General features: G+C 66.2%; 95 protein-coding genes and 5 pseudogenes (1 of these 100 only partly in view). 32 read left to right on the top strand and 68 right to left on the bottom strand.

Going from position 1 to position 106,180, the window contains the following annotated elements:
- Window positions 1-505: 505 nt before the first annotated feature.
- From QWY80_RS19455 to QWY80_RS04225, 8 genes and pseudogenes are all read right to left on the bottom strand, one after another.
- A pseudogene (locus tag QWY80_RS19455) lies at window positions 506-748 on the bottom strand (pentapeptide repeat-containing protein); the annotation flags it as partial.
- Window positions 749-826: 78 nt separating this feature from the next.
- A complete protein-coding gene (locus QWY80_RS04255) occupies window positions 827-2,128 on the bottom strand; it encodes a hypothetical protein (RefSeq protein ID WP_290229455.1) in 1,302 nt (433 codons plus the stop codon).
- Between the two features lie 70 nt (window positions 2,129-2,198).
- Complete coding sequence (locus QWY80_RS04250; protein ID WP_290229454.1) at window positions 2,199-2,714, bottom strand: hypothetical protein; 516 nt, start codon at window positions 2,712-2,714, stop codon at window positions 2,199-2,201.
- Window positions 2,715-2,816: 102 nt separating this feature from the next.
- A complete protein-coding gene (locus tag QWY80_RS04245) occupies window positions 2,817-3,083 on the bottom strand; it encodes a hypothetical protein (RefSeq protein WP_290229453.1) in 267 nt (88 codons plus the stop codon).
- A 94-nt stretch (window positions 3,084-3,177) separates the two neighbouring features.
- Window positions 3,178-3,777 (bottom strand): hypothetical protein, encoded by a 600-nt coding sequence (locus tag QWY80_RS04240; protein ID WP_290229452.1) that lies wholly within the window; start codon window positions 3,775-3,777, stop codon window positions 3,178-3,180.
- A 105-nt stretch (window positions 3,778-3,882) separates the two neighbouring features.
- On the bottom strand, window positions 3,883-4,365 hold the full coding sequence (locus QWY80_RS04235) for a hypothetical protein (RefSeq protein WP_290229451.1): 483 nt from the start codon (window positions 4,363-4,365) through the stop codon (window positions 3,883-3,885).
- Window positions 4,366-4,440: 75 nt separating this feature from the next.
- Window positions 4,441-4,752, bottom strand: coding sequence for a DUF1889 family protein (locus QWY80_RS04230; RefSeq protein WP_290229450.1), 312 nt, complete (start codon window positions 4,750-4,752; stop codon window positions 4,441-4,443).
- Between the two features lie 44 nt (window positions 4,753-4,796).
- Window positions 4,797-5,555, bottom strand: coding sequence for a hypothetical protein (locus QWY80_RS04225; protein WP_290229449.1), 759 nt, complete (start codon window positions 5,553-5,555; stop codon window positions 4,797-4,799).
- 649 nt (window positions 5,556-6,204) lie between these two features.
- Here QWY80_RS04225 and QWY80_RS04220 point away from each other — a divergent pair.
- Window positions 6,205-7,720 (top strand): annotated as a pseudogene (locus QWY80_RS04220) (IS3 family transposase).
- A gap of 16 nt (window positions 7,721-7,736) precedes the next feature.
- Here the strand turns inward: QWY80_RS04220 and QWY80_RS04215 are convergent.
- The 6 genes and pseudogenes from QWY80_RS04215 to QWY80_RS04190 all read right to left on the bottom strand — a co-directional run bounded on the left by QWY80_RS04215 (window position 7,737) and on the right by QWY80_RS04190 (window position 17,981).
- Window positions 7,737-9,289: pseudogene (locus QWY80_RS04215) on the bottom strand (IS3 family transposase).
- Between the two features lie 78 nt (window positions 9,290-9,367).
- Window positions 9,368-9,484: pseudogene (locus QWY80_RS19485) on the bottom strand (IS1634 family transposase N-terminal domain-related protein); the annotation flags it as partial.
- Window positions 9,485-9,629: 145 nt separating this feature from the next.
- Window positions 9,630-9,767: pseudogene (locus QWY80_RS19450) on the bottom strand (transposase); the annotation flags it as partial.
- Window positions 9,768-9,845: 78 nt separating this feature from the next.
- The gene (gene hhe / locus QWY80_RS04205; RefSeq protein ID WP_435389257.1) at window positions 9,846-15,662 is read right to left on the bottom strand and encodes a DUF4011 domain-containing anti-phage protein Hhe; all 5,817 of its coding nucleotides are present in this window, start codon (window positions 15,660-15,662) and stop codon (window positions 9,846-9,848) included.
- 15 nt (window positions 15,663-15,677) lie between these two features.
- A complete protein-coding gene (locus tag QWY80_RS04195) occupies window positions 15,678-16,355 on the bottom strand; it encodes a hypothetical protein (protein ID WP_290229447.1) in 678 nt (225 codons plus the stop codon).
- A gap of 1,140 nt (window positions 16,356-17,495) precedes the next feature.
- Window positions 17,496-17,981: a GFA family protein gene (locus QWY80_RS04190; RefSeq protein ID WP_290229446.1), complete on the bottom strand. Its 486-nt coding sequence runs from the start codon at window positions 17,979-17,981 to the stop codon at window positions 17,496-17,498.
- Window positions 17,982-18,161: 180 nt separating this feature from the next.
- Between QWY80_RS04190 and QWY80_RS04185 the strand changes: the two genes are divergently transcribed.
- Window positions 18,162-19,691, top strand: a complete 1,530-nt coding sequence (locus QWY80_RS04185; protein ID WP_290229445.1) for a sensor domain-containing diguanylate cyclase — start codon at window positions 18,162-18,164, stop codon at window positions 19,689-19,691.
- A 32-nt stretch (window positions 19,692-19,723) separates the two neighbouring features.
- Here QWY80_RS04185 and QWY80_RS04180 read toward each other — a convergent pair whose 3' ends face one another.
- Window positions 19,724-20,209 (bottom strand): GNAT family N-acetyltransferase, encoded by a 486-nt coding sequence (locus tag QWY80_RS04180; protein ID WP_290229444.1) that lies wholly within the window; start codon window positions 20,207-20,209, stop codon window positions 19,724-19,726.
- A gap of 12 nt (window positions 20,210-20,221) precedes the next feature.
- Window positions 20,222-21,811, bottom strand: coding sequence for a glutamate synthase-related protein (locus QWY80_RS04175; RefSeq protein ID WP_290229443.1), 1,590 nt, complete (start codon window positions 21,809-21,811; stop codon window positions 20,222-20,224).
- Window positions 21,812-22,002: 191 nt separating this feature from the next.
- Here QWY80_RS04175 and QWY80_RS04170 point away from each other — a divergent pair, with 191 nt between their 5' ends.
- The gene (locus QWY80_RS04170) at window positions 22,003-22,908 is read left to right on the top strand and encodes a cation diffusion facilitator family transporter (protein WP_290229442.1); all 906 of its coding nucleotides are present in this window, start codon (window positions 22,003-22,005) and stop codon (window positions 22,906-22,908) included.
- A 1-nt stretch (window position 22,909) separates the two neighbouring features.
- On the opposite strand, the gene QWY80_RS04165 is transcribed toward QWY80_RS04170, so the two are convergent.
- The 3 genes from QWY80_RS04165 to QWY80_RS04155 all read right to left on the bottom strand — a co-directional run bounded on the left by QWY80_RS04165 (window position 22,910) and on the right by QWY80_RS04155 (window position 24,417).
- Entirely contained in the window at window positions 22,910-23,263 is a 354-nt protein-coding gene (locus QWY80_RS04165; protein ID WP_290229441.1) for a DUF1428 domain-containing protein, read from the bottom strand.
- A gap of 2 nt (window positions 23,264-23,265) precedes the next feature.
- Window positions 23,266-23,634 carry a YciI family protein gene (locus QWY80_RS04160; protein ID WP_290229440.1) on the bottom strand — a complete coding sequence of 123 codons (369 nt, stop codon included), beginning with the start codon at window positions 23,632-23,634 and terminating at the stop codon, window positions 23,266-23,268.
- Between the two features lie 114 nt (window positions 23,635-23,748).
- Window positions 23,749-24,417, bottom strand: a complete 669-nt coding sequence (locus QWY80_RS04155) for a DUF1028 domain-containing protein (protein ID WP_290229439.1) — start codon at window positions 24,415-24,417, stop codon at window positions 23,749-23,751.
- Between the two features lie 112 nt (window positions 24,418-24,529).
- Here QWY80_RS04155 and QWY80_RS04150 point away from each other — a divergent pair, with 112 nt between their 5' ends.
- Together QWY80_RS04150 and QWY80_RS04145 are read left to right on the top strand one after the other, a co-directional pair.
- On the top strand, window positions 24,530-25,360 hold the full coding sequence (locus QWY80_RS04150) for a FadR/GntR family transcriptional regulator (RefSeq protein WP_290229438.1): 831 nt from the start codon (window positions 24,530-24,532) through the stop codon (window positions 25,358-25,360).
- Between the two features lie 187 nt (window positions 25,361-25,547).
- Window positions 25,548-26,810 carry an allantoate amidohydrolase gene (locus QWY80_RS04145; protein WP_290229437.1) on the top strand — a complete coding sequence of 421 codons (1,263 nt, stop codon included), beginning with the start codon at window positions 25,548-25,550 and terminating at the stop codon, window positions 26,808-26,810.
- 80 nt (window positions 26,811-26,890) lie between these two features.
- On the opposite strand, the gene QWY80_RS04140 is transcribed toward QWY80_RS04145, so the two are convergent.
- Window positions 26,891-27,919, bottom strand: a complete 1,029-nt coding sequence (locus tag QWY80_RS04140) for a GlxA family transcriptional regulator (RefSeq protein ID WP_290229436.1) — start codon at window positions 27,917-27,919, stop codon at window positions 26,891-26,893.
- Between the two features lie 111 nt (window positions 27,920-28,030).
- Here QWY80_RS04140 and QWY80_RS04135 point away from each other — a divergent pair, with 111 nt between their 5' ends.
- Window positions 28,031-29,119 carry a class I SAM-dependent methyltransferase gene (locus tag QWY80_RS04135; protein WP_290229435.1) on the top strand — a complete coding sequence of 363 codons (1,089 nt, stop codon included), beginning with the start codon at window positions 28,031-28,033 and terminating at the stop codon, window positions 29,117-29,119.
- A gap of 39 nt (window positions 29,120-29,158) precedes the next feature.
- Here QWY80_RS04135 and QWY80_RS04130 read toward each other — a convergent pair whose 3' ends face one another.
- Both QWY80_RS04130 and QWY80_RS04125 read right to left on the bottom strand, forming a co-directional pair.
- Window positions 29,159-29,422, bottom strand: coding sequence for a Txe/YoeB family addiction module toxin (locus QWY80_RS04130; RefSeq protein WP_290229434.1), 264 nt, complete (start codon window positions 29,420-29,422; stop codon window positions 29,159-29,161).
- Window positions 29,419-29,661, bottom strand: a complete 243-nt coding sequence (locus tag QWY80_RS04125; protein ID WP_290229433.1) for a type II toxin-antitoxin system Phd/YefM family antitoxin — start codon at window positions 29,659-29,661, stop codon at window positions 29,419-29,421. The genes QWY80_RS04130 and QWY80_RS04125 overlap by 4 nt, the downstream gene beginning before the upstream one ends.
- Window positions 29,662-29,754: 93 nt before the next feature.
- On the opposite strand from QWY80_RS04125, the gene QWY80_RS04120 reads away from it, so the two are divergent.
- Window positions 29,755-30,702 carry a threonine ammonia-lyase gene (locus tag QWY80_RS04120; RefSeq protein WP_290229432.1) on the top strand — a complete coding sequence of 316 codons (948 nt, stop codon included), beginning with the start codon at window positions 29,755-29,757 and terminating at the stop codon, window positions 30,700-30,702.
- 30 nt (window positions 30,703-30,732) lie between these two features.
- Here the strand turns inward: QWY80_RS04120 and QWY80_RS04115 are convergent, their stop codons facing one another.
- Window positions 30,733-31,335, bottom strand: a complete 603-nt coding sequence (locus QWY80_RS04115; protein ID WP_290229431.1) for a LysE family translocator — start codon at window positions 31,333-31,335, stop codon at window positions 30,733-30,735.
- A 109-nt stretch (window positions 31,336-31,444) separates the two neighbouring features.
- Here QWY80_RS04115 and QWY80_RS04110 point away from each other — a divergent pair, with 109 nt between their 5' ends.
- On the top strand, window positions 31,445-32,842 hold the full coding sequence (locus tag QWY80_RS04110; protein ID WP_290229430.1) for an aminotransferase-like domain-containing protein: 1,398 nt from the start codon (window positions 31,445-31,447) through the stop codon (window positions 32,840-32,842).
- Between the two features lie 16 nt (window positions 32,843-32,858).
- Here the strand turns inward: QWY80_RS04110 and QWY80_RS04105 are convergent, their stop codons facing one another.
- The 8 genes from QWY80_RS04105 to QWY80_RS04070 form a co-directional block, all read right to left on the bottom strand.
- Window positions 32,859-33,521 (bottom strand): hypothetical protein, encoded by a 663-nt coding sequence (locus QWY80_RS04105; RefSeq protein WP_290229429.1) that lies wholly within the window; start codon window positions 33,519-33,521, stop codon window positions 32,859-32,861.
- 31 nt (window positions 33,522-33,552) lie between these two features.
- On the bottom strand, window positions 33,553-35,208 hold the full coding sequence (locus QWY80_RS04100; RefSeq protein WP_290229428.1) for a hypothetical protein: 1,656 nt from the start codon (window positions 35,206-35,208) through the stop codon (window positions 33,553-33,555).
- A 52-nt stretch (window positions 35,209-35,260) separates the two neighbouring features.
- Window positions 35,261-36,460 (bottom strand): toxic anion resistance protein, encoded by a 1,200-nt coding sequence (locus QWY80_RS04095; protein ID WP_290229427.1) that lies wholly within the window; start codon window positions 36,458-36,460, stop codon window positions 35,261-35,263.
- 59 nt (window positions 36,461-36,519) lie between these two features.
- A complete protein-coding gene (locus QWY80_RS04090; RefSeq protein WP_290229426.1) occupies window positions 36,520-37,407 on the bottom strand; it encodes a glycine betaine ABC transporter substrate-binding protein in 888 nt (295 codons plus the stop codon).
- Between the two features lie 53 nt (window positions 37,408-37,460).
- The gene (locus QWY80_RS04085) at window positions 37,461-39,137 is read right to left on the bottom strand and encodes a hypothetical protein (protein ID WP_290229425.1); all 1,677 of its coding nucleotides are present in this window, start codon (window positions 39,135-39,137) and stop codon (window positions 37,461-37,463) included.
- 53 nt (window positions 39,138-39,190) lie between these two features.
- Window positions 39,191-39,622: an OmpA family protein gene (locus QWY80_RS04080; protein WP_290229424.1), complete on the bottom strand. Its 432-nt coding sequence runs from the start codon at window positions 39,620-39,622 to the stop codon at window positions 39,191-39,193.
- A gap of 139 nt (window positions 39,623-39,761) precedes the next feature.
- A complete protein-coding gene (locus QWY80_RS04075; RefSeq protein WP_290229423.1) occupies window positions 39,762-41,246 on the bottom strand; it encodes a sensor histidine kinase in 1,485 nt (494 codons plus the stop codon).
- Window positions 41,243-41,968, bottom strand: coding sequence for a response regulator transcription factor (locus QWY80_RS04070; RefSeq protein WP_290229422.1), 726 nt, complete (start codon window positions 41,966-41,968; stop codon window positions 41,243-41,245). Before QWY80_RS04070 ends, QWY80_RS04075 begins: the two co-directional genes overlap by 4 nt.
- Before the next feature lie 191 nt (window positions 41,969-42,159).
- On the opposite strand from QWY80_RS04070, the gene QWY80_RS04065 reads away from it, so the two are divergent.
- From QWY80_RS04065 to QWY80_RS04055, 3 genes are all read left to right on the top strand, one after another.
- Window positions 42,160-42,501, top strand: coding sequence for a hypothetical protein (locus QWY80_RS04065; protein ID WP_290229421.1), 342 nt, complete (start codon window positions 42,160-42,162; stop codon window positions 42,499-42,501).
- 68 nt (window positions 42,502-42,569) lie between these two features.
- A complete protein-coding gene (locus QWY80_RS04060) occupies window positions 42,570-43,433 on the top strand; it encodes a cytochrome b/b6 domain-containing protein (protein ID WP_290229420.1) in 864 nt (287 codons plus the stop codon).
- On the top strand, window positions 43,426-44,196 hold the full coding sequence (locus QWY80_RS04055) for a molybdopterin-binding protein (protein ID WP_290229419.1): 771 nt from the start codon (window positions 43,426-43,428) through the stop codon (window positions 44,194-44,196). Before QWY80_RS04060 ends, QWY80_RS04055 begins: the two co-directional genes overlap by 8 nt.
- A 36-nt stretch (window positions 44,197-44,232) precedes the next feature.
- Here QWY80_RS04055 and QWY80_RS04050 read toward each other — a convergent pair whose 3' ends face one another.
- The 7 genes from QWY80_RS04050 to QWY80_RS04020 all read right to left on the bottom strand — a co-directional run bounded on the left by QWY80_RS04050 (window position 44,233) and on the right by QWY80_RS04020 (window position 50,884).
- Window positions 44,233-45,156: a metal ABC transporter permease gene (locus QWY80_RS04050; RefSeq protein ID WP_290229418.1), complete on the bottom strand. Its 924-nt coding sequence runs from the start codon at window positions 45,154-45,156 to the stop codon at window positions 44,233-44,235.
- The gene (locus QWY80_RS04045; protein WP_290229417.1) at window positions 45,153-46,361 is read right to left on the bottom strand and encodes a metal ABC transporter permease; all 1,209 of its coding nucleotides are present in this window, start codon (window positions 46,359-46,361) and stop codon (window positions 45,153-45,155) included. Before QWY80_RS04045 ends, QWY80_RS04050 begins: the two co-directional genes overlap by 4 nt.
- A complete protein-coding gene (locus tag QWY80_RS04040) occupies window positions 46,361-47,164 on the bottom strand; it encodes a metal ABC transporter ATP-binding protein (RefSeq protein ID WP_290229416.1) in 804 nt (267 codons plus the stop codon). The genes QWY80_RS04045 and QWY80_RS04040 overlap by 1 nt, the downstream gene beginning before the upstream one ends.
- Window positions 47,161-48,132, bottom strand: coding sequence for a metal ABC transporter solute-binding protein, Zn/Mn family (locus tag QWY80_RS04035; protein WP_290229415.1), 972 nt, complete (start codon window positions 48,130-48,132; stop codon window positions 47,161-47,163). Before QWY80_RS04035 ends, QWY80_RS04040 begins: the two co-directional genes overlap by 4 nt.
- Before the next feature lie 73 nt (window positions 48,133-48,205).
- Window positions 48,206-49,264, bottom strand: coding sequence for a serine hydrolase (locus tag QWY80_RS04030; RefSeq protein ID WP_290229414.1), 1,059 nt, complete (start codon window positions 49,262-49,264; stop codon window positions 48,206-48,208).
- On the bottom strand, window positions 49,264-50,385 hold the full coding sequence (locus tag QWY80_RS04025) for an acyltransferase family protein (RefSeq protein WP_290229413.1): 1,122 nt from the start codon (window positions 50,383-50,385) through the stop codon (window positions 49,264-49,266). Before QWY80_RS04025 ends, QWY80_RS04030 begins: the two co-directional genes overlap by 1 nt.
- 70 nt (window positions 50,386-50,455) lie before the next feature.
- A complete protein-coding gene (locus tag QWY80_RS04020; protein ID WP_290229412.1) occupies window positions 50,456-50,884 on the bottom strand; it encodes a GFA family protein in 429 nt (142 codons plus the stop codon).
- Window positions 50,885-51,077: 193 nt separating this feature from the next.
- On the opposite strand from QWY80_RS04020, the gene QWY80_RS04015 reads away from it, so the two are divergent.
- From QWY80_RS04015 to QWY80_RS03985, 7 genes are all read left to right on the top strand, one after another.
- On the top strand, window positions 51,078-51,548 hold the full coding sequence (locus QWY80_RS04015; RefSeq protein WP_290229411.1) for an aminoacyl-tRNA deacylase: 471 nt from the start codon (window positions 51,078-51,080) through the stop codon (window positions 51,546-51,548).
- Between the two features lie 104 nt (window positions 51,549-51,652).
- Complete coding sequence (locus tag QWY80_RS04010) at window positions 51,653-52,540, top strand: ChaN family lipoprotein (protein WP_290229410.1); 888 nt, start codon at window positions 51,653-51,655, stop codon at window positions 52,538-52,540.
- A 45-nt stretch (window positions 52,541-52,585) separates the two neighbouring features.
- Entirely contained in the window at window positions 52,586-54,295 is a 1,710-nt protein-coding gene (locus QWY80_RS04005) for a chloride channel protein (RefSeq protein ID WP_290229409.1), read from the top strand.
- Window positions 54,282-55,406: an extracellular solute-binding protein gene (locus tag QWY80_RS04000; RefSeq protein WP_290229408.1), complete on the top strand. Its 1,125-nt coding sequence runs from the start codon at window positions 54,282-54,284 to the stop codon at window positions 55,404-55,406. Before QWY80_RS04005 ends, QWY80_RS04000 begins: the two co-directional genes overlap by 14 nt.
- A 68-nt stretch (window positions 55,407-55,474) precedes the next feature.
- A complete protein-coding gene (locus QWY80_RS03995; protein ID WP_290229407.1) occupies window positions 55,475-55,888 on the top strand; it encodes a cupredoxin domain-containing protein in 414 nt (137 codons plus the stop codon).
- Window positions 55,889-55,928: 40 nt separating this feature from the next.
- Window positions 55,929-56,546, top strand: a complete 618-nt coding sequence (locus QWY80_RS03990; RefSeq protein ID WP_290229406.1) for a sigma-E factor regulatory protein RseB domain-containing protein — start codon at window positions 55,929-55,931, stop codon at window positions 56,544-56,546.
- A gap of 12 nt (window positions 56,547-56,558) precedes the next feature.
- A complete protein-coding gene (locus QWY80_RS03985; RefSeq protein ID WP_290229405.1) occupies window positions 56,559-57,044 on the top strand; it encodes an SRPBCC family protein in 486 nt (161 codons plus the stop codon).
- 67 nt (window positions 57,045-57,111) lie between these two features.
- Here QWY80_RS03985 and QWY80_RS03980 read toward each other — a convergent pair whose 3' ends face one another.
- Both QWY80_RS03980 and QWY80_RS03975 read right to left on the bottom strand, forming a co-directional pair.
- The gene (locus tag QWY80_RS03980; RefSeq protein ID WP_290229404.1) at window positions 57,112-57,753 is read right to left on the bottom strand and encodes a hypothetical protein; all 642 of its coding nucleotides are present in this window, start codon (window positions 57,751-57,753) and stop codon (window positions 57,112-57,114) included.
- 36 nt (window positions 57,754-57,789) lie between these two features.
- On the bottom strand, window positions 57,790-59,007 hold the full coding sequence (locus QWY80_RS03975) for a methyltransferase (protein ID WP_290229403.1): 1,218 nt from the start codon (window positions 59,005-59,007) through the stop codon (window positions 57,790-57,792).
- A 121-nt stretch (window positions 59,008-59,128) separates the two neighbouring features.
- Here QWY80_RS03975 and QWY80_RS03970 point away from each other — a divergent pair, with 121 nt between their 5' ends.
- Window positions 59,129-59,995 (top strand): SDR family oxidoreductase, encoded by an 867-nt coding sequence (locus QWY80_RS03970; RefSeq protein WP_290229402.1) that lies wholly within the window; start codon window positions 59,129-59,131, stop codon window positions 59,993-59,995.
- A gap of 3 nt (window positions 59,996-59,998) precedes the next feature.
- On the opposite strand, the gene QWY80_RS03965 is transcribed toward QWY80_RS03970, so the two are convergent.
- Window positions 59,999-60,967 (bottom strand): YbgA family protein, encoded by a 969-nt coding sequence (locus QWY80_RS03965; protein ID WP_290229401.1) that lies wholly within the window; start codon window positions 60,965-60,967, stop codon window positions 59,999-60,001.
- A gap of 41 nt (window positions 60,968-61,008) precedes the next feature.
- Entirely contained in the window at window positions 61,009-61,764 is a 756-nt protein-coding gene (locus QWY80_RS03960; protein WP_290229400.1) for an aspartate racemase/maleate isomerase family protein, read from the bottom strand.
- A 113-nt stretch (window positions 61,765-61,877) separates the two neighbouring features.
- On the opposite strand from QWY80_RS03960, the gene QWY80_RS03955 reads away from it, so the two are divergent.
- Together QWY80_RS03955 and QWY80_RS03950 are read left to right on the top strand one after the other, a co-directional pair.
- Window positions 61,878-62,273, top strand: a complete 396-nt coding sequence (locus QWY80_RS03955) for a gamma-glutamylcyclotransferase family protein (protein WP_290229399.1) — start codon at window positions 61,878-61,880, stop codon at window positions 62,271-62,273.
- 57 nt (window positions 62,274-62,330) lie between these two features.
- Window positions 62,331-62,654, top strand: coding sequence for a hypothetical protein (locus QWY80_RS03950; protein ID WP_290229398.1), 324 nt, complete (start codon window positions 62,331-62,333; stop codon window positions 62,652-62,654).
- A gap of 1 nt (window position 62,655) precedes the next feature.
- Here the strand turns inward: QWY80_RS03950 and QWY80_RS03945 are convergent, their stop codons facing one another.
- A complete protein-coding gene (locus tag QWY80_RS03945) occupies window positions 62,656-63,651 on the bottom strand; it encodes a GGDEF domain-containing protein (RefSeq protein ID WP_290229397.1) in 996 nt (331 codons plus the stop codon).
- A 9-nt stretch (window positions 63,652-63,660) separates the two neighbouring features.
- Window positions 63,661-64,473: an alpha/beta fold hydrolase gene (locus tag QWY80_RS03940; RefSeq protein ID WP_290229396.1), complete on the bottom strand. Its 813-nt coding sequence runs from the start codon at window positions 64,471-64,473 to the stop codon at window positions 63,661-63,663.
- Between the two features lie 155 nt (window positions 64,474-64,628).
- Here QWY80_RS03940 and rraA point away from each other — a divergent pair, with 155 nt between their 5' ends.
- Window positions 64,629-65,117 carry a ribonuclease E activity regulator RraA gene (rraA, locus tag QWY80_RS03935; protein WP_290229395.1) on the top strand — a complete coding sequence of 163 codons (489 nt, stop codon included), beginning with the start codon at window positions 64,629-64,631 and terminating at the stop codon, window positions 65,115-65,117.
- A gap of 50 nt (window positions 65,118-65,167) precedes the next feature.
- The gene (locus QWY80_RS03930; RefSeq protein WP_290229394.1) at window positions 65,168-67,051 is read left to right on the top strand and encodes a glycerophosphodiester phosphodiesterase family protein; all 1,884 of its coding nucleotides are present in this window, start codon (window positions 65,168-65,170) and stop codon (window positions 67,049-67,051) included.
- On the opposite strand, the gene ggt is transcribed toward QWY80_RS03930, so the two are convergent.
- The gene (gene ggt, locus QWY80_RS03925; RefSeq protein ID WP_435389251.1) at window positions 67,048-68,874 is read right to left on the bottom strand and encodes a gamma-glutamyltransferase; all 1,827 of its coding nucleotides are present in this window, start codon (window positions 68,872-68,874) and stop codon (window positions 67,048-67,050) included. The genes QWY80_RS03930 and ggt overlap by 4 nt on opposite strands.
- Window positions 68,875-68,986: 112 nt before the next feature.
- Entirely contained in the window at window positions 68,987-71,359 is a 2,373-nt protein-coding gene (gene ppsA / locus QWY80_RS03920) for a phosphoenolpyruvate synthase (RefSeq protein ID WP_290229393.1), read from the bottom strand.
- Between the two features lie 239 nt (window positions 71,360-71,598).
- Between ppsA and ppsR the strand changes: the two genes are divergently transcribed.
- Window positions 71,599-72,432 carry a posphoenolpyruvate synthetase regulatory kinase/phosphorylase PpsR gene (ppsR, locus tag QWY80_RS03915; RefSeq protein WP_290229392.1) on the top strand — a complete coding sequence of 278 codons (834 nt, stop codon included), beginning with the start codon at window positions 71,599-71,601 and terminating at the stop codon, window positions 72,430-72,432.
- Window positions 72,433-72,594: 162 nt separating this feature from the next.
- Here the strand turns inward: ppsR and otnC are convergent, their stop codons facing one another.
- Genes otnC through QWY80_RS03895 form a run of 4 tightly spaced genes read right to left on the bottom strand, consistent with a single transcriptional unit; the run spans window position 72,595 to window position 77,006 of the window.
- Window positions 72,595-73,242, bottom strand: coding sequence for a 3-oxo-tetronate 4-phosphate decarboxylase (otnC, locus tag QWY80_RS03910; protein ID WP_290229391.1), 648 nt, complete (start codon window positions 73,240-73,242; stop codon window positions 72,595-72,597).
- Window positions 73,239-74,552, bottom strand: coding sequence for a 3-oxo-tetronate kinase (otnK, locus tag QWY80_RS03905; protein WP_290229390.1), 1,314 nt, complete (start codon window positions 74,550-74,552; stop codon window positions 73,239-73,241). Before otnK ends, otnC begins: the two co-directional genes overlap by 4 nt.
- A 44-nt stretch (window positions 74,553-74,596) precedes the next feature.
- On the bottom strand, window positions 74,597-75,928 hold the full coding sequence (locus QWY80_RS03900; protein WP_290229389.1) for a four-carbon acid sugar kinase family protein: 1,332 nt from the start codon (window positions 75,926-75,928) through the stop codon (window positions 74,597-74,599).
- Between the two features lie 25 nt (window positions 75,929-75,953).
- Window positions 75,954-77,006: a LacI family DNA-binding transcriptional regulator gene (locus QWY80_RS03895; protein WP_290229388.1), complete on the bottom strand. Its 1,053-nt coding sequence runs from the start codon at window positions 77,004-77,006 to the stop codon at window positions 75,954-75,956.
- A gap of 139 nt (window positions 77,007-77,145) precedes the next feature.
- Between QWY80_RS03895 and QWY80_RS03890 the strand changes: the two genes are divergently transcribed.
- The 5 genes from QWY80_RS03890 (at window position 77,146) to QWY80_RS03870 (ending at window position 82,354) form a co-directional block, all read left to right on the top strand.
- On the top strand, window positions 77,146-78,423 hold the full coding sequence (locus QWY80_RS03890) for a ribulose-bisphosphate carboxylase large subunit family protein (protein ID WP_290229387.1): 1,278 nt from the start codon (window positions 77,146-77,148) through the stop codon (window positions 78,421-78,423).
- A 10-nt stretch (window positions 78,424-78,433) separates the two neighbouring features.
- Window positions 78,434-79,447 carry a TRAP transporter substrate-binding protein gene (locus QWY80_RS03885; protein WP_290229386.1) on the top strand — a complete coding sequence of 338 codons (1,014 nt, stop codon included), beginning with the start codon at window positions 78,434-78,436 and terminating at the stop codon, window positions 79,445-79,447.
- A gap of 75 nt (window positions 79,448-79,522) precedes the next feature.
- The gene (locus QWY80_RS03880) at window positions 79,523-80,035 is read left to right on the top strand and encodes a TRAP transporter small permease (protein ID WP_290229385.1); all 513 of its coding nucleotides are present in this window, start codon (window positions 79,523-79,525) and stop codon (window positions 80,033-80,035) included.
- 2 nt (window positions 80,036-80,037) lie between these two features.
- On the top strand, window positions 80,038-81,330 hold the full coding sequence (locus tag QWY80_RS03875) for a TRAP transporter large permease (RefSeq protein ID WP_290229384.1): 1,293 nt from the start codon (window positions 80,038-80,040) through the stop codon (window positions 81,328-81,330).
- Between the two features lie 64 nt (window positions 81,331-81,394).
- Entirely contained in the window at window positions 81,395-82,354 is a 960-nt protein-coding gene (locus tag QWY80_RS03870) for an NAD-dependent epimerase/dehydratase family protein (protein WP_290229383.1), read from the top strand.
- A gap of 55 nt (window positions 82,355-82,409) precedes the next feature.
- On the opposite strand, the gene QWY80_RS03865 is transcribed toward QWY80_RS03870, so the two are convergent.
- The 6 genes from QWY80_RS03865 to QWY80_RS03840 form a co-directional block, all read right to left on the bottom strand.
- On the bottom strand, window positions 82,410-83,615 hold the full coding sequence (locus tag QWY80_RS03865) for a CaiB/BaiF CoA transferase family protein (protein WP_290229382.1): 1,206 nt from the start codon (window positions 83,613-83,615) through the stop codon (window positions 82,410-82,412).
- A gap of 102 nt (window positions 83,616-83,717) precedes the next feature.
- Window positions 83,718-84,899: an acyl-CoA dehydrogenase gene (locus QWY80_RS03860; RefSeq protein ID WP_290229381.1), complete on the bottom strand. Its 1,182-nt coding sequence runs from the start codon at window positions 84,897-84,899 to the stop codon at window positions 83,718-83,720.
- A 95-nt stretch (window positions 84,900-84,994) separates the two neighbouring features.
- Window positions 84,995-86,338 (bottom strand): MATE family efflux transporter, encoded by a 1,344-nt coding sequence (locus QWY80_RS03855; RefSeq protein WP_290229380.1) that lies wholly within the window; start codon window positions 86,336-86,338, stop codon window positions 84,995-84,997.
- A 51-nt stretch (window positions 86,339-86,389) separates the two neighbouring features.
- Window positions 86,390-87,289, bottom strand: a complete 900-nt coding sequence (gene mmsB, locus QWY80_RS03850) for a 3-hydroxyisobutyrate dehydrogenase (protein WP_290229379.1) — start codon at window positions 87,287-87,289, stop codon at window positions 86,390-86,392.
- A gap of 49 nt (window positions 87,290-87,338) precedes the next feature.
- The gene (locus QWY80_RS03845) at window positions 87,339-88,493 is read right to left on the bottom strand and encodes an enoyl-CoA hydratase/isomerase family protein (protein ID WP_290229378.1); all 1,155 of its coding nucleotides are present in this window, start codon (window positions 88,491-88,493) and stop codon (window positions 87,339-87,341) included.
- A 13-nt stretch (window positions 88,494-88,506) separates the two neighbouring features.
- Window positions 88,507-89,673, bottom strand: coding sequence for an acyl-CoA dehydrogenase family protein (locus QWY80_RS03840; protein ID WP_290229377.1), 1,167 nt, complete (start codon window positions 89,671-89,673; stop codon window positions 88,507-88,509).
- Between the two features lie 212 nt (window positions 89,674-89,885).
- On the opposite strand from QWY80_RS03840, the gene QWY80_RS03835 reads away from it, so the two are divergent.
- Together QWY80_RS03835 and QWY80_RS03830 are read left to right on the top strand one after the other, a co-directional pair.
- On the top strand, window positions 89,886-90,344 hold the full coding sequence (locus QWY80_RS03835) for a MerR family transcriptional regulator (protein WP_290229376.1): 459 nt from the start codon (window positions 89,886-89,888) through the stop codon (window positions 90,342-90,344).
- A gap of 26 nt (window positions 90,345-90,370) precedes the next feature.
- Window positions 90,371-92,107 carry an AMP-binding protein gene (locus QWY80_RS03830; RefSeq protein WP_290229375.1) on the top strand — a complete coding sequence of 579 codons (1,737 nt, stop codon included), beginning with the start codon at window positions 90,371-90,373 and terminating at the stop codon, window positions 92,105-92,107.
- Here QWY80_RS03830 and QWY80_RS03825 read toward each other — a convergent pair.
- Window positions 92,104-93,384, bottom strand: a complete 1,281-nt coding sequence (locus tag QWY80_RS03825) for an MATE family efflux transporter (RefSeq protein WP_290229465.1) — start codon at window positions 93,382-93,384, stop codon at window positions 92,104-92,106. The two genes, QWY80_RS03830 and QWY80_RS03825, sit on opposite strands and share 4 nt — an antisense overlap.
- A 101-nt stretch (window positions 93,385-93,485) precedes the next feature.
- Entirely contained in the window at window positions 93,486-95,315 is a 1,830-nt protein-coding gene (locus QWY80_RS03820) for a putative bifunctional diguanylate cyclase/phosphodiesterase (RefSeq protein WP_290229374.1), read from the bottom strand.
- Between the two features lie 275 nt (window positions 95,316-95,590).
- On the opposite strand from QWY80_RS03820, the gene QWY80_RS03815 reads away from it, so the two are divergent.
- Entirely contained in the window at window positions 95,591-96,385 is a 795-nt protein-coding gene (locus QWY80_RS03815; protein ID WP_290229373.1) for a 2OG-Fe dioxygenase family protein, read from the top strand.
- Window positions 96,386-96,523: 138 nt separating this feature from the next.
- Here the strand turns inward: QWY80_RS03815 and QWY80_RS03810 are convergent, their stop codons facing one another.
- The 10 genes from QWY80_RS03810 to trpB form a co-directional block, all read right to left on the bottom strand.
- On the bottom strand, window positions 96,524-97,108 hold the full coding sequence (locus QWY80_RS03810) for a YceI family protein (RefSeq protein WP_290229372.1): 585 nt from the start codon (window positions 97,106-97,108) through the stop codon (window positions 96,524-96,526).
- A 39-nt stretch (window positions 97,109-97,147) separates the two neighbouring features.
- Window positions 97,148-97,699, bottom strand: a complete 552-nt coding sequence (locus QWY80_RS03805) for a cytochrome b (protein WP_290229371.1) — start codon at window positions 97,697-97,699, stop codon at window positions 97,148-97,150.
- Window positions 97,700-97,871: 172 nt separating this feature from the next.
- Window positions 97,872-99,068, bottom strand: a complete 1,197-nt coding sequence (locus tag QWY80_RS03800; RefSeq protein ID WP_290229370.1) for an O-succinylhomoserine sulfhydrylase — start codon at window positions 99,066-99,068, stop codon at window positions 97,872-97,874.
- Between the two features lie 10 nt (window positions 99,069-99,078).
- Window positions 99,079-100,599 carry an amidophosphoribosyltransferase gene (gene purF / locus QWY80_RS03795; RefSeq protein ID WP_290229369.1) on the bottom strand — a complete coding sequence of 507 codons (1,521 nt, stop codon included), beginning with the start codon at window positions 100,597-100,599 and terminating at the stop codon, window positions 99,079-99,081.
- 72 nt (window positions 100,600-100,671) lie between these two features.
- Window positions 100,672-101,241: a CvpA family protein gene (locus QWY80_RS03790; protein ID WP_290229368.1), complete on the bottom strand. Its 570-nt coding sequence runs from the start codon at window positions 101,239-101,241 to the stop codon at window positions 100,672-100,674.
- A gap of 1 nt (window position 101,242) precedes the next feature.
- Window positions 101,243-101,944, bottom strand: coding sequence for an SPOR domain-containing protein (locus QWY80_RS03785; RefSeq protein WP_290229367.1), 702 nt, complete (start codon window positions 101,942-101,944; stop codon window positions 101,243-101,245).
- Window positions 101,941-103,254, bottom strand: coding sequence for a bifunctional tetrahydrofolate synthase/dihydrofolate synthase (gene folC / locus QWY80_RS03780; RefSeq protein ID WP_290229366.1), 1,314 nt, complete (start codon window positions 103,252-103,254; stop codon window positions 101,941-101,943). Before folC ends, QWY80_RS03785 begins: the two co-directional genes overlap by 4 nt.
- 7 nt (window positions 103,255-103,261) lie before the next feature.
- Window positions 103,262-104,308, bottom strand: coding sequence for an acetyl-CoA carboxylase, carboxyltransferase subunit beta (gene accD / locus QWY80_RS03775; protein WP_290229365.1), 1,047 nt, complete (start codon window positions 104,306-104,308; stop codon window positions 103,262-103,264).
- Window positions 104,309-104,380: 72 nt separating this feature from the next.
- The gene (gene trpA / locus QWY80_RS03770) at window positions 104,381-105,196 is read right to left on the bottom strand and encodes a tryptophan synthase subunit alpha (RefSeq protein WP_290229364.1); all 816 of its coding nucleotides are present in this window, start codon (window positions 105,194-105,196) and stop codon (window positions 104,381-104,383) included.
- Between the two features lie 8 nt (window positions 105,197-105,204).
- Window positions 105,205-106,180 carry the 3' portion of a tryptophan synthase subunit beta gene (trpB, locus tag QWY80_RS03765; RefSeq protein WP_290229363.1) on the bottom strand. Its footprint extends 263 nt past the window's final position, so the window shows 976 of its 1,239 coding nt (coding positions 264-1,239); the start codon falls outside the window, past its right edge; it ends in the stop codon at window positions 105,205-105,207.

Raw genomic sequence — 106,180 nt, 5'->3', positions numbered from 1 at the left:
GGACTGGCGAACGCCGCTGGAAGTTTACGCCGAGGTGCTCAAGAAATCCGTCGGTGGACCGAGCACCCTTCAATAGCGTTGCGCTTGGAACTTGAGACCGCCGATCCTTGAGGAAGTAGAGTTCACCCAGTGCTATAGCAAATATAACTAAAAGTAGCGTTCTAAGCAGCTTGATAAAGCTTTCGCCATTCCCCCAGAACGCATCGAGCAATACAAACTCAAGCCACTCGATGAATGCCCCCACACGCTTCTTACCAGGATACTTTTTACGGTAATAGAACTCGCGAGATTTCCAAGCCTTATATAAGTGTACGCGACCTGCTTCCAATTCGACTTTAATTGCCTTATTAGCCGCTACCGAATCCCCAACTTGCTGGAAATTAACCCGAAGTGTTCTGGAAAATTTTTGCTGGAGGTTTTCCTGTCCAGGACATCCTGTATCTAGGATTTCAGGTTCAATCTGCGTTTGCGAAAACTCTGCGTAATCAAATACGCAGCCATCGAACTTACTGCCCCGCAAGTTTGAACTGGTAAACTTGCATCCAATGAATTTGCACGAATCAAAACTACAATTATGCAAGTACGCCGAATCAAACTGAGAGTAGCTAAAGTCACAATCAATGAAGCGCTTCTTTTTCGCAACCAAGCGTTCAAACTGCTTGTTTCGCAGGTTCACTCCTTTTAGGTCATGAGCAATAGCTTGGTCTGAGATAGCTTCTCTACCAGATGGGCGTAAATGGTCGTTCATATTGTTGAGATCATCCTCAATACCGTATAACGTTCGCCATCAGCCGCGCGAGGGACGAGCGTCGGTTGCATGGCATTGTTAGCGGGCGACGGAGCGTGCGAAATTTCGGTACTCATCGAAAACTACCCCAAGCTCATTGCAGCGATCCCGCACGAATTCATGGTCCCGGCGCGCACCCCGTCTATCATGGGTTTGGCCATTTCCATCAATCTTGGATAAGAGGTCCTCTATATCCTCCGCATCATATTTCGGTAGGAACGGCGAAATCGCCACACTAAACCTTTCATCTGCCTCATCGTACGACCAACTAGACCCATAGTACGAGTTAAGAATAAAGGTGACTTGCTTTTTCCATTCCGCCGAATCGCTTATATTCTGGAGGGATACAACAACTTCGTTTGACAGGCGCGGATGGTCGTCAGACCCAATCCACTCTACGAGTTTTTCCGAATGATCTTGTAGGGATCCGTCCAGGAACCACGCAAATACTCTTGCGTCGGCATCTCTTTCCGCAACATGCTGAACTATGACCTTTGCGGCGTCATTTAATCCATCATAGAGCGATGGATATTGGGATAAAAGCTGAATTAGCAACCTCGCCGACTCCCCCTCTTGGGCGATGTTGCTATAGTAATCTGATTCATTAGACACCGCGTCACGGACGTCGGATGGATTACGGCCCACGAACAGCCTGAGGGTGCGATAGTTTATGTCTCTATGTGCATCACAATCATCATTCTGCAATCGAAATACGAGCTTCCATAGCGAGCGAATGAGGCCTAGTTCCAACTTCAGGTCCGCTCTAGATAAGTATTTGCTCTCAATATAAGATCTGAGCTTTTCGTCAGTCACAAGAACGTTTTTAGATTCTGCAAGGTCATTGACAAGGGCATCAAAGACTCGATTTGTGTATATTGGGGGTTTAGTGAGCAATCCATCTAAGGTGTTACGAATTAGCGCACGGACTGAGTCTTTGTTCGGTTGATGCAGCTCTGAATTCCCAGAAAGGACCGGGTGCGCCGCCAAATGCCGTTGTCTCTGCAAATGCTTAAGATGGTCCAAGTCTGCCAAATCGAGAAGTCGGGTCCGCTCCTCAATTTCCTCAATTAAACGCCCTTCCCATTCGGACGATCTCGCATTGGCTTCTTGAAGTCGCTCAATCTCATCTAGTATTTCCTTCCCAATTTCGTCCCCTGAGATATCTCTGAGATACTGAAGCTTGTATATGATGTCGCAAACAGCTACTGACCACAGCATGACAGTCGCTGAGCGCCAATTTCCTAGTTGATAGGAACTGACCACCTCTCGAAAGTAATCTTTTGTACGGTGATCGAAGATCTCCGCGGCCCTTGTTTCAATCGAATATTCATCGCGAATCAAAATTCAATCTCCGTCATCGACGACGCCCCGCTAACGCCTCGCCTCAGCGGCGCGTGTCTTCGCGCGTCCGCTACAGGCGCTTGTTAGGGGTAATCTGTAGAATCTCAGCATGCGCCCATCGGACCGATTCATTGAACTCAAACTGAGCAGACTGGATGTGCCCCAAGTCACCTTGTTTGTTGCTCAACAAACGGCTTATTGAGCCAAACAGTTCTTCCTCCGTCTTTATTACATCATCTCCTTTTTGGGGAGCAAATTGAATGTAGATTCGTAGGTCCCACTGTAGTCGTCGCAGTCTCCAAACGCTCGAACTCACTTCCTGCTCTCTGCTCTTAAACTCTTCTTCCCAGCCGGGGAGCTTTTCAGTGCTAATTTGAGCCGCTTCGGATAGGGCTGCCACACAGCTCGTGGCAGCATCATTGTATTCATTAGCAACCTTGACGAATCCTGAGGCCCAATACTCTTGCCAGCCTCTCTCTCTGGAAATTGCCGACTTACCAGCCTCAAGTCTCTTGTTTAGCAAGATGCCTACCGCAAGCAAGACGAGCGGAGTAAGAAAGGAGGCTATGACCTTGAGTACTTCCATCGTGTCGTTCACGTTACGCTTGACCCCTAACGCCGCCAGCACGCGCGGCTTTGCAGTGAAGGCGAAGCCGCAACGGAAAAGCCGTCGCCGTGCCTGGCCTTGTTAATTTTCGCTGAGCGAGGACCGAATCTTCTCATTCGTTTTCTTGATCTTTTCCTTGGCCTTTTTGCGAGCAACCTCAAGGTCCTTTATTAGTTGATCAACGGCATAGTCGACTTCTTGATCTGATGCCAGTTGGGCAGTAATTGCTACCGAACCATCATTCAAGGTCCCATAGGAATTAAGGACGATATTGACCATCTGATTCCCGGGCAAATCTCCCTTCTTCCAGCCATCCATAATACCTACAACACCGAATTTTCCGCTCATGACTGATGCCCTCTGTAAAAATAACGCCGCAAATTACCGGCGGCAAAAATCATAGCGAAGCGCCGCTTTTTGTCGTCCGAGTGCATTTGCCTTGTTAGGTGCCTGCATTGCCATTCTTTGGATTATTAGGATCACCAGTGATTTGTCCAAACCACGCTCTTTCACGATCTAGGTTGACTTCACTACCAAATCCTAACTCTTTTCTGATCAAGTTCCGTAATTCATTAAGCTGATCTGTTGGCGGCACACGCTCCCCATCTACAGGACCACATAGAATCTCGGTGTAAAGCTCGATTATTCTGGAATTGTCACATGCCAGTATTAATTTGCTGTGCACCTCTCTAGCTTTTGCTGAGTCAGCTACTTGAGGAGTAGGTTTTGGGCTTGTAAAAAAGTGCGAGAAGAAAGCATCAATAACTGACAATGCTTCAAGGCATGCGTCGTGCTTCATTTGGCGCTTAGCCTGAGCTATAGATTCATTGTTACGGACGTCCTTCTTAACGCTTTCGACAAGAGAGGTTAACTCTTCAATATTCTCTCTTGTAGCTAAATCCTGTCCTTTTCGTTTTAAATATGCGCCGAATAGAAAGCTTATGCATACCGCAATTGCTGCTAGCAGATAATGCCACCAAATGAACCCAAGTCCTTCTTCGACGGCTGTTTCAACTATTTGCTTTATTTCTTCGGGAGTCATTTCTTGCTCACCTAACGACGAAGCACAGCGGCGACCTTGGAGTGGCGACGAAGGAGCCACGGAAAGGGCGTCCGGCGGCCATCGGCCGCGTACTGCTGCGACTTGTTATAACGTTTTGTAGTAGCCATTGTGCGAAAGTTGCAAAGTGCGTAAATGTGGATACTGCTCAGGTATGGCATTTTTCGCAACAATCCCACATTCAATTACTTTCTGGCGTATCTCAGACATAAGCTCGTCAATGGAAACTATTCGGCCACCTGCAAGCTCATCTCGACCTTTCGGGTGCGATATAAGCACAGCAATCTGCTCAATTTCCACGCTCGAATCGAGCCAAGTCAATATCTCACTGAAGATGTACTTTTTTGCCGCTGCGAACTTCTTCGTGAACCTTTGCTCACGTACCGTCCATGAATGGGCATCAATGGATGGTTCGATATGAACCAAGTGGCCTGTGTGCGGATCAAAGGCGATCACATCCAACTCCATTTCCCAGCCACCATGCCCAAGCTTACCGACCTTGATGTTTCGTTTTACCAGGTAGCCTTTCCAGTCGTAATATTCGGCAATAAGGTTCTCTAAATGCGACATAGTTTCCTTACGTTATAACGCCAAGCTCAGCCGAGGAAGGCCGCGTCGCGGCCTGACGTCGGCTGGAGCGACGTGTTAGATTTCATTCAGCTCGGCAATTATCTTCTTGACCGTGGGCTCGCCCCATTCCCTTGGGTGCTTAACCTGAACACGACCACCACTACCAATCTTCCCGGCGAGCTCAGACAGCTTCTTTGCGTGGCGCTCGGCCCAAGAATTTTCGACTGCAACCGAATAAACATCATCTGGATTTAGTGGAACCCCCTGCTTATGGAGAGCCTTGAACAGTTCCTTTGCCCTTGATTCATCAAGAGGATGCGCAAGCCCGGTTGAGACATTAACCACCTGGGATAGCGCTTCAATTGCTTTCCGAAGTATTGGATTCACTAGGCTCTCTCCTTCTGAAATCTAACGTCGGCTGAATGGCATGGTTAGGCACTTGGGCTATAATCCTTATCCGCATTCGCCTCGAAGCGCCTGAGATACTTCGTCATTATTTCCACATGGCGCGTTGCGCCTAGAGCTTTGGCCACGAGAATATGGGATATAAATGTTCTGTACATGTAGTTCCAAAGATCTCTTTGATGTTCCTCAATTCGAGGCGTGCCCAACATGCCTTTTATGTAAAATTTCGGTGGATTCCCACTATACCGATCCATAATGTGATGTGACGCGCCGTGTACAAAACCCGAATAGGCCTTATGGATTGTTCGGGCCAACTCGATGCCACGGCTTGGGTCCATCGGTGCTCCTTCCACATTTGCGATATACGCCCTGATCTTTCTTCTCGATACCATTGGGCGCTTCTGCTCGGATGTTAGCGGATCACCCGAGTCATCGAACTCTTCCTCCCAGAAAGCAGCCAGAAATTTTTGGTGCAAGTCCGTGATTCTGTCATTCGTGACGGCATAGACCAGAAAAAGAATGTCTTCATTAGACTCGTCTACAACTCGCTGAAGTGCAGCCTGTTCTTGGACATACCCATGTTCAAGCAAGACCTGCGCCGCTCTCACTGTGCTTTGAGCGTGCGCCAACTTCTGAATGATGGCTTGATAAATGTCCTGCTCTTCAAATCGGTATACTTCGCCAAAGGGTTTACGGACGAGCTTTGGCTTACTCGGCATCGCAGCCTCGAAATCTCTAAACGAGATCTCCATTAGCTGCAGCATCTTAGCGATATCGTCATCCATCGGTGAGTGCCTAACGGCACGGTTCAGGCGCCCGGGCAAGCAGCCGCGCTGCTTGCCCGGGTCGCCTGGAACCGTTTGTTATGCAAGTTCTCGATCAGTTCTTGCATCAGTTCTTACTGCACGTGATCCGTTCGGATGAATTTACCCAATGACTTGGATTCTCGCGCGTATTAAACCCGCAACCAGTCGTACTGCCTTTGGTTCCTTTGTGTACTTCGCCGGTGGGCGTGTGCTTTACAGCCATTTCACTCTCTCCTCATGGAGCTGGTTGGTTGCCCCATTTTCCACACCGGGCGCGATCAGCCGCGCCCTCTTCGTCAGCATCGCCTGGAATGCACTCTAATGCGCTGCAGTGCTACTCCTAGTCTTCGCTGATCTCTTGATACATATACATGCCCGTTTCATTCCACTTGCGGAACACGTGGCCTCATTCACAACGGGCATCATCTTTGTCCTTTAACGGAAGGCTTTGATACCGCACGCGGTATTGGCGCCCGCATTCGGGGCAATGCTCGTTGTCCAGCTCCGTAATTTCAAAGCTCCCCATGGCTCCTCCGCCCTATACGTCAACGTAGTTGTCACCCAAACGGATTGAGAGGTGATCAACGTGCGTTACCCCGCAGAGCGTAAGGAAGCCATCCTTCAGAAGATGGCGCCACCCATGAGCATGACCATCCCGGAACTGGCTGCGCAGGAAGGCATCACAGCGACAACCCTCTACAATTGGCGGAAACAGGCCAGAGCACGAGGACAGGTTTTGCCATCACGTTCCACCAAGCCCGATCAGTGGACCAGCCAGGAGAAGTTCCAGATCGTCCTGGAGACGGCCCCGATGACGAGGCCGAACTCAGCGCCTATTGCCGCGAGCGTGGGCTCTACCCCGAGCAGGTGGAGGCCTGGCGGGATGCCTGCATGAACGCCAACGATGATGCGGCAGCGCAGGCCAAGCAGCTTCGCCAGGCGCGCAAGTCGGAGCAGAAGCGGCTCCGCAAGCTGGAGCGAGAACTACACCGCAAGGACAAGGCCCTGGCTGAGACGGCGGCGCTGCTGGCCCTATCAAAAAAGGCAGAGGCGATCTGGGGCACGACCAACGACGAGGACGACTGACCAGCCTCCCGGATCGCCAGCGTATCGTGACCCTGGTGCAAGACGCCCAGAGTGACGGTGTTCGGCTGGCCAAGGCCTGTCAGGTGATGGGCATCAACGTGCGCACCTACTACCGCTGGGTCGCTGAGGGCGAGGTGACGGCTGATCGCCGTCCCGACGCCGGCCGGCCAGAGCCTGCCAACAAGCTGTCTCCCGAGGAGCGAGAGGCGGTCGTGGCGCTGTGCAACGCCCCGGAGTATCGAAGCCGTCCTCCAGCCTTCATCGTGGCCGATCAGGCAGACAAGGGACGCTACCTGGCCTCTGAGTCGACGATGTACCGAGTGCTTCATGAATACGACCAGCAACACCATCGGGGCCGACAGCAGGCCCCGCAGCGCAAGCGCTCGCCGACCACTCACCAAGCCACGGCGCCGAACCGCCTTTGGTGCTGGGACATTTCGTGGCTTCCCGGTCCCGCGCGTGGCACCTGGTGGTACCTGTACCTGATCATGGATGTCTTCAGCCGCAAGATCGTCGGGCACGAGGTCTACGAAAGCGAGACCGGCGAGCTGGCCGCCGAGCTGATCCAGAAAGCCTGCTGGCGAGAGCACCTTACGGATCGTCACAAGCCTCTGATTCTCCACTCGGATAACGGCAGCCCGATGAAAGCGGCGACCTTCCTGGAGAAGCTCTACGACCTGGGCATCACCCCGTCGTATAGCCGGCCAAGGGTCAGCAACGACAATGCCTTTGCCGAGTCCGCCTTCAAGACGCTGAAGTACCGGCCGGGCTTCCCCGTTGACGGCTTCGCGACATTGATCGAGGCGCAGGATTGGGTCCAGCAATTCATCGAGTGGTACAACCATGAGCACCGGCACAGTGCCCTTCGCTACGTCACCCCAGGCCAGCGTCATAGCGGCGAAGCCGAGGATATTCTGACGCAGCGCCGGGAGGTCTTCGAGGCAGCGAAGCAACGTCACCCAGAGCGCTGGTCGGGTGACATCCGGAAACTCAGCCTGCCAGAGGTAGTGCACTTGAATCCCGAGAGGGACCCGGTGCCACAGGCAGCAGGGTTTTAAAGAGCCAGAACACATTTCATGTGCCAACTATGTTGACAGACTCCGGGTACACCGGGTCATCCAGATCGGGGTTTAACCAGACCGTCTTGCGGGGTGCCCAGTTTCGAGTGGGCCCGCTCCAGCGGCCCGGGTGTTTGCGCTTCGCCTCAGCATAGATCGCATCGCGTTTGGCCAGTACGGCAGCATCTTGGCCGGCATGCCGCTCTGCCGGCTTTACGAAGCCGATAGCGCTGTGACGGTGCTCATGGTTATACCACTGCACGAAACCGACCACCCACTGCTGCGCCGCAGACAAGTCGGTATAGCCATCGACCGGGTAGTCCGGTCGGTACTTGCAGGTTCGGAACAGCGACTCCGAGATGGCGTTGTCATTGGAGACCTGGGGGTGGCTGTACGACGGCGTGATGTTCAGTCGCTGTAGCGTGGCCTGCAGCGTCGAGCCCTTCATCGCCGACCCATTGTCGGCGTGCAGCACCAGGGGCTGGTTGACACAGCCTTCGCGCAGCACGGCCCGCTGGATTACGGTGCTGCTGTTGGCCATCGACTCCTGCTCGAAGACCTCGGCGGTGATGATCTTGCGGCTGAAGACGTCGACGATCATGTACAGGTAGTAGAACTGGCCGCGTACCAGGCTCGGCAAATACGTTACGTCCCACGTCCAGCAGGCATTGGGCTGGGTGACCCGGTGCCGCTGGGGATCGCCCTTCGGGCGCGGAGCACGAGCGCGACCACGATGATGCTGTTCGCCGTGATCCCGCAGGATGCGGTAGTAACTGGATTCGGAGGCGACGTAGAGGCCTTCCTCGTCCAACAGGCGCGGCACGATCTGCCCCGGCGGCAGGCTGGCAAACTCGGATCGATGACAGATATCCAGCACCTGCTGACGCTCCTCCGGCGTCAGCGTATGGCGCGGCACAGGGCGCTCGGCCTCCGGCCGACGATCCTCATTACCACGTGCCCAGCGGCGGTAGGTGTTGGCGCCAATGCCCAGCTCGGCACAGGCAGTGTGAAGCCGTGCGCCCTCAGTGCGGGCCTCATCGATCAGCTGGACGGCCTGTTGACGATCTGAGGTGCTGATCATTCGTCCTCGTCCCCCCAGATCGCCCGGGCTTTTTTTCTTAGCGCCAACAGCGCCGCGGTCTCCGCGAGGGCTGCCTCCTTGCGACGAAGCTCACGCTTGAGCTCTCGGTTCTCTTGGCGTTCGGTCTTACGGGCTTCGCTCTGTTGGCGTGCAGCCCGATCACTCTGATCGTTGGCGCCTTCACAGCTGGCTCGCCAGCGCTGGATCTGCTCCGGGTACAGACCACGCTGCCGGCAGTATTCCGCCAGCTCGGCGTCACTCAGCGCGGCCGTTTCCAGCACGGCATGGAACTTGTCACGCGAGCTCCAGCCTTCGGGATCATCCGCCTGGTCGGGCAGCAAGCGACCCGCTTGCCGAGCCTGCTTCCGCCAGTTGTACAGCGTGGCCGCCGAGATGCCTTCTTCCTTGGCCACTTCCGCCACCGTGCGGTTATGTGGCGGGAGCAGCTTCTTGAGGATGGCTTCCCGGCGCTCGTCGGAGTACTTCATCGGAACCTCGTTTCGCCCCTCCTGGGTTCAGAGTCTAACAGCCGCTGAGGTTCCAACTAGCTTGACAGTGGGGGCGGCCTCCAGGCGACCCAGCGTGGCGATGACGCGTTGGCGCGGCTTGCCAGCCTCGTCGCGGTAGGACTCGACGAGCTTCACGTAGCGACGCGGGCCGGATTTGGTGACTTTGACGAACATGTCATCACATTAGACCGGACAAACCATGGATGGAAAGGCGCCGACAGAAAAACGTGTCACTACAACAATTTCGCCCGTGACTTGCTAAGTCACTGAATTCTCGGACCACAGGTGCCGAAATCAGGCCAAAATCGAGCTGGAAGTGTCGAACTCGGGTGCGCCACTTGTAGATGGTGGCAACGGAGATGCCTTCCTGCTCGGCGACCTCCTGAGCGGTCAGGTTATGAGGTGGCAGCAGCTTGGCGACCACGGCTTGTCGGCGTTCCTCGGAGTAGCGAGGCATGAGCAGCTCCTATCGCCCCCTGGGTTTTAAGAACAGGGTATCAGAGGACACGACACTCATCCTGACACTGGGGCCCCCTCAATGCTCAACCTCATTCCCAGATATCATGCTAAGCACATAATCAAGATATTTTTTGGCTTCATTGACATCAGTAGCTTTACGAATATATTCAGGCACGTACTCAACAAACTCAGTGCGATCGATCGGCTCATGCTCAACTAGCGCCTCTATCATCGCAGGCCGAAGTAGGCGATGTTCTTTGGGTGTGTCAGGAAAGTCTGCCAAAATCACTTTCTCAGCCACCTCTTCGAGCTGCTCTCTTAGAGAGAGCTCACCACTTTGAGAATACAGTTCAAATTGGGGCTCGTCTTCAATCGGCTCTATACCCTCTTTCCTAGTCTGAAGCTCCTCAAGGCCACCATCCCCTACTTTGTCATCAGTCGCCTCTATAGGAACGGACTTAAGCTCTTGCAGCTCGCGAATAATAGGATCGATTTCCCCTTGGGGGTTACTGAACCAATCTGTCGACCAGATGCGCCGGATTCGCCATCCAAGCCCTTCCAACACTTCTTGCCTTAGGCGATCTCTATCCCGTGCGCTTTTAGCCGAGTGGTAAGTGGCGCCGTCACATTCAATCCCCATCAAATAGCGGCCTGGCTGACCAGGGTCTTTAACAGCTATATCAATAAAAAATCCCGCAACGCCTACCTGAGGATCACACTGGAACCCCTCCGCAGCAAGCGCGTCAATAACAGCAACCTCAAAGTCACTATCCGGAGACTTTCCTGTATGGTAAGTAGCGCTATCTAATTTTCCATTTTCTGCGTAATTAAGAAAATCACGCAGTGCAACGACACCTTTCTTCGACCCTTCATTGGTCAGGATATCGCCATACTGCATAGAGCTAAACACATACATTCTTTTCTTTGAGCGAGTAAAGAGCACATTAAGTCGTCGCCAACCAACGTCTGAATTTATTGGGCCAAATCGTTGATATACACGCCCACCAACTTCAGACGGACCGTAGGTAAAGGAAATGTATATCACATCTCGCTCATCACCCTGAACATTCTCCAGATTCTTTATAAAAAGACCATCTTCTCTATCCCTCAAATGCTCGATAGCTTCTGCAACTCTATCACTAGACTTGCACTCCTCTTCTATAGCTCTTTCAATTTGCTCACGCTGCTTAGAGTTCATGGCAACAACACCAAGTGACTCATGCTGGTTATTAAAAGCATGGCTTACCACTGCTTTTGCAACAACACGAGACTCTTGAATGTTGTGCTGATTAACATAACGGCCAGAAACTACGTGATGAAACTTTATGCCATACTCATCCGAACGAGAGTTGGGAGATGGGAATATAACCAAGTCATTATGATAAAAATTTCGATTACTGAAGGCGATCAAGCTTTCATGCTGAGAGCGATAGTGCCAACGCAATCGGCGCATCTTAAATAATGGCAGCGCAGCATCCAATATGCTGTTTGTCGTAGCCACCTCTGCAATATCATCATCTTCATCTCCAATATCTTGGCGATCAAAGAAGCTTGTAGGAGGAAGCTGTTTGGGATCACCTACAACAACTAGCTGGCCACCTCTCGCAATAACGCCCAATGCATCTTCCGGCTTAACCTGAGATGCTTCATCCATCACCACGAGATCAAAACCAAGCTTCCCTGGCTTGATATATTGCGCCACAGACATTGGCCCCATCATGAAACAGGGTTTTAGTTCTTGAATAGTGACGCCAGCTCTATCCAGCAACTGTCGGATTGGTATATGCTTTGTTTTCTTCCCAGTCTCATTGTTGATTAGGGACATTTCAGTATATTCTGACTTTCTTCCGCCAGATATACCCGTTGGAGCTCGATGCATAGAGACTTGACTTGCTATTCGCTCACTTTGCAACTCTTTTAGTTTTTCATCATACTCTCGAAATGTTTTTTGTTTAGCCTTTTGCCCTTTACCTGACACTTTTGCCAAGTGAGGCCGCTCACCAATAATTTCACGCGAGAGCTGATCATAAACAGCAAGATAAAGTGCCTTCTCAGCAATTGAGACATCCAGCTCTCCGGAAGTTACCTTACCCCAAATACTTCCTAGGCCACTTTCGCTCATCTCAAACTTAATGTGAGCATAATTAACCCAATCATTAAGCCACTCTTTTTTACTCACTGCCTCTTTGTTTCTATCAAGAAGAGAAATGAATCCATCTCCACAACTACGAGTCCAGAGAGAAAAAACCAGACCAGCCTCTTCCTCCAAGATTTCCCTTGCACGATAAAAATCATTTAAATAGTTTATATATGACCTCCCACTCTCAGCCAGGAAGTTATACTCTTGATAATCGGAAACATCAAGAAGCGAGTCTCTCACTTTTTTATTTTTAACATTATTCCTAATATAAATGGCAAAATTTACGGTTGCATAAAGCCGAGAGACTTGAGCAACACTATCACTCTCGACTCCGAACTTAAGCTCAACGCCTCGGCAAAAGACCTCACTTATAACATTATTTTTTTCCAATGCCTTTTGCCTTTGACGTGTCTTTTTCAGCTCTTCGGCTGCATCGACAGCATCCCCAACAGGAACCTCTAGACTTTTAAAATACTCTTGGTACTTCTCTATCTCAACAGCAACACTATGCCCTATCTTGGATGCCGAGCACTCACCCTCAATCAAGTTTTGAGAGTTCTTCAGCTTTTCCCCGACCACAGGCAGAAATTCATTAGCTTCTGACAACAAATTTATAATTTTTTCCAGATTCCCTGCTACACCCAACTCCACAAGATGTTGCGCCCCTTTTATTATGCCGGCAGGCAACTCTAAAATTTCATCTGCTAATACAGCTTTTTTCCCAAAGCCATATCCATATTTTTTACGTATTGCTTTATACCACCGGCGCAAACTTGATAAAGATTTAACGTCTGTATCAATACCTCGAAAATGTGGCCCAATGACGTCTTCGTACCCACGACCTGAGAAATCCTCGTATGCTTCTTTAAAGCCTATGGCACCATCAATGCTGTTCATCAACGTACTAATACTGGGCTTCTTTAAAGATGACAGTGATGTAAGGCGTTTCCTGGCTGCCCACCAGTCACCGTCAAACCACTTTCCTAAACCAGGCCTATCAACATCATTCTTAATTTCTTTCAATTCACGGGAAAATGGCAACCGAGTGCTGCTAAAAACCCTATCAACCAATTCACGCTTAGGTGACAAATCACCGAGCCATAGAGCCATTTCATCGAGAGCAGAATCAATCTCATCATCGTCGAGATGACTAGATCTCAAAGAAAGAAGTTTTGTGTCAACTCCTGAAATCAAAGTTAGTAGGTCTAAGGTATGCTGCAATCCCTCTTTACTATAACCAACTTGTGAAGCCAGGTTAGGAGGCAAAGCTTCTTTGAAGTCATCTATACTCTGAGACAGCTCTTTGATTTCTCCTTCTACACTTGAAATTTTCTTTAGCTTTCTTGCTATCTCAGACACCAGCACAGAGCCTTCGGCACCTGTAACCGCAATAAGATCATTTAGATCAACCCCTTCTTCATTAGACACAACTTTATTAAGTATTAAATGATCCACTAACCTTGAGAGACGAGAATAAGAGTTCTGAATACTCTCAAATTCTTCAAGATAATACTCAACCGCCTTGCATGTATCTGCATCTAAGTTTGACAGAGCCACAAGGAGCTCATCTTCAGTCAGCTTAGGTAAGGCTTTGAAATCATGCTCTAACGCTTCTGCCTGCGAGACTGTTACGAGCTCTTCGTTATCAAGCCCAAAGGCATCACAAATTGCACGCGACTCTTCTAAGACATTGCTTAAAGTCTTCTGCCAATCTTCAATTAAAGCAACAACCCTTTCGGAGTCGAAAAAACTTATATTTTCACTTTCGATTCCATGCCACGGATGGGTTTCAATCTTTGCCCCGTCTCCGATTTGACGCTTCATCTCGGAGTGAATTTCTTTAAATTCTCGGACTTGATCTCGAAACTTTAGCCTTTCCACCTCACTGAAGCCATCACCATCAAGTCCATTTATCCATAGCTCTTTAGGTTGGAGTGGCACTTCCCTCCGAAAACGTGCTGCTGCAGAAAATATCTCATGTATCGTTTTTCCGGTGCTCTTCCAAGTTGAGTTTATCTCTTTAGCGTAAACATTAAGTTCATTCTTCAACTGCTCATATCTGGCAATTTCCGCATCAATTGACCTTGTGGAGCGTAATTTTTTTTGGAAAGTAAGCCTCTCCTGCAAGTCAGATATTACTTTTTTCTTTTGTGATTTATGACTGTGTAGTTCAAGGCAAAATACCCCTAGCCCTGCACGGTCTAACCTTTTTTTCACGACCTCTAGAGCAGCCATTTTCTCAGCTACAAAAAGCACCTTTTTGCCTTGATGCATTGCAGCAGCGATTAGGTTTGTTATAGTTTGTGACTTACCTGTGCCGGGTGGGCCTTCAATGACTAAGTTATCTCCCTTAAGCGCATCAATCATTGCGCTGTGCTGGGAACTGTCAGCGTCATCTATAATTGGGTATGACTCATGGATATCTGGGATTTCATCAATATTATGCTCGAAGCTAACGCCCAAGCCTCCTTCATTTTCTGAAGACTCCTGGCTCCTGAAGAACCTGTCAATAACAGGATGACTGATAATGTTCTTCTCGCCATCGGGCCATCGGCCTTTATCTAGATCAAGATACATCAGCATCTTGCCAAAATTCAGGAGCGTAAGAGCGGAAGTTTTATTCACCTTCCAGGCAGGCTTATTCTGCTTTATCTGACTTTCCACCAGGTCAAGATAAGCATAAGGACTATCTTCCTCGCTTATATCTGGCAAGGATATACCAAAATCCATAAACATCTTTTCCCTAAGGGAAAGATTGGAAATAATGTCTTGACCAGTGTAGTGGGCCGTGTACTTGTATACGCCTGTTTTTGAGTCTATCAGCCCGCGCTTCAAGAACACGGGAATATTGAACAATGGCGCCAACCTAGATTTTTTTGAGTCTTCACTTTCAAACCACTCTAGGAAGCCCATAGAAAAGTATAATATTCCGGCTCCCATTTCCTCTAAGGCTGTATTGGCCTTGCTTCTTATATTCCTGAGCCTTGCTTCCATTTCTGGCGCAAACAGCAGCACCTGAACTCCATCGCTGGCTGCCCCGCCTTTTCCTCCTCTGCTACCACTCTCTTCAAATTCATAACTTGTGGAAAATCCCAGCTCTTTTGCCCATGTTCTTGCATCAGGATCTGACTTAACTCTTTTCAGTTCGCCTGTTTCTTCATCCTCAGCCAGATACCCAAACTCAACAAGTTGCTCCATAGTGGGCTGCGGCACTGCATGAAACTTCAATGCCTTTTCCGAAACAAGGGTATCGTACAAGCTGTCAGGACTAGCCCCAACCACTCTTAGTGATGACCCTTTTTGCTGGATAGGGAAATTCAGAAGCCGGTTTCGGGAGGTCAAGTCAAGAAGTTTTTTACGCATCTCTTCCAATGCTTCAGTCGTAAAATCACTTCCATGATCTGAATCATTTTTATCTGCGTTATACTGAGTTGACATAAATTGAACCTCTCCCTTAAACCCTAACTGTCGGGTCCCGCATGATTGATAACACGTTTCTGGAATAGCGCCGGCCGCTTCGTCTGCCAGTCTTTCATCGCTGAGATGGGCGGCTGATGACCCAGTGCCTTTAGCGGGATGTGGTAATTGACAGTTAAATGCAGAGGCCAAGTAATCAGCTACATTCTCCCGCTGTTCATCAGGGATATCATCAGCTTTCATCATTGAGAGCTCTGCATTGATTTTTTCGCAATCTTGAGGAGACATCTCTCCTCCATTTTTAACTTGATAAAGCTTGCTAATCGCTGGATTCATCCCATGCCCTGTCATTCAGAACGGAATATCGTCATCAAAATTGTCAAATCTGTCACTTGCCGGAGCAGGATCAACAGCCTGCCAAGTGGCTCCGCCTTCAATATTTGCAACTGGAATTATCTCGGTTTCGCCAAAATAGTGATTTCCATTTCGATAAATTCCAGCATGAGCAAACATCATATGAACATTGTGATCTAGCATGACAGTTTTTGGGTGAAATCCATGTTCATTTTTATAGCCAGCTATATAGTTTTGAAGTGCTCGCAGAAGATTTTGAACACTAGGTACTTCATGGTGAGAATCAGAAGAAAGAAAACGGGACAGCTCAAAATAACTGATAACATTGTCCCAATCCATTACCTGGCACTCTTCAATTTTAGGAAGTACAAATTCTGAAAATGATGCATCGAATCGTTCGCGATTTTTGATTATTTGATAATCACATCGCGCATCCTCAATACATCTCGCCACCTCAAGCAGATCTCGATCTGGGGAGAGCAGGCCATTATTTTCCATATTGATTGCCCTCTGTGCCTTCGCTAACAACGCCTGTTCTTCACCAGTAAAAAGAAGCCTGCTTTTTTTAGCCCGCCTAGCTTTTAATACCCCCATTGGAATGACGAGCACAATAACAATTGGAATCATGATTATATTGATAATCAAGCCAATTAGTTTTCCTATCAATCTAGCCACTGTTTCTTCCGCTTAATAAGTTAACTTTTGAAGGTTCTATTCTTTTTCCATACAACCAGCTAGGGAAACAAATCGATCAAACAAAATCAGAAATTTATTCTTGGTTTTAATCAGTGTTGCCGCATTTTGGTTATCTGGGCACTGAACCATGAATTTAGCGCTACCCCCTGTTGACGCAAAATGTTGACCAGAGAATTGGTTAAAGTGATGCTTTCCCCACAAACGCAATCATATGGGGCACCATCATAAAGAGAGAAGTCTCGGTTTTGGAAAAGAGGCGTTCCAGCCGCCTTCTTGAATTCTTCCCTATTGAGTAATTTCATAATTTTCTCCAATGTCTCAAAAATGCATAACTGTTCAACTGTTCAACTGTTCAACTGTTCAACTGTTCAACTGTTCAACTGTTCAACTGTTCAACTGTTCAACTGTTCAACTGTTCAACTGTGATTAGACTGCACGCTCTGATATTGGATGAACACGCCTGCGCGTTCAATAATACTATCGAGCGCGCCTCTTCATACCTAACCTATTGATTTGACGAACCCCGAAGCATAGCTCGGCCACCTATACAGGATTCGCGCGCTTGCGCGTTTTTCTGGCACCAATAAAACGGTATGTATATCCTTGCATCGAGGGGGCGCCGTATGGATACGCTATTTTCATTCGCTTCCATGGCGTGCGACATCCCGCCAGCATGGGAGGCCTTCGGCCTCCAGTCGCGCAGCAAAGCTGCCCTCCTACAATGTGAGTTCATGGAAGGATGACTTCGGCCCCCAGTCGCGCAGCAAAGCTGCCCTCCTACAAGGTGAATTCATGGGATGGTGACTTCGGCCTTGGGCTACGGCGACCGGCGAAGCGTCGACTGGCTCACCGGGAATTCGTCGACTGAGGGTATCGCAGGCTCATGGGAAGAGCATCTCAAGGCATCGAAGGCACGCTACCGCCCCTACCCTGCACCCCGTGATGGCGCCCTGCCATCCATGCGGTAGTCCCTTCGTTCCTGATTTTCTGCGTTTCCACCGGCCGTCTTCAGCGGCCTTTGCTCCAGAGTAAGCAAGTGTTATTGCCGATGCAAAGCGGCCTGGGTCGATGGCGGCCACGGCATGGCCGGTGCTGCATCGCCGTGCCGCGGCCAGGGGCTCAGCCCTCGCCCTCTTCCTGCTCCAGCCCCAGCCGCTGGTGCCACTCGGCAATGCTCTCCTCGGGGTAGCCGGCGAAGCACTTGTCATCGTCGCGCGCCTCGACCTCCACCCAACTGGCCTTGCTGTCGAGCAGCAGGTGGACCCGCTCGGGCGGGATCGGCAGCTCGCTGTCGATGGCCGAGGCGAAGGGGTGGACCAGCTCCGGCCAGCGCGGGTCATAGACCCACAGCGCACTGGCGCAGTGGCGGCAGAAGTGGCGCTCGCCGGGGCTTGGCTCGCCGTCGACCACGGCGTGGTAGACGCCCTTGTGTTCGGCGCCCTCGACCTCGAGCGTCTCGGTGCGCCCGCTCAGGTTGATGGCGTAGCCGCCGCCCCCCGCGGTCTTGCGGCAGATGGAGCAGTAACAGCGCTGGTAGGGATAGGGGTGCGACGAGTCGACGCGGAAGCGCACCGCGCCGCAGTGGCAGGAACCTTCGAGCAGCATGACGTCTCCTCCCGGCTATGGTGGTGGCTTCCAGTCTAGTGCACCGTCATTGCGTTCAATGCCCGACTCGGCCCTGGCAGTGCTAGGCTACTCGGTAATTCGTATGAGACAGCGTCATACCCAATACATCTCAACCTCGCGCAAGCCTGCAATCGGCAGGCCAGACAACCACGAGCCCGCATGCTGGATATCAAGTCGCTTCAATACCGGGCGCCGCATTCTCTCAAACGCCCCCATCGTCTCGCCCTGGCGACACTGACGCCACGCGCCTTCGCCTTTGCTCATACCTTCGGGCTCACGGTGTGGATCGCCCTGGTGGAGGGCAGCGACTGGTCGCTGATCCTGCCGGGCCTGCTCCTGCTGCTGTGGCCGGGGGTGGCATACGCCCACGCCGCCCTGGCGCATGACTCCAAACGTGCCGAGTTCCGCAACCTGCTTTTCGACAGCCTGCTGTTCGGCGTCTGGTGCGGCGTGCTGGACTACTACGCCTGGGCCACCCTGGCCATCGGGCTCGCCTGCCTGATGAACAACATGGTTGTCGGCGGACTGCGCCGAATGGCCGTCTCGGCTGCGCTGTTCGCCGGCGGCGCCCTGGGCTGGGGGGCCTTGACGGGATTCGAGTTTCGTCCCTACGTCAGCACCGGGGTGGATATCTATCAGGCCGCCGGCGCGGTGGTCTACTTCCTGGCGCTGGCCAACGTGATGTACGGCCAGAACCGCAAGATCAGGCAGAGCATTGCCGAGACCAAATACAAGAACCGGGTCATCCACGCCCTGCTCGACCTCGGCGTCGTCGCCAATCGCGCCGCGAACATCAATACCCTGCTCGATGACTCCTTGAAGCACCTGCATGCCGACTTCCCCGAGTACGGGTTTGCCGTGTTCCTCCAGGAGCGCCAGCGCCCCGAAGTCACGCGTTACGCCGCCGTCGCCGGCCTGCGCCTGGGCCCCGAGGAGGAACGCCGCCTGGGCAGCCTGCTGGCCAGGCTCCACGAACCCTATGCCGGCACCATCAAGCTCAGCGAGAAGACCGAGGATGAGCAGCTGTATGCGACCTCCATGGCGGGGCGCCTGGGGCGATACGAGGGCTGGCTGATCGTGCGTGCCCCCCAGCTGGACGCCACCCTGGAAGGCATGCTGACCCTGTTCGTCGACCAGTTGGCGGCGGCCACCGAGAACAAGCTGCTGCAACTGGAACTGAAGAAGACCGCTGAGCGCGACGGGCTGACCGGGCTTTACAACCGCGGCTTCTTCGAGGCGGCGCTGCAGTTGAGCATCGAGGGCAAGACCCAGCCGCCGGGGCTGGATTTTGCCGTGCTGATGATGGACGTCGACGGGCTCAAGGAGGTGAACGATCGCTATGGGCACGTCGCGGGCGACCAGCTGATCACCGCGGTCGCCGAGCGCCTGAGCCTGCAGAGCCGGGAGGAGGACATCCTCGCGCGCTACGGCGGCGATGAATTCGTCATCCTGTTTCCGTCCGGGGACCTCTCGGCGCCCAACCGCATCGCCGACTCGATCCGGACCCACCTGGCGGGTCAGCGCTGCGTCATCACCTCCGCCGACGACGAGAACGTGGTGGTCGAGCTTCGCCTGAGCATGGGCAGCGCCTGCTCCACCGAGACGGACGCCCAGGAGGTCCTCAGCCTGGCGGACCACCGCATGTATGACGACAAGATCCAGCGCCGCAGGAGCCGGGCCCACGGCTGAGCGGGTCGCGCCAGAAACGGGGGGTGCTGGGGTCAGCCCATGGACGGGGCGAAGGCGCGGCGCATGATGGTCACCGCCTCGCCGCGGTACTCGCGCTCCTCCAGGTCACGCCAGCCCAGCCGCCGGTAGAGCGCCTGCTGGTCCGGCGTGTAGAGGTAGAAGTGGCCGTGACCATGCGCCCGGGCCTCTTCCTCCACGCGCCGCACCAGCCGCGAGGCGATGCCCCGTCCCCGCCATTCGGGCAGCACGTAGACCGAGGCCAGCCAGGGCGTCAGCTCGCGGCGATCGCTCATATCGTCGGCGACCAGGCTGGCCGTGCCCACCGGGATCTCGCCCTGCAGGGCGGCGAACACCGAGGGTACCCCGCCCGTGCCGCACTCGGCCCGGAAGGCCGCGATGGCGGCGTCCAGGCGCCTGCCGGGGTGCAGGTGCCCCCATTGGGCGTGGGTCCATTCGGCCAGGGTGGCGACGTGGGGCGAGTCGTCGCCGATGCGTTCGATCCGTATCGCGTTTTCCATGGCGATTTCCGCTCAGGGCGCCGGTCCCATCACCCCGGCATAGCGCACACCGCTGAGCAGGGCCATGTCCCGGTTCCAGGTGGCCAGGTCGTCGGGATTGAGCTTGGCCAGGCTGTCGTGGCCACAGGCCCGCGCCATCATCTGCATCAGCGTCAGCGAGGCGCGCAGGAAGGTGTCGAGCTGCCTGGCCGACTTGTCGACATCCAGCCGCCGGCGCAGGTCTTCACGCTGGGTCGTCACGCCGGCCGGGCAGTTATTGGTGTGACAGATGCGCGCGCTGACACAGCCAATGGACTGGATGGCACTGTTGGCCAGGGCCACGCCGTCGGCTCCCAGTGCCATGGCCTTGACGAAGTCGATGGGCAGGCGCAGGCCGCCGGTGACGATCAGGGTGACGCGCCCGCTCGCGCCCTGCTGGTCCAGGTAGCGCCGGGCGCGGGCCAGCGCCGGGATGGTCGGCACGCTGATGTGGTCGCGGAACATGGCGGGTGCCGCCCCGGTGGCGCCGCCGCGGCCGTCGAGGATCAGGTAGTCGGCGCCGGCGTCCAGGGCGAACTGGATGTCGCGCTCGATATGGTTGGCGCTGAGCTTGAAGCCGACCGGAATGCCGCCGGTGACCTCGCGAACGCGGTCGGCGAAGCGCCGGAAGTCCGCCACGCTGTGCATGTCTTCGAAGGTGGCCGGGGACTGGGCCGGCTCGCCTTCGGTCAGGCCGCGCACCTGGGCGATCTTGCCGACATTCTTGTGGCCCGGCAGGAAGCCGCCGGTGCCGGTCTTGGCGCCCTGCCCGCCCTTGAAGTGGAAGGCCTGCACCCTCTCGAGCAGCGCCTCGTCGTAGCCGTACTTGGCGCTGCCCAGTTCGAAGAAGTAGCGGGAGTTCGCCTCTTGCTCCTCCGGCAGCATGCCGCCCTCGCCAGAGCAGATGCCGGTGCCGGCCATCTCGGCGCCGCGGGCCAGGGCGATCTTGGCCTCCTCGGAGAGGGCGCCGAAGCTCATGTCGGAGACCAGCAGCGGCATCTCGAGTGTCAGCGGCTTCTTCGCCTCGGGGCCGACCACCAGGCGAGAGGCCACCTCGGCGTCGTCGCGCAGCGGCTGGGTGGCGAGCTGTGCCACCATCAGCTGCAGGTCGTCCCAGTGCGGCAGGGTGTGGCGCGGCACGCCCATGGCAGTAATGGGGCCATGGGGCCCCACACCCTCCAGGCCTTCCCGGGCCAACTGGTGGATGAACTCCACCGTGGGCTCCTCCTCGGTGTTCTTGGCCTTGGGTGGCTGATTCTTGGCCTGGGCATCTTCGGCCTTGGGAGCCTGATCCTTGGCCTGGGCATCCTCGGGCTCCGGCGCTTCCTTGCCCACCAGCTCCTTGCCGAACTGCTTGTGGGTCCCGTCGCAGAAGGGGGCATCGCCGGTCTGCTTGCACTGGCACAGCACGGCATCGCGATCCTCCTCGGCCACGAAGCGCTTGGGCGCGAAGCCGGTGCCCTTGTGGGAGCCGTCGCAGAAGGGTTGATTCTGCGAGCGGCCACAGACACACCAGAAGTACTCCTCGCCCTTCTTCAGTTCCACCTTCCTGGGCTTGTTATCGGCAATGACCGGCTGGCTCATGGCAGGCTCCTGAGTTCGGGGAGTGTCGTCATCCTCGTCAGTCTGGAAGAGGGCCCGCGGCCTCGCCAGTCGCGGCGCGGCGCCAGGCGGCCGTGGTTCAACGCTGGCCGGCCGCCACCCGCCGACTGGGGCCTCCCCTGCCGTGCGCGGCTCGGCTAGACTGGAAGGCTTGGTCAACAGGGAAGATGTCCATGTCCGCCGCCCTCGAACAGCGCACCCTCAAGCTCTCCATCGTCACCACCCTGGCAGTGTCGGCCCTCGGCGTGGCCTTCGGCCTGCTGGCCGGCTCGCAGTCGATCCTCTTCGACGGGGTCTTCTCCACCATCGATGCCGCCATGTCGGGCCTGGCGCTGCTGGTGGCGCGCCTGGCGGTGCGCGAGGCCAGCCAGCACTTCCAGCACGGCTACTGGCACCTGGAACCCATGGTGGCGGCCCTCAACGGCAGCATCCTGATGCTGCTGTGCTTCTACGCCTTCCTCAACGCCGTGCAGGGGCTGATGGAGGGTGGCCGCGAGCTGGCCTTCGACTACGCCATCGTCTATGCCGCGGTGGTGGCCGGCGTCTGCTTCGCCATGTACGGCTACGAGCGGCGCATCAACCGCCGGGTGGATTCGGAGTTCCTGCGCATCGACACCCAGAGCTGGCTGATGGCCGGCCTGATCACGCTGGCGCTGCTCGCGGCCTTCGCCGTCGCCCTGGGGCTGGAGGGCAGCGCCTATGCCCACCTCACGCCCTACATCGATTCGCTGCTGCTGATGGTGCTGACGGCCTGCTTCATGCCGGTGCCCATCGGCATCGTGCGTCGCGCGCTGAAGGAGATCTTCCTGATCGCCCCCAGCGCCCTGGATCGCCAGGTGCACGATGCCATGGCGCCGGTGATGGCGCGCGAGGGGCTGCTCGAGTACTACAGCCACGTGGCCAAGAGCGGGCGCGGCCACTTCATCGAGATCCACATCGTCACCGCGCCCGAGTTCGCCGCGGGCCAGGGCGTTGCCCTGATGGACGAGATCCGCGAGCAGATCGGCGCCGGGCTCTCCATCCCGCCGGAGCGACGCTGGTTCACGGTGGCCTTCACTGCCGACCGGCGCTGGGCCTAGGCTACTCGTCGATAATGACTTCGAAGCCGCCGTAGATCAGCCGCTTGCCGTCGAAGGGCATGGGGTTCACGTCGGGCTGCATACGCGGGTCCTCCATGGCCTTGGCCATGGCCTGGTCGCGCACCTCGCGGGAAGGCCAGGTGATCCAGCCGAAGACCACGGTCTCCTCCGGCTGGCACTTCACCGCCATGGGGAAGGAGGTGACCTTGCCCTCCGGTACATCGTCCCCCCAGCCATCCACCACCTTCAGGGCGCCGAGCTCCTTGAACACCACCGCGGCAACGCGGGCGTGCTGGATATATTGCTCGCGGTTGGCCGTGGGAACCGCGGCAACGAATCCATCTACATAGCTCATGATCAGGCTCCTTCGTCTCTGGGCGGCAGTTCCCGCACCGGGCGCACCTCGATGGTGCCGAAGCGGGCGGGCGGAATCCGGCTGGCCAGCTGCAGGGCCTCGTCCAGGTCCCGGGCGTCGAGCAGGTAGAAGCCGGCCAGTTGCTCCTTGGTCTCGGCGAAGGGCCCGTCGGAGACCAGCACCTCGCCGTCGCGCACCCGCACGCTGGTGGCGCTGCCCACCGATTGCAGGGCCTGGCCGCCCAGGAACTGGCCCTGGTCGGTCAGGCGTTTCACGCCGGCCAGGCACTGCTGGTTGAGGTCATGCCACTCCCGCTCGGTCATGGCGTCGGTGATGCTCTCCTGGTAATAGACCAGTGCGGCGTACTTCATGCGGTTCTCTCCTCCAGGTGGATCGTCCTCACCCTCCTGGGTCGAACGACGACCGGAGGAATCGACACGCCGGCACGGTACCGACGACTCGCCGCCCGGGATTCCGGAGGAAGCTCAATGGCGATGCGGTGCCTCGCCGGTGGGCAGGCGTGCCAGGAAGGCCTGGAAGTCCTTGTCGTCCCGGATGCGCCGGTACAGCCCGCCCAGCGCCGCCACGGCATCGGCGGCATGGTCGATGCGCAGGTCGAGCGGCAGGCCGCCGGGGGCACGCACCTTGAGCGCCGCCGAGTAGACCCCGCGGTGGTCGCCCCCCGCGCGCTGCCCCGCCACCAGGGCCTCCAGCAGCGCCTCGGCCAGCGTCCGGCCCGCCGCTCGCCCCTGCTGGTAGGCCGCCACCATGGCGGGCACCACCTCACGACTCCCCAGCATGTTGCCCGCGACCGCCAGGCCGGGCACCAGGTGCATGTCGCAGACCGGCACGTTGCTCGCCCCGGTCCAGCCCGCCACCTGCCCGTGGCGATCCATCAGGGCCAGCTGCCGCCAGGCCTCGCCCCGATCGGCGTGGCGCAGCTCGTCCACCACCGAGCTCACCGCCTCACCGGCGGCCAGTCGCGCCAGGCCACGCTCGGCGGCCATCACATTGGTGCTGTACCCTTGGGTGATCGCGGCGCCGACACCGGGCTGCAGGTGCGGTACGAAGCCGCCCAGCGCGGGCCCTCCCGTCGCACAGGCAATCCCGAGGGTTCGGCGGTCGGCATCCAGGGCGATGAGGCTGAAGGTCATGGGGCACTCCGTAGGCAAGAGGCGACGAGGGTGGCACGACATTGGCGTTGCGCGGCACGCCATTTTATCATGATAAATAAAATCCCCATCAGCCCCCGCAGTAAGGAGAGTGATGAGCCAGTCACCACGCCACACCGCTCGCCGCACGCGCCCCGAGGTGATCGGCGAAGCCATCAAGGAGTACATCGCGCGTCATGGACTCGGCCCGGGCGATCGCCTGCCCCAGGAATCCCACCTGGTCGAGGCCCTGGATGCCTCGAAGGGCACCATCCGCGAGGCACTGCGTGGCCTGATGGCCCAGGGACTGATCCAGACCCGCACCGGCCCCGGCGGCGGCGCCTTCATCTGCGAGGTGAGCGACGACCGTGCCATGGAGCTGCTGGGCAACTACTTCTTCTTCCGTCCCCCGACCATCCACGACATCTACGAGGTGCGCAAGCAGCTCCAGCCGGCCATGGTGGCGAGTCTCGAGGGCAAGCTGGACGAGGCCGCCTTTCGGCGCCTGGAGGCGGTCATGGCCTACTACACGCATCCTCCCGCCTCCCTCGAGGAGGAGCGCACCCAGCGCATCAAGGAGCTGGAGTTCCACCTGGTACTCGTGGATTACTGCCCCAACCCCCTGCTGGCGCTGATGTGCCGTTTCATGATCCGGCTGCTGATGAGCCTGACCACCTGCCAGCGGATCTACGAGCAGCCCTATCCGGAGCTGCGCCAGCGCGGCTACCACTTCCAGCGCCGGCTGGTCGAGGCACTGCGCGACGAGGCCATGGACGAGGCGCAACGGATCATGACCGAGCACATGCAGGCCGCCCAGGCGCTGATGGAGGCGCGGGAGGCCACGCTCGACAAGGCCTTCTTCCGGGCCGACGGCACCGATGACGGGGCGCCGAGTCGCGAATACCTGGCGCTGCGCGACCTCTCCGCCGACGCATCCAACACTTAGACAATAGTCACAGGGTCGACCCTGCCGGCACCGGCCCTATTTATCATAACAAATTGTTTTTCGCCCGATTTTTGTTGCTATATCAGCTACTTCCGAATACCTGATGGCATGGCCGAGCGATTGACAGGCCAGGAAGGCCCCCGCTAGTCTCTATTTATCATGATAAATTCCAGTGTCAGGGGGTCTAATGAACGGTTCCTTCGAGCAGGCCGCCGAGCAGGCGTGGCAATGGCTGGAGACGGTGGCCCGCTTCAGTGAAACCCAGGACCCCCAGCACGACGGCGTCACCCGGCAGTGCGCCACCCCCGAGCACCGCGCCACGCTGGACGCCCTGACCGCCTGGATGCGGGAGCTGGGCATGTCGGTACGCGAGGACAACGGGGCCAACCTGATCGGTCGCCATGCCAGCGCGAATCCGGATGCCCGTACCCTGCTGCTCGGCTCCCACCAGGACACCGTGCCCAACGGTGGCAAGTATGACGGCATCATGGGCGTGATCCTGCCCCTGGCGCTGGTCAAGTACCTCAGGGACAACGGCATCGAGCTGCCCTTCCACCTCGATGTCGTGGCGTTCAGCGACGAGGAGGGCTCGCGCTTCAGCTCGACCCTGCTGGGCTCCAAGGTGCTCGCCGGCACCTTCGACAGCGCCATGCTGGACGCCACCGATGACGCCGGGGTGACGCTGAAACAGGCCCTCGAGGCATTCGGCTGTCGGCCGGAGCGCATCGCCGAGGATCGCTATGCCGCCGAGGAGGTCATCGCCTTCCTCGAGATCCATATCGAGCAGGGCCCCCAGCTCGAGCTCGCCGACCTGCCGGTCGGCGTGGTGAGCGCCATTACCGGCATCGAGCGCCACCAGTTGACCGTTCACGGCCTGGCCGGGCATGCCGGCACGGTGCCCATGCAGGTGCGCCAGGACGCCCTGGTCGGCGCCGCCGGGGTGATCCAGTTGGTGGATGCCCTCTGCCGGGAGACCGAGGAGCTGGTCGGGGTGGTGGGCAAGATCGACAACGCCCCCAATGGGGTCAACGTCATCCCCCAGACCACCACCCTCTCCATCGAGCTGCGCTCGCCCCGCGACGAGATCCGGCGCCGGGCCCGGGAGACGCTGCGCGAGCGGATCGAGGCGTCGCTGGCCGCCAGGCGGCTGACCTTCGACCAGACGCTGACCTACGAACAGTCGGCCGTGCGGTGTTCCGAGTGGCTCTGCGGCGAGCTGCAAGGGGCCGTGCGGGACAGCGGCATCTCCCCACGGGTGCTGTTCAGTGGCGCCGGCCACGATGGTCTGGCCATGCACTCGCTGTGCGATATCGGCATGCTCTTCCTGCGCTGCGAGGGGGGCGTCAGCCACCATCCCGGCGAGGCGATCAAGCCCCAGGACCTGACGGCCGCCGTCGAGGTCCTGACCCATGTCTGCCACCGTCTGGCCCGGCGCCACGACACGGCATGACGCCATTGCGTCCCATCCCCCACAAGTACCTCCAGCTCATCGACACCCTCGGGCGCCCCCACCCCGGCATTTGCCCTTCCTCACTGCAGGCGCAGCCGCATGGCGCGGAAGCGCCGCCGGTACTGGCTCGGCGTCAGGCCCACCCGGCGGCCGAACAGGCGGCGGAAGAAGCTGGGGTCGGCGTAGCCCACCTGCTCGGCCACCGCGTCGATGGGGTCGTCGCCGCTCTCCAGATACTGCTTGGCCTCCTCCAGGCGCAGGGTGTGCACGTACTCCATGGGCGTCATGCCGGTGGCGGCCTTGAAGCGGCGCTTGAAGGAGCGCTCGGTGAGGCCGCTCTCGCGCACCATGCCGGCCACCGGCGAGGGGGTGTCGTAGTGCCGGGCGACCCACACCTGGCAGCGACTGATGCAGGCGTCCGCCACCTGGCGCGAGCTGGTCAGGGCGGCGTAGGGCTGCTGGCCGTCCTGGTGCCAGTCGATCAGGTTGATGCGTGCCAGGCGCATGGCCTCGTCGACGCCCACCAGCCGCGCCACCAGGAACAGCGCCAGGTCCAGCCAGGTGGTGCCGCCGCCGGCCATGATCAGCCGCTGCCCCTCGCCGCTCACCACCAGGCTGCGGTGGGCGTGCACCCGCACCCGCGGGAAGCGCCGCGCCAGGGCGTCGCAGTAGGCCCAGTGGGTGGTGGCGTCCTGGTCGTCGAGCAGCCCCGCCTCGGCGAACAGCAGGGCGCCGGTGCAGGCCGCGGCGAGCAAGGCACCGCCCTGGTGGCAGTTCCTGAGCCAGGCGATCTCCGGGCCGTAGCCGGCCAGGCTGGCCTCGGGAGCGACGAAGAGCTCGGGCACGCACACCGCCTGCGGCGCGGGCAGCGCCTCCAGGGCGGCGTGGGGCTCGATCCAGGCGCCGTTGCCGGTGCGGAAGCCGCGCCCGTCGCGGGAGACGATGCGCGGCGCGAGCAGCGGCTGCCCCGCCCGGCCGTGCATCAGCAGCGACCAGTCGCGCCCCGCCGAGCCGAGGATGTCGTACATGCCGTAGAGGGTGGAGGCAGTGGCGTCGGGGCCGGCCAGCAGGGCGATGGTCGCCACCCCTCGGCGCTCGGGCTCACTCATGGCAGAAAACCCTCGTTTGCGTCGCGATACGCCTGCGTGGCGGCCTCGCACTGGACGTATCGTGCTCCCGTGGCCCCATCGCCATCCCACCACGACAAGAGGAGCATGATCATGTGCGATATCGCCGTCACGACGACATCCCGACCGGCCGAGGCCAGCGACTTCGAGTCGCGGATGGTACAGGCCCTCAACCACGGCGGCCTGCTGCTGCTGACCTCGCTCGGCCACCGTACCGGGCTGCTGAACGCCCTGGCCGGCCAAGCGCCGCTCACCAGCCACGCCCTGGCCGAACGCAGCGGTTTGCAGGAGCGCTACGTGCGCGAGTGGCTCGGCGGCATGGTGGCGGCCGAGGTGGTCGAGACCGATCCCGAGAGCGCCACCTACTGGCTGCCGGACGAGCGCGCCGAGCTGCTCACCGACCGAGGCGCAGTGAACCTGGCCGTCTATGCCCAGTTTATGCCCTTGCTGGGCAGCGTGGAGGATGACGTGGTGCGCTGCTTCCGTGAGGGCGGCGGCGTGCCCTACTCCCGCTATCCGCGTTTCCACGAGGTGATGGCCAGCGACAGCGGCCAGACGGTGCTGCCGGCGCTGTTCGACGCCATCCTGCCGCTGGCCCCGGGGCTGATCGCGCGGCTCGAGGCCGGCATCCGGGTGCTGGACTGTGCCTGCGGCCGCGGCCGGGCCCTGCTGGCCATGGCCGAGCGCTTCCCGAGAAGCCGCTTCGTCGGCTACGACCTCTCCGCGGAAGCCATCGGCTGGGCCCGCGATCAGGCCGAACGGGCCGGGCTCACCAACCTCAGCTTCGAGGTGCGCGACCTGAGCGACTTCGACGCCACCGCCACGCCCGCGGCCTTCGAGCTGGTCACCACCTTCGACGGCATCCACGACCAGGCCCAGCCGCGCCGGCTGCTGGCGGGCATCCACCGCACCCTGACCGCCGACGGCGTCTACCTGGTGCAGGACATCCATGCCTCGAGCCACCACCACCAGGACCGCGAGCACCCGCTGGGGGCGATGCTCTACGCCGTGTCGCTGAGCCACTGCATGACGGTGTCGCTGGCCCAGGGCGGCGAGGGGCTGGGCACCATGTGGGGCCGCGAGCGCGCCCTGGCCTACCTGGAGGAGGCCGGCTTCCGCGACATCCGCGTCCACCAGCTCGAGCACGATATCCAGAACGACTACTTCGTCTGCCGACCCTGAGCACGACGAAGGCCTCCTGTCACGGCAGGGGGCCTTCTCCTATTCGTAGTGACTCCAGAGCCGCAACACCTTGACGACCCCCTCATCCTCCAGCACCTGGTAGACCAGGCGATGCTGGATATTGATGCGTCTGGAGTAGGCTCCGGAGAGATCACCGACGAGCTTTTCGAAGGGAGGAGGTTTCTGGAAGGGATCGTCGGCCAGAAGGTTCAATAGTTCCTGGGCCTTGGGCTTCAAGCCGCTCGATGCCAGTTTCTTTGCATCCTTCTGGGCTTGCTTCGTATAGACCAGCCGCCACGTCACCAGTCCAGCTCCTCGCTGCACTCGTCAACGGACGCCGCCATGCCCTCGCGAATCGACTCGCGCATGCCGGGAACCGAGAGCAGGAACAGCGTTTCCTGAATCGCCTCCCAGTCTTCCTCGGAGATCAGTACCGCCTTGTTGCGTTTCCCCGAGATCAATAGCGGCTGGTGTGAGCTAGCCGCCTCGTCGATCAACCGATAGAGGTTGGCGCGGGCTTCGCTGGCTGTCATGGTCGGCATATTGGGCCCCCTGTTGATCATTCGAGTTGAGTGTACGCCGCCCCAAACGTACGTCAAACGGTACGACAAACAAATGCTCTGCGAGTTCACGAGATGATCGATCTGCCACGGATTCAGCAGGCGCAGGCGCGCCTCGCCGACACCCTCTCCCCCACGCCCCTGGTGCTCGACCACGCCTTGAGCGACCGACTGGGCCGGCGGGCCTGGCTCAAGGGCGAGCTCTTCCAGCGCACCGGTTCCTTCAAGGCACGGGGCGCCCTGAACTGGCTGCGCACCGCCGGGCCCGGGGAACTCGCAGGCGGGCTTGGCGCCGTCTCGGCCGGCAACCACGCCCTGGGGCTGGCCTGGGCGGCCCGCCAGGCCGAGGTGCCGGTGACCATCGTGATGCCCGAGAACGCCAGCCCCTTCAAGGTGGCAGGCAGCCGCGAGCTCGGCGCCGAGGTGATACTGCACGGCGACATCAATGCCGCCTGGGAGTTGATGCACCGCCTGGTGGAGGAGCGCGGCCTGACCCTGGTGCACCCCTACGACGACGAGCGCATCATGGCCGGCCAGGGCACGGTGGGGCTGGAGATCCTCGCGCAGGCCCCCGAGGCGCAGGCGATCCTTTGCCCCATCGGCGGCGGCGGGCTGATCGGCGGCATCGGCGTGGCCGCCGCCAGCCTGCGCCCGTCGCTTTCGCTGATCGGCGTGGAACCCACGGGCGCGGCCAGCATGGCCCACGCCTGGGCGGAAGACGGCCCAGCGCGGCTCGAGCGGGTCGACACCTGCGCCAAGAGCCTGGCCGCGGCCATCGTCGGCGAGCGCACCTATCCGCTCAGCAGGAAGAACGTCCAGGCGCTCGCCACCGTGGACGAGGCCGCCATCCACCACGCCGTGCGCCACCTGCTCTACCGGGCCAAGCTCGCCGCCGAACCCGGCGCCGCCGTGGGCGTGGCCGCCCTGCTGGAGGAGGCCGTGACGCTGCCGCCCGAGGGCGACATCGTGGTAGTGATCACCGGCGGCAATATGGGCCGCGAGGAGCTCGAGGCGTTCCTGTGATCCGGTGCCGGCTCGATCGGCCCGGGGTCCTCACCCCAGGATGAAGACCACGCAGGCGGCGGTGAGCACGCCCATCACGCCGTTGAAGATCCGCCAGGCGCGCGGGGTATCGAGCCAGCGGCCGATGGCCGTGCCGAAGCCGGCCCACAGCGCGATGCAGGGAAAGCCCACCAGTTCGGCGAAGCCGGCCAGCAGGATGGCATTGACCAGGACGTCGCCCTCCTCCGGCAGGAAGCCGGCCATCAGCGCCAGGCCCATCACCCAGGCCTTGGGGTTGGCGAACTGGAAGGCCGCCGCCTGCCAGAAGTTCAGCGGCCGCCCCTCGCCGCGCCGGCGCAGGTCCGGCGGCGGCGCCGTGGCGATGCGCCAGGCCAGGTAGAGGAGGTAGGCGCTGCCCACCAGGCGCAGCGTGGTCTGCACCAGCGGATAGCGCTCGAACAGCAGGCCGAGCCCCAGGGCGATGCCGGCGAACAGCAGGAAACAGCCCCCCAGGATGCCGAGCATGTGCGGCAGGGTCCGCAGGAAGCCGTAGTTGGCCCCGGAGGCGGTGAGCATCACGTTGTTGGGCCCCGGGGTGATGGTCATGGAGATCATGTAGAGGGCCGCCGGCCCCAGGAATGCCAAGGCTTCCATTGCATTGCACCCATACAATTCTGGATTTTTGGTGGTTTCTGGCGAGATCATTGCCTACAATTTCCAGCATAATCAGTGCAATCACGCCGTCAAAGGTTTTATTGTCACCATGACAATCTGGATTCCGACCCTCGACCACCAGGCGCCCCGCTACCGCGCCATCAGCGATGCCATCGCCCGGGCGATCCAGTCCGGCGAGCTGGCCCCGGGCCAGCGCCTGCCGCCCCAGCGCCGCCTGGCCGACGCCCTGAAGGTGACGGTGGGCACCGTGACCCGCGCCTACGCCGAGGCGGAGCGTCAGGGCTGGGTGGCCGCCCGGGTGGGCAGCGGCACCTATGTGCGCGGCACCGAGCGTGGCGAGCCAGCACCCTTCCTGGCCAGCCAGGAGGCGCCCGTCGACGGCCTGATCGACCTCAGCCTGAGCCTGCCGCCGCCCCATCCGCTGCGCGCCGCGGCCCTGGGGCGCGTCCTGGCAGAGATCGCCCGGGACGAGGCGGTGCTGAACCGCGCCGTGGAGTACCAGCCGGAGTGCGGCCTGGCGATCCACCGCGAGCGGCTCGCCGCCTGGCTGACCCGGCTCGGCATGCCGGCGGATCCGGCCGCCCTGGTGGTCACCCAGGGCGGCCAGCACGGCATCGACCTGACCCTGCGCGCCCTGGCCCGACCCGGCGAGCGGATCGCCGCCGACGCCCTCACCTACCCCGGCCTGGTCGGCGCTGCCCGCCAGGCCCACCTCAAGGCGCTCCCCGTGCCGCTGGAGGCCGACGGCATGGACCTGGACGCCCTGGCACGGCTCTGCGCCCAGCAGCCGCCGCGGCTGGTCTATGTCACCCCGGACCAGAACAATCCCACCGGGGCGGTACTCGGCGAGGCCAAGCGCGAGCGGCTGGCCGAGCTGGCCCGGCGCCACGAGTTCTGGATCCTGGAGGACGGGGTGCAGTACCTGCCGGAGGCGGAGCGCGGCATGCCGCTCTACCGGCTGGCGCCGGAGCGCACCCTGTTCGCCTTCAGCACCTCCAAGGTGCTGGCCGGCGGCCTGCGCATCGGCACCCTGCTGGTGCCGGAGGCCCTGCGCGAGCGACTGGGCGCGGCGCTGCGCGCCCAGAGCTGGATGGTGCCGCCGCTGATGGTGGAGGCGGTGTGCCGCTGGGTGGAGAACGAGGACGCCGAGCGGCTGCTGGCCTGGCAGACCGCGGAGCTGGCCGAGCGCCAGCGCCTGGCCCGGCAGCGCCTGGCCGACCATGCCCCCACCGGCCGCCCCCACGGCAACAACCTCTGGCTGCCGCTGCCCGAGGGGCTGCGCAGTGCCGAGCTGCTGGCGGCGCTGGAGGAGCGCGGGGTGCGCCTGACCGGCCCCGAGCCCTTCTGCGTGGGCAGCGAGCCGGCGCCCCAGGCGGTGCGCCTGTGCCTGGGCGCCGCCGCCTCCCGCGAGGCGCTGGCCACCGCCCTGGACACCCTGCGCGAGACGCTCGAGGCGCCGCCGCCCTCGCCCTGGCGAACGCTATAGGCCCCGCCGCGGCCCGCTATCGCTGCAGCAGGTCGTCCGCCGTATTGAAGCGGTCCTCGAGGAAGCGGCCGTGCGCGGACAGCTCACGGACCTTGCCCGCATGCATGTCCTCGAGGATGGACTCGGTCTCGGAGGCGAGCACGCCCAGCTGCTCCACCACCATGTCATGCGCGCTCCTGCCGTCGTCACCGAGCGGCGCATGCGCGACATCCTCGGGCAGCTGGAAATAGCGCTCCAGGGTATCCGGGAGGTAGCGGTGAACGGTGGCGGTGATGGTGTACTGCGCCTGGCGCCCGGCGGTATTGCCGAGGTCGCTGTCCAGCACGGCATGCACGGCCCGGTCGATGCGCTCCAGCGGCTCGAGCATGGACGCCGTCACCTGTCTGCCGGCGGTATCCAGGGTGTGGCGCAACGCCGCCCTCAGGTCGTCCGGTTCGTCACTGACATCCGGCAGACGCAGATCGACCTCGACGCCGAGCAGGCGTTCGATCAGGCCCGGGCGCGTGGTCCAGCTCAGGCGGACGCCGGCGTACAGCATGCCGCCGAGGGCAGCGGCCAGTACCAGGTCCAGCCCGGGAAGCTGCCAGTGCGGCAGGGGCATGCCGAAGTGAAGGACCAGCACGCCCAGCGCCCCGATCCCCCCGGCGACCAGTTCACGGACGATCTCGAACGGCTGCATCACTGAACGCTCCTGTCCGTTGCCTCGCCCTTCACCAGGTGGTCGGCGGTGTGAAGGCTTCACTTTCCGCCTCGATCTCCACCACGCGGAACACCACGCGCCGGTTGTCGGCGCGCTCCTCGGCGGTGGACACCGGGCAGGGTTCGCCATCGCAGAGCCCGGTCGCCGGATCGCTGATGCCGAGCCCCTCACTGACCAGCTGGCTGGCGTCCAGGCGGACGTCGTGGTCATCCGCGAAGGCGAGCACGGACTGCCGGACCGACGCGGCCCGGGCCTCGCTCAACGCTTGCAGGTTCTCGCGGTGCTGCTCCAACAACCGCTCGGGTATCCCGGCGGAGCGCCGCTGCAGGAAGAGGCTCGGATCGGCATGCCCTTCGATGGTCAACAGGGCACCGCCGTAGCGCTGGGCGGTGTCCATGACCTCGGCGAAGTCCTCGGCGTACTCGCGGGCCGGGAACCGATCCTGGTCGGGCCGGAAATGGATCTCGAACTTGACGAGGGTCTGCCCGTCGATATCGCCGGTCTGGCGCTGCTCGGACAGCAGCGCCCGGGCGGCCTCCGGGTCGAACGAGGAGAGTTCGGCACGGCGCTGGTCGAAGACCCCCTCGGCCAGGGCGCCGTAGTCCATCTCCGCCAATGCCAGCGACGGCCGATCCGACAGCAGGCCCACCGCCTGCAGTTCCCCGGCGATCTCCTCGTTGAGCCGCGGGAAAGAGCGCAGGCCCCCGTCCTGCCGGGACCAGTCCACGTTGCCCTGTACCCCGACGGTCTCCACCTGGCGCCACAGGGTCCTGGCGGTTTCGCCGGCCTCGGGATCGTCCAGCAGGTGGGCGGCCACGGTGGACCAGTCGACGATCTGGGTGGTGACGTCCTCGCGGACCTGCTCTTCGGCATTGAACAGCGCGGTCACCAGGCGCTCGATCTCGTCGCGGTGGGCCTCCAGGTAGTCCTGGCGCACCACATAGATCCCCGAAACGGCGCGGCTGGCGGATTGGGTGGACAGCAGGGCAGGTTCATCGCCGGACGCATCCGACGCCACCAGCGCGGCATCCACCTCCCCGTCGGCCGCGAGCCGCCGTTCCGGGGTATCGCCGGCCCCGCCCGAGGCGTCGTCGGTCATGACGATGGTCGGTGCTTCCCAGGCGTCACCGGCCTGCTCCCTGCCGGTGCGGGTCGCCTCGGCGAGCAGATCGAGCCCCGCCGCATGGGGGCCGACCGCCAGGGTCCCGCCGCTGAGGTCCGCCACGCCGTCGACGCCGTCACGGCCCCTCAGCTCGTCGGCGCCCACCGACCAGCCGTGCTGATAGAAGGCGACCATGGCGCTGCCAGCGTGCGCCTCGGTGGCCGCCGCAGCGAGCAGCGCCTGCCCCTGGCTCAAGCGCATGATGGGCGTCTCGCAGGCCAGATAGGCGTCCAACTGGGCGCGCAGGTCCTGCGGTTCGCGCAGACGAACATCGAGCTCCTGCTCATCGAAGGGGCTGCCGGCGACGGTCTGCGTCTCGTACCCATTGGCGTAGAGCGGCACGAGATCCAGGCCGGAACGGGCCAACGGCAGGATCAATGATGCCCTGTCACCGCATGCCTGGTAGCGGCCCGCCACGGCATCGGCGAGTTGCCGGTCGTCGGCCGCCTCGGCGACACCGATGGCACCGAGTGTCAGCCCGGCGAGCACAATGAGATGGCGCATATGAAACTCCCCTGATGGATATCCGCTTCCTGCGTGACCGGGCGCCCGTGTTTCACCGCGAGGAGGCATCGACACCGGAACGGGCGTCCCCGGAGTGTTGCAGACGCGCCCGGGCCTTGCCGATCTGGCCGTCCAGGGAAGCCACCGTCTGCTTCATGTTGTCCAGGGCCTTCGTCTTGAAGTCCGCCATGTCGTCCATAGTCGCGTAGATGTTGTTGAACGCGTTGGTGAGCTGATCCATGTCGATGGTGCTGCCCGCCGCCTGCTCATGGATCTGCGCGGACTGCTTCTGCATGATCTCGCTGGTCCCCTCGATGACGTTGCCGGTCGTCTCGTTGAGGGCCTGGATCTGCTCCAGCACCAGGCGCTGGTTGGTCAACGCCTGGGCCACGACGGTGGCGGTTCGCAGCGCGGAGATGGTGACGCTGGTGGCACGCTCGACGCCCTTGATGAGCTCCAGGTTGTTCTTGCGGATCATGTCCAGGGCCATGTAGCCCTGCACCGCCACCGCCAGCTGTTGCTGGAGGTCCTGTACCTTCTGGCGCACGTAGAAGAGCATCTCTTCACGCACCGCCCGGGCCTTGTGTTCGTTCTGTGCGGCGATCTCGTCGATGCGCCGTTCGAGCCGCTCGTCGATGGTCTTGGCCAGGTAGACGTACTCTTCGATGCTCTGCATCACGCCCCAGAGGTGGCGCTTCTCTTCGTCGATGTCGGCATTGTCGCGACGCAACTCGTCCTGGCCGGCGAAGAGGCTCTTGATGATGGCGTCGATGTGCGACTGGGCGGACTGGTACTCGCGGAAGTAGTCGTGGAGCTTGTTGCCCCAGGGGATGAACCCGAGCAGCTTGCGCGGCTGGAAGAGGTCGTCGCGACGGGACGGATCCAGCTTCTCCACGGTATGCCGCAGATCCAGCAGGGACCGGGAAACGTCGCTGTCACCGGACAGGGCCCCCTGGTCCATGGCCTTCACCGGCTTTTCCAGCAGGCGGTTGGAGACCTGCGCGGCCTCCTGCATCTGCTGGTTGCCCAACTGGTGGGCCTGCTGGACGTGCTCGCGAAACGGCTCGCTCTCCGGTTCGGCCTCGATCACGCCCGCCACGAAGGCGTCTGCCTGGGCACTCAGTGCCGTCTGGCGCTCGGCGGGCAGGGGTACCTTGCTCTCCGTTTCTTCCGGCGCCACTTCCGGTGCCGGCGGAGGCGGTGCCAGGGCGGTGTTCATCTCGTGATCGGCGGCGGTGGTGTCGTTGGTCATGTCGCGCTCCCCTGCTATGCCCTCGGAATGAAAAGCCCGTGCGTGATGGTGCTCTCCGGTTATTGCGTGCCATCCCCCTGGAGCCAGGCAGTCACCCGCTGCTGGTTGGCATTGAGCCAGTCGCGGATGGCCGTGCGGTGACCCTGTTCCGCGGCCGCCGCCATCAGCGCCTCCAGGTCGTCCAGTTCGAACTCCATGCGCCCGATGAACGCCGCCACCTGCGGCTGCTCCTCGCGAAGCCCCTGCCGGGCCATGGCGTGGACGGCTTCCTCCTCGGGAAAGATGCCGTCCGGATCCTCCAGGTAGCGCAGGTCATAGGCCGCCCACTTGCGGTGGGGTCGCCAGGCCGTGACGACGATGGGGCGCTCTTCCTCGAACGCCTCGCCCAGGGCCAGGGTCATGGCCGGCCCGGAGGATTCCGTCAGCTCGAACGCATCGAGGCCGTAGTGCTCCATGGCCTCGCGGGTGTCCGCCATGAGCCCGGCCTCCGGGTCGATGCCGGTGATGACGCCGTCGAACCGCTCCGCATGCTCGGCCAGGTCGGCGATGGTGCGAATGGAATCGTCCACGTAGTCGGGCACGGCCAGCCCCATGGAGGTGCCGTCGTAGAGTACCCCGAGGTCCTCCAGCTCATCCCCGTAGCGCTCCAGGTAGCTACCGTGGGTATGCGGCTGCCAGGACATCAGCATGAGATCCAGGTTCTGCTCGGCCAGGCCGCGGTACTGGGCCTGGATGTTCGCCAGCGTCAGCTCCACATCGAGCCCGACACCCCCCAGGGTCAGCGCGGTGAGCTTGGACACCGCCTCGGCGTCGCTCCAGGCGGTCCAGCCGATGCGCACGTCCGGGCGCCCCAGGTCCGCCGGCGCCAGGGACGAGAACATGGCCAGTGGCAAGGCGAACGCCAGGGCGATGCGGCGGCGTACGGGAGAGTGCTGTTTGGGGGTCATGGTGCTTTCCTCTGCTCTTCCATGCGATTGGGTCGACGTGGCGAGCTCCGCCGCTACCACTCATCGGGCGGGCTGAAGGCACTGCTTTCGGCTTCCATGCGGACGGCGCGAACCACGACCCGCATGTTGGACCGCCATTCGGCCTCGGTCTGCGGCGGGCAGGGTTCGCCGCTGCACAGGCCCGTGGCCGGCTCGTGCAGTCCCCTGCCTTCGGTCACGAACTGGCTCTCATCCAGGGCGACGCCCTCCCCGCCGGCATAGGCCACCAGGCTCTCGCGCACCTCGCGCGCCCGCGCCAGGCTCAGGTTATCCGCCGACTGCCGGATGGAACGCAGTTCCTCCGAGCCGGCCCCGTCGGAGCGGCGCTGCAGGTACTTCAGCGGGTCGGCATGGCCTTCGACGGTGAATACCGCACCGCCGTATCGGGTGGCGGCGGTGATCACCTCGTCGAAGTCATCGGCATACTGCTCGGCGGGGAAGTCCGTCTGGTTGGGCTCGAAGGTGATGGCGAAGCGTGTCACGGTGCGCTCTTCGAGATCGCCGGCGGCCCGGCTCTGGTCGATGGCGCGCGCCGCCTCGTCCCTGTCGAAGTCGGGCAGGTCCACGCGCCGCTGGTCGAAGATGCCATCGGCGATGCTGCCGTAATCCAGGGTCGCCACCGTCAGCGACCGGGGCTGGCGGATGAGCCCCAGGGCCTGCAGCCCCTGGCCCAGCTCCCGGTTGACGTTGGCGAAGCTGCGAGGGTGGTCCGGATTCGCCCAGTCGACATTGCCCTGCAGACCGACGGTCTCCACATTGGACCAGCGGGCCTCGGCGCGATCCGCCTCCCCGGCGTCACCCAGCAGGTGCTCCGCCACCGCCTCCCAGTCGACGACGGCGGTCGCCACCCGCTCGCGGACGACCTCCTCGGCGCGGAACAGCGCCGCGATGAAGCGCTCGACCTGGTCCCGATTGGCCTCGAGGTAATCCCGGCGGACCGCATAGACATGCGACACGACCCGACTCGCGGAGCGCGTGGACAGCGGGATATGCGCCCCGGCGACGGAGCCCTCCGCCCCGGTCCCGCGATCCCCGCCGCTGGTGAGCACGGAGGCGTCATCCCACTCCATCAGCGCCGCATCGATGCTGTCATCGTCGAAGAACCGCTCGCCGGGGGACTCGTCATACAGGCCGTGGGCATGCTCCGTGAGTACCAGCTCCATCGATTCCCAATCGTCGGTGTCGTCCCGGCGGCTCTGATTCCGTCCGGCATCCTCGAGGTGCGCGAGAAGGTCCAGCTGGGGACTGAACGCCCCGATCGCCAGGCGTTTGCCGGCGAAGTCCCGGGGGCTCTGCAGCCCCTCCCGCGCGACCAGGTGATCCGCCCCGGACGACCAGCCGTGCTGGTAGATCGCCACCATCTCGATGCCCGGGTCATTCGCGGTGAGTTCGGCCACCAGCTGCAACTGCCCCTGGGTCGCGCGCAGGATCGGAGCGTCACAGCGCAGGAACGCCTCGACCCGGCCGGGCAGGTCCTGCCCGGCGACCAGTTCCACCTCCAGGCCTTCCCGGTCGAAGTGGCTGTTGTCCGCCGTCTCCAGGGCGTAGCCGTTGGCAAACAACGGCACCAGGTCCACGCCGGAACGACCCAGGGGCACCTGCAGCGTGTCACTGGGCCGGCACGCCCGGGTCGGTGCCTCCACGGCGTCGTCCAGGGACGGCATGTCGGCGAACGCGGTCGTGGTCGTCAATGCGGCCGCCAACCACACGAGTCCGGTTGCCTTGCGCAATGCCATGGGATCCCTCATCGGTAGGCCAATTCGATCTCGACACGGGCGAGACGCTGCTGGTAACTGCGCTCGTCTTCATCATCCCGCCGTGTCAGGGGCTCGCCTCCGCCGACCGCATGGATCTCGATACGGTCGCCGTCGATGCCTTCGTCGCTCAATTGACGGCCGACGATCTCGGCACGCTCGCGGCTGAGCTCCAGGTTGGCGCTGCTGTCGCCACGCGTGCCCGAGTGGCCGACGACCAGCGCCGCGTAGCGTGGCTGGCGACTCATGAGGGTGGCGATACGAGCGATGACGACGTCACTCTCGTCCGCGAGAGTACGACCCTGCTGGAAATCGATGGTGAACGCGCGGGTCTGCTGGTCACGGCCCACGAAACCGAGACCAGCGGCGATGAGGATCGCGAGGATGACCAACGCGAGACCGAAGAATCGCTTTGCTTCCATTCGATGTAAACAATCCGTTATGTTCTGTTTTCTTTTGCGGCACAGGTCAGTCTATAGGACGAAGGAGCCGGGAACCAGCAACGACATCGCCCGGCTCGGCCACGCCAGGAGTCGGCCGCGATAAGTCCCTCATCTCCTCTCACCGCGGTATCGTGCGGGCGCGGGGCAGCGCGACGCTGACCCGGGTGCCCTCGCCCGGCCGGCTGTCGATGTCCAGGGGCGCGGCATGGCGCTCGCAGATCTCGCGCACGATCGCCAGCCCCAGCCCCGAGCCCTCGCCACGCTCCCGGCCGGCGCGGGTGCGATAGAAGCGCTGGGTGACCATCGGCAGGTCCTCGGCGTCGATGCCGACCCCGTCATCGTCGACCGTCAGGCGCAGCGTCGCCGGCCGGGCCTCGACCGCGACCCGCACCCGGCCCCCGGCCGAGGTGGCGTGCAGGGCGTTGTCGAGCAGGTTGGAGAGTACCCGGTCGATCAGCCCCAGGTCCGCATCGACCGGCGGCAGCGCCGGGTCGCAGGCCACCTCCAGGTGCACCCCGGCCTGCTGCGCCTGGGGCTGGAACTTGCCGACGATGTCATGGGCCAGCTCGCACAGCGAGAAGGGCTCGCGTTGCAGGGGGCGGTCGTCGGCGTCCAGCCGCGCCAGGGTCGAGAGTTGCTCGGCGAGGCGCGTCAGCCGCTCGACGTTGCCGAGGATCGCCGTCAGGGTGCGCGCGTCCGGCGGTGCGTCCCGGGCCTGCAGCCGCTCGGCGTGGCCGCGCAGCGAGGTCAGGGGGGTGCGGAAGTCGTGGGAGAGGTTGGCGATCAGCGCGCGGCGCTGGCGATCGGTCTCCTGCAGGGCCTGGAGCTGCGCCTCCAGGGTCCCCGCCATGTCGTTGAAGGCCCGGGCCAGGCGCCCCAGTTCGTCGTCCCCCGGGGCGGCGATGCGCTGCCCGTAGTCGCCGCCGGCGAAGCGCTGCACGGCCCCGGTCAGGTGCGAGAAGCGCCGCGTCAGCAGCGCGAACCACACCAGCCCGAGCACCCCGGCCACCAGCAGCGCCAGCAGGCCGGCGACCACCAGGGTGCGGGTGATGGAACTGGTGCGCAGCATGGCGAACATCGAGGCCTGGCCGGCGTTGTCCAGGTCGACGTAGAGGTAGCCGGGCTGCCCCTGCTCGCTGTGGCGGATGCGCGCCACGGAGAAGATGCCCGGGGCCTCGGCGCAGGGCGCCACGGCCATCACCGGCAGCATCGGCGCCTCGTCCATCAGGGTCTCCAGGGCCGCGGTGTCCACCCGCCGCCCCGTCGTGCAGGCGGGCTCGGCGTAGTCGGCGATCACCCGGCCCCGCTCGTCCAGCACGTAGAGCGACAGCGAGGGATTGATCGACAGGATGTGTCGGGCCCTGTCGCGGGCGGCCGGACTGTCGGCGCCGCGATGCAGGGCCGGCGCCATGACCCGGGCGAGATTCCCGGCGAGCCCGATCTCCTGGCGCTGCTGCAGCTCCTGGGCGAGCTGGTTGAACTGGCTGATGGCGATCCAGGCGGTGGCCACCGACAGCAGCAACAGGCCGGTGAGGTAGACCAGGGCGATACGCGCATAGAGGCTGCGCCCCAGGCGGCCGAGTCGGCGAAGCAGCCCCCTCATGGGCCCTCGTCACCGACGAAGCGATAGCCCACGCCCCACAGCGTCTGGATGAAGCGCGGCCGCGCCGGGTCGGCCTCGATCTTGTTGCGCAGGCGGTTGATGTGGGTGTTCACGGTGTGGTCGTAGCCGTCGAACTCCTCGCCCCAGACGCGATCGAGCAGCTCGCCGCGGGTGAAGCCGTGGCCGGGATGGCGGGCGAAGAGCGCGAGCAGGGCGAACTCCTTGCCGGTGAGCCGGACCGGGCGCCCCTCCAGGGTGACGCGGTGGCGGTCGATGTCGACCACCAGGGGGCCGAAGGCCAGGGGCGCGGCCTCGGTGATGCCGTCGTCGCCGGCCGGGCGCCGCCCGCCGCGACGCAGCAGGGCCTGGACCCGGGCCAGCAGGATGGGCATGGCGAATGGCTTGGTCACGTAGTCGTCGGCGCCGAGCTCCAGCCCCACCACCACGTCGCGGATCGCCGCCTTGGCGGTGACCATCAGCACCGGCGTCGGGTCGTCGCGCTCGCGCAGCCGGCGGCACACCTCCAGGCCATCGACCCCGGGCAGCATCAGGTCGAGCATCACCAGGTCGTAACGCGGCCGCTCGGCCCCGGCCGTCAGCAACGCCAGCGCCGCCTCGCCGTCGCGCACCCAGTCGCAGGCATGGCCCGCCCCGGCCAGGGCCTCGGTGAGCAGCCCGCCGATCTCGGGATTGTCTTCGACACACAGGATCCGGTTGGACATCTCGGTTTCTCGCCCTCCTCTGCCCCTACTCTAGGGCCGAACCCACCGGCGGTGTATCACGAAACCATCACGAAAGGGATCGTCGGCCGTGACGCTTTCGTGAGGAAAGCGCCCGCGGCGCCCGGCTAGCGTGGTCCTTGCCGTCGACCGACGGCCCGACCCCACGAGAAGCCACGCAAGGAGACGAGACGATGATCACCCTGCTGCACTCCCCCCGAACCGCCCTCTTCACCGCCCTGCTCGCCGGCGCCCTGCTGCTGCCGGGGACCGCCCTGGCCAGCGACCCCATGGCGGACGAAGGCACCACGGCCGAGGGCATGGAAGACGATGCCATGGCCGGCGAGGCGATGGGCGACGCCATGGCGGACGAAGGCACCACGGCCGAGGGCATGGAAGACGATGCCATGGCCGGCGAGGCGATGGGCGACGCCATGGAGGAAGAAGACGCCATGATGGACGAGGAGGCCATGGACGAGGACGACGCCATGATAGAGGAGGACGATGACATGATGGCCGACGACGACGCCATGTGAGGCTCGGTCCCCGCCGGCCGGTGCCGCTCGCGGGCGGTCACCGGCCGGTGCTCAGCGGGAGGTACCCCATGCGCTACCCGACCCTGGCCTTCGGCGCGGCCCGCCGCCGCCGCGCCCCACCGACGCTCGTCCACCGCCACAGCGGCATCACCCGCCTCTGGCACTGGGTCAACGCCCTCTGCCTGGCCGTGCTGCTGATGAGCGGCCTGCAGATCTTCAACGCCCATCCGGCCCTCTACTGGGGCCAGGACTCGACGTTCGACGCCCCGGCGCTGTCGATCCGTGCCGAGCGCGACGCCGACGGCGAATGGCGCGGCATCACCCGGATCGGCGCCCTGCGCCTCGACACCACCGGGGTGCTGGGCCTCTCCGGCCCCCGCGAGGCGCGTCAGCGCCGCGCCTTCCCGGCCTGGGCCACCCTGCCCGGCCCGCGCTCGCTGGCCCGGGGGCGAGACTGGCACTTCCTGGCCGGTTGGGTGTTCGCCCCCGGCCTGCTCGCCTACCTGACCTACCTGGTCCTCGGCGGCGGGCTGCGCCGGCGCCTGCTGCCGCGCCGCCACGAATGGCGCCGACTGGGCCACACCTTGATCGACCACCTGCGGCTGCGCTTCCCGCGGGGCGAGGCGGCACGCCACTACAACCTGCCACAGAAGCTCGCCTACCTGCTGGTGCTCTTCGTGATCGCCCCGCTGGCCGTGCTCAGCGGCCTGACCATGTCACCGACCCTGGACGCCGCCTGGCCCTGGCTGCTGGACCTGTTCGGCGGCCGCCAGAGCGCGCGCAGCGTCCACTTCCTGTGCGCCCTGGCGCTGGTCGGCTTCTTCGTCATCCACGTCATCCTGGTGCTGGTCTCCGGCGTCACCAACAACCTGCGCGCGATGATCACCGGACGCTACGCGCTGCCCCCCGAGGAGGATCCCCGAGATGAGTGACTCCACCGACCCCGCACGCCGCCGCTTCCTGGCCCGCGCCCTGCTGGGCACCGGCACCCTGCTGCTGGCCGGCTGCGACCGGCTGTCCCGCGGCGACGCCCTGCAGCGGCTGTTCGATGCCAGCGACGCCCTGAGCGCCCGGGCCCAGCGCCTGCTGGCCTCCCGCGAGGCGCTGGCCCGCGAATACGCTCCCGAGGCGATCGCCCCCAGCTTCCGCCCCAACGGCACCACCGCCCCCGACGACCCGACCTACCGGCGACTGGCCGCCGACGGTTTCCGCGACTGGCGGCTCGAGGTCGGCGGCCTGGTCGAGCGCCCCGCGACCTTCTCGCTGGCCGAGCTCAGGGCGCTGCCCGCGCGCACCCAGATCACCCGCCACGACTGCGTCGAGGGCTGGAGCTGCATCGGGCAGTGGACCGGGGTGGTGCTCGGCGAGCTGCTGGATCGGGTGGGCGTGCGCGACGAGGCACGCTTCGTGGTCTTCCACTGCGCCGACCGCTACCGTGGCGGGGATCGCTACTACGAGAGCCTGGACCTGCGCGAGGCCTACCACCCGCAGACGCTGCTGGCCTACGGCCTGAACGACGCCGAGCTGCCCATCGCCAACGGCGCACCGCTGCGACTGCGCGCCGAGCGCCGGCTCGGCTACAAGATGGCCAAGTACCTGATGCGCCTCGAGCTGGTGGCGGACTTCGCCCACCTCGGCCGCGGTCGAGGCGGCTACTGGGAGGATCGCGGGTATTCCTGGTGGGCCGGCATCTAGGCGTGCCGGCCCGGAGACGCTCCGGGAGAGCCCCGCTCAGGCCTCCCGGGCGACGCCGATGCGATGCCGACGCGGTCCGGCCACGCAGGCCGCCCCCAGGATCAGGCCGGCCAGGGTGGCGATCATCCCGGCGGCGCTGAGCGAGGCGTCGAAGCCCAGCCAGCCCGGCCCGTGGCCGGCCAGCAGGTAGCCCAGCACCGCCGATACCAGGGCGAACAGCTGGCTCCAGGCGACCTGGGCGGCCAGGCGGTTGGTCATCAGGCGGGCCGCCGCCGCGGGGCAGATGAACATGGCGATGACGATGATCGAGCCCACCGCCTCGAAGGCGGCGATGGCCGCCACCGCCACCATGGTCACCAGCAGCAGGTCGATCAGCGCCGGGCGGGCGCGCACGCTGGCGGCGAAGTCGGGGTCGAAGCTGCCCAGGATCAGGTGGCGACGGAACACCACCACGAAGACCACCACCGCCAGGCCCACCCAGGCGGCGCGGCCCAGCTGGGGCGGCAGGTCGGCCAGCGCCACCGGGTCGAAGAAGGCCGCGGGGCCGGTGCCTTCGAACCAGATCAGGCTCTCCAGGTTGCCGTAGAGGGCGTGTTCCACGTCGAGGTGCACGCCGGTGGCGCCATGCCACTCCAGCAGCAGCACCCCCACGGCGAACAGGCTGGTGAACACCACGCCCATGGCGGCGCTGCCCTCCACCCGGCCCAGGCGGCGAATCAGCTCGATCATCGCCACCGTGACCAGCGCCGAGGCCCCGGCACCCAGCATCATCGCCGAGGAGGCGAGCATGCCGGTGAGCAGGAAGCTGACCACGATGCCGGGCAGCGCCACATGGCTGATGGCGTCGCCGATCAGGCTCTGGCGGCGCAGCACCAGGAAGTTGCCGAGCAGCGCGCAGGTCATGGAGATGATCACCGCCACCGTGAGCGGCACCAGGCTGAAGGTCATGAAGTCAGTCATCGTGCCCCCTCCGTCGGTGCGAGCTGCATCTCGAGGGCCATGATGGCGTCCGCCGAGAGCACCTGGCCGATGGGCACCAGGCCGGCATGCTCGCGATGCAGGGCGTCGTCGGGATGGAGCTCGCGATACAGCGCCCAGAGCCGCTCCTCGTGCTCGGCATCACGCGCGGCCGCCAGTCCCAGCGGAGTGGCCACGCCATCGCGGCGCAGGTAGCCACGACGGCGCATCAGCTTGAGGGTCAGGCCGTCGAAGATCGGCTCCTCGTGGGCCACGGCCAGCAGTCCCTGGCGCAGGTGCACCCGACGGCGCAGGCGCCGGTAGGCGAGCAGCGAGGCCAGGGCACCGCGACGCGGCGAGAACAGGAAGGAGACCAGGAACAGCAGGAAGGCCGCCAGCACGATCAGCGGCCCGGTGGGCAGCCCCTCGCGCACGCTGGAGAGGGTCACGCCCAGGTAGCCGGCCAGGGCGCCGAGCAGGGCCGCCAACGCCACCATCATCAGCGGCTGGTCGGTCCAGAAACGCGCGGCCACCGGGGGGATGATGGTCAGCGCCACCACCAGGATCAGCCCGGTGACCTTGAGGCCGATCACCACCACCGCCATCAGCAGCATCAGCAACAGCAGATCGAGACGCCAGGTGTTGAGCCCCTGGGTACGGGCGAAGTCGGCGTCGAAGCACAGCAGCAGCAGGTCACGCCGCCACACCACCATGGCCAGCAGCAGGCCCAGGGCGCAGGCGGCGATCAGCTGCGCTTCGGAGATCAGCATGCCGGCGGTGGCCCCCACCAGGTAGCTGGTCAGTCCCGACTGTCCGGTCACCGCCATGGACTGGATCACGGTGATCAGTACCACGCCGAAGGCGAAGAAGGTGGAGAGCACGGCGCCGATGGCGGCATCCTCGCCGAGCCGCGTGTGGGCGCTGATCATCTGCACGGCCCACAGGCCGAGGGCGGCGCTGGCGGCGGCTCCCAGCAGCAGCGCGGGCAGCAGGCGCCCATCGCCCTGCACCAGGCCCACGACGATGAAGGCCAGCGCCAGCCCCGGCAGCGTCGAGTGGCTGATGGCGTCGCTGACCAGGGCGCGCTTGCGCAGCAGCACGAAGGTGCCGACCATGCCGGCGCCGGCGGCCAGCAGCATGGCGCCCAGGGTCACCACGCTGGTGTTGTAGCCCAGGGTGAAGGTCAGGGCGCGCCACCAGGTCTCCATCAGCGTGCCTCCGTGCCGATCTCGGCGGGCTCGGTGAGCCGCGCCAGCTGTACCCGGCTGAGCCGCCCGCCGTAGGTGGCCTGGAGGTGGCGTTCGCTGAACACCTCGTCCACCGGCCCGGCGGCGATGCGGCGTACGTTGAGCAGCAGCACGTGATCGAAGTAGTCGCGCACCGTGGCCAGGTCGTGGTGCACGCAGAGCAGGGTGCGGCCCTCGTCGCGCAGTGACTTGAGCACCTCGACGATGGCCGCCTCGGTGGCCGCATCCACCCCGGCGAAGGGCTCGTCGAGGATGGTCAGGTCGGCCTCCTGGATCAGCGCCCGGGCCAGGAAGACCCGTTGCTGCTGGCCGCCGGAGAGCTGGCCGATCTGGCGGTCGGCGAAGGCCTCCATGCCCACCCGGCCCAGGCTCTCCATGGCCCGGCGGCGCAGCGAGCGGGTGCCGAACTGCCACCAGTGCAGGTCGCGGAACAGCCCCATGGTCACCACGTCGATCACCCGCGCGGGGAAGTCCCAGTCGACGCTCGAGCGCTGGGGCACGTAGGCCAGGTGGCGGGCCTCGTGTTCCAGGGGGCGGCCGAAGACGCGCACGTCGCCGGAGAGCCGCGGGGTGATGCCCAGCGCCGCCTTGAGCAGGGTCGACTTGCCGGCGCCGTTGGGGCCGACGATGGCGGTCAAGCTGCCGGGCGGCGTGACGAAGTCCACCGAGTGCACCACCGGGCGGTGGTCATAGCTGACGGTCAGGCCGTGGATCGCCAGGGGGCTGGCGATCACCGCCTTGTCGAGCCGTGCATCGATCATCATTGCTCCTCCTTGGCCTCGCCGAGCCGGCCCAGCCGGCCGCCCTCCGGCACCTCGCCGCCCAGGGCCCCGGCGATGGTGGTGACGTTGTGGTCGAACATGCCCAGCCAGGTGCCCTCGTAGCTGCCCTCCGGCCCCATGGCATCGGAGTAGAGCTCGCCGCCGATGCGCACCTCGTGACCCTGGGAGTCGGCCCCCTCGATCAGGGCACGGATGTTGCGGTCGGAGACCGAGGTCTCCACGAAGATGGCACCGATCTGGCGCTCCACCAGCAGGTCGACCATCGACTCGATGCGCGCCAGGCCCGCCTCGCTCTCGGTGGAGAAGCCCTGGATGCCCAGCACCTCCAGGTCGTAGGCATCGCCGAAGTAGCCGAAGGCGTCGTGGGCGGTGACCAGCACCCGCGCCCCTCCGGGGATGCTCTGCAGGACCTCGTGGGCATAGGCGTCCAGCGCCTCGAGCTCCTCCAGGTAGGCCTCGGTGCGCTCGGCGAAGGCCGCTTCATGGTCCGGGTCGAGCTCGATCAGGCCGTCGCGGATCGCCTCCACCGCGTGGCGCCAGCGGGCCGGGTCCATCCAGATGTGCGGGTCGGGCTGGCCCTCGTACTCCTCGTCGGCCATGCGCGCCTCCCGGGGAACCGCCTCGCCCACGGCGAACACCGGGGTGCGCTTCTCCAGCCGCTCGAGGAAGTCCGCGAGCTGCACCTCCAGGTTCAGGCCATTCCAGAACACCGCATCGGCACGGGTCATGGCGGTGACGTCGCTACGCGTCTGGCGATAGAGGTGGGGATCGACGCCCGGCCCCATCAGCCCCTTGACCTCCACGCGATCGCCGCCCAACTCGTTCAGCACGTCGGTGACCATGCCGGTGGTGGCCACCAGTTGGAGCGGCTCCTGGGCCAGCACGGCCGGCGACAGCAGCAGGGAAAGGGACAGCGGGATCAGCGACAACTGGCGGCGGGATGGCGGCACGGCGAGACTCCTGGTCCGGGGATGATATGACCATAGCCTAACGCGATGCGCAGCAATTGAGAATCGATACGCCCTACTCGCCCGAGGGTTCCTGTCCATGCAGCGCCCCGACCTCGTGCAACGCCCGCCCGATAGCGCGCAGCAGGCCTTCGTTGCGGGCCTCGTCCGCCTCGCCGCGGGTACAGGCCACCACCGCCAGGCGCGGCCGACGTGGCACCCCCGGCAGCACCAGGCCGGCGTCGCAGGCACGCCGCCACTGGGTGCCGGTCTTGTGGGCGAAGGTCACGCCCGGCCCGAAGCCCGCCTCGAGTCGCGCCTCGCCACTGGTGGTGCGCGTCATGATCGCCAGCAGCTCGGCGGTGGCGGCGGGCCCCAGGGCCCGCCCCGTGCCGATGGCCTCGAGCAGCTCGCCCACGGCGTCCAGGCGCCCCGAGTTGAGTTCGCCGGCGTAGTAGTCGGCATAGGCCGCCTCCAGGCTGGGCATCTCCAGGCCCGTGCGGGTTACGCCCAGCCGCTCGCGGAGCCAGGCCAGGCGTACCGCGTCGTCGTCGCGCTTCTGCAGCTCGATGAAGTCGAGCCCACCCAGCCCCCGGGCCGCGGGATGCAAGCGCCCGTAGACCTGGCGCCGCACCTCGACCAGGGGCGTGATGGGGCCCAGGCCGTCCTTCCCGGCCAGCATGGCGGCGCGCCGATTGACCGCCTCGAGCCCCAGGCGCTCGATCAGCAGGTCGCTGGCGGTGTTGTCGCTGACGGTGAGCATCGCCTCGAGCAGCTCGCCGAGGCCGAGGCGCGCCCCGGGCGGCGCCCAGTTGGTGGGGCCGGCGCCGTCCACGTAGTCGCCGGCCTGGAGCATCAGGGTCTCGTCGAGCGACAGCGTGCCGCGCTCGACCCGCGCCAGCAGCTCCACGGCCACCGGCAGCTTGACCAGTGAGGCCAGGTACCAGGTCTCGGTGTCGCGCCAGCCAAAGCGCACGCCCCCGCCGAGTTCGCGCACGTGCAGCCCCAGCTCGCCGTCGAAGTCGCCCTCCAGGGCGGCCAGCCGTGCCTCCAGGGCCGGTGCCCAGGCGGGCGTCGCCGCCGCGGCCGGCAGGGCCAGCAGCAGCATGGTGAGGCCGGCCAGCAGGCGCGCCATCAGCGCCACTCCCGGAAGCGCTGAAGCAGTGCGATCCAGGCCGCGGTGGCCGGCACCAGCGCCACGCCGATGCCCAGCACCTGCGGGTAGGGATACGCCTGCCAGGCCTCCAACAGGAAGCGGAACACCAGGAAGATCGCCACGATATGGAAGATGAACGCCTGGAGGGCGTCGCCGCCGATCACGCCGATGGGACGCAGGCCGCGCGCCGCCGCCCGGCCACCCCACAGGCAGAACGCCAGGATCACCAGGGCGCCGCCCAGGCTGAACAGCGTGAAGCCGAGCCCCGGCGGGTGCTTGCCGTCGTTCCAGGCCACCGCCAGCAGCGCCGCGTAGGGGTCGCCCCGGGCCAGCCCGAAAAAACCCAGCAGCATGACGACGCCGAAGCCGGCGAGCCCCGCCACCAGCCGTCGCATGGAGGCCGGGCTAGCGTGGCAGCGCAGCAGCGCCTCGCCGATCAGCAGACCCAGCATCACCAGCGGCAGCCGCGACAGCTGGCCCCAGGTGTAGTGGTCGGCGTCCTCCACCAGGATCGCCTTGAGGGGTTCGAGGCCCCAGAAGCTGGCGTGGCGCTCCAGCCAGCCGGCCAGCAGCGCCGTCGCCACGGGCAGCAGCAGGCGCGAGGCGAGCGGCAGGCGTCGCCACAGCGGCAGGACCCAGGGCAGCCACAGCAAGGCGATGGCGTAGAAGCCGAGAATCTCGACCCAGATCGGGAAGCGCTGGTAGAGCAGGGTGTCGAGGATGTCCCGGGGAGTGTAGAGCGGCAGCATCTCCACCACCGTCAGCACCTTGTACCAGAACAGCACCTCGACGCCGCGCAGCAGCAGCCTGCGGCGGCGGCGCGGCCAGTCGGGGGTATCGGTCTTGGGCAGGAAGGCCACGGCCAGGGCGATGCCGAACACCATGATGAACAGCGACGAGGAGAACTTGGTGAGCAGGTGGATCGGCACCATGCCCCAGTCGGGCACCTGGCGAATGCCGAGCAGCCCGCTCACCGCATGGCTGACGATCATCAAGGCGATGGCGATGCCGCGGGCCAGGTCGATGGCATCGATGCGCCCTTCCGTCGCCGGCAACCGGGGGCGCTCGGCGAGCCACGCCCATCCCGCCTTCCCTTGCATCCGCGTCTCCTTTCCCGGTTCTCTCCTCCCGCGGCATCACCCGGCGACACCGCTCATCGGCGTGACCGCCTCACTCGGGCAGCGTCGCGCCGGAGCCACCGAGTTCGGCGGGCACGTCCCTCATCTTCGGGAGCCCATCGGCGATGCGCAACACCGACTCCTGGTAGTGCACGTGCAGGGCCGGCGTGAAGGCCACCTCCGGTGTCACGGCCGCATAGACGTCGATCAGCCCCATGGAGGGATGTTCGGTCAGCACATGGCCACCGCAGTGTCGGCACCACTTGCGGATGCTGTTGGGGGTCCGCTGGTAGCTCTCCAGGTGTTCGCCGCCCCGGGTGACCCGTACCGCATCCGGTCTCCAGAGGATGAAGGCGTTGACCGGTCCCGCCGACCAGTGGCGACAGTCCTCGCAGTGGCAGTAGCCCATGGCCTCCGGCACGCCGGTCACCTCCACCTGCACGGCACCGCAGAAGCAGGCGCCGCGATGTTGCTGGCTCATCTCGTACCTCCCGGGTCGTGACGACCTCGTCGAACAGGCGCCGCAGCCTCGGCGCCCTCCTCAGTCTAGTCCCGCCTTCGCCCCTGCCGCCTGCGCGCATCGGAGCTATCCTTGGAAACAGGACGAACGTATCGACAGGAAGGGAGAGACGAAGGCGAATTGCCGGCCCAGGCGGTCGGAGGAGTGCAGTGCCATGACCATGCCGATGACCCTCAAGGAGTACCTCAGGACGTGCGACATCGACTACGAGGAACTCCCCCACCAGCGCGAGACCACCACCAGCCGCATCGCCCAGCGGGCGCATGTCACCGGTGACCGCATGGCCAAGGCCGTGATGGTCCACGGCGACTCCGGCTATCGGGTCGCGGTGGTGCCCAGCAGTTGCGACGCCGACCTCGAGCAGCTATCGCGGCTGTTCCACGAGAAGGTCGAGCTGGCTTCCGAACAGCAGATCACCGACCACTTCCGGGATTGCGACGCCGGGGCCACCTCCCCCGTGGGGCAGGCCTACGGGCTGCAGGTCTACATCGATGACATGCTGCTCCACCAGCCGGACATCTACTTCGATGCCGGCGACCACGAGACCCTGGTGCACATGAGTGGCCGGGAGTTCGACCGCCTGATGGACGGCAGCCAGCACGGCCGCTTCAGTCGCCACTACTGAGGATTCGCAAGGCTTACCATGCCGGGCCGCGATCGCCCCGATCGCGGCCCGACACCGTCTGGGATAAGGTGACGGGCACTCCCCCTGCGTTTCCAGGAGTCGCCATGTCGCGCCGCAGCCCCGTCGCCGTGTTCCTGCTGGCCCTGCCATTGCCGACGACCCCGGCACTCGCCGACGGCTGTCCGCTCCCCGGCCAATGGCTGCATGCCGGCGAGGCGGTCGACACCGCCGAGCTGATGGCGGAACTCGCCGCCCGCGAGATCGTGCTGCTCGGCGAGCAGCACGAACGCCCGGCCCATCACCGCTGGCAGCTGCATACCCTGGCGGGCCTGCACGCCCACCAGCCCGACATGGCGATCGGCCTGGAGATGCTGCCCCGCGAGGCCCAGCCGGCCCTGGACGCCTGGGTGGCCGGCGAGCTCGACGAGGCAGGCTTCCTCGAGGCCAGCGACTGGCAGAGCGCCTGGGGTCTCGATCCCGACCTCTACCTGCCGATCCTGCACTTCGCCCGCATGCAGCGCATCCCGCTGGTGGCGCTCAACGTCGCTCCCGAGCTGCGCCGGCGCCTGAGCGCCGAGGACTGGGAGTCGATACCCGCCGGGGCACGCCACGGCATCACCCCGCCCGCGCCGGCCTCGGCCGCCTATCGCGAGACCCTGGAGGAGGCCTACGCCCACCACCCCGATCCCGTCGCGGACGGGCTCGAGCGCTTCATCGCCGCCCAACTGGTGTGGGACCGCGCCATGGCCCAGGGCCTGGCCGAGGCGACGCCCGACGCCGAGCTGGTGGTGGGCCTGATGGGTCAGGGCCACCTCACCTACGGTCACGGCGTGCCGCATCAGCTCGATGACCTGGCGATTCCCGACCACCGGGTGCTGCTGCCCTGGCCGGCGGAGCAGGCCTGCCCGCCGCCCGAGGACATCGCCGACGCCCTCTTCGTCCTGGAATCTCCCGCGGAGTGGACCTCGCGTCGCCTGGCGCCTACACCTTGAGGCATGGACACTCCCTCGACACTCGCTGTCCGCGGCCCCCTGGCGATGGTCCGCTTCCTGGGCCTGGTGCTGCTGGGCGCGGTCATCGGCGGCCTGGCGGCGCTCGCCGCGGCGGGCTTCGTCAACGCCGTGCTGTGGCTCAACGAGACGCTGCTGATCTCGCCGCGCAGCCGCATGATGTTCGAGCGCCCCGAACTGCTGGTGGTGACCACCCTGGCGGTGCCGGCGCTGGGCGGTCTGGTGGTGGGCGCCCTGCACCGCGCCATCCCCGAGCGGCGCCCCCACACGCCGGCCGACGTGATCGCCGCCGTGCAGACCCGGCGCGGGCGTCTGCCGGCCCGGGCCGGCGGCCTCTCGGCGCTCACCGCCCTGATCTCGTTGGGGGCCGGCGCCTCGGTGGGCCAGTACGGCCCACTGGTGCACCTGGGGGCCACCCTGGGCTCGCAGGGCGCGCGGCTGCTGCGCCTGGGCCGTTCGGAGGACAACATCACCATCGCCTGCGGCGTGGCGGCGGCCATCGCCACCGCCTTCAGCGCCCCGCTGGCGGGTATCGTCTTCGCCCACGAGGTGGTGCTGCGCCACTATGCGCTACGCGCCTTCGCGCCCATCGCCGCGGCGGCCCTCGTCGGCCACGTGATCGCCACCAGCGTGCTGGAGCGCGGCGCCCTCTTCCACGTGGGCAGCACCGCCATCCCCCAGGCCTGGGAATTCGCCGTCTTCGTCGCCATCGGCGGGCTCGGCGCCCTGGTGGCCGGGGCCTACATACGCGCCCTGCTGGGGATGGCGCGGCTCGCCGGTCACCTGCCCCTCCCGCCCGTGCTGCGCCCGGCCCTGGCCGGCCTGCTGCTGGGCCTCGTCGCCCTCTGGGTGCCGGATATCCTCGGCATCGGCCAGGAGACCCTGCGCTTCGCCACCATCGCCGGTGCCTTCACCGGCGGGGAGCTGCTGCTGGTGCTGGCGCTGAAGATCGCCGCCACCGCCCTGTGCCTGGGCCTGGGCTTCAGCGGCGGGGTGTTCAGCCCCGCCCTGGTGATCGGCACCCTGTTCGGGGCGCTGTGCGGCACCCTGGTCGGGGTGCTGAACGGCACCCCCCAGGAGACCTTCGTGTTCTATGCGGTGTGCGGCATGGTGGCGGTCACCGCCCCGGTGATCGGCGCGCCCCTGACCAGCCTGCTGATCGTCTTCGAGCTGACCGGCAACTATGCGCTGACCACCGCCGCCCTGGCCAGCGTGACCCTGGCCAGCCCCATCGCCGCTCAGCTGTTCGGCCGCTCGCTGTTCGACATCCAGTTGAACGCCCGCGGCCTGGATCTCTCCGCCGGGCGTGGGCGTGCCGTGCTGCAGGACACCCGCGTGGCCGAGCACCTGACCCGGGAATGCGTCAGCCTGGCGCCGACCACGACGGTCGAGGCGGCCATCCGCGCGCTGGGTGAGGCCCGCCACGGCGAGGCCTACCTGGTGGATGCCGATGGCCGCTACCGCGGCTGCGTCACCCTGCCCGAACTCGAGGCGACCCTGCAGGCAGGGGGGGCGCGGCGCCCGATCAGCGACCGTATCGAGGCCGAACGCCCCGTACTGTACCCCGACACCTCGCTGTGGGACGCCATGGCACGCCTCGAGGAGGTGACCGGCGAGGCCCTGGCGGTGATCGACGATGAGGGGATCTTCCAGGGCGTGGTCTACGAGGCACGCATCGCCCGCGCCTACCTGCGCCACAGCGACGAACTGCGACGGGAGGAACATGGCACCGGCTAGACGCATCCTCATCGCCCTGTGGCTGGCGCTGCTCGGCATGCCGGCCCCGGCGAGCGACGACGCCCTGGGCGTGCTGAGCTGGGGCGGCGCCTACGAGCGCGCCCAGCGCCAGGCGCTGTTCGAGCCCTTCACCGAGGCCACCGGCATGGCGGTCGAGGCGCACCGCTACGACGGCGGCCTCGAAGGGTTGCGCCGCGCCGTGGCCGCGGACGAGGTGCCCTGGGACGTCATCGACATGACCCGCAGCGAGGCCATGGCCGCCTGCGACGAGGGCCTGCTGGAGCCGCTGTCGCCCGACCTGCTGGCCCCGGCGCCGGACGGCACCCCGCCGGCCCAGGACTTCCTGCCCGACTCCTTCGGGCGCTGCGCCATCACCCATACCCTGTTCGCCACGGTGGTCGCCTACCGTCGCGACGCCTTCCCCGGCCGGCGCCCCACCTCCATCGCCGACCTCTTCGACCAGCAGCGCTTCCCCGGCCCCCGCGCCCTGCAGCGCACCCCGGCGGTGAACCTGGAGTGGGCGCTGCTCTCCTACCGGGTACCCGAGGAGGAGCTCTACCGCCTGCTCAGCACCCCGCGCGGCCTGCGCCTGGCGCTGGATCGCCTGGCCGAGCTGGACGAGATCCGCTGGTGGGAGGCCGGCGACACCCCGCCGCGGCTGCTCGCCGAAGGCGAGGTGGTGATGGCCTCGGGTTACAACGGCCGCTTCTTCGACGCCATGGTCAACCGCGGTGTACCCATCGAGATCCTCTGGGACGGCCAGGTCCAGGAGCACGAGACCTGGGCCATCCCCCGCGGCGCCCCCCATCCCGAGGCGGCCCGTGACTTCGTGCGCTTCGCCACCACCACCGAACGCCTCGCCGAGCTGGCGCGGCGCATCCCCTACGGCCCGGCGCGCCAATCGGCGGCCATGCAGGTCACCACCCATCCCGAGCACGGCCTGGACATGCGCCTGCACATCCCCACCCACCCGCTCAACGCCGAGCGCGCCATCGTCAAGGACGAGGCCTGGTACGCCCGCACCCTGTCGCGCATGCGCGACTACTTCGACGCCTGGTTGGCCGACACGGGCTGTGCGGCCTCCGCCGACACCGACTGCCCGGAACCCTGAGACGTGCGGCGCCCTGCTATGCTGAAACTGTTACGGCGAGGCGGGCACGACCCGCCGGACGGCATCTCATGACCCCATTCCGCTGGCTGCTGTGGCTGGCCATACTGCTGTCGCTGACGACGAGTGCGAGCTGGGCCCAGGACGCGCCCACCCTGGCGCGCCTGGATCCCGACGGGGTGCAGCGGCTGTCCATGGTGGGCAGCAACTACCGCTTCCAACCCGACCGACTCCAGGTGCGCGTCGGGGTGCCGGTGGAGCTGGAGATCCGCCGCTCCACTCGGCTGACGCCCCACGACCTGGTGATCCGCGATGCGCGAATGAGGCTCGACATCGAGGTCGACCTGCGACGCGAAGCGCGGATCGTCCGCTTCACCCCGGAGGTGACCGGCCGCGTCGTCTTCTACTGCGATGAACGGCTGTTATTTTTCCCCAGCCACCGTGACCGAGGAATGTGGGGCGTACTGGAGGTCGTCGAAGAGTAGTTGAACGAGAGTCGAGCAAGCCGAGTGAGCGGAGAGCGCCATGCTGGCCGAATTGCTGATCGCCCTGGCCCTGGCCCAGGGGCCCGACCCCATCGCCGAGGCCCTGGCCCGTTTCGAGGCGCTCGCCGCCTACCAGGCGACCCTGCACGGCCAGGGGCCCCGGGGCGAGGAGGTGATCCGCTACAGCTACCGCCATCCCGGCCATATCCGCCTCGACATGGTCACCCCCCAGCACGGTGCCGTGCTGGTCTACAGTCCCGAGACTCGCCGCGTGCGGGTCTGGCCCTTCGGCGCTCCGGGGCCCAACCTCAGCCTGCGCCCCACCCACCGCCTGGTACGCAGCGCCCGGGGCCACCGGGTCGACCAGTCGGACCTGGGCAGCCTGCTGCGCAACGTCCAGCGCCTGCAGTGGCACGGCGAGCTGCGCGACCTGGGCGAGGCCCGGATCGGCGAGCATGAGGTCCGCCATCTGGCGGTGCAGGGTGCCCCGGGCCATGCGGTGGACGACATCGCCCGCTACGAGCTGTGGCTCGATGCCGAGCATGGGTTACCGCGCCGGGTGGTCAGCCTCGATCGCCATGGCCGGGAGCTCGAGCGCGTACGCCTGGAGGACCTGGTGCTCGACCCGGAGCTGCCTCCCGACCACTTCTCGCCCTGAGCGGAAGGCGCCATGGCCGACTACCGCTTCGTCACCCGCTGGCACCTCGCCGCACCGATCGAGACCGTCTACGGGGCCCTGAGCGAGCCGCCGGCGTGGCCGCACTGGTGGCCGGGGCTGGTCGCCGTGGAGCTGCTCGCCACCGGCGATGGGGAAGGCCGGGGGCGGCGCTACCGCTACCTGTGGCGCAGCGCCCTGGGCTACCGGCTGCGCTTCGAGGTGAACGTGACCCGGGTCGAGCAGCCCCGGCTGATCGAGGCCCTGGCCAGCGGCGACCTGGAAGGGATCGGCCGCTGGGAGCTGGAGGGCAGCGCCACCGGCACCCGGGTGACCCACCTGTGGCGGGTGCGGACCACCCCGCCCTGGATGAACCTCTCCGCCCCGCTGACCCGCCCCTTCTTCGCCTGGAGCCACCACCGCCTGATGCGTCGCGGCGCCCTGGGCCTGGCCCGCCACCTGGCGGCGCCGCTGGTCGGGCCGGTGGAGATGAGCGGCTGAGTCGCTGCCCAGCGGCCGACGTCGGCATGCCTCCTCGGCGGCGCGAGGGGCCGGTGCCTGCGGAGACTCAGTCCACGGTCAACGAGTCGACCAACACGATCTCGCAGGCTCCCCGCCCCGTGTCGGTGCGGCTGGTGCTGGTCCGCCAGCGCCAGCCGCCCTCCTCGACATCCACCAGGTGGCCACGCAGGGTCACCCGGTCGCCGGCCTCCAGGCTCTCCAGTCGCTTCAGGGTCATGGCATCGCCGGCCAGCATGTGCATGTTGCCGCTGTGGCGGCTGATCTCCCGTGGCGGGATGGGGGGCGCCGCCTCGCTGCGCCAGTAATACCAGCGGTTGCGCTGGGATATCTCCAGTGCCGCCAGCACCCGCTCCTCGGCCATGGGTCCCCAGCCCAAAGCCAGGTCCAGCGGCGAGATGCGCGACTCGCGGCCGAGTCGATACGCGCGGCTCGACAGCACCCGGGCCTGGAGTTCGAAGGTGGCGCGGGGCACCACGACGAGGTCGAGCCCCTCGACCGTCAGCCGTCGCTGCCCGGCCGGCAGGTCGTTCTGGCGGGGGGCCTCCTCGAGGGAAGGCAGTGGCCGATCCGCGGGCAGGGGGTGGTGCTCGCCGATATCCGTGGCCACCACCTCGGCGGGTGGCGCAATCACGAAGTGGAACAGGCCCCAGCCGAGCGCCACCAGTACCAGCATCCGCTTCCAGGGCATCGAGACTACCTCCGAGCAGGTTCCAGCGAACTCTCGTCAGGATGGCACAGCCCGCCCGGGCACTGCCCGTAGCAGCAGGTTGCGCGGGGTGAGCCCCCGGTCGCAGAAGGTGCCGAGCTCCACGGTGTAGCCGGCCTCCTCGAGGAAGCGCAGGCGGTCCAGCACCAGCCACACCTCCAGCGGACGGCGGAACAGGTGGCGGACCAGCTCGAGGCGCGCCACCTCCGACTGGCGGCGCCAGCCGGCCGCCTCGAAGTCGGCCCAGCGGACGACAGGCGGCAGGGTCACGCCCTTGCGCTCGGCCGCCCAGCGACAGAAGCCCTCGAAGGTCTCGGGCATCTGGCCGTAGGCCAGGCTGGGCACCGGCAGGTAGGCGTCCACGCCACGCGCCTCGCGCTGCAGCAGGTCGAACCCCAGCCGCCAGACGGAGGCCCGCTCACGGTGTCGCCGCACCCCTCGTGGGGCGGTCACCGTCTCCCGCACCGCCAGGGCCAGGTCGTCGCGGTCGAGCGCCAGGTCATGGGCGGCCATCAGCTCGCCGCCCAGTCGCGAGAGCGGCCGATAGGCCTCCGCGGTGGTGCGCTGGTAGCAGCAGGGGGCCAGGGTGACGGCGGCGCCTGCCGCGACGGCCTCTTCCAGCAGCCGCCGGTGCAGGTCGCCGCAGGCATGTAGCGCGGCCGCATGGCGGTCGGGGCCGAGCCAGCGGCCGACATCGGGAGCCATGACGTCCTGGACCCGGAGGCGTACCCGGGCGCCCTGCCGCCCGGCCAGGGCATGACCGGCCTCGCAGAGCTCGGGCCGCCACTCCAGGGCGGTGACCTCGGTGGCGTGCCAGCGCGCCAGGGCGCGGGCCAGGTGTCCCTTGCCGGCGCACCATTCCAGCGGCGCCTCGCCGGGCGCGAGCCTCACCCGGGGCAGGAAGGCCTGGACCTGCCGCCACTTGCGCCCGCCGACGTGCTCCCCCCAGGCCTCCGGCGGCGCCGCCCCGGCCGCCAGCCGCGGCAGCTCGACCAGTGCCGCCAGCTCGGCAACCGGCAGCCAGGCGGCCAGCGGCGAGTCCGCGAAGGGCGCGGCCTCCAGGCGCGCCAGCTCGGCTTCGGGCAGGGCCAACAACGCCTCGGCCATCTCGGGCAAGTCGGCCTGCCAGGGCACCACCGGGTGCCGGAACGGCAGGCGGCGCCACAGCGGCCGCCACTCGGCCAGCAGCGCGGTCAGGCGCATGAAACGTTGCGCATGGGACGGGGCATCGGGCATGACGAAGGCGCCTGGGAGCGAAGGTCGGGGCATTGTAGGCGCTACCCGCTCGACTTGCATGATCGACCGTCGGCGACCAGAGTGCGGGGCTGGTCCGTCACCCTGCCGAGGAGCCCCTTGCATGTCCCACGCCCCATCCACGACGACGCGCAGCGTGCTGATCACCGGCTGCTCCAGCGGCATCGGCGAGGCCGCCGCCCATGCGCTGAAGGCGCGGGGCTGGCGGGTCTTCGCCACCGCCCGGCGCGAGGCGGACCTGGCGCGCCTGGCCGCGGAAGGCCTCGAGGCCGTGGCGCTGGAGCTCGCCGACAGCGCCTCCATCGCGGCCTGCGTGGCGACGGTGCTCGAACGCACCGACGGGCGGCTCGATGCGCTCTTCAACAACGCCGCCTATGGCCAACCCGGCGCCGTGGAGGACCTGAGCCGTGCGGTGCTGCGCGCCCAGCTCGAGACCAACCTGCTGGGCACCCACGAGCTCACCTGCCGGGTGCTGCCGGCGATGCGTCGCCAGGGCCGGGGGCGCATCGTGCAGAACAGCTCGGTGCTGGGCCTGGCCGCCCTGCCCTATCGCGGCGCCTATGTCTGCTCGAAGTTCGCCCTCGAGGGGCTCACCGACACCCTGCGCCAGGAACTCACCGGCACCGGCATCCACGTCAGCCTGATCGAGCCCGGCCCCATCACCAGCCGCTTCCGCGAGAACGCCTATCGCGCCTACCAGGCCAACATCGATGCCGCGCACAGCGCCCACGCCACGACCTACCGGGCCGTGGAGGCCCGCCTGGCGGGCAGCGACGGCGGCGGCGCCTTCACCCTGGGGCCCGAAGCGGTGGTCGACAAGTTGATCCACGCCCTGGAGAGCCCGCGGCCGCGGGCCCGCTACTACGTGACCCTGCCGACCCACCTGTTCGGCACCCTGAAGCGACTGCTGGGCACGCGGTGGCTGGACCGGGTGCTGCTGGGCTCGACGCGCAGCGAACGCCGGCCCTGAGCCTCAGATGGCGTTGCGCAGCCCCAGCTCGTAGGGGTGCGGGTCGAGGTAGGTCTGGCGACGGATGTACTCCGAGCCATGACGCTTCAGGTAGTGGTTGAGCAGGCGCATGGGCACCGCCAGTTGCACGTGGCCCCGGCGATAGTCCTCGATGGCCGCCAGCAGGTCGCGGCGGGTCTCGCCGTCGAGCTCCTGCTTCAGGTAGCCCAGTACGTGCATCAGGGCATTGGCGTGGGTCTTGCGGGTCGCTGGCCGGGCCAGCGCCGCCATGAAGCGCTGCAGGTAGTGGTCCATGGCCTCCGTCAGGGGGCGCTTGCTGGCCTCGGCCAGGTAGCGGCCCAGTTCGCGATAGGCCTCCACATGGTGCGCCATCAGCAGGTACTTCTGGCGGCTGTGGAACTGCAGCAGCTGGTGGTAGCCGGGGTCGGCCTCCACATGGCGCTTCCAGTCGTCGTAGGCGTAGACCCGGGTGATGAAGTTCTCGCGCAGCACGGCGTCGTTCATGCGCGCCTCCTCCTCCAGGGGCAGCTCCGGGAAGTGGCGGCGCAGGGCGCGCACGAAGGCGCCGGAATCGGCGTGACTGGGCATGCCGTTGGGGTGGTAGACCTTGACCCGCTCCAGGCCGCAGCTGGGCGAGCCCTTCATCAGGATGAAGCCGCGCAGGTGGCGATGGCCCTCGGCGAAGTCACGGCTCACCACCTCCAGGCGCTCGGTGACATCCAGCTCCGGATCCGCCGTGCCCACCACCCGCGGCTCCTCGCCGGGCCGCCCCATCAGCCGGATGGGCTCGCGCGGCACGCCGAGGCCGGCGGCCAGCTCCGGGCAGAAGGGTTCCAGGCGGAAGCGCTCGGCGAGCACCTCCAGGCAGTAGCGGGAGCGCTTGTGCCCGCCGTTGTAGCGCACCTGCTCGCCCATCAGGCAGGCGCTGATACCCACCGGGACCCCCTCGTCGGGGGTGTGACATGTCGCCATCGCAGCCTCCTCGATGCGGGGTGTCATCATGCCATTGTGCCTCAGGATGCCCCCTGCCGGCGCCCCGCCAACTGGCGCAGGTAGCCGGCCGGAGCCGAGCCCCAGCCCAGGCGCTCGAGGCCCGCCCACAGCGTGACCTGGTTGGCGGTGAGCAGCGGGCGACCGGCGGCGCTCGCCATCGCCTCCAGTCGGCGCAGGGTATTCACCGCCGTGTCGGGCACCAGCAGGGGGCGGTCGCCGGCGGGATGCGCCCTGGCGAACTCGGCCACGGCGGCGACGATATCCAGCCGGTTGGAGTCCGCCGCGAAGGGGCAGTCCAGCGCCTCGACCCGGATCACCTCCGCCCCGCCGTCCTCGCCGAGGAAGCGCACCAGGCGGTCGGTCACGTCCTGCGGGTAGGGGCTGAGCAGGTCCACCCGCCGCTCGCCCAAGGCCTCGAGTGCCTCGCGGAAGGCCAGGGCGGTGCTGGTGACCGGTACGCCCAGCCGGGCCTCCAGGCCGGCCGCCTGGGCCCGGGCCCACGCCAGCCCGCCGATGAAGCTGCCGCTGGTGCAGGCCCATACCACCGCCCGGGCGCCCCGTTCCCGCACCAGGCGCCCGCCCACCGGGGCCAGGCGCTCCACCGCCCCCAGCGCGGTGAGCGCCCCCGGCTCGTGGTGGCCATCGCTGGCCACCTTGCCCACGGCGATGGCGGGCAATGCCCCCGCGTCGGGCACCGCCTCCCCGCTGAGCTCGTGCCACTCGTAGTCATCCGGCCCATCATCGGGCAGCAGGATGCCCAGGCAAGGCGTCGTCATCGTCTCCTCCTCTCGACGCTGATCCGCGGCCGGGCGCGCCGGCCGTCTCTGGTAGAATGGCAGCCTGGTAATCGCCCCCCGTTCCCGTCAAGCCAACCTCAGGAGGCCAGGTCATGCCATCCCCCGTCGTCGCCATCCAGCGCACGCCGCTGGTCGCCGTCTACGGCACCCTGAAGCGCGGGCTGCGCAACCACCACTGGCTGGAAGGCGCCGACTTCCTGGGCACCGATCGTCTCACCACCGCCACCCTCTACGACCTCGGCCCCTACCCCGGTGCCAAGCCCGAACCCTCGCGGGGCATCGAGGTGGAGGTATTCCGGGTCGACGCCCGGCTGCTGGCCGGCCTCGACCGCCTCGAGGACTACCGGGTACGCACCCCCAGGCACGGCGACTTCGACCGCGTCATCCACACCACCGCCTTCGGTCCCGCCTGGCTCTACCTCTACAACCACGCGGTCGACGGCTGCCCGATGATCCGCGAGGGCGGCTGGCGCCCCGTTCGCCGCTGAACCGTGCTATAACCGCGGGGACAGGAAGGAACCGTCCCCACCATCCCAGGAGATACCATGGGCCGCTTCGTCTTCTATCTCGTCCTGCTCGCCGGTCTCGCCTACGGAGGCCTCTACTTCTACTACGGCATCGCCATCGAGCAGAGTATCCAGCAACAGCTCGACGACAGCGGCATGACCGCCGTGGACGTGAAGCACATCGACTACGGTCCCCTGGCACCCATCAGCCAGCAGGCCGAGATCGCCGCCACCGTCGGGTATCGCGGCGCCGAGGCCAGCCTGGACATCCGCCTGGACGGCCACCCGCTGTTCAGCGACGAACTCCGGGTCCGCCTGGACGGCCTGCAGGCGCTGCGCCTGACGATCGGCGGCGGCGACTAGGCTAGCCGTCGGCGAGCAGGTTGCGTCCGGCATGCTTGGCGGAGTAGAGCGCGGCGTCGGCACGCTGGAAGAGCCGCTCTGGGGTATCGCCGGGCCGATAGCCGGAGAGGCCGATACTGACCGTGACCTCCACCTCGTTCCAGACATGCTCGGCGATGGACTGGCGCAACCGCTCCATGGCGTGGCGCGCGGCCTCGGGGGTGGTATGAAGCATCAGTAGCGCGAACTCCTCGCCGCCGATGCGTGCCACCAGGTCATGGGCGCGCAGGGTGGCCGAGAGCAGCGCGGCGAGGCGCTCGAGCACGCGATCCCCGGCCGTATGGCCGAGGCGGTCGTTGATCGCCTTGAAATGGTCGACGTCGAGTAGCGCCAGGGCGAAGGTCGATACCGCCTCGTTCTCCTTCCCCGCCTGACGCATCAACTCATTCAGGACCCGCTCGAAGCAGCGCCGGTTGGGCAGCCCGGTCAGGGGGTCGGTGATCGCCTCGGCCCCCAATCGGCCGTTCACCGTCTCGAGCTCCTCGCGACGCGCCAGCAACACGGCCTGCAGCTCCTCCAGTTCGGCGATCACCGCATCCTTCTCGGCCAGGGCACGCTGGGTCGCCTCGCGGGCGTCGAGCAACTCGCGCTCCAGGCGGTCCTTGCGCGGGATCGGCAGCAACGAGAGCAACGCCAGGCGAGCGCCCCGGTGCTCCACCTGCCGACCGCTGCACAGCACCGGCATGGAGGTGTCGTCGGGCAACCGCAGGGCCAGATGCACCTCGTCCACCTGGCCGCGTTCGGCCAGTCGATAGGCCAGCAACCCCAGGTAGAGCATGCGCGATGCGGGCGTGAAGAGCTCGCTGGCGGACCGGTCGACGAGGGCGCGGGCGGGACGCTCCAGCCAGTCGCTCAGGGTCCGGTTGACGAAGAGGATGACGCCCTGCTCATCGATGACCACCTGTCCGGTCGGGGCGCTGTTCCACCACTGGGCCAGGTCGGCGGCACTGATCGGCATGGCGCCTCCTCAATGGCCTCGCACCGCCAAGCGGCCCTGCAGGGCCCGGGCGAGGGTCTCGGGGTCGGTGAGTTGGGGATAGTGCCCGGCGGCCTCCATCACCACCAGCTCGCCGCATGGCAGGTGGCGCTGCAGGTACTCGGCGGCGCTGAGCGGCACGATGGCATCTCGGGCGGTCTGCAGGATCAGGCAGGGCACGCGGACCTCGGCCAGCAGGTGGCGCGTATCGCCGAGGAAGATGCTGTGCGCCAGCGGACGCAGCACCTCGGGGGCCACGGCGAGGAAGCGCTCGCGGAGGTCGTGCTCGCGGCTGCGGGTGGCGGCATCGCCCAGCGCCACCCGCGACAGCGTCCCCGCCCAGTCGAGGTAGTTCTGCTCCATCAACTGCATCAGCCCGTCGAGCTGCGCTTGCGTGTAGCCACCGAAGTAGTCCGGCGGGTCATCCAGGTAGCGCGCGGAGCTGCAGATCAGGCAGAGCCGGTCGAAGGCGTGGGGACGCGCGATGGAGGCCATCATGCCGATGGTGCCACCGATGGAGTGGCCCATCATCACCGCGTTTCGCAGGCTCAAGGCATCGCAGAGCTCGGCGATGTCCTCGGCATAGCCGGCCGGCGTGGCATGACGCGCGGGGTCGAAGGCCTCGGGAGCGGCGCAGCCGAAGCCCGGCAGATCCAGCAGGATCAGGTGGTAGGCATCTTCCAGCAGTGGCAGCAGGCGGCTCCAGGCGGTCTGGTCGCAGCCGAAACCATGGATCAGCAGCAGCGGGGTGGCGCCACGCCCGTGCTCGGTGACATTCAGCAAGTTGCGGATATCGCGGCCCATGACACCCTCCTTGTATCGCCAATAGTGACAACTCAGCGCGCGCTTAGCTAGGCCCCGGGGCCGCGATGTAGCGAGAGGGCGTCACCCTCCAAGGCTGATGAGCGCCTCCCCCTGTGGCATCATCGAGGCTTTCCCCCAGGCAGGAGGAGTCAGCCGTGAGCCAGATCGTGACCCCCGACATCTGTGACGCCTATCCCGAGGTACGGGTCCTCGACCCGATCTTCGTCAATTTCGGCGCCCGGGACGCCTTCTGCGGCCCGATCCGTACCGTGAAGTGCTTCGAGGACAACTCCCTGGTCAAGCAGGCGGTGGCCGAGCCCGGCGAGGGCGCGGTGCTGGTGGTGGACGCCGGTGGCTCCCAGCGCTGCGCCATGCTCGGCGACATGCTGGCCGCCCAGGCCGCCGGCAATGGCTGGAACGGCGTGGTGATGTACGGCTGCGTCCGCGACGTGGACGACCTGGCCGAGACCGACCTGGGCATCCAGGCGCTGGGCGCCCATCCGCGCCGGAGCGAGAAGCGCGGCGAGGGCCAGCGCGACATTCCGCTGACCTTCGCCGGCGTGACCCTCAGCCCGGGGGAGTGGCTCTACGCCGACGACAACGGCATCGTCGTCGCCGAGCGGCACCTGCCATTGGAGGGCTAGGGCAACCAGAGGTGTTACCCTGAGAGCATGCTCTCGACACGGATCCTGTCATGCTGGCCCTCTCCCAGCTGAGCGGCGACGTGCTGCGCAGCCTCAGGGAGCACCTGCGCCCGCTGATCGCCTACCACCTGTTCTTCACGCTACTGGCCTCCAGCCTGTTGCTGCCGGCAGTGGCCTGGAGCCTGACGGCGCTGCTCGACCGCTTCGGCCGTACCGTCCTCACCAACGCCGAGCTCATCGATCTGATGGTGAGCCCTGCTGGCGGGCTCTGGCTGTTGGCGGCCATCGGCCTGACCTTCCTGGTGCTCTACCTGCAGCAGGCCGGCATGATCCTGGTGGCCGCCTGGCCCCGCGACAACCACCTGCACCTGGCCTTCGAGGCGCTGTGGTGGACGCTGCACCGCTTGCCCGCCCTGGCCGGCCTGGTGGTGCTCCAGGTGGGGGCCCACCTGTTACTGGCCCTCCCCGTGGCCTTCGCCCTGACCTGGCTACATGGGGTCCTGCTGGGCGGCCTGGACCCCTACTACATCCAGCGGGTGCGGCCCCCGGCACTGTGGCAGTTCATCGCCATCGGCCTGCCGCTGGTGGTCGTCTGGGCCTCGATCGCCGCCACCCTCTACTTCCGCTGGATCCTGGCCCTGCCGCTGGTGGCCCTGGAAGCGCTCTCGCCCCGCGCGGCCCTGGCGCGCAGCCATCGCCTCACCCATGGACGGCGCCGCCACATCGCCGTGGCGGTGGTCGCCCTGCTGGTGGTGATCGTGGCGCTGCCCATTCTGGCCACCCTGCTCTTCGACCGCCTCTTCACCCCGCTGCTGTGGTGGCTGCCGGAGCGCAACGCGGTGCTGGTGCCCGCCACCTTCGCCTACCTCACCACCTATGTGCTGGTGACGCTGGCCCTCACCTTCGCCGGTATCGCCGCCAACGCCCTGCTCTCGGCCTGCCTCTACCTGCGCCTGGCCCATCGTGAGCCGCGGCCCGCGCCGCCGCCGGCGGGCGCCCACCCGGGAGGACTCGCCTGGGCCGTGGAGCTCGGTGTGGTGGCCTTCGCCCTGTGGCAGGCCTGGTTGATCATCAACAGCTTCGAGCTGCGCGACGAGGTGAGCGTCATCGCCCACCGCGGCAGCTCCCTGGTCGCCCCGGAGAACACCCTGCCGGCCATCCGCCACGCCCTGGGCGACGGCGCCGACTACGTGGAGCTGGACGTGCGCCTGACCGCCGACGACCAAGTGGTGCTCTACCATGACCGCAGCCTGCAGCGCCTGACCGGGGATCCGCGCAACCTCGGCGACCTGAGCCGCGAGGCACTGGGTGAATTCGACGTGGGCAGCTGGTTCGGCGACGCCTATGTGGGCGAGCGGATCCCCGGCCTCGACGAGGCGCTGGTGGCGGTGCGCGGTCGCAGCGGGCTGATGATCGACCTCAAGCCGGACCCGGGACGCGAGGTGGCCCTGGTGGAGGCGGTGATCGCCACTCTGGAGGCGGAGCAGGGCCGGCGGCGCGACTGCCTGGCGGAGGCGGTGACCGACCGGGACGTGCGCGCCTGCGGGGAGCCGGACGTGTTCGGCGAGACGCGGCTGGCCACCACCTCTCCGGCGCTGGTCCGCGAGATCGAGTCTCGCCATCCCGGGCTGCGCACCACCCTGCTGGCCCAGTTGATCCTGCCCGGCACCCTGGATCGGCGCGGCTTCGATGCCCTGGGGCTGCGCCACAACCGCATCACCGAGGACGAAGTGCGCCTGGCCCGCGTCTACGACTACGAGATCCACGCCTGGACCATCAACGACCGGGCGCGGATGTCGCAGCTCATCGACCTGGGGGTGGACGCCATCATCACCGACCGCCCGCGCCTGCTGACCGAGCTGATCGCCGATCGCCGCGCACTCGGTGACGGCGCCCTGCTGCTGGTCAAGCTGCGCAACTGGCTGAGGACTTAATCCCCCATCACCACCCCTTCGCGTCGCGGGTCGGCGCCGCCGAAGAAGCCGTCGTCGGTGACCCGCAGGGCCTGCAGACCGCTGACCAGTTCACGCTCGCTGGCATCGTGGCCGCGAGCGTTGAGGGCCTCGAGGGTCGCCGCGGGATAGCCTCCCGCCTCGAGGAAGGCCGGCCCCCCCAGGGTGATGGCGTGGGGCAGCTCGAGTGCCTCCTGGGCATCGAGCCCCCAGTCGAGCATCGCCACCAGGGACTTGGCGGTGTAGTGGATGATCGCCGCACCGCCGGGGGAGCCGAGGCTGGCCACCAGGTCGCCGCTGTCGCGGTCGAACACCAGGGTCGGGCTCATGCTGGAGCGCGGGCGCTTGCCCGGCTCGACCCGGTTGGCGATGGGATTGCCCTCGGCGTCCTGCGGGGTGAACGAGAAGTCGGTGAGCTCGTTGTTGAGCAGGTAGCCGCCGGCCAGCCCGGTGCCGCCGTCGGCCATGATCCGCGAACCGAAGGCCTGCTCGATGGTGGTGGTCATGGCCAGGGCGTTACCCTGCTCGTCGATGATGCTGATATGGCTGGTGCCGTACTCCGGCTGGGCGGGGTGCAGGCCCCAGGCGGTAGACAACTCGCCGGGATTGCCCGGCTCGGCGCCGCCGTTGCCCAGGCTCTGCTCGCCGATCAGCTCGGCACGCTTGGCCAGGTAGTCGGGCTCGAGCATCGACGTCCAGTCGCCACCGGGCGCCTCGACGAAGGCCGGGTCGCCGATGTACTTGCCGCGGTCGGCGAAGGCCAGGCGCGAGGCATCGAGGAACCCGTGCAGCCAGGCCTCGCTGGGCACGCCGTCCTCCAGCGGGGCCTCCACCGCCGGCAGGTGTTCCAGGATCCCCAGGATCTGCATGACGGTGAGGTGGCCGGAAGATGGCGGCGGGAACCCGCACACCTCGAAGGTCCGCCAGGGGGTGCAGATCGGGGCACGCTGCTTGGCCTCGTGGCTCGCCAGGTCCTCCAGGGAGAGCGTGCCGCCGCGTTCTTGGTGGCCCTGGACCCGGATCACCAGGTCGTTGGCGATGTCGCCGGTGTGCAGCGCCGAACTGCCGTTCTCGGCGATCTCGCGCAGGATGGCGGCCAGCGCCGGATTGCGCAGGGTCTCGCCGGCCTCCAGGGGCTCGTCGTCCGGGTAATAGAAGGGGCCGGCCTGGGGATCCTGGCGCAGTCGCTCCTCGCCGGCCAGGCTGGTGGCGAGCCGCGGACTGACCGTGAACCCCTCCTCCGCCAGTTGGATGGCGGGGGCGAAGAGCTCGGCCCAGGGCAGCTCGCCGTGCTGCTTGTGGGCCATCTCGAGCATCCGCAGCGTGCCCGGCACGCCCACCGAGAGGCCGCTGGCAGCGGCATCCAGGAAGTCGAGCGGCTCGCCCTGCTCGTCGAGGAAGAGCTCACCGTCCACGGCAGCGGGCGCCACCTCGCGGCCGTCGAAGGTCACCACCTCCTCGCCGTCGAAATACACCAGGAAGGCCCCGCCGCCGATGCCGCTGGACTGCGGCTCCACCAGGTTCAGCACCATCTGCACGGCGATGGCGGCATCGATGGCGCTGCCGCCGGCCTTGAGCACCTGATAGCCGGCATCCGTGGCCAGGGGGTTGGCGGCGGCGACGGCGAAGCGCTGGGTCGCCCAGCCGGGCTTCTCCTCGGTCTCGGAGGCCACCTCGGGGGCGATGGCCGGCAGGTCGTACTGGAAGGCGGTATCCGCCTGGCCGGCGAACGGCAGGCCGAGCATCAGGGCGGCGGTGAACGGCGCCAGCAGGCGGCCGCGGAAGGGAACGGCGAGCAGGGTCATGAGACAGGCTCCTTGTCGCATTGAAATCTGCGTGAGGGGGAGACTGTCAGCATAGACGAAAGACGCCCGGCCGACGGAGGTCGACCGGGCGCTTGGTGGCGCAGAACCCGATTTAGCCCAGCGTTTCGCCGGCGAGCATGAACCAGGTCTCCAGCACCGCGTCGGGGTTCAGCGAGACCGAGTCGATGCCCTGCTCCATCAGCCACTTGGCCAGCTCCGGATGGTCGGAGGGCCCCTGGCCGCAGATGCCCACGTACTTGCCCTGGGACCGGCAAGCCTGGATGGCCATGGAGAGCAGCTTCTTGACCGCCGGGTTCCGCTCGTCGAAGAGGTGAGCGACGATGCCGGAGTCACGGTCCAGGCCGAGGGTCAGCTGGGTCAGGTCGTTGGAGCCGATGGAGAAACCGTCGAAGTACTCCAGGAACTCCTCGGCGAGCAGGGCATTGGCCGGCAGCTCGCACATCATGATCACCCGCAGGCCGTTGTCGCCGCGCGACAGGCCGTTGGCGGCCAGCAGGTCGACCACCTCGCGGGCCTCGTCGGTGGTGCGCACGAAGGGCACCATGATCTCGATGTTGTCGAGCCCCATCTCCTCGCGGACCCGCTTGAGCGCCCGGCACTCCAGCTCGAAACAGTCGCGGAAGGCCTCCGAGACGTAGCGCGAGGCCCCCCGGAAGCCGAGCATGGGGTTCTCCTCGCCCGGCTCGTAGAGCTTGCCGCCGATCAGGTTCTCGTACTCGTTGGACTTGAAGTCCGACAGCCGCACGATGACCCGCTGGGGATGGAAGGCGGCGGCCAGGGTACTGATCCCCTCCACCAGCTTGTCGACGTAGAAGCTCACCGGGTCGGCATAGCCGGCGGTGCGCAGGTCGATGGTCTGCTGCAGGTCCTCGGGCAGGTCGTCGTACTCGATCAGCGCCTTGGGGTGCACGCCGATCATGCGGTTGATGATGAATTCCAGGCGCGCCAGGCCGACCCCGGCGTTGGGTAGGGCGGAAAAGCCGAAGGCACGATCCGGGTTGCCCACGTTCATCATGATCTTGAAGGGGATCTCGGGCATGGCGTCGACGCTGGTCACCCGGCGGTCGAACTCCAGCAGCCCCTCGTAGACGTTGCCGGTGTCGCCCTCGGCGCAGGAGACGGTAACCTCGCGGCCGTCGGCCAGCGCCTCGGTGGCGTCGCCACACCCCACCACCGCGGGGATGCCCAGCTCGCGAGCGATGATCGCCGCATGGCAGGTACGCCCGCCGCGATTGGTGACGATGGCCGAGGCGCGCTTCATGATCGGTTCCCAGTCGGGATCGGTCATGTCGGTGACCAGGACGTCGCCGGCCCCCACCTTGTCCATGTCCTCGGGGGAGAGGACCACCTTCACCGCGCCCTGGCCGATGCGCTGGCCGATGGCGCGCCCATGTACCAGGGTGCGGCCCTTCTCCTTGAGCTGGAAGCGCTCCAGCTTGCCGCCCTCCTGCTGGGAGACCACGGTCTCGGGACGCGCCTGGACGATGTAGAGCGCCCCGTCATCGCCATCCAGCGCCCACTCGATATCCATGGGGCGGCCGTAGTGCTGCTCGATGGTCACCGCCTGGTGGGCCAGGGCCATCACCTGCTCATCATTGATGCAGAAGCGGCCACGCTCCTTGAGTGGCACGTCGACGGTCTCCACCGACCTGCCGGCACTGGCATCCTGGCCGTAGACCATCTTGATCAGCTTGGAGCCCAGGTTGCGGCGCAGCACCGCCGGGCGGCCGGCGGCCAGGGTCGGCTTGTGGACGTAGAACTCGTCGGGGTTCACCGCGCCCTGCACCACCGTCTCGCCGAGCCCCCAGGAGGCGGTGACGAAGACCGCATCGCGGTAGCCGGATTCGGTGTCCAGGGTGAACATCACCCCGGAGGCGCCGGTCTCGGAACGCACCATCTTCTGGATGCCCGCGGAGAGCGCCACGTTCTCGTGGGCGTAGCCGCGATGCACCCGGTAGGAGATGGCACGGTCGTTGAACAGCGAGGCGAACACCTCGTGCACGGCACGCTTGATGTTGTCGAAGCCCTCGATGTTGAGGAAGGTCTCCTGCTGGCCAGCGAAGGAGGCATCCGGCAGGTCCTCGGCGGTGGCCGAGCTGCGTACCGCCACCTTGAGATTGGCATGCCGGGCGGCCAGGGTCTCGTAGGCCTCGCGCAGCTGCTTCTCGAAGGTGGGCGGCAACGGGGTGTCGATCACCCACTGGCGAATCTGGGCACCGACGCGGGCCAGCTCGGCGACGTCATCGACGTCCAGGCGAGCCAGCGCCTGGTTGATGCGCTCGTTGAGGCCTTCGTGGGAGAGGAACTCGCGATAGGCGTGGGCGGTGGTCGCGAAGCCGCCGGGCACGGTGACCCCGGCGCCGGCCAGGTTGGAGATCATCTCGCCGAGAGAGGCGTTCTTGCCACCCACCCGGTCGACATCGTCCATGCCCAGTTCATCGAACCACAGAATGTAATCGTCCACGGGACCCCCTTGGCTATCGACGACAGGTGGTCATGCCGGCGAGGCATGACGGGATGCTGGCGACTCTACCAATCGGGGGGCATATTCGCCATTGGTCTAATAGCGAAGTCGCTGGAGGATTTTTACAACAGCGCGGCGTTTCGGTGGATTCCTGTAGTCGGCGAACGGCGAGGCGGCTTGTCGCGCGGCCAAGGGACATCGACAATGGGGCTCTTTTCCCCTGCCACAGCGATATCGCCATGACCCGCACCGCCTTCTTCATCTCCGACGGCACCGGCATCACCGCCGAGAGCCTGGGCCGTAGCCTGCTGGCCCAGTTCGAGAAAGTCGAGATCCGCATGATCACCAAGCCCTACATCGACAGTGTCGAGAAGGCGCGCAACCTGGTGGAAGTGATCAACGGCGCCGCGGTGCGCGACGGCGAGCAGCCGATCATCATCGACACCATCGTCGACAGCGAGATCCGCAGCGTGATCCGCGAGGCCGAGGGCTTCAAGATCGACATCTTCTCGACCTTCCTGGAGCCGCTGGAGCAGGAACTGGCCACCCACTCCACCTACACCGTCGGCCGCACCCACTCGATCGGCAAGGATGAGGTCTACATGGACCGCATCCACTCGGTGCACTTCGCGCTGGACAACGACGACGGCGCCCGTACCCACCAGTACGACCAGGCCGATGTCATCCTGATCGGCGTGTCGCGCTGCGGCAAGACGCCCACCTCGCTCTACCTGGCGCTGCAGTTCGGCATCCGCGCGGCCAACTATCCGCTCACCGAGGACGACCAGGACGAGGACGGCATCCTCAAGCTCCCCTCCGCCCTGGCCCGACACCGCCACAAGCTGTTCGGCCTGACCATCGACCCGCGGCGGCTGGCGGCGATCCGCCACGAGCGCCGCCCCAACAGCCGCTACAGCTCCATGGACCAGTGCATGCAGGAGGTGGGGCAGGCCGAGGGCCTCTACCGCCAGCTGCACGTCCCCTTCATCGACACCACGCGCTTTTCGGTGGAGGAGATCTCCACGCGGATGATCGCCGAGATGGGGCTGACCCGGCGCTTCTCGCCGAGATAAATACCCAGCACGACGTTGTAGGAGGCCGACTCTGTCGGGCGATTGGAGGCCGCAGGCCTCCCCGGCGGCGACTACCCAAGCATCGACAACACCGCTGGGCGCCGCGAAGACGCCAGGAAGTCGAGGCACTCATTGCTGACCGTGAAGCAACCAGAGACCACTTCAAGTGCGGGGGAAGCGCGCTTCCAGTTCGGCAACTTGCTCGGTGGTCAGGCAACGCGGGTTCTGTCCGCGCAGCAGCAGGTACAGCTTGGCGGTTTCCTCGAGTTCCTCGGTGGCGTAGAGCGCGGCTTCCAGCGTCTTTCCCGCGACCACCGGGCCGTGATTGGCCAGCAGCACCGCGCTGTGCCGGCCGGCCAGGGCGCCCACCGCATCGCCCAGGGTGGTGTCGCCGGGGATATGGTAGGGCACCAGCGGCAGCTTGCCGACGCGCATCACGTAGTAGGCCGTCAACGGTGGGATGCAGTCGTGCGGGTCGATCTCCGGCAGGCAGGACACCGCCACCGAGTGGGTCGAGTGCAGGTGCACGATGGCCGCGGACTGGGGACGCTCGTGGTACATCGACATGTGCAGGAAGCTCTCCTTGGTCGGCTTGTCGCCGTCCAGCAGGCAGCCATCGCGATCCAAGCGCGAGATGCGCGCCGGGTCCAGCCGCCCCAGGCAGGCGTTGGTCGGCGTCATCAGCCAGCCACCGTCCTCGGTGCGCACGCTGATGTTGCCGCTGGAGCCCATGGTCAAACCACGCTCGAACAGCGACTTGCCGTACACCACGATCTGCTCGCGCAGGCGATTCTCGTCATGTTGGGTCATGCCAGCACCTCGAAAGCCCGGGTGAAGAAGTCGACGTCCCCGAAGTTGCCCGATTTCAGCGCCAGCGACAGCGGCGCGGCGCGCCCGGCCAGCGGTGCCTGGGTCCAGGGCACGCCGGGGTCGATCTGATGGCCGATGCGCAGCTGCTGGATGTCCAGTGCCGAGACCACCGCCCCAGAGGTTTCGCCGCCGGCGACCACCAGGCGCCCCACGCCCTCGCCCACCAGGGTGCGGGCCAGGCTGGCCATGGCCTCCTCGACGACCCGCCCCGCGGCCTCGGCACCCAGGACCTGCTGGGCCTGCTTGACGCGCTCCGGCGCCGCCGAGGCATAGATCAGCACCGGCTCGTCCCGTCGCTCACCCTGCAGATGCGCGCGGGCGAAGGCCTGCGCCTCCGCCAGCTGATCGCCGCTCTCGGCCAGCGTCAGGGGGTCGAGGCCGAAGCCCGAGTGACGCTCGAGGAAATGCTCCACCTGGCCCAGGGTGGCCCGCGAACAGCTGCCGGACAGCACCAGGGCGGCCCCCTCAGCGGGCGCCAGCCGACCGGCATCGGTCACCTCCTCGAGCCAGCCCAGGCGCCGGTACTCCGCCGGCAGCGACTGGCCCAGGCCGGAGCCGCCGGTAACCAACGGATACTCCGCCACGGCGCCGGCCAGCACCGCTAGGTCCGCCTCATCCAGGGTGTCGCAGATCACATGGCGCACGCCCTCGTCGGCCAGGCGCGCCAGATGATCGCGCAGCGCCTCGACGCCTTGCACCAGCACCTCGCGCGATGCCAGGCCGACCCGATTCGGGGTCTGGCGAGACAGCACGCGCACCAGGTCGGCGTCACGCATGGGATTGAGCGGATGGTGCTCCATGCCACTGTCGTTGAGCAGCCGATCGCCGACGAACAGGTGCCCCTGATAGACGGTGCGGCGATTGGTCGGGAAGGCCGGCACCATCACGGTCTGGCGGCTGCCCAGCCGTTCTTCCGATGTCGCCCGAATCCGCTCCAGCAGGGCATCGCTCACCGGGCCGATATTGCCCGCGTCGGTGGAATCGAAGGTGGAGCAATACTTGAAGAAGATCTGCCGCGCGCCCTGCCCCTGCAGCCATTCCAACGCGGCCAGCGAATCCTCGATGGCCTGGTCGACGGGACAGGAGCGCGACTTGAGCGCCACCACCACCGCGTCGACATCCTCCAGCGCCAGCGTCTGCGGGGGAACCCCGATCACCTGCACGCAGCGCATGCCGGCACGCACCAGATTGTTGGCCAGGTCCGTCGCACCGGTGAAGTCATCGGCGATCGCCCCTAGGATAATGCTCATGCGGGTACCTCCCGAGTTGCCGTGCATGCGTGGTTGTCGTTGCCTCACTCAGCGGGGTGGGCTGTGCCGCGCTTCACCCGTGAAAACAGCTCCTCGCCGCCGATCTGGCCGCCCTTGAGCACCACCTCCAGCCCGTCGATCGGCGAACCACTGGCGATCAGGCGACACAGATGGCCGCCCTGGGCCTCGTCGAAGGCCACCAGTTCCAGGGCCTCGGCGCCGACTTGGCGCATGGCATGGCTCGAGGTATCGCCACCGGCGAAGACCACTCGGTGAAGGTCGCCGGCCTCCCGCAGCGCGCGGGTCAGGCGAGCGAAGACCTCGCCCACGGCGGTCGCCAGGCGCTCGGTGGAGAGGCCGGCGACCAGGTCCCCCTCATGGCGTGTGGTCGCCACGGCAACATCACGGCCCTCGCCGAACAGCGCCGACACCTGGCCTGCCAACCGCCTGGCCACGCCCGGCGCATCGCGTAGCGCCTCCTCGGGCGGCAGCGACAGGATCGCCCCGCCCCGGGACTCGAAATGCGCCAGTTGGTCGCGCGTCTGGGGAGAACAGCTGCCGGACAGCACCAACAGACGTGCCACGCCGGAGTAGGTGGTCGGCAACGGCTGTCGCTCCGCCGTCTCGCGGGTGACGACGCGCCCCACGGCATCGGCCAACCCCTGGGCGGCCACCGCCAGCGTGGGGCGCCGGTCGGCCAGGCGCAGGATCAACTCGGCAGCATGCTGCAGTTCGGCCTGGTCGGTGGCGTCGAGGACCGCGAAACGTTCCGTCTCGGTGGCCGACTGCAACGCCTGCCAGCCACCGTCCGGCGCACGATAGTCGAGCAGCGTCACCGCCGCCGGCGCGATCGTCGTCTGCGCGGCCAGATGGCGGCGTAGGTCCGCCTCGGTCATGGGGGTCGAGGGGTGATGGGCCATTGCCGGATTCTGGTCCAGCCGGCAGATCTCGCCCCGGTAGCGCGTGAACAGGTGGGAGAACGCCGTGAATCGCCCGAAGGCCGGCGTGGCGGGCAACACCGGCAGGGCACAGCCCGGCCAGCGCTGCCGCGCCAGCTCCATCACGTGGCCGATGCTGCCTGCCGTCGGCGACGAGTCGAAGGTCGAGCAGACCTTGAACTGCATGAGCCGCGGAGCCAGCGCCTGAAGTACCGCCAGGGCCGGCTCGACCTCTTTGGTCATCGCCGCCGGGGCCAGTCCGCGGGCCGTGCCCGCCAGCCCCACCACGTCCAGTTCCGGCGCCATGTCGAGAATCGCCTCGTGCCCGGCACTGGAGAAGAACAGCCGGCCCCGCAACCCATGGCGGCTGAACTGCGCCAGGTTTTCCGTCGAACCGGTGAAATCGTCGCCATAGAAGGCCGCCAGCAGTCGCGCCATGGGTTATTTCCTTCCGGGCAGGGGTTCAGGTGCTCTCGCGCACGGTCAATTCATAGCCGATGTCGACCCGCGGCAAGGCGGGCAACCGGCCCTCCAGCCTCGCCAGCAGCAGCTTGGCCGCCTCGACGCCCATCTCGAAGCGTGGCACCGTCACGGTGGTCAGGCGAGGGGTCAGATGCTCCCCCAACGACAGGCCCAGATAGCCGCCGATGGCGATATCCTCCGGCACCCGCATCCCGCGGCGGTTGGCTGCCAGGATCGCGCCGGTGGCCAGGTTGTCGTTGGCGAAGTGCATCGCCTCGAGATCGGGACGCGCCTCCAGCGCCTCGAGGAACAGCTGTCGGCCCACTTCATACGAGGAGGGCTCGTCATGCTGGAACAGCAGCTCGCTCTCCACGCCGGCCGCGGCCAGCACCTCGCGATGTCCTTCGTAACGCTCACGGGCCCGATAGTCCCGCGCCATGCCCATGCCGGTCCCCAGGAAGGCGATGCGCCGATAGCCCCGCTCCAGCAGGTGGCGGGCCATGCAGGCCCCGACGCCGGCGTTATCGATCCCCACGTTCATGTCGATGCACGACTCGCCCAGTTCCATGATCTCGACCACCGGGCGCCCCCAGGCCTTCAGGCGACGCACGGTGCTCTCGCGATGCCGCAGCCCGGTCATGATCACCCCCGAGGGTGAATAGCCCAGTACCGAGTCGAGCAACGCCGCCTCACGATCCAGGTCGAAATCGGTCGAGCCCAGCAGCACCTGATAGCCGGCACCCTCCAGGGTCTGCTGGATGCCGTGGATCACCTCGATGAAGGTCAGGATCGACAGCGACGGCACCACCACTGGAATCACCCGGGTGCCCGCCGAGGCCAGCCCGCCGGCGATCAGGTTGGGCACATAGCCCAGCGTCTCCACTGCCTGGTCGATGCGTTCGCGCAGGCGGGCCGAGACCCTCTCCGGGGTGTTCAAGGCGCGCGACACCGTGATCGGGGCAACTCCCGCCTGCCTGGCCACGTCCTCGATGGTCACACGGTTGTCGCCGCGATGACGGCGCCGTTCCCGAACGCCCGCCTTGTCGATCGCCATGCCCTCGTCCTCTACCAGCCCGGTTGCGTGCCTTTCAGTCTATCCTAGAATGAAAAATATGGTAGCGCTACCAAAAAACCCATGCTAGCTTTCTCTACATAATGACAACAACCCGCACCGTTCGCTGAGGAGCACGCAAATGGCGTCACCCCCCATGCCCCGCTTCAGCGCCAGCTATCGTATCGAAACGCCGCTTGACCCCGAGCGCGCCGCCGCGGCCATGGCCGGCGAGCAGTCCTCCGGCACCTTTCTCAAACTCGCCGGGGAAACCGACGCCCTGCGCGAACGCCATGCCGCCCGGGTCGAAGCGGTGACGCCGCTGGAAAGGCGGCAGGCCCCCTCACTGCCCGGCGCCCTGCCCGGCGAGACCTACCACCGGGCCGAGGTCACCCTGTCATGGCCGCTCGAGAGCATCGGCGCCAGCCTGCCCAACCTGCTCGCCACGGTGTTGGGCAACCTCACCGAATTGCGCGAACTCTCCGGTATCCGCCTGACGGATATTGCCCTGCCCGACGACTTCATCGAGGCCTTCCCGGGGCCGCAGTTCTCCGTTGGTGGCACCCGACAGCTCGCCGGGGTCGATGATGGCCCGTTGATCGGCACCATTATCAAGCCCAGCGTCGGGCTCTCGCCCGAGGAAACCGCGGCCTTGGTGAGGCAACTCGTGGAAGCCGGCATCGACTTCATCAAGGACGACGAGCTGATTGCCGATCCCCCCTACTCGCCGCTGGCCGAGCGTGTCCCGGCGGTCATGCGCGTGATCGAGGAGCACGCCCAGCGCACCGGGCGCAAGCCGATGTATGCCTTCAACATCACCGGCGACATCGACGAGATGCGCCAGCGCCACGACCTGGTCCGCGACCATGGCGGCACCTGCATCATGGTCAGCGTCAACTGGATCGGCATGAGTTCACTGGTAGCGCTGCGTCGCCATGCGCAACTGCCGATCCACGGCCATCGCAATGGCTGGGGGTTGTTCTACCGTCACCCGCAGATCGGCATCAGCTACTGCGCCTACCAGGCCCTGCTGCGCCTGGCGGGTGCCGACCATCTGCATGTCAACGGGCTGGGCAGCAAGTTCGCCGAAGCCGACACCTCGGTGATCGACTCGGCCCGCGCCTGTCTCACCCCATTACTCGAGGCACCGGGCCGCGACGACCGCGCCATGCCGGTGTTCTCCTCGGCACAGACCGTCCACCAGGCGCCCGCCACCTACGCAGCACTGCGTTCCACCGACCTCATCTACACTTGCGGCGGCGGCATCATGGGCCATCCCGACGGCGTGGCCGCCGGCTGCCGCAGCATTCGCGCCGCCTGGGAGGCCACCGCCAGCGACACCACCCTGGAGGAACACGCCAGACAGGAACCCGACCTCGCGGTCGCGTTGCGGGCCTATCCAAGCCCGTTTTCAGGATGAAACTTCGCTCATGCCAACCAAGCTCAACAACCGCATAGGGGTAACCAGCATGAAGACAATAAAAGCAAGCGGCATCGTCCTCGCCGGCCTCGTCACCCTGGGAGCCGCGGCCAACGCCTCGGCCAAGGAACTGGCGATCGCCATCCACGTCGAGCCGTCGCACGCCATGTTCAAGGTCGGCGAGCGGCTCAAGGAAAGCATCGAGGAGCAGACCAACGGCGAATTCTCGATCACCCTGCTGGGCACCGAGGTGGGGGGCGAACGCGACCACCTCGAAGGCGCCAGCTACGGCGAATACCATATCGCCCTGGGGGGCTCGATGCCGATGACGCTGTATGCCGAGGAGTTCGCCGCCGCCGACCTGCCCTTCGTTTACAGTTCCAGCGAGCAGGCCCGCGAGGTCTACACCGGCGAGACCGGCGAGCTGCTCAACGAACAGCTGGTCGCCAACGGCAACATGCGCCTGGTCGGGCTGTCCGCGCGTAACCCGCGCAACCTGACCTCCAACTTCCCCGTCAACACCCCGGAGGACATCCAGGACGTGCGCATGCGGGTGCCCGAGATCGCCCCCTGGATCCAGATCTGGGAACAGATTGGCGCCCTGCCGAGCCCCATCGCCTGGCCCGAGGTCTACACCTCGCTGCAGACCGGGGTCATCGAGATGCAGGAAAACCCGGTCGACCTGATCCATGCCGGCAAACTCTATGAGGTGCAGAGCCACATCAACCGCACCGAGCACGTCTACTCCTTCTTCCACTGGCTGATGAACGAGGACTTCTACCAGGGGCTGTCCGACGAGGAGCGCGAGATCGTCATCGGCGCCATCGAGGAGGCCACCAGTTGGGGCGACGACATGGTCGCCAACGGCCAGGCCGACCTCTACGAGGAGCTCCAGGAACTCGACATGACCGTCGTCGAGCCGGACGTGGCCGCCTTCCGCAGCGCCGCCGAACCCGCCATTCGCGACATCGCCGATAGCTACCACCCCGCGGTACGCGACTACGTGCTGTCACTGGTCGAATGAACGGCAGGGCGATCCGCCGCCACCGGCGGATCGCCCCCTCCTCACCACTGCGAACCTCATCCCTCGGAGGCGCCCGTGAAAACTGCGGAACGCATTACCCGTGCCCTCGACCTGTTCTGGCGATTGCTGACCGGTGTCGTCATGACCGCCTTCGCCCTGATGCTGGTCATCATGGCGATCCAGGTCATCTCGCGCTACGTCCTGGGCATTGCCGTGTCCTGGACCGACGAGGCCTCGCGCTACCTCTTCCTCGCCGAGATCTTCCTGGGCTCGGTGCTCGCGCTGCGCTATCAGGAGCATATCCGCATCACCATCGTCACCGACCTCCTGGGTCCGTCGCTGCGCAACATCGCCGCCAGCGTGGCGGACGTGATCTGCGTGCTGGTGCTGCTGATGCTGGTGGTCGGCGCCTGGAACATGATGGACCGCACGGCCGGCATCATGGCCAGCACATTCCGGATGAGCTTTTCCTACATCTACCTCATCCAGCTGATTTCCGCGCTGCTGATGATCGGGCTGCTGCTCGGTGACCTCTACCGGCGCGCCGTCAGCCGCCAGCCCTCCACCGAACACGGCAGGAGTGATTGACCATGGAAGTATTCGTCATCATGTTCGTCGGCCTGATCATCCTGCTGATGATCGGCGTCCCCGTGGCCTTCGCCATGATCGCCTCCTCGGCCCTGGTGCTGGGCTATACCCGCGGCTTCGACGCCATCCCCATGGAGATGATCTCCCAGCGCACGCTCTACGGGGTCAACAGCTTCACCCTGCTGGCCATTCCCGCCTTCCTGCTCATCGGCCGGCTGATGAACAGTGCCGGCATCTCGGACCGCGTGTTCGATGTCGCCCGCACCATGGTCGGCCACCTCAAGGGCGGCCTGGGCCACGTCAACGTCGTCGCCAGCATGCTGTTCGCCGGCATGTCGGGCTCGGCGGTCGCCGACGCCGGCGGGCTCGGCGCGCTCGAGATCAAGGCCATGGAAGACGACGGCTACCCCACCGGCTTCAGTGCCGCGGTCACCGCCAGCTCGGCCACTATCGGCCCGATCATCCCACCCAGCATCCCCGCAGTCATCTACGGGGCCCTGGCCAATGCCTCGATCGCCGCGATCTTCCTGGCCTCGATCATTCCCGGGCTGTTCATGGGCCTGGGGCTGATGGCGATGGTGGCGATCATCTCCCATCGTCGCGGTTTCCCCACCCGGGCCAGGGCGCGTCTGAGCGAGTTCACCCTCGCCATCACGCGCGGCCTGCTGCCGATGCTGACGCCGCTGATCATCATCGTCGGCATCCTCTCGGGCGTGTTCACCCCCACCGAGGCCTCGGTGGTGGCACTGCTCTACTGCCTGATCATCTCGTTTCTGGTCTATCGCTCGATCAGCTTCCGGGAGTTCCTGGAGATCCTGCGCGCCACCGCCATCGACACCGCGGCGCTGCTGTTCATCATCGCCGGCAGCGCGCTGTACAGCTGGGTCCTGGCGCGCTACCAGGTCACCGCCCTGGTAGCCGATTTCCTGCTCGCCACCGTGACCGACCCGCTCTCGCTGCTGCTGTTGCTGGCCCTGTTCATCCTGTTGATCGGGCTGTTCATCGACTCGGTGCCGGCGCTGTTCCTGCTCACCCCGCTGCTGGTCCCGGTGGTGGTGCAGTACGGCATCGATCCGGTGCATTTCGGGGTGATCATGATCTTCACCCTGATGATCGGCCTGATCACGCCGCCGGTCGGCACCGTGCTGTTCACCATACAGAAGATCACCGGCATGTCCTTCGCCGGGCTGGTGCGCGAGACGCTGCCCTTCTACATCCCGCTGCTGCTGGTACTGCTGGTCATCATCAGCTTCCCGGCGGTGGTGATGTTCCTGCCCAACCTGGTCCTCAACTGAGCCAACTGCCGTTCGGCGCTGACGCACAACAACGGCAAACTGCAACCACTAGGAGACTCACATCATGTCAGTACTGATCACGGGGGGGCTCGGCCACGTCGGCTCCTGGGTAGCCTACCAACTGGCCAAGCAAGGCAAGCAAGTCATCATCGCCGACATGGCCGCCGGCCACTTCGACCGGCTGGGGCTCGACTACCTGGAGGAGGTGCGCGACCAGCTGGTGCTGGAAAGCGTCGACGTGCTCGACTACCACAGCATGTTCGAGCTGATGCTGCGCCATCGCGACGACCTCGAGGGTGTGATCCACGGCGTCTCGGTGATCGCCGGGCCGCACTTCCAGCAGCGTCCCTTCAAGCACATCTCGATCAATGCCACCGGCACCCTGAACGTGCTCGAGATCTGTCGCATCCTGGGCATCGACAAGGTCGTCAACATGAGCTCCGGCGCCGTCTACGGTGACGCCCCGGGGCCGCAGAACGAAGCAACCCCCTACAAGGCCACCGATCTCTACGGCGCTACCAAGATCGCCGGCGAGCTCTATGGGCTGCAATACAGCGACACCTACGGCATGGACGTGCGCAACGCACGGCTGTTCTTCGTCTACGGCCCGGGCAAGCGCCCCTCGCACATGCACCTGGTCTACCAGGCACTGTTCGGCCCGCTGGAAAGGCTCGACGACATCCAGGCGCCCAACGGCTCCGAGCAAGCCCTGGACTGGACTCATGTTCACGACACGGCGGCCGGGATCGTCAAGCTGTTCGAGAAGGACAGCGTCACCCAGCGCAACTTCAACATCTCCAGCGGCGTCACCGTCGACCACCTACAGATCGTCGACCACGTCGCCGACATCATCGGCAAGCGCTCCAACATCACGCTCGGTCCCGGTCCCTTCGTGGTCAGGGGCGCCCCGCTGGACATCACCCTGGCCCAACAGGAACTCGGCTTTACCCCCCGATACACGGATATTCGTGAAGGCATCGAGGATTATTGGCAATGGCTCAAGGGGCAATGCCACCAACCGTAAACAGTAACCGTAAAAAGGCGTAGAGTTGCCGTGCCAACACACCGACTGAACTCCCTCAGCTCACCACCCCCGCCCGTCTCAGCCGGGCGATATCGTCCGCGGTGAGGCCCATCTCGGCGAGGATGGCGTCGCTGTCCTGGCCGAGGCGCGGTGGCGCCAGCTCGCTGGTGGCGGACTCGCCGTCGAAGCGCAGCGGATTGGCCACCTGGGGCACGTCCAGTTCGCCGCGGCGCAGGGTGCGACGCATGCCGCGATGGCGTACCTGGGGATCGTCGAACACCTCGGTCAGGGTATTGATGGGCCCGGCGGGGATGCCGCTGGCCTCCAGGTCGGCGAGCCAGGCGTCGCGGTCGCGGGTGGCGAGGATCGCCTGGATCCGCGGCACCAGCGCCTCGCGGTTGCTCACCCGGGCGGCGTTGGTGGCGTAGGCGGGATCCTCGGCCCACTCCGAATGGCCGAGCAGTGCGGCGAAGCGGGCGAACTGGGCGTCGTTGCCCACGGTGAGTACCAGGTGGCCGTCGGCGCAGGCGAAGGCCTGGTAGGGCACGATATTGGGATGGGCGTTGCCGTGGCGCACAGGCGAGCGCCCGGTGACCAGGGCGTTGAGGGCCTGGTTGGCCAGGGTGGCCACCTGGACGTCGAGCAGCGCCAGGTCCACGTGGCGTCCCCTCCCCGTGCGCTGCCGCTCCTGCAGCGCCGCCAGCACCCCGATGGTGGCGTAGAGGCCGGTCATCACGTCGGTGATCGCCACGCCGGTCTTCATGGGCATGCCGTCGGGCTCGCCGGAGAGGCTCATCAGCCCGCCCATGGCCTGGATCATGAAGTCGTAGCCGGCGCGATGGGCATAGGGGCCGTCCTGGCCGAAGCCGGTGATGGAGCAACCGATCAGCCGCGGGTTCTCCGCCCGCAGGCTGGCGTAGTCCAGGCCGTACCTGGCCAGGCCGCCGACCTTGAAGTTCTCCAGCAGGATATCGGCGCCCTCGGCGAGCCGCCTCACCAGCGCCTGCCCCCGTTCGCTGGCGATATCCACGGCCAGCGACTGCTTGCCTCGGTTGGCGCACAGGTAGTAGGCGGCGGCCCGCTCCAGGGCGTCGTGCTCGGCTAGCCAGGGGGGCCCCCAGCCGCGGGTGTCGTCGCCGCGCTCGGGGTGTTCGACCTTGATCACCCGGGCGCCCAGGTCGGCGAGCAGCTGGCCGGCCCAGGGGCCGGCCAGTACCCGCGACATATCGAGTACCGTGATACCGTCCAGCGGTCGGCTCATACTGACTCCTTGCTCACTCGGGGCTGATCCGGCAACAAGCCTCACATCCTTCGGCTTGTCCCCGGCGCCCCTCGTTACAGGCAACTTCTTGAATGTGGAAGATCAGCCGGTAAAGGCCTGCAGGCCGGTCTGGGCGCGGCCCAGGATCAGCGCATGCACGTCGTGGGTGCCCTCGTAGGTGTTGACCGCCTCCAGGTTCATCACGTGGCGGATCACGTGGTACTCGTCGCTGATGCCGTTGCCGCCGTGCATGTCGCGGGCCACCCGGGCGATGTCCAGGGCCTTGCCGCAGTTGTTGCGCTTGATCAGCGAGATCGCCTCGGGCACCAGCTGGCCGTCGTCGATCATGCGCCCGACCCGTAGCGAGGCCTGCAGGCCCAGGGCGATCTCGGTCTGCATATCGGCGAGCTTCTTCTGGATCAGCTGGTTGGCGGCCAGCGGGCGGCCGAACTGCTGGCGCTCCAGGGTGTAGTCGCGGGCGGCGTGCCAGCACGCCTCGGCGGCGCCCATGGCCCCCCAGCTGATACCGTAGCGGGCCCGGTTGAGGCAGGAGAAGGGCCCCTTGAGACCGGTCACGCCGGGCAGGCGCTGGTCATCGGAGACCTCCACGTCCTGGATGGCGATCTGGCCGGTAACCGAGGCGCGCAGGCTGAACTTGCCCTCGATCTTGGGGGCGCTGAGCCCCTTCATGCCCTTCTCGAGGATGAAACCGTTGACCACGCCTTCGTCGTCGCGCGCCCAGACCACGAAGACGTCGGCGATGGGGGAGTTGGTGATCCAGGTCTTGGTGCCGTTGAGGCGCCAACCGCTCTCGGTGCGGGTGGCGCGGGTGCTCATGCCGCCCGGGTCGGAGCCGTGATCCGGCTCGGTGAGGCCGAAGGCGCCCACCCACTCGCCGCTGGCCAGCTTCGGCAGGTACTTCTCGCGCTGGGCCTCGCTGCCGAAGGCATGGATGGGGTACATGACCAGGCTGGACTGGACGCTCATGGCGCTGCGATAGCCGGAGTCGACCCGCTCCACCTCGCGGGCGACCAAGCCGTAGCTGACGTAGTTGAGGCCGGCGCAGCCATAGCCGTCGATGGTGGCGCCGAGCAGGCCCAGCTCGCCCATCTCGTTCATGATCTCGCGGTGAAAGATCTCGTGGCGGTTGGCCTCCAGGACCCGCGGCAGCAGCTTCTCCTGACAGTAGTCGTGGGCGGTCTGCTGGACCATGCGCTCGTCTTCGGAGAGCTGGTCGGCGAGGCGGAAGGGGTCGTCCCAGGTAATGGGGGTGATCTGGCTCATGGCGGGCTCCTCGAGGCGATCGGGATAATTTCTACATTTTTGATAAATGTAGACCAATTATCCCTTCCTGCCAAGCCGGAGCCGTGAGATGACTGCTAGCGATAACGCGCCAGCACCCGCCGGGTCTGCCACCAGGCGATCGCAGCCATCAGCAGGTTGGCAGTGAGCATCCCGGCGAACACGCCGGTGGTACCGGCCAGCCGGCCGCCCAGCCAGGCCAGCGGCACGGTGAGCACGAACAGCCGTATCACCGACAGGCGCATGGCCCGGGCCGGGCGATGCAGGGCATTGCAGGAAGACACCGCCAGGATCACCACGCCCTGGGCCCCTAGCCCCAGCGGCACCAGCCACAGGAAGGCGCGCAGCGCCTCCCCCACCGCCTCGCGTTCGGCGTAACCGGTCACCAGCCAGGGGGCGATTCCCTGCAGCGCCGCCCAGACCAGCAGCTGCCAGGCCAGCACGAAGACGAAGCAGCCCAGGATGGCCCGACGCACTCGATCGTACTGGCCGGCACCGGCGTTCTGGCTGACCAGCGGCGAGAGCGTCATGGAGAGCCCCAGCACGACGATCTGGGCGATGGCATCGATGCGGGTGCCGACGCCGAAGGCGGCCACGGCATCGTGCCCGTGGCCGGCGACGATGCGCGTCAGCAGGCCCACCGCGAGCGGTGTGAAGACGCTGGTGATGGCGGCCGGCCCGGCGATGCGCCCGAGTTCCCGCCACGAGTCCAGCAGCCCGCGGGGCGTCAGCCCGGCCAGGTCGAAGAGCTGGCGCAGCTCGCGGTGCAGCACCAGCACGGCCGCCATCAGCGTCCAGCTCAGCACGGTGGCCAGCGCCGCCCCGGCCACGCCCAGCGCCGGGAAGGGTCCCACGCCGAAGATCAGCCACCAGTCCAGCACCACGTTGACGCCGGCGGCCAGCGCCATCATCAGCCCCTGGGTGACGGTGTTGCCGTGGGCCCGCAGGACGCTGTTGAGCACTCGCGGCACGATCATCGCCGCCGCCCCGAAGTACCAGATCCCCATGTAGTCGCGGATGTGCGGCATCAGGGCGGCATCGGCCCCCAGCAGGCGGAACAGCGGATCCAGGGTGGCCAGGCCCAGTGCCGTCATGGCCAGCCCCACCGCCAGCCCCAGCAGGGCGGCATCGGTGGCCCGCCGGCGCACCCGGGCATGGTCGCCCTGCCCCAGCCGCCGCCCCACCACCGCCGAGGTGCCGATGCCCAGGCCGATGGCCAGGCTGATCACGGTGAACACCACCGGGAAGGTGAAGGAGACCGCCGCCAGGGGTTCGGTACCCAGCCGCGAGATGAACCAGGTGTCCACCAGGTTGAAGCTCATCATGGCGGCCATGCCGGCGATGACCGGCAGGGTCTTGCGCAGCAGGGTCACCCCGATGGGCGCCTCGAGGAGGTCGCGGCGCACGGGGCGACGAGTCACGCCGGGGGCAGTCAACCTATCACTTGTCGCTTCGGTACTCGAGGCTCGGAATTACGCTTCCCCGGCCCGATAGAGCCGCTGGATGCTGGAGAAGTCCAGGCCACCGTTGCCCTGGGCGCTGTGCAGGGCGAAGAGATTGCGCGCCTGGGAGCCCATGGGCACCGTGGACTTCGAACCCAGCGCCAGCTCCCAGGCCAGGCCCAGGTCCTTGGCCATCAGGTCGGTGAGGAAGCCGCCCTGGTAGTCGCGGGAGGCGGCGGAGCCCTCCATCACGCCGGGCCAGGGGTTGTAGACGTTGAGCGCCCAGTTGCCGCCGCTGCTCTGCTTCATGATCTCGGAGAGCACCGTCGGGTCCATGCCGTTCCGGACGCCCAGCGCCAGCGCCTCGGCGGTGCCGGACATCAGGATGCCGAGCAGCATGTTGTTGCAGATCTTGGCCACCTGGCCCGAGCCGTTGTCGCCGGCGTGGAAGATGTTCTTGCCCATGGCCTCCAGCACCGGCCGGGCCTGGGCGAAGCCCTCCTCCGAGCCACCGACGATGAAGGTCAGGGTGCCGGCCTTGGCGCCGCCCACGCCGCCGGAGACCGGGGCGTCCAGCCAGGTCAGGCCGCGCTCGGTGGCGGCCGCGGCCACGTAGCGGGCATCGTCCGGGGAGATGGTCGAGGCGTCGATGATCAGCGGCGCGTCCGGCAGGGCGTCAAGCAGCCCGGAGGCGCCGTCGCGGCCCAGGTAGAGCCCCTTGATGTGGGTGCCGGCGGGCAGCATGGAGATGACCACCTCGGCGCCGCGGGCGGCGGCCTCGGCGCTCTCCCCGCGGCTGGCGCCCTCGGCCTCCAGGGCCTGGATGGCACTCTCCACCAGGTCGAAGACGGTGACCTCGTGGCCGGCCTTGACCAGGTTGCTGGCCATGGGGGCGCCCATGTTACCCAGTCCGATAAAGGCGATCTTCATGGCGGTGCTCCTGTGATGGTGCGTGATTGTCAGGATAGGAGGCCGGGGTTCAGCCGACACGGTGGCCGACGCCCAAGTCGCGCAGCGGGTGCTCCTCGGCGTGCCAGGGAGCGACGAACATCGCCTGCAGGAACGCCTCGGGCACGCTGTCGACGTCGGCGTGGCGCCAGCGCGGCGCCTTGTCCTTGTCGATCAGCAGGGCACGCACGCCCTCGACGAAGTCGCCCTGGCGGCAGCACTGCACCGAGAGCACCAGCTCGTCGCGGAAGGCATCGGCCAGGCTGGTGTGGGCATGGCGTTCGAGCATGCGCCACACCAGTTGGGCGGTGAGCGGACAGCCCGCGGCCAGGCGACCGCGGTTGGCGGCCAGCCACCCGTCGTCGTTGTCGTCGGCCAGGATACGCCGCACGGCAGTGGCGGCGTCGACGCTTCCCACCAGGGCCTGGATATGGTCCAGGCGCGGCATCACCTGCCCGGCCGGGGCCTGGTCACGGGCCTCGAAGGGGTCGAGTACGGCCTGGACGGCACCGCGCAGGCCCGCTTCGCTGCGGTCGCCGAAGTCGGCCTCGGCCAGGGCCTCCAGCACGGCGTCGCGGCACTCGTGGGGAATGAAGCGGTCGGCCAGCCCCAGGTCGATGGCGTCGCGGGCGTTGAGCTGGGCGCCGGTCAACCCCAGGTAGGCGCCAACCCGCGCCGGCATGCGGTTGAGGAACCAGCTGGCGCCGATATCGGGATAGAGGCCGATGGTGATCTCGGGCATGGCGATGCGGGTGGTCTCGGTGACCAGGCGCTGGAAGCCGCCGGCCATCAGCCCCAGGCCGCCGCCCATGACGATGCCATCGCCCCACACCAGCAACGGCTTGGGGTAGGTGTGGATGCGGTAGTCGAGATGGTACTCCTGGGCGAAGTAGGTCTCGGCCAGCAGGCTGTCGCGACCGGCCCCACGGTTCTCGCCCTCTTCGGTCAGCGACCGGTAGAGGGCCACCACATCGCCACCGGCACAGAAGGCCTTGTCGCCACTGCCTTCGAGCCATACCGCCACGATGCTGCGATCCACGGCCCAGGCGTCGAGCTTGGCCTCGAGCTGGCGCGCCATCTCCAGGGAGAGCGAGTTGAGGGAGCGCGGGGCGTTGAGGGTCGCCACGCCGATCCGCCCACCATCGGCGGTGGGCAGCTCGTCGAAGAGCACGGGAAGGTCCGACATCGGTGTTGGTCTCCTATTGCAGCGATTCGATGACGCCGTCGGCCAGCAGGCGGCGGGCGACGATCAGGCGCATGATCTCGTTGGTGCCCTCGAGGATCTGGTGGACCCGGGTATCGCGAACCATGCGCTCCAGGGGAAACTCCCTGAGGTAACCGTACCCCCCGTGGATCTGCAATGCCTCGTTGCAGACATTGAAGCCCATGTCGGTGGCGATGCGCTTGGCCATGGCGCAGTGGGCGGTGGCCTCCGGGTCGCCCCGATCGAGGCGCCAGGCGGCGTGGCGCACCATCAGGCGGGCCGCCAGCAGGTCGCTGGCCATGTCGGCGAGCTTGAACTGCAACGCCTGGAAGCTCGACAGCTCGCGGCCGAACTGCTTGCGCTCGCCCATGTAGTCGCGAGCCAGGGTCAGCGCCCGCTGGGCCGCCCCCAGGGAGCAGCTGGCGATATTGAGACGCCCGCCGTCGAGGCCCTTCATGGCCAGCTTGAAGCCCTCGCCCTCCGCACCCAGCCGGTTGGCGACGGGCACGCGCACGCCGTCGAAGCTGACCAGCCGGGTCGGCTGGCTCTTCCAGCCCATCTTCTGCTCGTTCTTGCCGTACTCGATGCCCGCGGCATCGGCCGGCACCAGGATCGCCGACACCCCGCCGGCACCGCTGTCCGGCGCGCCGGTGCGGGCCATCACCACCAGCACGTCGTTGGCGCCGGCGCCGGAGATAAACATCTTCGAGCCGCTGATCACATAATCATCACCGTCACGCACCGCCTTGGTGCGCAGGCTGGCGGCGTCCGAGCCGGCACCCGGCTCGGTCAGGCAGTAGCAGCCCAGGCACTCCCCGCTGATCAGGCGCTCCACCCAGGCCTCGCGCAACGCCTCGTCGCCCCAGCTGGCGACCATCCAGGCCACCATGTTGTGGATGGTAAGATAGGCGGTGGTAGAGATGCAGCCCTGGGAGAGCTGCTCGAAGATCAGCGAGGCATCCAGGCGGGACAGCCCCAGACCTCCCCGCTCCTCGGGGATATAGATCCCCAGGAAGCCGGCCTCGCCGGCACGGCGGATCACGTCGACCGGGAAATGCGACTCGGCATCCCACTGCGCGGCGTGGTCGGCCAGCTCGGCCCGGGAGAAGTCGGCGGCGGCCTGGACCAGCGCCTTCTGGTCGTCGCTCAAGGAAAAGTCCATGGCGGTATCCTCGTCTCACGTGTCATTGCACTTGTCGTGTATCGCGTCGTACCGGAAGCCGGCAGCGTGGCTGGCTCCCAACCTAGCACTTGCTAGGTTTATCCCATATCACCCCATGGTCGAACAAGCACTTTACGTTAACGTAAACCTAGGCTAGTGTTGCCGTCAGGTGGACGGCCCCGTGTCGCCCGCCCCCAAAAAGGAAGACGCCCATGACCCAGCGCACATCGAACGCCTCGCCCACCGGCAACAACGGCGGCGCCCTGCCCCGCCAGCGTCGTACCTATACGATCGGCGAACTGTCGAAGATGTTCGAGGTGACGCCGCGGACGATCCGGTTCTACGAACAGGAGGGGCTGCTGGCCCCCGAGCGGCGCGGCCAGACCCGCATCTATCACGAGAAGGACCGGGTGCGCCTCAAGCTCACCCTGCGCGGCAAGCGGCTGGGCTTCTCGCTGGCCGAGATCCGCGAGGTGGTGGAGATGTACGACGCCATGCCCGACGGCAATACGCGCCAGCTCGAGCGTCTTCTGGAGATCCTGGCCGACAAGCGGGCCAACCTGGAACGCCAGTTGGAGGACATCCGGTTGATGCAGCGCGAGCTCGACGACGTGGAGGCCCGCGCCCGCGAGGTGCTGACCCGCCTCGGCGCCCAGCCACCGGCGACCTGAACAGTAACAACTGCGAGACGCACACCATGACACGCCAACACACTCCGATCAGCTACGTCAGCGGCATCAGCGACACCCCCCTCAAGGGCCAGACCATCGGCGACTGCTTCGACGATACCGTGGCCCGCTTCCCCGACCGCGACGCCCTGCTGAGCCTCCACCAGGGGCTGCGCTACACCTGGCAGGAGCTGCAGGCCGCGGTGGACGAGGCCGCCCGCGCCCTGATGGCGCTGGGGGTGAAGAAGGGTGACCGGGTCGGCATCTGGTCACCCAACTGCGCCGAGTGGACCATCACCCAGTTCGCCACCGCCAAGATCGGCGCCATCCTGGTCAACATCAATCCCAGCTACCGCACTCACGAACTCGAGTACGCCCTCAAGCAGTCCGGCACCACCACCCTGATACTACAGGGCGCCTTCAAGACCTCCGACTATGTGGCGACGCTCGCCGAGCTGGCACCGGAGCTCAATAAAGGGCAGGCACCGGAGCATAAAGGGCAGGCCCCGGAGCGGCGCGACGGTCCCCCCGATGCCTTGGCCTGCCAGCGCCTGCCGGAGCTCGAGCGGGTTATCTGCCTGGACGCCGATCGGGCCCTGGCCGGCATGCTCAGCTGGCAGGGCATGCTGGCCCATGCCGACGAGGTCGCCGCCGAGCACCTGGCCGAGGTGCAGGCCACCCTGCAGTTCGATGACCCGATCAACATCCAGTACACCTCGGGCACCACCGGGGCGCCCAAGGGGGCGACCCTCTCCCACCACAACATCCTCAACAACGGCTTCTTCGTGGCGCGCACCATGAACTTCACCGAGGCCGACCGCCTGGTGATCCCGGTGCCCCTCTATCATTGCTTCGGCATGGTGATGGGCAACCTGGGCTGCGTGACCCACGGCGCCACCATGATCTATCCCGGCGACGGCTTCGAGCCCGAGGCCACCCTGCGTGCCGTGGCCGAGGAGCGCGCCACCGCCCTCTACGGCGTCCCCACCATGTTCATCGCCGAGCTCGAGCACCCCGAGTTCGAACGCTTCGACCTCTCCAGCCTGCGCACCGGCATCATGGCTGGCTCCATCTGCCCCATCGAGGTGATGCGCAAGGTCATCGAGCGCATGCACATGCAGGACGTCACCATCTGCTACGGCATGACCGAGACCAGCCCGGTGAGCTTCCAGACCCAGACCGACGCCCCGCTGGAGAAGCGCGTGACCACCGTGGGCACCATCCACCCCCACCTGGAGGTCAAGCTGGTCAGCCCCGAGACCGGCGCCGTGGTGCCCCGCGGCGAGACCGGCGAGCTGTGCACCCGCGGCTACAGCGTGATGCTCGGCTACTGGAACAACCCGGAAGCCACCGCCAAGGCCATCGACGCGGCCGGCTGGATGCACACCGGCGACCTGGCCACCATGGACGACGAGGGCTACGTGGCCATCGTGGGGCGCATCAAGGACATGATCATCCGCGGCGGCGAGAACATCTATCCCCGCGAGATCGAGGACTTCCTCTATACCCACCCGGCGATCTCCGACGTCCAGGTGATCGGCGTGCCCGACGAGAAGTACGGCGAGGAGGTGATGGCCTGGGTCAAGCTCTCCGACGGCGAGTCCCTCACCGAGGAGGAGCTCAAGGCGTTCTGCAAGGGCCAGATCGCCCACTACAAGATCCCGCGCTACGTGAAGTTCGTCGACGAGTTCCCGATGACCGTCACCGGCAAGATCCAGAAGTTCAAGATGCGTGAGGAAGCCACCCACGAGTTGGGGCTGGACTAGGCGACGGCCGCCCGGCGAGGACTGGCGAGTATCCGCCTCAGCACCCCCCAGGCGGCCAGGCCGGCCAGCAGGTTGCCCAGCGCCGCCCCCGCGGCCAGCCCGGTCAGGCCACCGAACCAGGCGCCTGCCCCCAGGCAGGGCAGGTAGAAGAGGAACAGCCGGGCGCCCGACATCAGCATGGCGCGCAGCGGCCAGCCCAGGGCATTGCCCGCCGAGACCACCAGCATGCACACGCCCAACGCAGCATAGCTGGGCAGCAGGAAGCGGATCAGCATGGCCAGGTCGTCGCGCACCTCGGGGTTGCCGGACAGCCCCTGCGCCACCCAGGGCGCGGCCAGGGCCATGGCCAGGCCCAGCGCCAGTTGCCAGGCCACCACCGCCCTGAGCGCCAGGCGCATCAGGCGGTGCACCTGCTCCCAGTCGCCGGCGCCGTAGCAACGTCCCAGCCAGGGCGGCAGCGACATGGTCATGGCCAGCACCACCATCAACGATAGGGTCTCCAGGCGGCTGGCCAGTCCCCAGGCCGCTACCTGGGCCTCGCCCAGGGTCGCCACCACCGCGATCGCCAGCATGGCCGCCAGGGGCGGCATCAGCTGACTGACCATGGCCGGCCCGGCGATGCCGATGAAGGGGCGTGCCGAGGCGCGCAGCTCGGCCCCCAGGCCCTCCCCCGTCAGCCAGTCGGTGCCCCGCAGGCGGTCGCCCAGCACGGCCAGCCCCGCCGCGAAGGCGAGGGTCGTGGCCCAGGCGGCGCCGGGCAGGCCGAGTCCCTCCCAGCCCCCCACCCCGAAGATTAGCAGCGGATCCAGTACCAGGTTGACCAGGCTGGTGACCACCATCAGGATCCCCGGCAGTCGGGTATTGCCATGGGCGCGAAACAGGCTGTAGCCGAAGTAGAGCGCCGCCCCGAACCAGGCGGCCAGCAGTTGGGGCGCCCAGTAGCCACGAATCAGCTCGCGGGTGGCGGCGTCGGCGCCGAGCCGGGCGAAGACCGGCGTCTGCACGGCCCACAGCACCACCACCAGGACGGCGATGACGCTGGCCCCGAGCAGCAGCACCAGGCTCCCCAGGCGTCTGGCACGGGCCAGCTGCTCGGCGCCCAGGGCGCGGGAGATGAGCGCGGCGATGGCGATGCCCATCCCCACCTGGATGCCGATGATCAGGAAAGACAGCGGGAAGGTGAAGGACTGGGCCGCCAGCGGCGCGGTGCCGAGACGCGCGATGAAGGCACTGTCCACCAGTTGGAAGCCGAGCAGCGCCAATACGCCGATGGCCATGGGCCAGGTCTGGCGCCACAGGGTCGGGCCCAGGGAGTCACGGGATCGGGACACGACAGCTCCTGATGGGAAGGGAGGCGCCGCATTCTACGCCAGATCGCTCAGCTCGACAGTCCCGGATGGCCGGTGAGCATGCCGGCCAGCAGGCGCTCGACCTCGGGCGCTCCCAGCGGGGCGAAGAAGTAGAACCCCTGCACCAGGTCGCAGCGCATCTCGCGGAGCAGCGTGAGCTGCTCGGCATTCTCGACCCCCTCGGCCACCACCTCGAGACCGAGACGGTGGCCGATGAACACGGTGGCCTCCATGATCGCCCGGTCCTCGGGCTGGGAGGGGGCATCACGCACGAAGGAGCGATCGATCTTGAGGGCCGTGACCGGGAAGCGCTTGAGATAGCTGAGCGACGAGTAGCCGGTACCGAAGTCGTCGATGGCGATCCGGAAGCCGCGATGGTAGAGGCGCCTGAGGCCATCCAGGACGCGCTCGTCCGCTTCGATCAGCACGTTCTCGGTGAGTTCGATGCCGATGTCCCGGGGCCCTAGCCCATGAAGCTCGAGGCAGGTGTCGAGGCGCTCGAAGAGATCGGCCCGGTTCATCTGGCTACCCGAGAAGTTGATGTCGATGCGCTCCAGGGGCAGCCCGGCCTCCCGCCATACGGCCCGCTGCCGGCACGCCTCCTCCATCACCCAGTCGCCGATGCGGTGGATGAGGCCCGAGCGTTCGGCCAGGGGGATGAACTCGGCCGGCGATACCGGGTCGCCTTCCCTGGGGAACCAGCGCAGCAGCGCCTCCAGGTTCTCGACCCGGCCGCTGGCCGCCGACACCTGGGGCTGATAGTAGAGCGTCAGCTCGCCCGCCTCCAACCCCTGCTCCAGGCGGTCCGAGAGGCGGTGCTGGTAGAGCAGCTCGTCGTGGAGCTTCTGGTCGAAGTAGAGGACCTGGCCGCGACCGTTGAGCTTGGCACGATTCTTGGCTACGTCGGCATTGCGGATCAGCTCGCCGGCCGACTCACCGTTGGCGGGGAAGACGCTGACGCCCAGGCAGGCGGTCACCTTGCGCGACTTGCCGTCGAGGGGGAAAGGCGAGCGCAGCACCTCCTGGACCTTGAGCACCAGGCGCGAAATGTCTTCCTGGTGGTGCACGCCGGGGAAGGCCATCAGGAACTCGTCGCTGGAGGCCCGCGACATGATATCGGAGGCGCGTAGCCGGGCGCCGAGCCGGGTGGCCAGCTGGATCAGCAACTGGTCGCCCTGCTGATAGCCCAGCGCATCGTTGATGTCCACGAAGTGGTCGATATCCAGATAGACCAGCACCAGGGCGGCGCCCTGCTGGCGACTGTCCTCCATCGCCATGGCGAGCTGCTGCTCGAAGGTCTCGCGGTTGGGGAGGTGGGTCAAGCGGTCGAAACGCTTGGCGAAGTCGAGCTCACGATGGGCACGCTTCTGGTCCGAGAGGTCGACGTCGACGCAGAACATCAGCGGCTCGTCGGTGTGCTCGTTGAGCATCACGTGATGGGAGAACACCGGGACCAGTTCGCCGCTGCGGTGCCTGAGCTCGAGCTCCTCCGCGGGAATCTCCCGGCCCTCCTCGACCCAGGCCCGGTGGGCACCGATCACCCCTTCGCGCATGAAGTCGGGGATAATCAGGTCCTCGAGCTGACGCCCCTGCGCCTCCTCGGCGCTGTAACCGTAGAGACGGGCGCTCGCCTCGTTCCAGTAGATCACCCTGCGATCCCGGTCGTAGCCCTGTACGGCCACCTTGGGCAGGCTCTCGAGCAGGGCCCGGAAGCGCAGTTCGCTCTCCAGGTACTGGCGGCGGACGCGCTCCACCTCTCCCGGCTGGCCCGACACGGCCTCCCTCTCCCCTTGCCTCGGGGACGCCAGGGGTCGGCTACGCCTCAGCCAACGCATGAGGCGGGATTCACGTCCACTCATTCCAGCTCTCGCCATGGGTTCTGATCGGGACAGGGCGCGATGTCACCTTGAGTGTGGCAATTATCCTACACAGTGAGGGGATTATTTCATACGCACCCTCATGCCTAAGCCTCACGTCGCCATCCGTCGAAATCTCCACCTAAACTGCTACCTCATCGCAAGGAATTGCAACGTAATGTCACAGAAGCGTTACAGAACCTTGCGTTGACGCGTTGTTGATCGGCCAACGGCCGACAACGCATGGGCAATCCCGCCCGACTCGAAGGAGAAAGACCATGAAACTCGATACCCTCAAGCATGGCTATGATGTTACCTCTCTGCCCGTCAATCCGCTGGCCGACTACTGGGGCCGCGATGTGCGCCAGCGGCTGGAACACCAGGACTGGAGTCTCGCAGACGTACGCGAGCGCATCGACCTGCCCGCCTGGCAGGCCTTCCTGGATGACCTGCCCCGCGATCCCTACGTCAACCGCCGCTGGAAGCGCATGTCCTGGCTCAACCTGACCCCGGACGGCCGGGTGGAGAGCATGGGCGAGTGCCCCATGGCCCAGGGTGGCGCCTTCAACGATGCCGAGAGCATGGCCGATCGGCTGCGCTATTACGAGCCCCTCACCCCGGAGTTCCTGGGACGCCCCGACGTCAAGGCCTTCGTGCGTGCCTGGGCCCAGCTCTGGAACATCGGCCCGCGCGAGCCGATCCTGATGCAGATCACCGGCGTGCGCGGCGAGGGACTGGTGGACCCCCTGCAGGGACAGGGCATCCACGCCGACGGCTGCAAGGCGCTCAGCATCATGGTGGTCAACCGCGAGAACGTCACCGGTGCGGAGAACCATCTCTACATCGACAAGGCCGGCACCCGGCCCGTGGCCGACGCCACCCTGGCTCCCGGCGAGATCCTCCACCTGCGCGACGATCGCCTCTACCACAGCGTGGACGGCATCGGCCAGCTGGATGAGACGCAGCCGTTCGAGCGCTTCATCATCATCATCAACACCCGCTTCGTCGATGAGTTCCAGAATCGCATCCTGCGGCGCCACTTCCCGGACGCGGTGCTCAACGAGGCGTACTGACCCGCCGACCGGCCACCCCGTTGGCCGGCTTCATCCTGCCTATTGAACAAAGAACCGCCCTCCGGCCGATGCCGGGGGCGGTTCGTCGTGCCGTGCCGCGGGAGGGCCATGCATGGCCCTCCTGCGGCGTCCGCCAGATTACTGGCGGATGCCCTCGAAGGTGACGTATAGCTCGAGTTCGTGCATCACCTCGGGGAAGTCGCCCATGTCGATGCCGTAGTCGGCCAGGGTCAGGGTGGTGGAGCCCTCGAAGCCGGCGCGATAGCCGCCCCAGGGATCCTCGCCCTCGCCCAGCAGGGTCACCGGCATCTCGATCTCGTTGGTCTCGCCGTGCAGGGTCAGCTCGCCGGTCAGGACGCCCTCGTCCTCGCCGGTGGGTTCGAAGCCGGTGGACTCGAAGGTGGCCGTCGGAAACTCGCCGGCATCCAGGAAGTCGTCGCTGAGGAAGTGCTTGTCACGCTCGGCGTTGTTGGTGTTCAGGCTCGACACCTGCACCTCGACGCTGGCGGAGGATGCCTCGAGGTTCTCCGGGTCATACTGGAAGCCGCCGGCGAATTCCTCGAAGCTGCCGAGGATATAGGAGTAGCCGAGATGGTTGATCTTGAACTGCACGAAGGCGTGCTGGCCTTCGGTGTCGATGACATACTCGGCGGCCTGGGCCTGGCTTACGCCGACCAGGGCGCTGGCGCTCAGGGCGGCGGCGATGGCGGTCTTCTTGAACATGCTACGTCTCCTTGTGGTTCGTCGGGGAAGGCCGTCGCCTCAGCGGCGACTCACTCTCGGATCGATCATCCGCTTGAGGACGTCGTTACGATCGACCAGATGATGCTTGAGGGCCGCCAGCGCATGGCCGGCGGCCAGGAGGACCAGCGCCAGCGCACTGTACCAGTGGATCTCGCCGGCCAGGGTCGCCTGGTTGGGCAGGTCGCTGACCAGCGCCGGCACCTCGAAGAGGTCGAAGACGCCGATGCCATGGCCGTCGGCGGTGGAGATCAGGTAGCCGCTGACCAGCACCACCAGCATCAGCACGTAGAGGCCGATGTGTCCGAGGTGGGCGGCGAGCCGCTCCAGGCGGTGTCCCAGGGCCCGCGGCGCGGGGTTGGCCAGCCGCCACACCAGGCGCAGCAGGGTGGCGAACAGCACCAGCATGCCGACGGAGCGGTGCCACCAGGGGGCCAGGTTGTACCAGCTGTCGTAGTAGCCCAGGCCGGTCATCCACCAGCCCAGGGCGAACAGGCCGACGATGGCGATCGCCAGGACCCAGTGCAGCAGGATGCTGACGAGCCCCCAGCCACTCTCCGTGTTGCGCCACATGGTCTCGCTCCTCGGGTGCCTCGATGATGACGGGGAGCATACCGCAGCGCATCATCGTCATCCGCTGAAAAAACCCGAATGCATCATTCGGAAAAACCGTTACCTCCCGCCAGGCAACGACGCCCGCCCACCACCGGGTGAGACGGGCGTCGCTGGCTACCGCCAAATCCGTTCAGGCCAGGGCGTCGAGGCCGCAGGCCAGGTCGGCACGGATGTCGTCGAGGGCCTCGAGGCCCACCGCCACGCGGATCAGCCCCTCCGCAATGCCCGCCGCGGCCCGCTGCTCGTCGGACAGGCGGCCGTGGGTGGTGGTGGCGGGATGGGTGATGGTGCTCTTGACGTCGCCCAGGTTGCCGGTGATGGAGAGCAGCCGGGTGGCGTCGATCACCGACCAGGCGGCCTCGCGCCCGCCCGCCACCTCGAAGCCCAGCACCGCGCCGCAGCCCTGCTGCTGACGCCTGGCCAGGACGTGCTGGGGATGGCTGGCGAGCCCGCTGTAGTGGACCCGCACCACCGCGGGGTGGGCCTCGAGCCACTCGGCCAGGGCCTGGGCATTGTCGCAGTGGGCGCGCATGCGCAGGTTGAGGGTCTCCAGACCCTTGGTGAAGACCCAGGCGTTGAAGGGGCTCAGGCAGGGCCCGCAGGTGCGCACCACCCCGAACAACTCCTCGAGCTCGCGTTCGCGCCCCACCACGGCGCCGCCGATCGCCCGGCCCTGGCCATCCAGGTACTTGGTGGCGGAGTGGATCACCAGATCGGCGCCCAGTTCGATGGGCTTCTGCAGCGCCGGGGTCAGGAAGCAGTTGTCGATGGCCAACAGGGCCCCGTGGCGATGGGCGATCTCGGCCAGCGCGGCGATGTCCACCACCTCGGAGAGCGGGTTCGAGGGCGTCTCGGCGAACAGCAGCTTGGTCGCCGGGGTGATGGCCGCCTCCCAGGCCGCCAGGTCGGAGAGCTCCACGTAGCGGGTGGTGATGCCCAGCTTGCCCAGGTACTTGTCGAACAGGCTCACCGTGGAGCCGAACAGGGAGCGGGAGGCGACGATCTCGTCGCCGGCGGAGAGCAGCGCCAGCGCCGTGGAGAGGATGGCCGACATGCCGGAGCTGGTGGCGACGCAACGCTCGCCACCCTCCATGGCCGCCAGGCGGCGCTCGAAGGTATGCACGGTGGGGTTGGTGAAGCGCGAGTAGACGTTCCCCGGCTCCTCGCCCTTGAACTTGCGCGCCGCCTCGGCGGCGCTGGCGTAGACGAAGCTGGAGGTGGGGAAGATCGGCTCGCTGTGCTCCTGCTCGGCCGTGCGGTGGTGACCGGCGCGGATGGCCAGGGTCTCCAGCGCCCAGGCGTCCTCTCTCGATTGATCCTGTTCCATGACGGGCCCCTTAGTCGTCGATGTCGTCGTCCTGATTATGCACGCCCACCAGGGCGTGGTCCCCGGCGCTCTGCTGCTTGGCGTCGTCGCTGCGGGTGGCCTCCAGGGCCGACAGATAGGCGTCGTCGATATCGCCGGTCACGTAGTTGCCATCGAACACCGAGCAGTCGAAGGCGTCCAGGCTGGGGTTGACCTCGCGGCAGGCGGCCTTCAGGTCCTCCAGGTCCTGGTAGAAGATGCGATCGGCGCCGATCAGTTCGCCCACCTCGGCCTCGCTGCGGCCGTGAGCGATCAGCTCGCTGGCCGCCGGCATGTCGATACCGTAGACGTTGGGATAGCGCACCGGCGGCGCGGCGGAGGCGAAGTAGACCTTGCCCGCGCCGGCCTCGCGGGCCATCTGGATGATCTGCTTGCAGGTGGTGCCGCGCACGATGGAGTCGTCCACCAGCAGCACGTTCTTGCCCTTGAACTCGATGTCGATGGCGTTGAGCTTCTGGCGCACCGACTTCTTGCGCTGGGTCTGCCCCGGCATGATGAAGGTCCGCCCGATGTAGCGGTTCTTCATGAAGCCTTCCCGGTAGGTCACTCCCAGGTGCTGGGCCAGCTCGAGGGCCGAGGTGCGGGAGGTGTCGGGGATGGGGATCACCACGTCGATGTCGTGCTCCGGCCACTCGCTCTGGATGCGGTCGCCGAGCTTGCGGCCCATCTGCATGCGGGTGCCGTAGACATAGGCGCCGTCGAGGATGGAGTCGGGGCGCGCCAGGTAGACGTGCTCGAAGATACACGGCACCAGCCGCGGCGTGTCGGCACACTCCTGGGTGTGGATCTGGCCGTCCATGTCGACGAAGATCGCCTCGCCCGGGGCCAGGTCGCGGTGCAGGTCGAAGCCGCCCACGTCCAGCGCCACGGACTCGGAGGCGATCATCACCTCCTGGCCGGCGCCCTCGTCGCGGGTACCGAACACCACCGGGCGGATGCCGTGGGGATCGCGGAAGGCCACCAGGCCCACCCCATTGATGATCGCCACCGCCGCATAGCCGCCCTGGCAGCGGCGGTGCACCCGGCGCACGGCATCGAAGACGTCACCGGGCGCCAGGTACAGGCCCTGCTTGCCGAGTTCGTGGGCGAAGACGTTGAGCAGCACCTCGGAGTCGGAGCTGGTGTTGATATGGCGCAGGTCCGAGGAGAACAGCTCCTGCTTGAGCTGGTCGGAATTGGTCAGGTTGCCGTTGTGCGCCAGGCAGATGCCGTAGGGCGAGTTGACGTAGAAGGGCTGGGACTCCGCCTCGCTGGAGGAGCCGGCGGTGGGATAGCGCACGTGGCCGATACCCAGGTTGCCCCTGAGACGCTGCATGTGGCGGGTATGGAAGACGTCCCGCACCAGCCCGTTGCTCTTGCGCAGCAGGAAGCGGCCCTCATGCCAGGTCATCATGCCGGCGGCGTCCTGTCCGCGATGCTGGAGCACCGTCAGGGCGTCGTAGATGCCCTGGTTCACCGCCTGCTTGGCCATCAGGCCCACGATACCGCACATTCCACCTTACCTCGCTTGCCTAGAGCTTGCTTTGAAGAGTCGGAACGGCCGGGCAGCCGGCGCGCTCGGAAATCATCTGTCAGGGGTTGTCGTCGTCTCGTCACCGGCCGGTTCGTCGCCCGGCAGGGAGATATCGCGCAGCGAATCGGGCGCCTCGGGAATGCGTCCCTCCCAGGCCTCGAGCTGGCTCACCGCCCAGTCGCGCAGCTGCTCGAAGGTGGGCCGCAGCTGGGCGTCCTGCCAGGCCTCGAGTCGGGCCAGCGGCGTCAGGCTGATCAGGATGGTGACCAGCACCAGGATGGCGGCGCCCTTGGCGGCGCCGAAGGCCGCGCCCAGTAAACGGTTGACCATGCCCATGCCGACCCATTCCACCGCGGCCTGCACCAGCCGGATGACGATGCCGCACAGCAGCACCACGCCCAGGACCACCAGCACGAAGGCCAGTACCAGACGACCGTCGGCGCTGTCGATCAGGCCAGCCAGCAGGTCGGCCACCGGCTGGGCCAGCACCCGCGCGGCCAGCAGGGCGATGATCCAGGCGGCCAGCCCCAGGGCCTCGCGCACCAGGCCGCGCAGCAACCCGGTGATGGCGGTGACCGCCAGCAACGCCACGAAGATCCAGTCGAGCCAGGTCAGGGTCATCTCAGTTCCTCGCCTTCACCACCAGGCCCTGGAGGTTGACCCGCTCCTTGATCTCGGTCACGGCCCGCTCCCCCGCGCCGGAGCTGTCGAAGGGCCCCACGTAGACGGTGGTCAGGTCGTTGTCCCGCGGGCGGCTGTAGGCCGCGAAGCCCTCCTCGGTGAGCCGCTCCACCAGGCGTTCGGCATTGGCCGACTCGCCGAAGCTGCCCACCTGGACGGCCCATTCGCCCGAGGGCGAGGCCTCGGGGATGGCCTGCGGCGCCTCGGGGTCGGCGTCCTCGGGGTCGGCGTCCTCGGCGAGCCGCTCATCGGCGGCGCGCGCCAGTTCGGCGATGGGGTCGGCCGCCGGCGCGTCGGCTGGCTCGTCCGCCGTCTCGGGGGCGGCCTCCAGGTCCACGGGCTCGACCTCCTGCGCCTCGTCATCCGGGGACAGGTCGGGCGATGGCCGGGGGACCTCGGCCGTCGTCGGCGTCTCGGCGCCCTCCGCATCCGGTCTCGGCGACTCGTCATCGGTCAGGCTCGAGGGCGGCACGGGATCGGGGACGTCGCGACGCGGCACCTCGATGGGCTGTTCGATGGTCAGTACCGGCTCGGGACGCTCGCTCCGTGGCGCGGGCTCATCGAACAGCATGGGCACGAAGATCACCGCCAGGGCGATCAGGATCACCGCGCCGCTCAGGCGCTCGCGCATGCCATATTTCACGGGGCTTCCTCCCAGGGCCTGTCGTCAGTCTCAGTCTGCACCGCGTCCGGGCGGCTCGCCAGCCAGGCCAGCACCTCGGCCACGGTATAGAAGGAGCCGCACACCAGCACCCGATCCTCGGGGGCCAGCCGTCCCGCCAGCCAGGCGGCCCCGGCGGCCGGCGAAGTGGTGCGCGCCAGCACCCGGGCCCCCTGCGCCTCCAGGCGTGCGGCCAGGTCGTCAGCGTCGCGGGCCCGTTCGCCGTCGAGGCCGGCGGTCACCCAGGCGTCGACGACCGGCGCCAGGGCGGCGATCACGCCGTCGGCGTCCTTGTCGCCGAGCATGGCCAGCAACGCCAGGGTGCGGCCCCCATCGGGTCGCTCGGTCAGGCGACCCGCCAGGTAGGTGGCGGCGTGGGGATTGTGCCCCACGTCCAGGCACCACCGCCCGAGCCACTGCATGCGCCCTGGCAGCCGGACCGAGCCCAGTGCCGTGCGGCAGGCCTCGGCGTCGAGCGCCACGCCGGCCAGCGCCAGGGCCTGCAGCGCCGTGGCGGCGTTGTCCAACGGCAGGCCCGGGTCGGGAAGATGGGGGATCGGGAACTGACCCCAAAAGCTCCAGCCCTCGCCCTCCCCTTCGCGGTGGAAGGCCTCGCCGAGGGCGTACACCGCCGCGCCGAGCCCGTCGGCCACCTGGCGCACGCTGGCCGGCAGTACGGTGCTGCCCAGCACCGCCGGGCGACCGCCGCGCAGGATGCCGGCCTTCTCGCGGCCGATCTGCTCCAGGTCGGTGCCGAGGAAGGCGGCGTGGTCCTGGGCCACGGTGGTGATCACCGCCACGTCGGGGTCGAGCACGTTGACGGCGTCCAGCCGGCCCCCCAGCCCCACCTCGAGGATGGCCAGGTCGGGCGGGCGCCGGGCCATGGCCCACAGCGCCCCCAGGGTACCGACCTCGAAATAGGTCAGGCTGACCGGCGCGCCGTCCAGGCGTGCGCGCTCCACGGCCGCGAAGCCATCGATCAGGGTGGCGTCGTCGGCATCGCGGCCATCCAGGCGCAGACGCTCGTTGTAGCGCAGCAGATGGGGCGAGGTGTAGGTGGCGGTGGCCAGGCCGTGGGCCCGGGCCAGCGCCTCGAGCAGGGCCACGGTGGAGCCCTTGCCGTTGGTGCCGGCCACGGTGATCACCCGGCCGGCGATGGGACGCGCCAGCAGCCCCATGCGACGGGCGACCTCGGCCACGCGTTCGAGGCCGAGATCGATACCCACCGGGTGGGCGGCTTCGAGCCGGGCCAGCCAGGCGTCCAGGGTGGTGGGCAGGGCCGCGTCGCTCATGGAACGGTCAGCGACGGGTGTCGTCTTGGGCGTCGTCGGCCCGACCCTCGGGTCTCTCGCCGACCTCGGCGGGAGCCTCAGCCCGGGGCTCCGCCGGCGCCTCCTCGGGGGACGCCTCGACCCGCTCGCTCTGCTCGGCCTGCTCGGCGGCGTCCACCAGATCGGGTTCGCCGAGGGTGTCGTCGGCCAGGCCCATGGCGGGCTGGTGGGTCAGCTTGCGCAGCACCCGCCCCAGGCGGTCACGCACCTCGCGGCGATGCACGATCATGTCGACGGTGCCGTGCTCGAGCAGGAACTCGCTGCGCTGGAAGCCCTCGGGGAGCTGCTCGCGCACGGTCTGCTCGATGACCCGCGGGCCGGCGAAACCGATCAGCGCGTTGGGCTCGGCGACGTTGAGGTCGCCGAGCATGGCCAGCGACGCCGAGACGCCGCCGAACACCGGGTCGGTGAGCACGGAGATGTAGGGGATGCCGGCCTGCTTGAGCTTCTCCAGCGCGGCCGAGGTCTTGGCCATCTGCATCAGCGAGAACAGCGCCTCCTGCATGCGCGCCCCGCCGGAGGCGGAGAAGCAGATCAGCGGGATGCCCTCCTCCCGGGCGACGCTGGCGGCGCGCACGAACTTCTCGCCCACCACGGCCCCCATGGAGCCGCCCATGAAGGTGAACTCGAAGGCCACCACCACCACCGGCAGGCCGTCGAGGCGGCCGCGCATGGCGATCAGGGCGTCCTTCTCGCCGGTCTCCTTCTGGGCCGCGCCCAGGCGGTCCTTGTACTTCTTGGAGTCGCGGAACTTGAGGCGGTCGACCGGCTCGACCTCCGCGGCCAGCTCCTCGCGTCCTTCCTTGTCGAGGAACCAGTCGAGGCGCTTGCGCGCGGTGAGGCGCAGGTGGTGGTCGCACTTGGGGCAGACGTTGTGATGCTTCTCGAGCTCGGGAAGGTAGAGCACCGCCTCGCACTTGGGGCACTTGCGCCACAGGCCGTCGGGCACGCTCGCGCGGCGGTCCTTGCGCTGGATACGCCCGATGGAGGGCACGATCTTGTCTAGCCAGCTCATGTCAGAAGGGTTCCGTCATCTGGTCGGCGCCCGGATCGCCCCGGGCGCATGGATCGATTCGTGTGGCGAGGCTCAGGCGGCACTCATGGCGTCCAGGGCCTGGCGCATCTCCCCCAGCACCGCCTTGAGCTCGCCGGGAATGGCCTCGGGCCGCTCGGCATTCTCGGCGATGCGGTTGACCAGCGCCGAGCCGACGATCACCCCGTCGGCGACCTTGCCCACCTCGGCGGCGGAGGCGCCGTCACGGATGCCGAAGCCCACGCACAGCGGCAGCGTCGTCATCCGGCGCAACGGGGCCAGGTGATCGGCGACGTCCGCGGCGTTGAGCGAGGCGGCGCCGGTCACGCCCTTGAGCGACACATAGTAGAGATAGCCCTCGCCGTGGGCGCATATTGTAGCGGCCCGGGCCTCGGAAGTGGTAGGGGCCACCAGGAAGATCGAGGCCAGGCCGCGGGCCTTGAGCAGCGGGCCGAGTTCCTCGGCCTCCTCGGGGGGCATGTCCACGGCCAGCACGCCGTCGATGCCTGCCGCCGCGGCCTGGTCGGCGAAGGCCTCGAGGCCGATGCGCTCCATGGGATTGAGATAGCCCATCAGCACCACCGGCGTGGTGGCGTCGCGGCTGCGGAACTCGCGCACCATCTCGAACAGGTGGCTGAGGCGCACGTCGTGCTTGAGGGCCCGCTCGCAGGCCTTCTGGATCACCGGGCCGTCGGCCATGGGATCGGAGAAGGGTACGCCCAGTTCGATGACGTCGGCGCCGGCCTCCACCAGGGCATGCAGGAAACCGACGGTGTACTCCGGCGCCGGGTCACCGGCGGTGATGTAGGGGATCAGCGCACGGCGTCCCTGGGCCTTGAGCTCGGCGAAGCGTTGGTCGATACGGTTCATGTCTGCCCTCAGAATTCGATGCCGTCGAGCCTGGCGACGGTCATGATGTCCTTGTCGCCGCGTCCCGAGAGGTTGACCACGATGTGCTGGTCGGGTCGCATCGTGGGGGCCAGCACCTTGGCATGGGCCAGGGCATGGGCCGACTCCAGCGCCGGCATGATGCCCTCCACATGGGTCAGCTCGCGGAACGCCTCGAGCACGGCGTCATCGTTGGCGGCCACGTACTGGACCCGGCCCACGTCCTTCCACAGGGCGTGCTCGGGGCCGACGCCCGGGTAGTCGAGGCCCGCCGAGATGGAGTGGGTGTCGGAGACCTGGCCGCCCTCGTCGGACATCAGGTAGGTGCGGTTGCCGTGCAGCACGCCGCGCGGCGCCCCGGAGGCCAGCGGCGCGGCGTGGCGACCGGTCTCGACGCCGTGGCCGCCGGCCTCGACGCCGTACATGGCCACCTCGTCGTCCTCGACGAAGGGGTAGAAGAGCCCCATGGCGTTGGAGCCGCCGCCGACGCAGGCGATCAGCGCATCGGGCAGCTTGCCGAATTCCTCCAGCGACTGGCGGCGCGCCTCGCGGCCGACCACGGCGTTGAAGTCGCGCACCAGCATCGGATAGGGGTGCGGGCCGGCCACGGTGCCGATGATGTAGAAGGTGTCATCGACGTTGGTGACCCAGTCGCGCAGCGCCTCGTTCATGGCGTCCTTGAGGGTGCGGGTGCCGGACTCCACGGGAATGACGTTGGCCCCCAGCAGGTGCATGCGATAGACGTTGAGCTTCTGGCGCTCCACGTCCTCGGCGCCCATGTAGACGTCGCACGACAGCCCCAGGCGCGCCGCCACGGTGGCGGTGGCCACGCCGTGCTGGCCGGCGCCGGTCTCGGCAATCACCCGCGGCTTGCCGCCCTTCTTGGCGAGCAGCGCCTGGCCGATGGTGTTGTTCACCTTGTGGGCGCCGGTGTGGTTGAGGTCCTCGCGCTTGAGCCAGACCTGG

Origin of the sequence: Halomonas ramblicola (genome assembly GCF_030409215.1) — a bacterium.
GTDB lineage: Bacteria > Pseudomonadota > Gammaproteobacteria > Pseudomonadales > Halomonadaceae > Halomonas > Halomonas ramblicola.
Note: the sequence above shows the minus strand (reverse complement) of the source record. Positions and strands in the feature narration are given on the sequence as shown.

What these genes read in the sequence shown, in the direction of transcription:
- purF (WP_290229369.1), bottom strand. Translation starts at nt 100,599, where the DNA reads ATGTGCGGTATCGTGGGCCTGATGGCCAAGCAGGCGGTGAACCAGGGC.
- QWY80_RS03995 (WP_290229407.1), top strand. Translation starts at nt 55,475, where the DNA reads ATGACCCCATTCCGCTGGCTGCTGTGGCTGGCCATACTGCTGTCGCTG.
- QWY80_RS04020 (WP_290229412.1), bottom strand. Translation starts at nt 50,884, where the DNA reads ATGAGCCAGCAACATCGCGGCGCCTGCTTCTGCGGTGCCGTGCAGGTG.
- QWY80_RS04135 (WP_290229435.1), top strand. Translation starts at nt 28,031, where the DNA reads ATGTGCGATATCGCCGTCACGACGACATCCCGACCGGCCGAGGCCAGC.
- QWY80_RS03950 (WP_290229398.1), top strand. Translation starts at nt 62,331, where the DNA reads ATGGGCCGCTTCGTCTTCTATCTCGTCCTGCTCGCCGGTCTCGCCTAC.
- QWY80_RS04180 (WP_290229444.1), bottom strand. Translation starts at nt 20,209, where the DNA reads ATGGAAAACGCGATACGGATCGAACGCATCGGCGACGACTCGCCCCAC.
- QWY80_RS03820 (WP_290229374.1), bottom strand. Translation starts at nt 95,315, where the DNA reads ATGAGTGGACGTGAATCCCGCCTCATGCGTTGGCTGAGGCGTAGCCGA.
- QWY80_RS04235 (WP_290229451.1), bottom strand. Translation starts at nt 4,365, where the DNA reads ATGTCGCATTTAGAGAACCTTATTGCCGAATATTACGACTGGAAAGGC.
- QWY80_RS03890 (WP_290229387.1), top strand. Translation starts at nt 77,146, where the DNA reads ATGGCGTCACCCCCCATGCCCCGCTTCAGCGCCAGCTATCGTATCGAA.
- QWY80_RS03985 (WP_290229405.1), top strand. Translation starts at nt 56,559, where the DNA reads ATGGCCGACTACCGCTTCGTCACCCGCTGGCACCTCGCCGCACCGATC.
- QWY80_RS04050 (WP_290229418.1), bottom strand. Translation starts at nt 45,156, where the DNA reads ATGACTGACTTCATGACCTTCAGCCTGGTGCCGCTCACGGTGGCGGTG.
- folC (WP_290229366.1), bottom strand. Translation starts at nt 103,254, where the DNA reads ATGAGCGACGCGGCCCTGCCCACCACCCTGGACGCCTGGCTGGCCCGG.
- QWY80_RS04000 (WP_290229408.1), top strand. Translation starts at nt 54,282, where the DNA reads ATGGCACCGGCTAGACGCATCCTCATCGCCCTGTGGCTGGCGCTGCTC.
- QWY80_RS03865 (WP_290229382.1), bottom strand. Translation starts at nt 83,615, where the DNA reads ATGAGCCGACCGCTGGACGGTATCACGGTACTCGATATGTCGCGGGTA.
- QWY80_RS04175 (WP_290229443.1), bottom strand. Translation starts at nt 21,811, where the DNA reads ATGAGCCAGCCGGTCATTGCCGATAACAAGCCCAGGAAGGTGGAACTG.
- QWY80_RS03965 (WP_290229401.1), bottom strand. Translation starts at nt 60,967, where the DNA reads ATGGCGACATGTCACACCCCCGACGAGGGGGTCCCGGTGGGTATCAGC.
- QWY80_RS03990 (WP_290229406.1), top strand. Translation starts at nt 55,929, where the DNA reads ATGCTGGCCGAATTGCTGATCGCCCTGGCCCTGGCCCAGGGGCCCGAC.
- QWY80_RS04250 (WP_290229454.1), bottom strand. Translation starts at nt 2,714, where the DNA reads ATGGAAGTACTCAAGGTCATAGCCTCCTTTCTTACTCCGCTCGTCTTG.
- QWY80_RS03805 (WP_290229371.1), bottom strand. Translation starts at nt 97,699, where the DNA reads ATGTGGCGCAACACGGAGAGTGGCTGGGGGCTCGTCAGCATCCTGCTG.
- ppsR (WP_290229392.1), top strand. Translation starts at nt 71,599, where the DNA reads ATGACCCGCACCGCCTTCTTCATCTCCGACGGCACCGGCATCACCGCC.
- QWY80_RS04040 (WP_290229416.1), bottom strand. Translation starts at nt 47,164, where the DNA reads ATGATGATCGATGCACGGCTCGACAAGGCGGTGATCGCCAGCCCCCTG.
- QWY80_RS04010 (WP_290229410.1), top strand. Translation starts at nt 51,653, where the DNA reads ATGTCGCGCCGCAGCCCCGTCGCCGTGTTCCTGCTGGCCCTGCCATTG.
- accD (WP_290229365.1), bottom strand. Translation starts at nt 104,308, where the DNA reads ATGAGCTGGCTAGACAAGATCGTGCCCTCCATCGGGCGTATCCAGCGC.
- otnK (WP_290229390.1), bottom strand. Translation starts at nt 74,552, where the DNA reads ATGAGCATTATCCTAGGGGCGATCGCCGATGACTTCACCGGTGCGACG.
- mmsB (WP_290229379.1), bottom strand. Translation starts at nt 87,289, where the DNA reads ATGAAGATCGCCTTTATCGGACTGGGTAACATGGGCGCCCCCATGGCC.
- QWY80_RS04140 (WP_290229436.1), bottom strand. Translation starts at nt 27,919, where the DNA reads ATGAGTGAGCCCGAGCGCCGAGGGGTGGCGACCATCGCCCTGCTGGCC.
- QWY80_RS04155 (WP_290229439.1), bottom strand. Translation starts at nt 24,417, where the DNA reads ATGACCTTCAGCCTCATCGCCCTGGATGCCGACCGCCGAACCCTCGGG.
- QWY80_RS03840 (WP_290229377.1), bottom strand. Translation starts at nt 89,673, where the DNA reads ATGGACTTTTCCTTGAGCGACGACCAGAAGGCGCTGGTCCAGGCCGCC.
- QWY80_RS03845 (WP_290229378.1), bottom strand. Translation starts at nt 88,493, where the DNA reads ATGTCGGACCTTCCCGTGCTCTTCGACGAGCTGCCCACCGCCGATGGT.
- QWY80_RS03860 (WP_290229381.1), bottom strand. Translation starts at nt 84,899, where the DNA reads ATGAGCCAGATCACCCCCATTACCTGGGACGACCCCTTCCGCCTCGCC.
- QWY80_RS03810 (WP_290229372.1), bottom strand. Translation starts at nt 97,108, where the DNA reads ATGTTCAAGAAGACCGCCATCGCCGCCGCCCTGAGCGCCAGCGCCCTG.
- QWY80_RS03945 (WP_290229397.1), bottom strand. Translation starts at nt 63,651, where the DNA reads ATGCCGATCAGTGCCGCCGACCTGGCCCAGTGGTGGAACAGCGCCCCG.
- QWY80_RS03815 (WP_290229373.1), top strand. Translation starts at nt 95,591, where the DNA reads ATGAAACTCGATACCCTCAAGCATGGCTATGATGTTACCTCTCTGCCC.
- QWY80_RS04110 (WP_290229430.1), top strand. Translation starts at nt 31,445, where the DNA reads ATGACAATCTGGATTCCGACCCTCGACCACCAGGCGCCCCGCTACCGC.
- QWY80_RS04190 (WP_290229446.1), bottom strand. Translation starts at nt 17,981, where the DNA reads ATGCTGCTCGAAGGTTCCTGCCACTGCGGCGCGGTGCGCTTCCGCGTC.
- QWY80_RS04090 (WP_290229426.1), bottom strand. Translation starts at nt 37,407, where the DNA reads ATGACCCCCAAACAGCACTCTCCCGTACGCCGCCGCATCGCCCTGGCG.
- QWY80_RS03830 (WP_290229375.1), top strand. Translation starts at nt 90,371, where the DNA reads ATGACACGCCAACACACTCCGATCAGCTACGTCAGCGGCATCAGCGAC.
- QWY80_RS04080 (WP_290229424.1), bottom strand. Translation starts at nt 39,622, where the DNA reads ATGGAAGCAAAGCGATTCTTCGGTCTCGCGTTGGTCATCCTCGCGATC.
- ggt (WP_435389251.1), bottom strand. Translation starts at nt 68,874, where the DNA reads ATGACCCTGCTCGCCGTTCCCTTCCGCGGCCGCCTGCTGGCGCCGTTC.
- QWY80_RS03975 (WP_290229403.1), bottom strand. Translation starts at nt 59,007, where the DNA reads ATGCCCGATGCCCCGTCCCATGCGCAACGTTTCATGCGCCTGACCGCG.
- QWY80_RS04170 (WP_290229442.1), top strand. Translation starts at nt 22,003, where the DNA reads ATGTCCGCCGCCCTCGAACAGCGCACCCTCAAGCTCTCCATCGTCACC.
- QWY80_RS04165 (WP_290229441.1), bottom strand. Translation starts at nt 23,263, where the DNA reads ATGAGCTATGTAGATGGATTCGTTGCCGCGGTTCCCACGGCCAACCGC.
- QWY80_RS04065 (WP_290229421.1), top strand. Translation starts at nt 42,160, where the DNA reads ATGATCACCCTGCTGCACTCCCCCCGAACCGCCCTCTTCACCGCCCTG.
- QWY80_RS04060 (WP_290229420.1), top strand. Translation starts at nt 42,570, where the DNA reads ATGCGCTACCCGACCCTGGCCTTCGGCGCGGCCCGCCGCCGCCGCGCC.
- QWY80_RS03895 (WP_290229388.1), bottom strand. Translation starts at nt 77,006, where the DNA reads ATGGCGATCGACAAGGCGGGCGTTCGGGAACGGCGCCGTCATCGCGGC.
- QWY80_RS04245 (WP_290229453.1), bottom strand. Translation starts at nt 3,083, where the DNA reads ATGAGCGGAAAATTCGGTGTTGTAGGTATTATGGATGGCTGGAAGAAG.
- QWY80_RS04075 (WP_290229423.1), bottom strand. Translation starts at nt 41,246, where the DNA reads ATGAGGGGGCTGCTTCGCCGACTCGGCCGCCTGGGGCGCAGCCTCTAT.
- QWY80_RS03835 (WP_290229376.1), top strand. Translation starts at nt 89,886, where the DNA reads ATGACCCAGCGCACATCGAACGCCTCGCCCACCGGCAACAACGGCGGC.
- QWY80_RS04100 (WP_290229428.1), bottom strand. Translation starts at nt 35,208, where the DNA reads ATGCGCCATCTCATTGTGCTCGCCGGGCTGACACTCGGTGCCATCGGT.
- QWY80_RS04055 (WP_290229419.1), top strand. Translation starts at nt 43,426, where the DNA reads ATGAGTGACTCCACCGACCCCGCACGCCGCCGCTTCCTGGCCCGCGCC.
- QWY80_RS03970 (WP_290229402.1), top strand. Translation starts at nt 59,129, where the DNA reads ATGTCCCACGCCCCATCCACGACGACGCGCAGCGTGCTGATCACCGGC.
- QWY80_RS03955 (WP_290229399.1), top strand. Translation starts at nt 61,878, where the DNA reads ATGCCATCCCCCGTCGTCGCCATCCAGCGCACGCCGCTGGTCGCCGTC.
- QWY80_RS03980 (WP_290229404.1), bottom strand. Translation starts at nt 57,753, where the DNA reads ATGCCCTGGAAGCGGATGCTGGTACTGGTGGCGCTCGGCTGGGGCCTG.
- hhe (WP_435389257.1), bottom strand. Translation starts at nt 15,662, where the DNA reads ATGAATCCAGCGATTAGCAAGCTTTATCAAGTTAAAAATGGAGGAGAG.
- QWY80_RS03825 (WP_290229465.1), bottom strand. Translation starts at nt 93,384, where the DNA reads ATGGCCATCGGCGTATTGGCGCTGCTCGGCTTCCAACTGGTGGACAGT.
- QWY80_RS04225 (WP_290229449.1), bottom strand. Translation starts at nt 5,555, where the DNA reads ATGGATGACGATATCGCTAAGATGCTGCAGCTAATGGAGATCTCGTTT.
- QWY80_RS03790 (WP_290229368.1), bottom strand. Translation starts at nt 101,241, where the DNA reads ATGACCCTGACCTGGCTCGACTGGATCTTCGTGGCGTTGCTGGCGGTC.
- QWY80_RS04240 (WP_290229452.1), bottom strand. Translation starts at nt 3,777, where the DNA reads ATGACTCCCGAAGAAATAAAGCAAATAGTTGAAACAGCCGTCGAAGAA.
- QWY80_RS04185 (WP_290229445.1), top strand. Translation starts at nt 18,162, where the DNA reads ATGCTGGATATCAAGTCGCTTCAATACCGGGCGCCGCATTCTCTCAAA.
- QWY80_RS04095 (WP_290229427.1), bottom strand. Translation starts at nt 36,460, where the DNA reads ATGACCAACGACACCACCGCCGCCGATCACGAGATGAACACCGCCCTG.
- QWY80_RS03800 (WP_290229370.1), bottom strand. Translation starts at nt 99,068, where the DNA reads ATGGAACAGGATCAATCGAGAGAGGACGCCTGGGCGCTGGAGACCCTG.
- QWY80_RS04030 (WP_290229414.1), bottom strand. Translation starts at nt 49,264, where the DNA reads ATGGCGCGCCTGCTGGCCGGCCTCACCATGCTGCTGCTGGCCCTGCCG.
- QWY80_RS03960 (WP_290229400.1), bottom strand. Translation starts at nt 61,764, where the DNA reads ATGACGACGCCTTGCCTGGGCATCCTGCTGCCCGATGATGGGCCGGAT.
- QWY80_RS03875 (WP_290229384.1), top strand. Translation starts at nt 80,038, where the DNA reads ATGGAAGTATTCGTCATCATGTTCGTCGGCCTGATCATCCTGCTGATG.
- QWY80_RS04150 (WP_290229438.1), top strand. Translation starts at nt 24,530, where the DNA reads ATGAGCCAGTCACCACGCCACACCGCTCGCCGCACGCGCCCCGAGGTG.
- QWY80_RS03930 (WP_290229394.1), top strand. Translation starts at nt 65,168, where the DNA reads ATGCTGGCCCTCTCCCAGCTGAGCGGCGACGTGCTGCGCAGCCTCAGG.
- QWY80_RS03870 (WP_290229383.1), top strand. Translation starts at nt 81,395, where the DNA reads ATGTCAGTACTGATCACGGGGGGGCTCGGCCACGTCGGCTCCTGGGTA.
- QWY80_RS04070 (WP_290229422.1), bottom strand. Translation starts at nt 41,968, where the DNA reads ATGTCCAACCGGATCCTGTGTGTCGAAGACAATCCCGAGATCGGCGGG.
- QWY80_RS04160 (WP_290229440.1), bottom strand. Translation starts at nt 23,634, where the DNA reads ATGAAGTACGCCGCACTGGTCTATTACCAGGAGAGCATCACCGACGCC.
- QWY80_RS04105 (WP_290229429.1), bottom strand. Translation starts at nt 33,521, where the DNA reads ATGCAGCCGTTCGAGATCGTCCGTGAACTGGTCGCCGGGGGGATCGGG.
- otnC (WP_290229391.1), bottom strand. Translation starts at nt 73,242, where the DNA reads ATGACCCAACATGACGAGAATCGCCTGCGCGAGCAGATCGTGGTGTAC.
- QWY80_RS04025 (WP_290229413.1), bottom strand. Translation starts at nt 50,385, where the DNA reads ATGCAAGGGAAGGCGGGATGGGCGTGGCTCGCCGAGCGCCCCCGGTTG.
- QWY80_RS04120 (WP_290229432.1), top strand. Translation starts at nt 29,755, where the DNA reads ATGATCGATCTGCCACGGATTCAGCAGGCGCAGGCGCGCCTCGCCGAC.
- QWY80_RS04145 (WP_290229437.1), top strand. Translation starts at nt 25,548, where the DNA reads ATGAACGGTTCCTTCGAGCAGGCCGCCGAGCAGGCGTGGCAATGGCTG.
- QWY80_RS03885 (WP_290229386.1), top strand. Translation starts at nt 78,434, where the DNA reads ATGCCAACCAAGCTCAACAACCGCATAGGGGTAACCAGCATGAAGACA.
- QWY80_RS04045 (WP_290229417.1), bottom strand. Translation starts at nt 46,361, where the DNA reads ATGGAGACCTGGTGGCGCGCCCTGACCTTCACCCTGGGCTACAACACC.
- QWY80_RS04125 (WP_290229433.1), bottom strand. Translation starts at nt 29,661, where the DNA reads ATGCCGACCATGACAGCCAGCGAAGCCCGCGCCAACCTCTATCGGTTG.
- trpA (WP_290229364.1), bottom strand. Translation starts at nt 105,196, where the DNA reads ATGAACCGTATCGACCAACGCTTCGCCGAGCTCAAGGCCCAGGGACGC.
- QWY80_RS04015 (WP_290229411.1), top strand. Translation starts at nt 51,078, where the DNA reads ATGACCATGCCGATGACCCTCAAGGAGTACCTCAGGACGTGCGACATC.
- QWY80_RS04005 (WP_290229409.1), top strand. Translation starts at nt 52,586, where the DNA reads ATGGTCCGCTTCCTGGGCCTGGTGCTGCTGGGCGCGGTCATCGGCGGC.
- QWY80_RS03900 (WP_290229389.1), bottom strand. Translation starts at nt 75,928, where the DNA reads ATGGCGCGACTGCTGGCGGCCTTCTATGGCGACGATTTCACCGGTTCG.
- QWY80_RS03940 (WP_290229396.1), bottom strand. Translation starts at nt 64,473, where the DNA reads ATGGGCCGCGATATCCGCAACTTGCTGAATGTCACCGAGCACGGGCGT.
- QWY80_RS04115 (WP_290229431.1), bottom strand. Translation starts at nt 31,335, where the DNA reads ATGGAAGCCTTGGCATTCCTGGGGCCGGCGGCCCTCTACATGATCTCC.